The sequence below is a fragment of the Streptomyces telluris genome, assembly GCF_024519335.1.
Classification (GTDB): Bacteria; Actinomycetota; Actinomycetes; order Streptomycetales; family Streptomycetaceae; genus Streptomyces; species Streptomyces telluris.
Genome location: NZ_JANIID010000009.1, coordinates 110,360 through 225,702, shown reverse-complemented (window position 1 = coordinate 225,702; position 115,343 = coordinate 110,360). Strand labels below are relative to the sequence as shown.

General features: G+C 74.1%; 90 protein-coding genes, 3 tRNA genes and 1 pseudogene (2 of these 94 running past the window's edge). 49 read left to right on the top strand and 45 right to left on the bottom strand.

Features of this window, described 5'->3' with window-relative positions; translation table 11 throughout:
* From NQU55_RS13505 to NQU55_RS13495, 3 genes are all read left to right on the top strand, one after another.
* Window positions 1-953, top strand: partial view of a GlnX family signal transduction membrane protein gene (locus tag NQU55_RS13505; RefSeq protein ID WP_372504709.1) — the 3' portion only. Its footprint begins 439 nt before the window's first position; only the last 953 of its 1,392 coding nucleotides appear in the window; its start codon lies off the left edge, out of view; the stop codon is at window positions 951-953.
* A 68-nt stretch (window positions 954-1,021) separates the two neighbouring features.
* Entirely contained in the window at window positions 1,022-1,981 is a 960-nt protein-coding gene (locus NQU55_RS13500) for a glutamate ABC transporter substrate-binding protein (protein ID WP_505017572.1), read from the top strand.
* A gap of 71 nt (window positions 1,982-2,052) precedes the next feature.
* Complete coding sequence (locus NQU55_RS13495; protein WP_168093207.1) at window positions 2,053-3,399, top strand: hypothetical protein; 1,347 nt, start codon at window positions 2,053-2,055, stop codon at window positions 3,397-3,399.
* 10 nt (window positions 3,400-3,409) lie between these two features.
* Here the strand turns inward: NQU55_RS13495 and NQU55_RS37265 are convergent, their stop codons facing one another.
* Entirely contained in the window at window positions 3,410-3,808 is a 399-nt protein-coding gene (locus NQU55_RS37265) for a hypothetical protein (RefSeq protein WP_443744701.1), read from the bottom strand.
* Between the two features lie 10 nt (window positions 3,809-3,818).
* Here NQU55_RS37265 and NQU55_RS13490 point away from each other — a divergent pair, with 10 nt between their 5' ends.
* The 4 genes from NQU55_RS13490 to NQU55_RS13475 all read left to right on the top strand — a co-directional run bounded on the left by NQU55_RS13490 (window position 3,819) and on the right by NQU55_RS13475 (window position 10,014).
* Window positions 3,819-6,005 (top strand): serine/threonine-protein kinase, encoded by a 2,187-nt coding sequence (locus tag NQU55_RS13490; protein ID WP_443744700.1) that lies wholly within the window; start codon window positions 3,819-3,821, stop codon window positions 6,003-6,005.
* Between the two features lie 3 nt (window positions 6,006-6,008).
* Window positions 6,009-7,325 carry a PP2C family protein-serine/threonine phosphatase gene (locus NQU55_RS13485; RefSeq protein WP_168093205.1) on the top strand — a complete coding sequence of 439 codons (1,317 nt, stop codon included), beginning with the start codon at window positions 6,009-6,011 and terminating at the stop codon, window positions 7,323-7,325.
* Window positions 7,326-7,453: 128 nt separating this feature from the next.
* Window positions 7,454-8,833, top strand: a complete 1,380-nt coding sequence (locus tag NQU55_RS13480) for a vWA domain-containing protein (protein WP_168093204.1) — start codon at window positions 7,454-7,456, stop codon at window positions 8,831-8,833.
* Between the two features lie 134 nt (window positions 8,834-8,967).
* Window positions 8,968-10,014, top strand: coding sequence for an FHA domain-containing protein (locus NQU55_RS13475; RefSeq protein WP_168093203.1), 1,047 nt, complete (start codon window positions 8,968-8,970; stop codon window positions 10,012-10,014).
* A gap of 58 nt (window positions 10,015-10,072) precedes the next feature.
* Here the strand turns inward: NQU55_RS13475 and NQU55_RS13470 are convergent, their stop codons facing one another.
* Window positions 10,073-11,056 (bottom strand): methyltransferase domain-containing protein, encoded by a 984-nt coding sequence (locus tag NQU55_RS13470; protein ID WP_240976396.1) that lies wholly within the window; start codon window positions 11,054-11,056, stop codon window positions 10,073-10,075.
* A gap of 84 nt (window positions 11,057-11,140) precedes the next feature.
* On the opposite strand from NQU55_RS13470, the gene NQU55_RS13465 reads away from it, so the two are divergent.
* Window positions 11,141-11,545, top strand: a complete 405-nt coding sequence (locus tag NQU55_RS13465; RefSeq protein WP_058044403.1) for a globin — start codon at window positions 11,141-11,143, stop codon at window positions 11,543-11,545.
* 25 nt (window positions 11,546-11,570) lie between these two features.
* On the opposite strand, the gene NQU55_RS13460 is transcribed toward NQU55_RS13465, so the two are convergent.
* From NQU55_RS13460 to NQU55_RS13430, 7 genes are all read right to left on the bottom strand, one after another.
* Entirely contained in the window at window positions 11,571-12,335 is a 765-nt protein-coding gene (locus tag NQU55_RS13460; protein WP_168093202.1) for a DUF8010 domain-containing protein, read from the bottom strand.
* On the bottom strand, window positions 12,332-12,793 hold the full coding sequence (locus tag NQU55_RS13455) for a thioesterase family protein (protein ID WP_168093201.1): 462 nt from the start codon (window positions 12,791-12,793) through the stop codon (window positions 12,332-12,334). Before NQU55_RS13455 ends, NQU55_RS13460 begins: the two co-directional genes overlap by 4 nt.
* A 2-nt stretch (window positions 12,794-12,795) precedes the next feature.
* Window positions 12,796-14,460: an energy-dependent translational throttle protein EttA gene (gene ettA, locus NQU55_RS13450; protein ID WP_168093200.1), complete on the bottom strand. Its 1,665-nt coding sequence runs from the start codon at window positions 14,458-14,460 to the stop codon at window positions 12,796-12,798.
* Window positions 14,461-14,629: 169 nt separating this feature from the next.
* Entirely contained in the window at window positions 14,630-16,150 is a 1,521-nt protein-coding gene (locus tag NQU55_RS13445) for a Cys-Gln thioester bond-forming surface protein (RefSeq protein ID WP_256790604.1), read from the bottom strand.
* A 270-nt stretch (window positions 16,151-16,420) separates the two neighbouring features.
* Window positions 16,421-16,915, bottom strand: coding sequence for a single-stranded DNA-binding protein (locus NQU55_RS13440; protein WP_256790603.1), 495 nt, complete (start codon window positions 16,913-16,915; stop codon window positions 16,421-16,423).
* A gap of 219 nt (window positions 16,916-17,134) precedes the next feature.
* Window positions 17,135-19,339, bottom strand: coding sequence for a GTPase (locus NQU55_RS13435; RefSeq protein ID WP_256790602.1), 2,205 nt, complete (start codon window positions 19,337-19,339; stop codon window positions 17,135-17,137).
* Window positions 19,336-20,955, bottom strand: coding sequence for a dynamin family protein (locus tag NQU55_RS13430; RefSeq protein WP_256790608.1), 1,620 nt, complete (start codon window positions 20,953-20,955; stop codon window positions 19,336-19,338). The genes NQU55_RS13435 and NQU55_RS13430 overlap by 4 nt, the downstream gene beginning before the upstream one ends.
* A gap of 305 nt (window positions 20,956-21,260) precedes the next feature.
* Between NQU55_RS13430 and NQU55_RS13425 the strand changes: the two genes are divergently transcribed.
* Window positions 21,261-21,333, top strand: a tRNA-Arg gene (locus NQU55_RS13425).
* A gap of 323 nt (window positions 21,334-21,656) precedes the next feature.
* Window positions 21,657-29,030 (top strand): laminin G domain-containing protein, encoded by a 7,374-nt coding sequence (locus NQU55_RS13420; RefSeq protein ID WP_256790601.1) that lies wholly within the window; start codon window positions 21,657-21,659, stop codon window positions 29,028-29,030.
* 19 nt (window positions 29,031-29,049) lie between these two features.
* Here NQU55_RS13420 and NQU55_RS13415 read toward each other — a convergent pair whose 3' ends face one another.
* The 5 genes from NQU55_RS13415 to NQU55_RS13395 all read right to left on the bottom strand — a co-directional run bounded on the left by NQU55_RS13415 (window position 29,050) and on the right by NQU55_RS13395 (window position 33,969).
* Window positions 29,050-30,165, bottom strand: coding sequence for a DUF5937 family protein (locus NQU55_RS13415; protein ID WP_168093975.1), 1,116 nt, complete (start codon window positions 30,163-30,165; stop codon window positions 29,050-29,052).
* A 10-nt stretch (window positions 30,166-30,175) separates the two neighbouring features.
* Window positions 30,176-30,676, bottom strand: a complete 501-nt coding sequence (locus NQU55_RS13410) for a methylated-DNA--[protein]-cysteine S-methyltransferase (protein ID WP_256790600.1) — start codon at window positions 30,674-30,676, stop codon at window positions 30,176-30,178.
* A gap of 152 nt (window positions 30,677-30,828) precedes the next feature.
* Window positions 30,829-32,304, bottom strand: coding sequence for an AlkA N-terminal domain-containing protein (locus NQU55_RS13405; RefSeq protein WP_168093968.1), 1,476 nt, complete (start codon window positions 32,302-32,304; stop codon window positions 30,829-30,831).
* Window positions 32,305-32,466: 162 nt separating this feature from the next.
* Window positions 32,467-32,763, bottom strand: a complete 297-nt coding sequence (locus NQU55_RS13400; protein WP_168093969.1) for a chaplin — start codon at window positions 32,761-32,763, stop codon at window positions 32,467-32,469.
* Window positions 32,764-33,000: 237 nt separating this feature from the next.
* Window positions 33,001-33,969 (bottom strand): polyprenyl synthetase family protein, encoded by a 969-nt coding sequence (locus tag NQU55_RS13395; RefSeq protein WP_240976515.1) that lies wholly within the window; start codon window positions 33,967-33,969, stop codon window positions 33,001-33,003.
* A gap of 602 nt (window positions 33,970-34,571) precedes the next feature.
* Here NQU55_RS13395 and NQU55_RS13390 point away from each other — a divergent pair.
* From NQU55_RS13390 to crcB (NQU55_RS13375), 4 genes are read left to right on the top strand one after another with little or no spacing between them, the layout of a single operon-like run.
* Window positions 34,572-35,897 (top strand): styrene monooxygenase/indole monooxygenase family protein, encoded by a 1,326-nt coding sequence (locus tag NQU55_RS13390; protein WP_168093970.1) that lies wholly within the window; start codon window positions 34,572-34,574, stop codon window positions 35,895-35,897.
* A gap of 60 nt (window positions 35,898-35,957) precedes the next feature.
* Window positions 35,958-36,437, top strand: a complete 480-nt coding sequence (crcB, locus tag NQU55_RS13385; protein WP_168093971.1) for a fluoride efflux transporter CrcB — start codon at window positions 35,958-35,960, stop codon at window positions 36,435-36,437.
* Entirely contained in the window at window positions 36,434-36,799 is a 366-nt protein-coding gene (locus NQU55_RS13380) for a DUF190 domain-containing protein (protein WP_168093972.1), read from the top strand. The genes crcB (NQU55_RS13385) and NQU55_RS13380 overlap by 4 nt, the downstream gene beginning before the upstream one ends.
* The gene (gene crcB / locus NQU55_RS13375; protein ID WP_168093973.1) at window positions 36,796-37,155 is read left to right on the top strand and encodes a fluoride efflux transporter CrcB; all 360 of its coding nucleotides are present in this window, start codon (window positions 36,796-36,798) and stop codon (window positions 37,153-37,155) included. The genes NQU55_RS13380 and crcB (NQU55_RS13375) overlap by 4 nt, the downstream gene beginning before the upstream one ends.
* Window positions 37,156-37,161: 6 nt before the next feature.
* Here crcB (NQU55_RS13375) and NQU55_RS13370 read toward each other — a convergent pair whose 3' ends face one another.
* Window positions 37,162-38,055 carry a LysR family transcriptional regulator gene (locus NQU55_RS13370; RefSeq protein ID WP_168093974.1) on the bottom strand — a complete coding sequence of 298 codons (894 nt, stop codon included), beginning with the start codon at window positions 38,053-38,055 and terminating at the stop codon, window positions 37,162-37,164.
* Window positions 38,056-38,144: 89 nt separating this feature from the next.
* Here NQU55_RS13370 and NQU55_RS13365 point away from each other — a divergent pair, with 89 nt between their 5' ends.
* From NQU55_RS13365 to NQU55_RS13355, 3 genes are read left to right on the top strand one after another with little or no spacing between them, the layout of a single operon-like run.
* On the top strand, window positions 38,145-38,861 hold the full coding sequence (locus NQU55_RS13365; RefSeq protein ID WP_168095613.1) for a succinate dehydrogenase cytochrome b subunit: 717 nt from the start codon (window positions 38,145-38,147) through the stop codon (window positions 38,859-38,861).
* A gap of 2 nt (window positions 38,862-38,863) precedes the next feature.
* Entirely contained in the window at window positions 38,864-40,855 is a 1,992-nt protein-coding gene (locus tag NQU55_RS13360) for a fumarate reductase/succinate dehydrogenase flavoprotein subunit (protein ID WP_168095612.1), read from the top strand.
* Window positions 40,855-41,607: a succinate dehydrogenase/fumarate reductase iron-sulfur subunit gene (locus tag NQU55_RS13355; protein WP_168095611.1), complete on the top strand. Its 753-nt coding sequence runs from the start codon at window positions 40,855-40,857 to the stop codon at window positions 41,605-41,607. The genes NQU55_RS13360 and NQU55_RS13355 overlap by 1 nt, the downstream gene beginning before the upstream one ends.
* Before the next feature lie 45 nt (window positions 41,608-41,652).
* Here NQU55_RS13355 and NQU55_RS13350 read toward each other — a convergent pair whose 3' ends face one another.
* The 3 genes from NQU55_RS13350 to NQU55_RS13340 form a co-directional block, all read right to left on the bottom strand.
* The gene (locus NQU55_RS13350) at window positions 41,653-43,329 is read right to left on the bottom strand and encodes a sigma-70 family RNA polymerase sigma factor (protein ID WP_168095610.1); all 1,677 of its coding nucleotides are present in this window, start codon (window positions 43,327-43,329) and stop codon (window positions 41,653-41,655) included.
* Between the two features lie 130 nt (window positions 43,330-43,459).
* The gene (locus NQU55_RS13345; protein ID WP_256790599.1) at window positions 43,460-45,004 is read right to left on the bottom strand and encodes a PH domain-containing protein; all 1,545 of its coding nucleotides are present in this window, start codon (window positions 45,002-45,004) and stop codon (window positions 43,460-43,462) included.
* Window positions 45,001-45,546 (bottom strand): PH domain-containing protein, encoded by a 546-nt coding sequence (locus NQU55_RS13340; RefSeq protein WP_168095721.1) that lies wholly within the window; start codon window positions 45,544-45,546, stop codon window positions 45,001-45,003. The genes NQU55_RS13345 and NQU55_RS13340 overlap by 4 nt, the downstream gene beginning before the upstream one ends.
* An 84-nt stretch (window positions 45,547-45,630) precedes the next feature.
* Here NQU55_RS13340 and NQU55_RS13335 point away from each other — a divergent pair, with 84 nt between their 5' ends.
* Window positions 45,631-46,230: a TetR/AcrR family transcriptional regulator gene (locus tag NQU55_RS13335; protein WP_168095720.1), complete on the top strand. Its 600-nt coding sequence runs from the start codon at window positions 45,631-45,633 to the stop codon at window positions 46,228-46,230.
* A gap of 383 nt (window positions 46,231-46,613) precedes the next feature.
* On the opposite strand, the gene NQU55_RS13330 is transcribed toward NQU55_RS13335, so the two are convergent.
* From NQU55_RS13330 to iolC, 6 genes are all read right to left on the bottom strand, one after another.
* Window positions 46,614-48,710, bottom strand: a complete 2,097-nt coding sequence (locus NQU55_RS13330; protein ID WP_168095719.1) for an FUSC family protein — start codon at window positions 48,708-48,710, stop codon at window positions 46,614-46,616.
* A gap of 49 nt (window positions 48,711-48,759) precedes the next feature.
* Entirely contained in the window at window positions 48,760-50,253 is a 1,494-nt protein-coding gene (locus tag NQU55_RS13325; RefSeq protein ID WP_256790598.1) for a CoA-acylating methylmalonate-semialdehyde dehydrogenase, read from the bottom strand.
* Window positions 50,254-50,272: 19 nt separating this feature from the next.
* Window positions 50,273-52,186 carry a 3D-(3,5/4)-trihydroxycyclohexane-1,2-dione acylhydrolase (decyclizing) gene (gene iolD / locus NQU55_RS13320; protein WP_168094843.1) on the bottom strand — a complete coding sequence of 638 codons (1,914 nt, stop codon included), beginning with the start codon at window positions 52,184-52,186 and terminating at the stop codon, window positions 50,273-50,275.
* Entirely contained in the window at window positions 52,183-53,043 is an 861-nt protein-coding gene (gene iolB / locus NQU55_RS13315; protein ID WP_168094844.1) for a 5-deoxy-glucuronate isomerase, read from the bottom strand. The genes iolD and iolB overlap by 4 nt, the downstream gene beginning before the upstream one ends.
* 265 nt (window positions 53,044-53,308) lie before the next feature.
* Window positions 53,309-54,187 carry a Cgl0159 family (beta/alpha)8-fold protein gene (locus NQU55_RS13310; RefSeq protein ID WP_168094845.1) on the bottom strand — a complete coding sequence of 293 codons (879 nt, stop codon included), beginning with the start codon at window positions 54,185-54,187 and terminating at the stop codon, window positions 53,309-53,311.
* Entirely contained in the window at window positions 54,184-55,428 is a 1,245-nt protein-coding gene (gene iolC / locus NQU55_RS13305) for a 5-dehydro-2-deoxygluconokinase (protein WP_168094846.1), read from the bottom strand. The genes NQU55_RS13310 and iolC overlap by 4 nt, the downstream gene beginning before the upstream one ends.
* Window positions 55,429-55,620: 192 nt before the next feature.
* Between iolC and NQU55_RS13300 the strand changes: the two genes are divergently transcribed.
* The 5 genes from NQU55_RS13300 to NQU55_RS13280 all read left to right on the top strand — a co-directional run bounded on the left by NQU55_RS13300 (window position 55,621) and on the right by NQU55_RS13280 (window position 59,470).
* Window positions 55,621-56,547: a sugar phosphate isomerase/epimerase family protein gene (locus tag NQU55_RS13300; protein ID WP_168094847.1), complete on the top strand. Its 927-nt coding sequence runs from the start codon at window positions 55,621-55,623 to the stop codon at window positions 56,545-56,547.
* A gap of 19 nt (window positions 56,548-56,566) precedes the next feature.
* Window positions 56,567-57,586 (top strand): Gfo/Idh/MocA family protein, encoded by a 1,020-nt coding sequence (locus NQU55_RS13295; RefSeq protein WP_168094848.1) that lies wholly within the window; start codon window positions 56,567-56,569, stop codon window positions 57,584-57,586.
* A 35-nt stretch (window positions 57,587-57,621) separates the two neighbouring features.
* Complete coding sequence (locus NQU55_RS13290) at window positions 57,622-58,659, top strand: Gfo/Idh/MocA family protein (RefSeq protein WP_256790597.1); 1,038 nt, start codon at window positions 57,622-57,624, stop codon at window positions 58,657-58,659.
* 188 nt (window positions 58,660-58,847) lie between these two features.
* Window positions 58,848-59,054, top strand: coding sequence for a helix-turn-helix transcriptional regulator (locus tag NQU55_RS13285; RefSeq protein ID WP_168095331.1), 207 nt, complete (start codon window positions 58,848-58,850; stop codon window positions 59,052-59,054).
* A gap of 185 nt (window positions 59,055-59,239) precedes the next feature.
* Complete coding sequence (locus NQU55_RS13280) at window positions 59,240-59,470, top strand: heavy-metal-associated domain-containing protein (protein WP_168095330.1); 231 nt, start codon at window positions 59,240-59,242, stop codon at window positions 59,468-59,470.
* 473 nt (window positions 59,471-59,943) lie between these two features.
* Here the strand turns inward: NQU55_RS13280 and NQU55_RS13275 are convergent, their stop codons facing one another.
* On the bottom strand, window positions 59,944-61,230 hold the full coding sequence (locus NQU55_RS13275; RefSeq protein ID WP_168095329.1) for a citrate synthase: 1,287 nt from the start codon (window positions 61,228-61,230) through the stop codon (window positions 59,944-59,946).
* 265 nt (window positions 61,231-61,495) lie between these two features.
* Window positions 61,496-63,712: an SF1B family DNA helicase RecD2 gene (gene recD2, locus NQU55_RS13270; protein ID WP_168095328.1), complete on the bottom strand. Its 2,217-nt coding sequence runs from the start codon at window positions 63,710-63,712 to the stop codon at window positions 61,496-61,498.
* Between the two features lie 159 nt (window positions 63,713-63,871).
* On the opposite strand from recD2, the pseudogene NQU55_RS13265 reads away from it, so the two are divergent.
* A pseudogene (locus NQU55_RS13265) lies at window positions 63,872-64,708 on the top strand (sugar phosphate isomerase/epimerase family protein); the annotation flags it as partial.
* On the opposite strand, the gene NQU55_RS13260 reads toward NQU55_RS13265, so the two are convergent.
* A complete protein-coding gene (locus NQU55_RS13260) occupies window positions 64,701-65,675 on the bottom strand; it encodes an EamA family transporter (protein ID WP_256790596.1) in 975 nt (324 codons plus the stop codon). The pseudogene NQU55_RS13265 and the gene NQU55_RS13260 overlap by 8 nt on opposite strands.
* A 92-nt stretch (window positions 65,676-65,767) precedes the next feature.
* Here NQU55_RS13260 and NQU55_RS13255 point away from each other — a divergent pair, with 92 nt between their 5' ends.
* The 3 genes from NQU55_RS13255 (at window position 65,768) to NQU55_RS13245 (ending at window position 68,411) form a co-directional block, all read left to right on the top strand.
* The gene (locus NQU55_RS13255) at window positions 65,768-66,673 is read left to right on the top strand and encodes a LysR family transcriptional regulator (RefSeq protein WP_168096386.1); all 906 of its coding nucleotides are present in this window, start codon (window positions 65,768-65,770) and stop codon (window positions 66,671-66,673) included.
* Window positions 66,674-66,776: 103 nt separating this feature from the next.
* Complete coding sequence (locus tag NQU55_RS13250) at window positions 66,777-67,397, top strand: TetR/AcrR family transcriptional regulator (protein WP_168096387.1); 621 nt, start codon at window positions 66,777-66,779, stop codon at window positions 67,395-67,397.
* Between the two features lie 390 nt (window positions 67,398-67,787).
* Complete coding sequence (locus NQU55_RS13245; protein ID WP_240976998.1) at window positions 67,788-68,411, top strand: hypothetical protein; 624 nt, start codon at window positions 67,788-67,790, stop codon at window positions 68,409-68,411.
* Window positions 68,412-68,435: 24 nt separating this feature from the next.
* Here the strand turns inward: NQU55_RS13245 and NQU55_RS13240 are convergent, their stop codons facing one another.
* The 6 genes from NQU55_RS13240 to speB all read right to left on the bottom strand — a co-directional run bounded on the left by NQU55_RS13240 (window position 68,436) and on the right by speB (window position 79,113).
* On the bottom strand, window positions 68,436-69,866 hold the full coding sequence (locus NQU55_RS13240; protein ID WP_256790595.1) for a S28 family serine protease: 1,431 nt from the start codon (window positions 69,864-69,866) through the stop codon (window positions 68,436-68,438).
* A gap of 118 nt (window positions 69,867-69,984) precedes the next feature.
* A complete protein-coding gene (locus NQU55_RS13235; protein ID WP_168091801.1) occupies window positions 69,985-70,566 on the bottom strand; it encodes a dihydrofolate reductase family protein in 582 nt (193 codons plus the stop codon).
* Window positions 70,567-70,641: 75 nt separating this feature from the next.
* Window positions 70,642-74,541 carry an ABC transporter ATP-binding protein gene (locus NQU55_RS13230; protein ID WP_168091802.1) on the bottom strand — a complete coding sequence of 1,300 codons (3,900 nt, stop codon included), beginning with the start codon at window positions 74,539-74,541 and terminating at the stop codon, window positions 70,642-70,644.
* 46 nt (window positions 74,542-74,587) lie between these two features.
* Window positions 74,588-75,673: an esterase-like activity of phytase family protein gene (locus NQU55_RS13225; RefSeq protein WP_168091803.1), complete on the bottom strand. Its 1,086-nt coding sequence runs from the start codon at window positions 75,671-75,673 to the stop codon at window positions 74,588-74,590.
* A gap of 147 nt (window positions 75,674-75,820) precedes the next feature.
* Entirely contained in the window at window positions 75,821-78,007 is a 2,187-nt protein-coding gene (kdpB, locus tag NQU55_RS13220; protein WP_372504706.1) for a potassium-transporting ATPase subunit KdpB, read from the bottom strand.
* 185 nt (window positions 78,008-78,192) lie between these two features.
* A complete protein-coding gene (gene speB / locus NQU55_RS13215; RefSeq protein ID WP_168091816.1) occupies window positions 78,193-79,113 on the bottom strand; it encodes an agmatinase in 921 nt (306 codons plus the stop codon).
* A 233-nt stretch (window positions 79,114-79,346) separates the two neighbouring features.
* Here speB and NQU55_RS13210 point away from each other — a divergent pair, with 233 nt between their 5' ends.
* Window positions 79,347-80,150 carry a phosphatase gene (locus NQU55_RS13210; RefSeq protein ID WP_168091804.1) on the top strand — a complete coding sequence of 268 codons (804 nt, stop codon included), beginning with the start codon at window positions 79,347-79,349 and terminating at the stop codon, window positions 80,148-80,150.
* 28 nt (window positions 80,151-80,178) lie between these two features.
* Here the strand turns inward: NQU55_RS13210 and NQU55_RS13205 are convergent, their stop codons facing one another.
* The 4 genes from NQU55_RS13205 to NQU55_RS13190 form a co-directional block, all read right to left on the bottom strand.
* Window positions 80,179-80,424 (bottom strand): hypothetical protein, encoded by a 246-nt coding sequence (locus NQU55_RS13205; RefSeq protein WP_168091805.1) that lies wholly within the window; start codon window positions 80,422-80,424, stop codon window positions 80,179-80,181.
* Between the two features lie 49 nt (window positions 80,425-80,473).
* A complete protein-coding gene (gene tesB / locus NQU55_RS13200) occupies window positions 80,474-81,376 on the bottom strand; it encodes an acyl-CoA thioesterase II (RefSeq protein WP_168091806.1) in 903 nt (300 codons plus the stop codon).
* Window positions 81,377-81,396: 20 nt separating this feature from the next.
* Window positions 81,397-82,554 (bottom strand): acyl-CoA dehydrogenase family protein, encoded by a 1,158-nt coding sequence (locus tag NQU55_RS13195; protein WP_168091807.1) that lies wholly within the window; start codon window positions 82,552-82,554, stop codon window positions 81,397-81,399.
* Between the two features lie 134 nt (window positions 82,555-82,688).
* Window positions 82,689-83,414, bottom strand: coding sequence for an SACE_7040 family transcriptional regulator (locus NQU55_RS13190; RefSeq protein WP_168091808.1), 726 nt, complete (start codon window positions 83,412-83,414; stop codon window positions 82,689-82,691).
* A 106-nt stretch (window positions 83,415-83,520) separates the two neighbouring features.
* On the opposite strand from NQU55_RS13190, the gene NQU55_RS13185 reads away from it, so the two are divergent.
* The 4 genes from NQU55_RS13185 to NQU55_RS13170 are packed head-to-tail and all read left to right on the top strand — an operon-like array spanning window position 83,521 to window position 89,413.
* Window positions 83,521-85,152, top strand: coding sequence for a carboxyl transferase domain-containing protein (locus NQU55_RS13185; RefSeq protein WP_168091809.1), 1,632 nt, complete (start codon window positions 83,521-83,523; stop codon window positions 85,150-85,152).
* An 8-nt stretch (window positions 85,153-85,160) separates the two neighbouring features.
* Window positions 85,161-87,308, top strand: coding sequence for an ATP-binding protein (locus NQU55_RS13180; RefSeq protein WP_168091810.1), 2,148 nt, complete (start codon window positions 85,161-85,163; stop codon window positions 87,306-87,308).
* A complete protein-coding gene (locus NQU55_RS13175; RefSeq protein WP_168091811.1) occupies window positions 87,305-88,243 on the top strand; it encodes a hydroxymethylglutaryl-CoA lyase in 939 nt (312 codons plus the stop codon). Before NQU55_RS13180 ends, NQU55_RS13175 begins: the two co-directional genes overlap by 4 nt.
* A gap of 9 nt (window positions 88,244-88,252) precedes the next feature.
* Window positions 88,253-89,413, top strand: coding sequence for an acyl-CoA dehydrogenase family protein (locus NQU55_RS13170; protein ID WP_168091817.1), 1,161 nt, complete (start codon window positions 88,253-88,255; stop codon window positions 89,411-89,413).
* A gap of 56 nt (window positions 89,414-89,469) precedes the next feature.
* Here NQU55_RS13170 and NQU55_RS13165 read toward each other — a convergent pair whose 3' ends face one another.
* Window positions 89,470-91,122, bottom strand: coding sequence for a beta-N-acetylhexosaminidase (locus tag NQU55_RS13165; protein WP_168091818.1), 1,653 nt, complete (start codon window positions 91,120-91,122; stop codon window positions 89,470-89,472).
* Window positions 91,123-91,282: 160 nt separating this feature from the next.
* On the opposite strand from NQU55_RS13165, the gene NQU55_RS13160 reads away from it, so the two are divergent.
* From NQU55_RS13160 to glmS, 3 genes are all read left to right on the top strand, one after another.
* Complete coding sequence (locus NQU55_RS13160) at window positions 91,283-92,191, top strand: DUF4429 domain-containing protein (protein WP_168091812.1); 909 nt, start codon at window positions 91,283-91,285, stop codon at window positions 92,189-92,191.
* Between the two features lie 86 nt (window positions 92,192-92,277).
* Window positions 92,278-92,553: a hypothetical protein gene (locus NQU55_RS13155; protein ID WP_058044351.1), complete on the top strand. Its 276-nt coding sequence runs from the start codon at window positions 92,278-92,280 to the stop codon at window positions 92,551-92,553.
* 76 nt (window positions 92,554-92,629) lie between these two features.
* Window positions 92,630-94,444, top strand: coding sequence for a glutamine--fructose-6-phosphate transaminase (isomerizing) (gene glmS / locus NQU55_RS13150; protein WP_168091813.1), 1,815 nt, complete (start codon window positions 92,630-92,632; stop codon window positions 94,442-94,444).
* Window positions 94,445-94,768: 324 nt separating this feature from the next.
* Here the strand turns inward: glmS and NQU55_RS13145 are convergent, their stop codons facing one another.
* Window positions 94,769-95,290: a universal stress protein gene (locus tag NQU55_RS13145; RefSeq protein ID WP_058044349.1), complete on the bottom strand. Its 522-nt coding sequence runs from the start codon at window positions 95,288-95,290 to the stop codon at window positions 94,769-94,771.
* Window positions 95,291-95,669: 379 nt separating this feature from the next.
* On the opposite strand from NQU55_RS13145, the gene NQU55_RS13140 reads away from it, so the two are divergent.
* From NQU55_RS13140 to NQU55_RS13125, 4 genes are all read left to right on the top strand, one after another.
* Window positions 95,670-96,002, top strand: a complete 333-nt coding sequence (locus NQU55_RS13140; RefSeq protein WP_168091814.1) for a hypothetical protein — start codon at window positions 95,670-95,672, stop codon at window positions 96,000-96,002.
* Window positions 96,003-96,370: 368 nt separating this feature from the next.
* Entirely contained in the window at window positions 96,371-97,732 is a 1,362-nt protein-coding gene (locus tag NQU55_RS13135; protein ID WP_256790593.1) for a helix-turn-helix domain-containing protein, read from the top strand.
* Window positions 97,733-97,737: 5 nt separating this feature from the next.
* On the top strand, window positions 97,738-98,346 hold the full coding sequence (gene orn / locus NQU55_RS13130; RefSeq protein WP_168095501.1) for an oligoribonuclease: 609 nt from the start codon (window positions 97,738-97,740) through the stop codon (window positions 98,344-98,346).
* A gap of 99 nt (window positions 98,347-98,445) precedes the next feature.
* Window positions 98,446-98,518 (top strand) — tRNA-His (locus NQU55_RS13125).
* 150 nt (window positions 98,519-98,668) lie between these two features.
* On the opposite strand, the gene NQU55_RS13120 is transcribed toward NQU55_RS13125, so the two are convergent.
* On the bottom strand, window positions 98,669-100,096 hold the full coding sequence (locus NQU55_RS13120; protein WP_206329924.1) for an NsdA family TPR-like regulatory protein: 1,428 nt from the start codon (window positions 100,094-100,096) through the stop codon (window positions 98,669-98,671).
* A gap of 277 nt (window positions 100,097-100,373) precedes the next feature.
* Here NQU55_RS13120 and NQU55_RS13115 point away from each other — a divergent pair, with 277 nt between their 5' ends.
* Both NQU55_RS13115 and NQU55_RS13110 read left to right on the top strand, forming a co-directional pair.
* A complete protein-coding gene (locus tag NQU55_RS13115; RefSeq protein WP_256790592.1) occupies window positions 100,374-100,820 on the top strand; it encodes a hypothetical protein in 447 nt (148 codons plus the stop codon).
* 44 nt (window positions 100,821-100,864) lie between these two features.
* Window positions 100,865-101,734: a spermidine synthase gene (locus NQU55_RS13110; RefSeq protein ID WP_256790591.1), complete on the top strand. Its 870-nt coding sequence runs from the start codon at window positions 100,865-100,867 to the stop codon at window positions 101,732-101,734.
* 63 nt (window positions 101,735-101,797) lie between these two features.
* Here the strand turns inward: NQU55_RS13110 and NQU55_RS13105 are convergent, their stop codons facing one another.
* From NQU55_RS13105 to NQU55_RS13090, 4 genes are read right to left on the bottom strand one after another with little or no spacing between them, the layout of a single operon-like run.
* A complete protein-coding gene (locus NQU55_RS13105) occupies window positions 101,798-103,186 on the bottom strand; it encodes an AAA domain-containing protein (protein ID WP_372504705.1) in 1,389 nt (462 codons plus the stop codon).
* The gene (locus NQU55_RS13100; protein ID WP_256790589.1) at window positions 103,183-104,724 is read right to left on the bottom strand and encodes a hypothetical protein; all 1,542 of its coding nucleotides are present in this window, start codon (window positions 104,722-104,724) and stop codon (window positions 103,183-103,185) included. Before NQU55_RS13100 ends, NQU55_RS13105 begins: the two co-directional genes overlap by 4 nt.
* Complete coding sequence (locus NQU55_RS13095; protein WP_256790587.1) at window positions 104,715-106,007, bottom strand: hypothetical protein; 1,293 nt, start codon at window positions 106,005-106,007, stop codon at window positions 104,715-104,717. Before NQU55_RS13095 ends, NQU55_RS13100 begins: the two co-directional genes overlap by 10 nt.
* Window positions 105,931-106,917, bottom strand: a complete 987-nt coding sequence (locus NQU55_RS13090) for a phosphatase PAP2 family protein (protein WP_240976929.1) — start codon at window positions 106,915-106,917, stop codon at window positions 105,931-105,933. Before NQU55_RS13090 ends, NQU55_RS13095 begins: the two co-directional genes overlap by 77 nt.
* A 327-nt stretch (window positions 106,918-107,244) precedes the next feature.
* On the opposite strand from NQU55_RS13090, the gene NQU55_RS13085 reads away from it, so the two are divergent.
* From NQU55_RS13085 to NQU55_RS13050, 8 genes are all read left to right on the top strand, one after another.
* Window positions 107,245-107,838 carry a histidine phosphatase family protein gene (locus NQU55_RS13085; protein ID WP_168095996.1) on the top strand — a complete coding sequence of 198 codons (594 nt, stop codon included), beginning with the start codon at window positions 107,245-107,247 and terminating at the stop codon, window positions 107,836-107,838.
* Between the two features lie 168 nt (window positions 107,839-108,006).
* Window positions 108,007-109,344, top strand: a complete 1,338-nt coding sequence (locus NQU55_RS13080; RefSeq protein WP_168095995.1) for an ABC transporter substrate-binding protein — start codon at window positions 108,007-108,009, stop codon at window positions 109,342-109,344.
* Window positions 109,341-110,333, top strand: a complete 993-nt coding sequence (locus tag NQU55_RS13075; RefSeq protein WP_256790585.1) for a carbohydrate ABC transporter permease — start codon at window positions 109,341-109,343, stop codon at window positions 110,331-110,333. The genes NQU55_RS13080 and NQU55_RS13075 overlap by 4 nt, the downstream gene beginning before the upstream one ends.
* Window positions 110,334-110,341: 8 nt before the next feature.
* Complete coding sequence (locus tag NQU55_RS13070) at window positions 110,342-111,304, top strand: carbohydrate ABC transporter permease (RefSeq protein WP_168096182.1); 963 nt, start codon at window positions 110,342-110,344, stop codon at window positions 111,302-111,304.
* 51 nt (window positions 111,305-111,355) lie between these two features.
* The gene (locus tag NQU55_RS13065; RefSeq protein ID WP_168096181.1) at window positions 111,356-112,747 is read left to right on the top strand and encodes a GH1 family beta-glucosidase; all 1,392 of its coding nucleotides are present in this window, start codon (window positions 111,356-111,358) and stop codon (window positions 112,745-112,747) included.
* A gap of 91 nt (window positions 112,748-112,838) precedes the next feature.
* Window positions 112,839-113,207, top strand: coding sequence for a DUF8844 domain-containing protein (locus NQU55_RS13060; RefSeq protein ID WP_058046876.1), 369 nt, complete (start codon window positions 112,839-112,841; stop codon window positions 113,205-113,207).
* A gap of 226 nt (window positions 113,208-113,433) precedes the next feature.
* Window positions 113,434-114,054, top strand: a complete 621-nt coding sequence (locus NQU55_RS13055; protein ID WP_240976960.1) for a bifunctional DNA primase/polymerase — start codon at window positions 113,434-113,436, stop codon at window positions 114,052-114,054.
* Between the two features lie 103 nt (window positions 114,055-114,157).
* A tRNA-Lys gene (locus NQU55_RS13050) sits at window positions 114,158-114,231 on the top strand.
* 60 nt (window positions 114,232-114,291) lie between these two features.
* Here the strand turns inward: NQU55_RS13050 and NQU55_RS13045 are convergent.
* Window positions 114,292-115,343, bottom strand: the 3' portion of a protein-coding gene (locus tag NQU55_RS13045) for a M6 family metalloprotease domain-containing protein (RefSeq protein ID WP_168095676.1). It continues 172 nt past the right edge of the window; only the last 1,052 of its 1,224 coding nucleotides appear in the window; its start codon lies off the right edge, out of view; the stop codon is at window positions 114,292-114,294.

Here is a 115,343-nt window from a genome sequence, read left to right as displayed (position 1 = left end):
TCAACGAGGGACTGCCGCGCTACACCGGCCTCGTGGAGGCCGCGCGCGCCAACAACCGCCAGGGCCTGCCGCTCGGCGGCGCCTATCTGCGCTACGCGGGCGACCGCATGCGCGGGGAGCTGCTGCCCGCCGCCCGCGGCCTGTACGAGGCCGAGACGGGCCGCCTCGGCTCCGACTACGACGACGCGAAGTCCTGGCCGTGGGCCTCCCTGGCCCTCGGCGCCGTCGCGCTCGCCGCCCTCGCCTGGGCCCAGCGCCGCAACTACCTCCGGACGAACCGGGTCTTCAACCACGGCCTGCTCGCCGCCACCGCGGCCGCCGCCGTCGTCCTGCTGTGGCTGGTCGCCGGCCACGCGGTGGCCCGCTCCGGCCTGGAGACCTCCTACGCCCAGGGCGCGAAGTCCCTGCAGGCCCTCAACGAGGCCCGGATCGGCTCGCTGCAGGCCCGCGGCGACGAGAACCTCGCCATGGTCGCCCGGGGCGCCGTCCTCGGGAAGAACGGCGACGACGCCTACGAGACCGGCTACCGCGACGGCATGGGCCGGCTCGTCGGCGGCAGCCAGGGCCCGGCCCGCCCGGACACCCTGCTGGAGCGCGCCCGGGCCCTCGCCGACGACGCCGAGGGGCGCGATCCGGTCGAGGCCGCCGTCAAGAACGTCCGCGAGTGGCAGCAGCGCCACGGCCAGGCGCGCGCCCTCGCCGACGACCGCGGCGAATACGACGACGCCCTGCGCAAGGTGATCGGCGACAAGGACAGCACCGGCGCGTCCTTCGACCGGGTGGACACCGAACTGCAGCGCGCGATCGCCCACGAGCAGGCCGAGTTCCGGCAGGAGGCCGACGACGGGCGCGGCGCCTTGTGGGGTCTCGCCGCCGGAGCGGCCGTGCTGACCGTCCTCGGCGCCGCCGGCGCCGTCGTCGGGGTGGGCCGCAGGCTGTCGGAGTACCGGTGAGACCGGTGCGGGAGCACGAGGGGGAGGCGGTGCGCATGGCAGGGGCCCAGACGGAGAGGCGGCTGCGGATGCGGGCCGGCCCGGCGGCGGTGGCGGCCGCCGTGTGCGCCCTGGCCGCGGCGGGCGCGGCCGTGCTGCCCACGGGCGGCGCCCCCGAGCGGGACCGGCCGGCCCGGGCCGCCGCACCCGCGGCGCCCGCCCCCGGCGCCGCGGCGCCCGCGCAGTGCACCGACCCCGAGGCGAGCCTGCGGCCCGCGGGCGGCGCCGACGGGGCGGCCGTGCAGCGCATCAAGGCCCGCGGCCGGCTGATCGCCGGCGTCGACCAGAACAGCTACCGCTGGGGCTACCGCAACCCCGCCGACGGCGAGCTCGGCGGCTTCGACATCGACCTCGTCCGGGCCCTCGCCAAGGACATCCTCGGCGACCCCGGCAAGGTGACCTATCTCGCGATCCCCACGAGCCGGCGCATATCCGCCCTGCAGACGGGCAAGGTGGACATCGTCGCCCGCACGATGACCATCACGTGCGAACGGATCAAGCAAGTGGCGTTCTCCACCGCCTACTTCGAGTCCGGGCAGCAGGTGATGGTCCCCAAGGGGTCACCGGTGACCGCGTTCGACGACTCGCTGAAGGGGAAGAAGGTCTGTACGGCGGAGGGTTCCACGGCCGAGATCAAGGTGCGGGAAGAGCCGCACGGCTCCTCCCTGCTGACGGTCCCCAACCAGCTCGACTGCCTGGTGCGGCTCCAGCTCGGCGAGGTCGACGCCGTGGTCAACGACAGGGCCCTCGCGGCCGGCCAGGCGGCACAGGACCCCTCCGTGCAGCTCGTCGGAAAGCCGTTCACCACCGAACCGTACGGCGTGGCGATGAACCTCGCGGACACGGACCTGGTACGCCGGGTCAACAAGGTGCTGGAGGACTACCGCGCGGGCGGCGCCGGAAGCCTCTGGATGAAGGCGTACGACAAGTGGCTCGCCGCCGACCTGAAGGGCATCACCGCCCCGCCGGCGCCCAAGTACCGGGACTGACGGCGGGCCGGCGAGCACGGCCGTAACGGACACGCCCGCGGCGCGCGCCGCGGACAGGAGAGAGGGGATCGATGGCGGTCGCGGAGCCCACCGGGCCGGCCTTGACCCGCGAGGAGGTGGACCGTGCGCTGGCCAGGCTCGGCGCGGAGCACGAGGCCGTCGAATCCTCGCTGCTCGCCCTCCAGGACCATGCGGGGCGGCGCCTGCTGGAGGGGGCGGAGCTCACCGGCGAGAGCAGGAGGCGGTGGGCGGCCGCCGAGGCCCTCATCGGGCAGCTGTGGGCGTACTTCGACGCCTACACCGCGGCCCTGACCGCCGCCCGCGAGCTGCGCGCCCGCCGCCGCTGGCCCACCCAGGGCGAGCTGTCCGAGCTCACCGAGCTGCTGCGCGGCTCCGGCGTCACCCTGCCCGGCCACGGCACGGCCGCACTCGGCACGGCGGGCCTCCCGGTGGGCGCGCCGGGCACGGAGGGCCTGCCGGCGCGCCTCAGCGAGCAGCTGAGCCTGCAGGAGCTGCTGGACCGGATGAACGGCTGGTACGCCCGGGCCCTCGACGTGGTCGTGATCGCCGACGCCGTGTGGTCCGCGCTGCCCGCCCGCATCGACCTGCTCGCCGCCGAGCTCGGGCGCACCCGCTCGCTCGCCCACTCGGTGGGCGTCCGGCCCGGCGAGCACCCCTCCGGTGACGACCTGGAGCAGATCACCCGCGAGCTGGCCGCGCTGCGGGACGAGGTGATATCCGATCCGGTCGCCTTCTGGGCCGGCGCCTCGCCCAGCTCGGCCCCGGGCGGCGGCCGCCCGGACACCACGCGCTACGACCGCGCCGCGCGGGCCCTGGAGGACGTCCGCCGGGAGGTCGAGGCGGTGCTGGACGTCCGGCAGGACGCCGAGCGGCGGCTGATGCGCGTGCGCGACGTCCTCTCCCGCGCGGACCGCACGCTGAACGAGGCCCGGCAGGCGCGCGTCGAGGTCCTGTCGAAGATCGCCGCGTCCGTGGTGCCGGCGGTCTCGGGCCCGCCGACGGCCCTCTACGAGCAGCTGTCGGCCGCCGCCGAGCACCGCAGACACGCCCGGTGGCACCGGCTCTCGCCGCTCCTGGAGGGCCTGGAGCAGCGCTCGGAGGAGGAGCTGGTGCGCGCCCGCGAGTCGCTGACGGCGGTGACGGCCCCGCTGGCGGTCCGCGCCGAGCTGCGCGGCCGCCTGGACGCGTACAAGGCGAAGACCGCCCGGCACGGCCTCGCGGAGGACTCCCTGCTCATCGAGCGGTACGACGCGGCGCGGCGCATGCTGTGGAGCGCGCCGTGCGATCTGATGGCCGCCGAACAGGCGGTCCTGCGCTATCAGCAGGCGCTGGCCGAGGCGCTGTCGGCGCCGCCGGGCACCGGGCAGCGGCCCACGGGGCGGAGGGGGGAAGCGTGAGCGAGGCCTGTCAGCGGCCGGGGTGCGCCGGTTCGTACGAGGACGTCGGCGGCGGCGAGCTGTACTGCGACACGTGCGGCCTGGCGCCGGTCGTCTCGCCGAACGGGATGGTCTCCTCCCCCGCCACGGGGGTGGCGGGGGGCTCGCCGGGCGGCGGCCCGGAGGGCGGGGCGAGAGCGGGGTCGCAGGGCTCGTCGGGCTCGTCGTCGCGCTCCTCCTCCGCGGGCTCGTCCTCGCGGTCGTCGCGGTCGTCGTCGCGTTCCTCGTCGTCGCGGCGGTCGGTGTCGGGGCGCCTGTCGCGCTCGCTGCCGGGGTCCGAGGGCGCGAGCACGCGGTCGGTGTCGGTGCGCAGCGCGGGCACGGGGCCGTCGTCGTCGGGGCGCGGCAGGCTGGGCGCGGGCCTGGTCAAGGTGCCGGAGGTGCCGCGTCCGGATCCCCGGGGGGCGGTGCTGGCCGACCCGGAGGTGCCCGAGCGCAAGCGGTTCTGCAGCCGCAGCGACTGCGGTGCGCCGGTGGGCCGGGCGCGCGGCGACCGGCCCGGGCGCACGGAGGGCTTCTGCACCAAGTGCGGCCACCCGTACTCCTTCGTGCCCAAGCTGCGCGCCGGGGACGTGGTGCACGGGCAGTACGAGGTGGCGGGCTGCCTGGCGCACGGCGGGCTCGGCTGGATCTACCTGGCCGTCGACCGGGCCGTGTCGGACCGCTGGGTCGTGCTCAAGGGCCTGCTGGACACGGGCGACGAGGACGCCCTGGCGGTGGCGGTCTCCGAGCGGCGCTTCCTCGCCGAGATCGAGCACTCCAACATCGTGCGCATCTACAACTTCGTCGAGCACCTCGACCAGCGCACCGGCAGTCTCGACGGCTACATCGTCATGGAGTACGTCGGCGGCAAGTCGCTGAAGGAGATCGCCAACGAGCGGCGGACGCCGGACGGGCGGCGCGATCCGCTGCCGGTGGAGCAGGCGTGCGCGTACGGCATCGAGGCGCTGGAGGCGCTCGGCCACCTGCACAGCCGCCACCTGCTGTACTGCGACTTCAAGGTCGACAACGCCATCCAGCAGCAGGACCAGCTCAAGCTGATCGACATGGGCGCGGTCCGGCGGATGGACGACGAGGACGGCGCGATCTACGGCACGGTGGGCTACCAGGCCCCCGAGGTCGCCGAGGTGGGCCCGTCGGTCGCCTCCGACCTCTACACGGTGGCCCGCACGCTGGCCGTGCTCACCTTCGACTTCCAGGGCTACACGAACGTCTTCCGGGACAGCCTGCCCGACCCGGACCACATCGAGGTCTTCTCCCGCTACGAGTCCTTCTACCGGCTGCTGGTCCGGGCCACGGACCCCGATCCGGCGCGGCGGTTCGCCTCCGCCGAGGAGATGGCCGACCAGCTGACGGGGGTGCTGCGGGAGGTCGTCGCGCTGCAGACGGGCCGGCCGCGGCCCGCGCTGTCCACGCTGTTCGGGCCGGAGCTGCGGGTGGTGGACACCCGGCTGTTCGAGGAGGCCGACGGCGAGGTCTCGGCGCTGGGCGGCCGGGCGGCGCCGGCCCGCAGGGTGCTGCCGGGCCGGGCCGGTGCGCGCCGGCTGCTGCCCGGGGGAGCGCCGGGAAGCGCGCCCGCGGCGCCCGCGGCGCCGGCACCGCCCACCGCACCGCCCGCCGCACCGCCGGTCGCGGCGCTCGACGCCCGGGCCGCGGCGCTGGCCCTGCCGGTGCCGCTCGTCTCCCCCGGCGACCCCAACGCGGGCTTCCTGGCGGGCCTGCTCGCCTCGCAGCCCGCCGAGGTGCACGCCGCGCTGCAGGCCGCGCCCGCCGAGTCGACGGAGCTGCGGCTGCGCAGGATCCGGGCCCAGCTGGAACTGGGCGAGGAGGCGCAGGCGTCCCACTCTCTGGAGAGCCTCGAAGCCGCCCACCCGGGCGACTGGCGGATCGTCTGGTACCGCGGGCTCCACGCACTGGTCTGCGGTGACAAGGAGACGGCTGCGCTGTCCTTCGACGCGGTCTACGACGCCTTTCCGGGCGAGCCCGCCCCGAAGCTGGCGCTGGGCGTGTGCGCGGAGTTCCTCGGGCAGCTCGACAACGCCGCCGAGTACTACCGGCTGGTGTGGGTGACCGACCCGAGCTTCGTCAGCGCCGCGTTCGGGCTGGCGCGGGTGCGGCTGGCCGGCGGGGACCGCCGGGGCGCCGTGCGCGCGCTGGAGTCCGTGCCGGAGGCGTCCATCCACTACACCGCGGCGCGGGTCGCGGCGGTGCGGGCCCGGCTGCGGCGGCGTTCGCCGCAGGAGCCGCTGCTGGACGACCTGGTGGCCGCCGCGGGCCAGGTGGAGCGGCTGGCGGACTTCGGGCTGGACGCCGTGCGCCGCGAGCGGCTCTCCACGGAGGTGCTGGGCAGCGCGCTGGACTGGGTGCTGTCGGGCTCCCCCGGTCCGGGCGGCGGCCCCCCGGCCGCCCGCCCGGGCGCGCTGCTGGGCCGCGGCCTGGACGAGCGCGAGCTGCGCTTCGGGCTGGAGCGCAGCTACCGCGTGCTCGCCCGGCTCGCCCAGCGCGGCGAGGAACGGATCGAACTGGTGGAGCGGGCAAACCGTTTCCGCCCCAGGACATGGGTGTGATCGATGTCGCAAGTGCCGCGCCCCTCACAACTGACGGCGTGCCCCGCCTGCAGGGAACCGCTGGACCCGGCCGACAATTTCTGCGGCGGCTGCGGCGCCGACCTGTCGGCGGTGCCTGCGGTCCTCCCCGACGACGGCGACGGCCCGCCCGACTACCGGCTCGCGCTGCCCGACCCCGGCGCCCGGACGGCCGTACGGGCTCCCCTCGCGCCTCCCGCGCCCTCGGACGACGGCCCGCCACAGCCCGTACGGCCACCGGGAAGTGACGCCTCGGCGGCCCCCGGCGCGCCCGACCCCCGCACCGGGTCCGTACTGGGCGGGGTCCCGGCACAGGCGGCGCACGAGGTCTCCGGGGCGCCGCCCGAGGAGGGCGCCGCCCACCCGGCCCCCGAGGGCACCGGGCGGATCTGCGGGTCGTGCCGATCCGGCATGATCGACAAGGACGGGTACTGCGAACACTGCGGGCATGCACAGCCGCGCGAACGGGATCACATGGAGCACCAGTTGCCAGGCGTCGCAGCGGTCAGCGACCGCGGACTGCGCCACCACCGGAACGAGGACGCGTACGCCGTGTCCGCCATCGCCCTCGCCGACGGGGCCCCGGCCACCGTCGCCGTCGTCAGTGACGGCGTGTCGTCCGCGACCCGCCCCGACGAGGCGTCGGCCGCGGCGTGCGCGGCCGCACGGGAGGTGCTGGTCGCGGCCCTGCCGGAGGGAGGGGATCCGCGGCAGGCCACCCATGACGCGATCATGCGGGCGGCCGAGGCGGTGACGTCGCTGGCCGCGCCCCCGCGCGGGCCGCTGCAGCACGACCCGCACCGCCAGGAGAACGCCCCCGCGTGCACGATCGTGACGGCCGTCGTCACCGGCGACCTGCTCACGGTCGGCTGGGTCGGCGACAGCCGGGCCTACTGGGTGCCGGAGGACCGTTCCACCCAGCCCGCCCGGCTCACCGAGGACGACTCGTGGGCCGCCCAGATGGTCGCCGCGGGCCTGCTGACGGAGGCCGAGGCGTACGCCGACGAGCGGGCCCACGCCATCACCGGCTGGCTGGGCGCGGACGCCTACGAGGTCGAGCCGCACACCGCGTCCTTCCACCCCGACCGCAAGGGCGTGGTCATCGTCTGCACGGACGGGCTGTGGAACTACGCCGAGTCCGCCGAGCTGATGGCCGAGGTCACCCCGCCGGACGCCAGGACGCGGCCGCTGGAGTGCGCCCGGCAACTGCTGGCCCACGCCCTGGACGGAGGGGGCCACGACAACGTAACAGTGGCCGTACTGCCGTTCCCGCTGTCGCCCGAGGGGGCAGGATCGGCCTGAGACCAGGGCTCCCCCGGCTGCCGCCGGAGGTGCCCGCAGGGGGGATGCGCGCCGGTGGCCCGGCCGGTGCCGCGCGCAGGTCCGCCCGGGTGTCCATGGCACGGACGGAGTACCGAGGAGCGGATCAGATGGCCAATTTCTCCAAGCCGAGCGAGCACCGGTTCACGGTCGAGGTGTACCAGAACGCCCATCTGCCGGAAGGCGGGCGCGAGGTCAACGCGATCGTCACGGTCACCGCCACGGGCGGAGGGACCATGGCGGAGGCGCCGCTCGCCTCCCGGACTCCTCTGGTGCCCCATCAGTCCCCGGCGTCCTACGGGCAGCGGGCCGCCGGCCCCGACGCGGCCGTGGTCGTCATGGTCGACTGCTCCGGCTCGATGGACTACCCGCCGACCAAGATGCGCAACGCCCGCGCCGCCACGGCGGCCGCCATCGACACCCTGCGCGACGGCGTGGCCTTCGCCGTCGTGGCCGGCACCCACCAGGCGAAGGAGGCCTACCCCGGCGGCGGGCGGCTCGCGCTGGCCGACGCCACCACCCGGCAGCAGGCCAAGGACGCCCTGCGCAAGCTCACCCCGGGCGGCGGCACCGCCATCGGCACCTGGCTGCGCCTGGCCGACCGGCTGCTGGAGTCGTCCGAGGCGCCGATACGGCACGGCATCCTCCTCACCGACGGCCGCAACGAGCACGAGGAGCCCGACGCCCTGCGCGCCTCGCTGAAGGTCTGCGCGGGCCGGTTCACCTGTGACGCGCGCGGGGTGGGCACCGACTGGGAGGTCAAGGAGGTCACCGGCATCGCCTCGGCGCTGCTGGGCACGGCCGACATCGTCGCCGACCCGGCCGGGCTGTCCGCCGACTTCACGCGGATGATGGAGACCGCCATGGGCAAGGAGGTCGGGGACGTGGCCCTGCGCCTGTGGACGCCGCAGGGCGCCGAGGTGCAGTTCCTCAAGCAGGTCGCGCCGTCCCTGGAGACGCTGACCGAGCGGCGCGTGGACGCCGGCCCGCGCATCGGCGACTACCCCACCGGTTCCTGGGGCGACGAGTCCCGGGACTACCACCTGTGCGTACGGGTGCCCGCCGCCGCGGTGGGCGAGGAGATGCTCGCCGCCCGCGTCTCGCTGGTGCTGCCCGCGCCCGCGGGCTCCACGCCGCAGGCACTGGCGCAGGGGCTCGTGCGGGCGGTCTGGACGGACGACCTCGCCGCGTCCACCTCCCTCAACCCCCAGGTCGCGCACTACACCGGCCAGGCCGAGCTGGCCCGGGTCATCCAGCAGGGCCTGGACCTGCGCCGGTCGGGCGACATCGACGGGGCGACGGCCAAGCTCGGCCGCGCCGTGCAGCTGGCGAACCGCTCCGGCAACGAGGACACCGCGAAACTCCTCGCGAAGGTGGTGGACGTGGTGGACGCCGCGACGGGTACTGTGCGGCTGAAGGCGAAGGTCACGGCGGAGGCGCAGATGACCCTCGAAACGCGCTCGACGAAAACCGTACGGGTGAGGAAGTAGCGCCGGGAGGCGTGGCGGCCGCAGAGTGTGCCGCGGCGCGGACCGTCCGCCCCGACCCCGGGAAGCACCGCCGGCAGGCCACCGTCCCGCCGGCAACGACCGCAACGAACGGCACACGAGGGGGATCAACCGACATGCCGACCTGCCCGAACGGCCACCAGTCGACGGCCGAGGACTGGTGCGAGGTGTGCGGCCACCGCATGTCGGGGGCGCCCGAGCGGCCCGGCCCCGCCGGAGCCACGGGCGCCGTCCCGCCGCCTCCCCCCGCACCGCCCACCGGCGCGCCCCTGCCGCCCCCGAGCGGCCCGCAGGGCGCGCCCGGCTACGGCTTCGGCGGGCACACCGGGGACACGACCGTCCAGGCGGAGCTGTGCCCGCACTGCCGTACGCCCCGCGAGGCGCAGGCACCTTTCTGCGAGGAGTGCCGGTACAACTTCCTGACCCGGACGGGCGCTTCGTTCGGGCCGCCGCCACCGCCGGCCCCGCAGGGGCTGCAGTCGGCTCCGCCACCCCCGCCGCAGCACACCCAGCCGCCGCAGTCCTACGAGTACTACGGCTCGCGCCCCTCGCGGATCAACCGCCCGGCCGAGCCGCTCACTCCGGAGACGCACACGTCCTCGCCGTACGCCGAGCCGGTCTACGCGGACGAGCCCGGCGGCGACTGGATGCTGCCCCCGCCGAGCACGGCCACGGCGCCGCCCGCCTCGCCCTACGCGTACGAGCCCGCGGCGGGCGCGGTGCCGGGGCAGCAGCAGGCTCCGCAGCAGCACGCGCCGGCCGGGTGGACGGCCGTCGTGGCGCCCGATCGCGAGTACTTCATGGCGATGATGAACCGCAGCGGCCCCGAGGCCGCCGGGCTCAACCTCCCGGCGTACTCCCCCGAGCTGCAGCTGCCGCTGAACGGGCCCCAGGTCACGGTCGGGCGGCGGCGCCACAGCACCGGCGAGTCTCCGGACATCGACCTGTCGCGCCCGCCGGAGGACCCCGGCGTCTCGCACCAGCACGCGATGTTCGTCCAGCAGCCCGACGGCAGCTGGGCCGTGGTCGACCAGGACTCCACCAACGGCACCACCATCAACGGCTCGGAGACGCCGATCCAGCCCTACGTGCCCGTGCCGCTGCAGGACGGCGACCGGGTGCACGTGGGGGCCTGGACGACGATCACGCTGCACCGGGGCTGACGGGCCGCGGGCGCCGGCCCGCGGCACCCCTCAGGGCCGGCGCGCACCGTCGGCCCCCTCAGGGCCGGCGCGCACCGCCCAGCGGCCACCTGCACGGGCCCTCGGGGTGGTCCAGCCACGCCCACTGGGCGTCGCCCGCGACCGAGACGCCGAAGCGCTCGCGCCCCGGTCGGCCCTCGCCGCGCCAGACGGCGTGGGCGTCCGCCGGGTCCAGGGCGCCGGCGGTCAGCGTCAGCAGGAAGCGGAAGCGTTCGCTCTGCAGCAGCCGGCAGGGCAGGCCCCGGATCCGGGGCACCGGCGCGGCCGCACCGCCGCGCAGCGGGACGAAGTAGGCGGGGGTGCGCAGGAACCTTCCCTCGGCGTGCGTGGCGTCCGTGACCCGCAGCGCGAGCAGGCCGGTGGCGAGCGGGGCGAGGATCAGGCCGTCCGGCCGCGTCTGCGCGATCCAGGCGGGCGGCACCCGGGAGACGGCGCAGGTGGCCAGGATCCGGTCGAAGGGGGCGCGCCACGGGCAGCCGAGCGCGCCGTCGCCCGTGACGACCTCCGGGTGGAAGCCCGCCTCGGTGAGGTGGTCGCGGGCGGAGGCGGTGATCTCCGGGTCGAGGTCGGCGGTGGTGACGTTGCCGTCGCCGAGGCGGTGGGCGAGCAGGGCCGCGTTGTAGCCGGTGCCCGTGCCGATCTCCAGCACGCGGTGGCCGTCCTGGACGTTCAGGGCGGAGAGCATCCGGGCCATCAGGGAGGGCTGGCTGCTGGAGGACATCAGCTCGCCGTCGCGGACACGGGTGGCGAGCGGCTCGTCCGCGTAGGCGCCGACCAGCCAGTTCTCGTGACCCAGGGGGTCGGGGTCGCCGCCGGAGAGGCGCCGGTGGCCGCCCACGGCACCGGTGTAGTAGACGGGGACGAACAGCTCCCGGGGCACCTCGGCGAAGGCGCGCCGCCACCGGGGGTCGGTCAGCTCGCCGGCCGCCCGCAGCCGCTCGACCAGCTCCGTCCGCAGCGCCGAGGACAGCTCCATGTCCCGCTTCAGATGGGTAGCGCCCATGCCTCCACTGTGCGCCGCGGCCGCGGTTTGTGCGAAGGTCCTACATCGCCGGTCCTCGGCCGGTCCGTCTGAGACCATGGAGGGGTGATTGAGATTCCGCGCGGCACGCTTCAGGAGCAGACCTTCTACGAGCAGGTCGGCGGCGAGGAGACCTTCCGGCGCCTGGTCCGCCGCTTCTACGAGGGCGTGGCGGGCGACCCCCTGCTGCGGCCGATGTACCCCGAGGAGGACCTCGGCCCGGCCGAGGAGCGCCTGGTGCTCTTCCTCATGCAGTACTGGGGCGGGCCGCGGACGTACAGCGAGAACCGGGGCCACCCGCGGCTGCGGATGCGCCACGCGCCCTTCACCGTCGACCGCGCCGCGCACGACGCGTGGCTGCGGCACATGCGGGACGCGGTGGACGAGCTGCAGCTCGCTCCGGAGCTTGAGCAGCAGTTGTGGAACTACCTGACGTACGCCGCGGCGTCGATGGTGAACACCGAGGGCTGAGCTCCCCCCGCGGCGGGACCGGGTCTCAGGCGGGCGTGACCGTCAGCCCGGAGATCCCGCCCGTCCGTACCGCGATGGAGCCGTACGGCGTGGTCAGCCGCAGCCAGCCGGCCGCCGCGAAGAGCACCACCGGCGCCTCGGGCGCCAGGGCCGTGCCCGTGCGGGCGCCCGGAGCCGGCGAGCCGCTCACGGAGCCCGCACCGGCACGCACGGGCCGCAGGAAGCCCAGCGACTGCGCGGCGTGGACCGCGCGCAGCGGCAGCCCCGTCTCTCCGAGGGTGCGGGACCAGATCTCGCGCCCGATGCGGTCGCGCTCGACGCGGGTGCGGCGCTGCTCGGGCAGCGCCTCGTCGCGGGCGCGGAACTCCGCGACCGCCGCGCCGACCGCGCTCCTGAGGACCTCCTGGCCGGGAAGGCCCTCCACGCGCTGCCAGCCGCCGCGGGGCGGCAGCACCCCGGCCCAGGGCGGGCCGGTGACGGCAGCGGGGACGGCGATCTCCAGCTCGCCCGAGGGCGCGGCGGGCGCCGCGTCCAGGGCGTCGGCGAGTTGCCCGGCCGAGACGGTGACGTCCAGCGCCCCGCCGTGGGCCAGCCGGGCCGTGCGGACCGCCAGCACCTCGAAGGAGGGCGGGCGGCCGAAGACGCCGAGCACCCCGCCGGCGGCCTGCAGCCGGACCACGGCGGCCCGGTCGTAGTGGATCAGCCGGGCCAGGAAGGCGACCAGGTCGGCCGTCTCCCCGGCATCGGCGAACCGCAGCCGCTGCCCGGCGGGAGGCTGGAGCCCCGTCATACGGCGACGGCCTCCTTGGGGGACGCGTCACCGCGGCCGCCGCCGGCCTCCTCCTCGTCCCGGAACTCCTCCAGGAACATCCGCTCCTCGGCGGTTATCCGCCGGGGGCGGCCCGCCTCGAAGTCGAAGGGGACGACGACGGTGCTGGCGCGGACGTAGACGTGCTCCTCGTCCTTGACCTCGTAGGCGACGGTCAGGGACGCGGCGCCGAGCCGCGTCACCCACGTCTCCACGGTCACCGGCGCATGCCGGTGCACCAGGGGGCGCAGATAGTCGATCTCGTGCCGGGCCACGACGGACCCGCCCTGGAACGACGTGCTCCCCTCCCCCGGCGCCAGCCGGAACATGAAGTCGATCCGCGCCTCTTCGAGGTACCGGATGAAGACCGCGTTGTTCACATGGCCGAAGGCGTCCATGTCCGACCAGCGCAGGGGGCAGGAGTAGAGGTGACGCGCCACGATCAGCCCCGGGTGAGCTTCTTGTAGGTGGCGCGGTGCGGACGGGCCGCGTCCGGGCCGAGGCGCTCGATCTTGTTCTTCTCGTAGGACTCGAAGTTGCCCTCGAACCAGAACCACTTCGAGTCACCCTCGTAGGCCAGGATGTGCGTGGCCACCCGGTCCAGGAACCAGCGGTCGTGGGAGACGACCACAGCGGCGCCCGGGAAGTCGAGCAGGGCGTTCTCCAGGGAGGAGAGGGTCTCGACGTCGAGGTCGTTGGTCGGCTCGTCGAGGAGCAGCAGGTTGCCGCCCTGCTTGAGGGTCAGCGCCAGGTTGAGGCGGTTGCGCTCACCGCCGGAGAGCACGCCGGCCGGCTTCTGCTGGTCCGGGCCCTTGAAGCCGAACGCGGAGACGTAGGCGCGCGAGGGCATCTCGACGTGGCCGACGTTGATGTAGTCCAGCTCGTCGGAGACGACGGCCCACAGCGTCTTCTTGGGGTCGATGTTGGCGCGGCTCTGGTCGACGTACGAGATCTTGACGGTCTCGCCGACCTTGATCGAACCGGAGTCCGGGGTCTCCAGACCCTGGATCATCTTGAACAGCGTGGTCTTGCCGGCGCCGTTCGGGCCGATGACGCCCACGATGCCGTTGCGCGGCAGGGTGAAGGACAGGTCGTCGATGAGGACCTTCTCGCCGAAGGCCTTGGAGAGGTTGTTGACCTCGACGACGATGGAGCCCAGGCGCGGGCCCGGCGGGATCTGGATCTCCTCGAAGTCCAGCTTCCGCATCTTGTCGGCCTCGGCCGCCATCTCCTCGTAACGGGCGAGGCGCGCCTTGGACTTGGCCTGACGGCCCTTGGCGTTGGAGCGGACCCACTCCAGCTCTTCCTTGAGGCGCTTCTGGCGCTTGGCGTCCTTCTGGCCCTCGACCTTCAGACGGGCGGCCTTGTTCTCCAGGTAGGTGGAGTAGTTGCCCTCGTAGGGGATCGCGCGGCCGCGGTCGAGCTCGAGGATCCACTCGGCGACGTTGTCGAGGAAGTACCGGTCGTGGGTGATCGCCACGACGGTGCCCGCGTACTTGGCCAGGTGCTGCTCCAGCCAGTTCACCGACTCGGCGTCGAGGTGGTTGGTGGGCTCGTCGAGGAGCAGCAGGTCGGGGGCCTCGAGCAGCAGCTTGCAGAGCGCGACGCGGCGCTTCTCGCCACCGGAGAGGTTGACGACCGGCCAGTCGGCGGGCGGGCAGCCCAGCGCGTCCATGGCCTGCTCCAGCTGGGCGTCGAGGTCCCAGGCGTTGGCGTGGTCGAGCTCCTCCTGGAGCTTGCCCATCTCGTCGAGCAGGGCGTCGGAGTAGTCCGTCGCCATGAGCTCGGCGATCTCGTTGAAGCGGTTGAGCTTGCCCTTGATCTCCGCGACGCCGTCCTCGACGTTCTCCAGGACCGTCTTGGACTCGTCCAGCTTCGGCTCCTGCATCAGGATGCCGACGCTGTAGCCGGGCGAGAGGAACGCGTCGCCGTTGGACGGCTGCTCCAGACCCGCCATGATCTTGAGGACGGTGGACTTACCGGCACCGTTGGGGCCGACCACACCGATCTTCGCACCGGGCAGGAAGCTCAGCGTCACGTCATCGAGGATGACCTTGTCGCCGTGCGCCTTGCGCGTCTTGCGCATGGTGTAGATGTACTCAGCCAAGAGAAACCGTCCGGCAATCGAGAAGGGCCAATGTGCGGCTCCGCCGCGTGAGGGCAGATACACCCATCTTGCCGCACCGGACGCCCGGGGCGGAAACCCGATACGGACGCGGCTCCCTCCCGGGCGGACACCGCGGGGCCCGCGGGCCCCGCGGCGCCCCGCCCGCCGCTCACTCCCCGGAGGCCGCCGCCCGCTCGCGGCGCAGGAGGTAGACCGCGCCGCTGCCGGCGACGATCAGCGCTATCGCCATGCCGGCGATCGTGGGGGTCGTGTGGCTGCCGCCGGTCGCGGCCAGGTCCCCGTCGGCCCGGACGGCGGTCGCCTTGCCGGAGCCCCCGCCCGTGGACGCCGGGCTCATGCGGGAGGCCAGGGTGGCCTTGGTGCCGTCGTCGGCGGTGCCGCCGCCCTCCCCGCCGTCTCCGCCGTCCCCGCCGCCCGCTACGCCGGGCACCGGGCCGGGTCCCGCGGCGCCGGGCGCCGGGGCCGCGGCCGCGGTGGCGGCGGAGGTCGCACAGTCCATGATCCCGGCGAAGGTCCTGGACAGGCCGCCCGGACCCGTGATCGTGAACCGGTACGCGCGGTCCTCGCCGACCTTCACCAGGGTGGTCTCCGACTTGCCGGGCGCGACGGTGTGCTTCTTGCCGGCCAGCTCGTAGGTGAAGGGGGCGTCGCCCTGGTTGTCGGCGGTGACGTCGACGCCGCCCTTGGCGCAGTTCTTCCGGGCGGACAGGGCCGGGGCGGCGCCCTTGCCCGTCCAGTTCGCGGTGGCGCCCGCCGAGACGGCGCTCTCGCTGGAGCCGGCCAGGATCTGCGTCTGGGTCGTGGTGTGGTCGCCGATGAGGACCCGGCCGACCGGGACCTTGGCGGCGCCCGTGGCCTTCAGCGACATGGAGCCGTCGGGGGCGCCCGCGGGGACGTCCACGTAGAATTCTCCGCCGTTGCCGGTGGCGGCGACGGGCTTGCCGTCCTTGTCGACGATCTTCACGCCCCGGGCCACGGCATCACCCGAAGGAGTGATGGTGACGCTGCTCGCCGTCGTCCGCACGGCGACCGGGCCGAGCTTCCGGCCGGGCTTGCCGGAGAGCGCCGGCGGCGTGAGGGTCAGGGACGCCTCGGGCTCCTCGACGTCCTTCGCGCTCTTGTAGAGGTAGTCGGCGAGCTTCTCGGCGGCGGGGTCCTTGGCGTCGACCTGGGCACCGTCCGAGTACCGCCAGATGGCCACCTGGGTGCCCGCGGCGGCGGTGTTCGCGTCGAGGGGGCCCGTACCGGCGTCCTTGGCGAGCGCCGCGAGGTCGTTCACCTGGGGGTAGGAGTGCTGGAGGATCCAGCGGATCTTCCCCGCGTCCTTGTTGGCGTGCAGGGACGACTCGCCCCAGCCGACCTCGCGGTAGCGCGCGCCGTCCACCCGGTTGGTGAGGATGTCGATGCAGTACGTCTGCAGCGTGCCGCCCCCGTCGACCTTCATCTCGAACAGGCCCGCGGGGACCTCGCCCGTCTTGCGCCGGTCGTGCACCACGGCGCCCGAGCCCACGGTGATGCCGCCGAGCGTGGCGGCGACGCCCCCCGGGTTCTGCGGCGCGTCGTCCGCGGCGGCGGGGCCCGCCGCGGCTATCGTGCCCACCGCGGCCAGTCCCGTCGCCAGGGCGGCTGCGGCAAGGCGGGCGGATCCCCGCCTCCTGACAGAAATCATCGACTTCCTTCCGGGCGAACGCAGAACAAGTCGGCGCGCCTCGCCACCGAACTCACGACTCAGAAGCCCCCGTTGCACGCTGTCGCGCGCGGCCGTAGACACGCCGCCGCGGCCCCCCGTGACACGTTGCTGTGAACGTGATCTTAAAGAGCGAGCGCGACACCATCCCCACCGGAGGGGTCGCTCAATCGATCCGAATCGGAATCGTTACCGGGGACACGCGCCCTGACCTGGCAATATCGATAAATCACCGGGACAAACCCGGCCATTTCAGAAGGGCGGCGGCTCCGCGCCGACGGGGACGGCCGCCGGATCCGGAACGGCTTGAGAGGGTGCCGTAGCGGATTTCGGGGCGGCTTCCGGAGCGGATCCCGGAGCGGACGGCTCCGCCGGCAGCGCCCTCGCCGGCGACACCCTCCGGAACACCGACGTCCCGCGGCTCAGGTCGTGACCGACCGACACCGCGTCAATCTCCGCCGACAGCCACCGCTTCCCTTCGCGCTCCTCCTCGCGGATGCGCAACTTGCCCTGCACCACGACCGGTTCCCCCACGTCCAGCGAAGCCACCACGTTGGCCGCGAGCGCGCGCCACGCCCACACGGTGTAGAAGCTCGTGTACGCGTCCGCCCACTCCTCCTTGGACCGGTCCCAGCGGCGCACGGTCGCCGCCAAGCGGAACCGCGAGGACGGCGAGCCGTTCGCCGCCTCCCGGTAGTCCGGCTCCGTCGCGACGTTTCCCACGACCGTCACCAGCGTCTCGTTCATACGGATCGCCCTCCCCCGTTGTGGAACCACCTGCTCGGTGCCTCGTAAAGCCATGCTGCCTTCGCGTGGCGCATCCCGCTGAGGGCTGTGGACCAGGGGCCGGTTGTGGAGAACCTCGTCACCCTCACGGGTTCACGGGTTCACGGGTTCACGGGCTCACGGGCTCACGGGCTCACGGGCTCACGGGCTCACGGGCTCACGGCGAGAGTCCCGTATCCCTCACGCCTCGCCCGCCGCGATCACGTACTGGGCGCGCACCTCCTGATACCGCAGCAGCTCCGCCGCCACGGGCTCCAGCACCCGCTCCCGCCCGCAGCCCGCGGCCGCGTTGCGCAGCCGCCGCTCCGTCTCCAGCCCGTACCGGCGCGCGGGCCCGCGCGCCATCGCGCGGCAGCACCAGGCCAGGGCCGGCCCGCCCGCGACGCCGCCCGCCAGCAGCGGCCCCGGCACCCACCAGTCGCCGCCCCAGATGCCGGTCAGCACCCCGAGCAGCCATGCCGCGGCGACGGCCTGCAGCACCGACAGCACCCACTGCACCGCGGCGGCCACGGCCCACCACCCGGGCCGGACCGGCCGGGCCGCACCGCCTCCGCGCGCCCGCCGCCCGCCGACGAGCCGCCTGCCGCTGCGCCACCCGGACCGCCCGGAGGAATCCCCGCCGGCCTCCGGCGGCGCGGCGGGGCGGCCCACGCCCGTGCACCACGCGCTCGCCCGGCGGGCGCCCGTGCGCCACATCCCCGGCCGCCCGCGCACCCCGGCAACGGCCATCGCGGCGGCAGCGGCGGCCGACGCCGCGTCCAGGGCCTCGGCCAGCCCCTCGGCCCCGCGCCGCGCAGCCTCGCGCACGGCCAGGGCCCAGGGGTCGGGGAGCCCCGCGGACGCCTCGTAGGCCAGGGCGCGTACGGCCTGTTCCACGAGCGGGCGGGACACGGCACGGGAAGGGGGCTCGGCGGGGCCGGCAACGTCCGTGCCCGCCGCTTCAGCCGCGGGGAGAGACAGGGACGAGGGCAGGGGCAGGTGCGGCGACGCGGGCGGAGGCACAGCCGCACCCGTGCCCGTCCTCGGCCCCGTACTCGTACCGGTACCTGTACCTGCACCCGGACCTGTACCGGCGGCGCCGGCCGCGGCCGCTCCCGCGGCCTTCCTCGCCGCGCGGCCGCGTACGCACCACTGCCGGGCGCGCGCCCAGGGCGTCCCGCAGGCCCGTCCGGCGTCCCGGAGCCAGGCGCGTTCCGCGGCCAGCCCCTCCGCCTGGGCGCCCACCGCCTCGGCCAACCGGTCCTCGAACTCGTGCCGCGCCGACTCCGTCAGCCCCGGCCGCCCGTCCGCCACGTACGCGCCGCGCAGCCGCGCCGAGACCCCGTCCACGTCGGCCGTCAGGCGCCGCAGCGCCGCGCCCCGCGACGCCGTGAACTTGCCGAGGCTCTCACGCAGTTCCCCGACGCCGTCGCCCGTGAGGGCCGACAGGGCCAGGACCTCGGCGCCGGGCTCGCCGTGCTCTCCGAGGGCGATGCCGTCGTCGTCCAGGAGGCGGCGCAGGTCGTCGAGGACCTGGTCGGCGGCGTCCGTGCCCAGCCGGTCCACCTGGTTGAGGACGATGAACGACACCTCGGCGTAGCCCGCGAGGGGCCGCAGGTAGCGCTCGTGGAGGACCGCGTCCGCGTACTTCTCCGGGTCCACGACCCAGATCACCGCGTCGACGAGCCCGAGGAGCCGGTCCACCTGCTCGCGGTGGCCGGCGGTGGCCGAGTCGTGGTCGGGCAGGTCGAGCAGGACGAGCCCGTTCAGGGCCGGGTCGTAGGGGCGTACGGGCTGCCGGCGCGAGCGGGCGGGGATGCCGAGCCGGTCGAGGACGCCGTCCGCGCGCTCGGGCTCCTCCGTCCACACGCAGGCCACGGGCGCGGCGGTGGTGGGGCGGCGCACGCCGGCCTCCGACAGCTGGGCCCGGCCGAGCGCGTTGAACAGGGTGGACTTGCCGCTTCCGGAGGCTCCGGCGATGGCCACGACGGTGAGGTCGAGCGGGTGGCGCTGCCGGGCCGCGGCCTCGTCCAGGACCCGCCCGGCCTCGGCGAGCGTGCGCCGGTCCAGCCGCGCCCGGGAGAGCCCGACGAGCTCGCGCAGGGCGTCCAGGCGGGGGCGCAGGACGGCGGCGCCGGGGTGCGGCGCGGGGACGGCGGGAGGGCGCGGGAGGGTCTCCGGGCGCGGCGGGGGCGCGTTGCGGACCTCGGGTGCGCTGCCCGGGCCGCCCGCGCGCGGGGGACGGTCGGGCCGGGCGCGGCGGGCGATGAGGCCGTCGTCCCAGCTGCCCGCGGGGGCGGGGGCGTGGCGGCCGGCGGACCGTTCGTCCCGGGTTCCGGCACGCCGGTCGGCGGACCGGTCGGCAGATCGATCGGCGGATCGGTCGGCGGGGCGCACGGTGGTCACCTCTCCCTCTGCAGTACGGACAGCGCGGCGATGAGCTCGACCTGGTGGTCGGGGGTGACGTCGAGGGCTTCGAGCGGGGCGGTGCGGCGGTCGCGCTCGGCGTCGAGCACGCCGCCGAGGCATTCGGCCAGGAGCTGCCCGCCGCGATCGCGCAGGCGCAGGGCGCCCCGGGCGCCGAGCAGTTCGGCGAGGCCCTCTCCGGCGGCGCGGGCGGGCGCGCCGCCGAGCAGGGCGGCGGCCAGCAGCGCGGCGGCCCGGTCGGCGTCGGTCCCGGCGCCCTTCTCGGCGGCCCGCACCTCCTCCTCGGCGAGCTCCTCCAGGCAGCGCCGCCAGCGCCGCACGGCGACGCCGATCCGGCCGACGGCCCCGTCGGGGTCGCGCGGGGCGAGGACGGCGTCCGCGGCCGGGTCGCCCGTGCAGGCCGCCGCGACCTCCTCGTCGGCGGCGGCGACGGCGCAGCCGACGAGGGCGGCGAGGGAGGCGGTGAGCGCGCCGAGCAGCTCGTCGGAGGTGCTGTCGTCGGGGTGGCCGTGCCAGTGGGTGAGGGCGTCGCCCGCGAGGGCCTCCCCGGCGGCGACCCCGGACCGCACCCGCTCCGAAGCCCTTGCGTAGGCGTCCTCCACGCGCTGCATCAGCCGGACGGCGGCGGCGTGCTGGAGGGCGGCGGCGCCGGCGAGCCCGGGCAGCCGGGAGGCCAGGGAGGCCAGCAGCCCGGCGACGGTGCGGGCGGAGGCCACGGCGCGGGCGGCGGGGTCCTGGGCGCGCTGGTGGAGCCAGCTGCGCAGTCCCGCGACGGCGGTGTCGGGCAGCAGCCCGGTGCCGCCGCCCGCGGACTCGGGGAGCTCGGGGATGGTGAAGCGCGGCACATCGCCGAGGCCCGCGGCCGCCAGCAGCGCGCCGTAGTGCCGGGAGACCTCGGTGGCGACCTGGTGGGGCACCCGGTCCAGCACGGTGACGAGCGTGACGTCGTACTCCTTGGCGGTGCGCATCAGGTGCCAGGGCACCGCATCGGCGTACCGCGTCGCGGTGGTGACGAGCACCCAGATGTCGGCGGCGCAGATCAGCTCGGCGGCGAGCTCGCGGTTGCGCTCGACGAGGGAGTCGATGTCGGGGGCGTCGACGAGGGCGAGGCCGGGCGGCATGGCGCGGTCGGTCTCGATGCGCAGGGAGGGGGGTTCGGCGGCGTCGTCCTCGTCGCCGCGGCGGCCCTCGGGGTCGGTGTCGTAGAGGGTGGTGAAGTCCTGGGCGGGCACCCAGACACGGCGCAGCTCGGGCAGCACCCGCTGCCCAGCGAACCAGTGGTGGTCGTCCGGGTGGCAGACCAGCACAGGCGTACGGGTCGTCGGCCGCAGGACCCCCGCCTCGGTGACCCGCCGCCCCATCAGGGAGTTGACGAGGGTGGACTTGCCCGCCCCGGTCGATCCCCCGACCACCGCGAGGAGCGGCGCTTCGGGGGCGCACAGGCGGGGCACCAAGTAGTCATCGAGTTGCGCCAGGAGTTCGGCACGGTTTCGGCGGGCGCGGGCGGCGCCGGGAAGGGGGAGGGGGAAGCGTGCGGCGTCGACACGGTCACGCAGTGCGGACAGCGCGTCGAGCAGTCGGGGCCGTACTTCCAAGGTCGCCACACGTGCAGAATGCCCAATTCTGGTGTGATTTTGAAGCGTATAGGCCATGGCGCGCGAGGCGTGGCGCACGGGGCTCAGGCATAACGAGTACACAACACCCGTCGCCTGGGGCGTGAAAAACGGTGCAAGATTCGTACCCGCCTGCGATTATCAGGACCGCTTCACTAAACCTCCACATCGTGGCACGGAGGTGAAGCAACCGGGACGAGGCGAGCGGAGCCCTATCCTTGTCCCCGGCAAGGTCACGGCACCACCGAGCCCGGGGCTTCAGCCGTCCGCGACCGCCGCACACACCGGCCCCCGTAGCTCAGTGGATAGAGCAGGCGCCTTCTAAGCGCTTGGCCGCAGGTTCGAGTCCTGCCGGGGGCGCTCGCTCCACACCGCACGCCCCTCCCCTCCGGGAGGGGCGTTTTTGCTGCCCTCCCGCCTCGCGCGCCCCACGGGGCCCGTGGGTCCTGTTTCCGGACCCGCTGGCGGAAAGCGTTCCTTGACGCGGGATTCGCCTCGGTAAATCGTGTGATCGCTGCGCTGGCGGGCGGGGAGCGGCGCAGGTCAGCAGGGTTTCCCGATGCTTCCCCGGCTCATGACCGGCTCATGCCCAGCTCATCCCCGGCTCAGCCCCGGCTTTCCCCGGATCTTCCCGGTCCCACCGCTTCACGGCCTTCCCGGCCCCATCCCTTGGAGGACACGCCTTGTCCGGCGAGCAGCATCTGTTAAAGGTCTACAGCGACCGTTCCTACGTGCACACCACCACCGTTCGGCACCAGGGCACCACGGTGGCCCTGGCCATGGACGACCGGCGGCGGCTCGTCTACACGGTTCTCGATCTGGCGCAGCACGACGAGGCCCGGGGGGAGCTCGACGCGGCCTACTGGTCGGAGAACCCTCTGCCGCTGCCTTTCCCGTCGGAGATCACGGACGTGGGCTTCGCGGCCGTGGGCGCGACCGCGCTGCCCTCGGTGAAGCGGGGCGGCAGGGTCGAGGCCGCGGCCGGTGAGCGGCTGGGCGCGGACGAGACCGACCCGTTCCTGTCCACGACGGCCAGGCTCACCGCGCTCGCACCCTTCCACGCGCTGTCCGACGGCACCCACATCGTGGTGCTGCGCCAGTCCGTGGGCGCCGGTGACCCCGACGCGGTCCACAAGCTGGCCGGCGGGGCGTCGTCCGGCGACCCGGACCGCACGGACTACGTGAAGGACCGCGACGGCGCGAAGGTGCCGCTCGTCGCGGACACCCTGCTGTGCGACCGCTTCCTGCTGGTCGGCGGGGAGCTGAAGCCCGTACTGGAGGCCCGCTACCGGCGCAGCCGGCACAAGGACCGGCCGGATTCGGCCAAGGACAGCCTGGGCACGACGGACATGGAGGGGCGGCCCTTCCGCGAGCCGACCCAGGAGCTGTCGTTCGTACGGAACCTCTCCGGCGGGCGGTTCGCCGCGCTGCTGGTCCCCACCGCCGTGCACGGGCAGCAGCGCTGGCAGGTCTTCGCGCACAACGACGCCACCGGCCGCATCGACTCCTTCAACGTCGAGCAGGGCCGCGACGGCCTGTTCAACCTCCAGGGCACCCGCGCCTGGACGAGCCCCGACCCGGCCCACCGCGACGCCGTCTACGAACGCTCCCCCGGCACCTGCCCGTTCACCGGGCAGCCGCTGATACCCGTGGTGAGCACGGAGGGGCACGCGGAGACCGCGCTGGCCTTCGGCGAGGGTGACGCGCACGTGCGCGTCACCGAGGCACCGGAGCTGGCCGGCCGCGACTTCACCGTCGAGTTCTGGGCGCGGCGCACCGCGCACGGCCGCCAGGAATTCGTGGTCGGCCACGGAGACGAGGCGGGCAGCCCGCTCAAGTCCCTGCACATCGGCTTCCGCGAGGACGACCGCTTCACCTTCGCCTTCTACGCGGAGGACCTCAACGCCGACGGCCCGGTCACGGACACCGCCTGGCACCATTGGGCCTGCGTCTACGATCACGGGGCCCGCCGGCAGACCGTCTACCGCGACGGCGAGGAGGCCGGCAGCCGCACCACGGGCTCCGGCTACAGCGGCACCGGCCCCCTCCTGATGGGCCGCGCCCTCGCCCAGGGCGCCCGTGCCGAGCTCGACGAGGTGCGGATCTGGGACCGCGCCCGCACCCCCGACGAGCTCAAGCGCGACAAGGGCGTGCGCCTCGTCGGCAACGACCCCGGCCTCGTCGCGTACTACCGCTTCGACGAGGGCTCCGGCACCCGCCTGCACGACCAGACCGACCACGCCCGCCACGGCGAGCTGGTCGGCGGCCCGAAGTGGGTGACGTCCGAGGCGCCCGTCGGCGACCATCCCGGCGTGCGCCGCGACAGCTTCGCCGTGCCCGGCCGCGCGGTCGTCTCCGGCCTGTCCGCCGTCCTCTACCACCAGCAGGAGGACACGGCCGTCGGCTACGGGCAGGAGCCCAAGCCCGCCAAGCGCCAGGCCCGCGTCCTGCTGTCGTACGCCACGTCGGGCCCGGACCCGAAGACCGGCGCCGCCACCGACGAGTCCTACGTCGCCACCGTCGACTTCGGCGTCGGCCGGGACGGGCGGCTCGCCCAGGTGCCGGACGAGCTGGCGCTGCCGGTGCTGGCGGCGCCGGAGGCGAGCGGGGACGTCGAGGCGATCAGCGAGCTCGACCGGCGCGTGCAGGAGATCACCCGGGAGGTCGCCGCCAAGGAGGGCGAGGCGGCCCGGCTGTCCCTGGGCAAGGACGAGATCGCCGCGCTGGAGAAGCGCGTGGCCGAGCGCAGGGCCGAGCTGGACGGCACGCTCAGCGCCTGGTGCTTCCGCATCCGCTTCAAGCGGCAGCGCGACGGCAAGGACCAGTACCTCGCGCTCAAGGACGACGGAACCGGTGACTGGCCTGCCGCCATCCGTACCTCCGACAAGGACACCGGGACCGCGCTCTGGTACTTCGACGCGACGGTCGGCACGTACGAGGGCCGGCCGTGCTGGTACGTGCGCAACGCCCACGTCGCCAAGGACCTCAACGTCGCCGGTGACAGCAAGGAGCGCGACGCCCCGCTCATCGGCTACAAGCACCTCGAAGGCCACCACAACACCTACTTCACCCCCGTGGAACGGGGCGACGGCTTCTCCGTCCTGGTCAACCTCTGGAGCCGGCTCGCCGTCTGCGCCACCGACCGCAAGGGCGACGCCGTCGTCCAGCAGGACATCGAGACGGTGGCGGGGAACGGCGAGGGACTGGTGACCTTCGAGAAGGTCCGTCCCGTGCCCCAGGCCCACGTGCAGGACTTCGTCAAGCTGATCGCCGCGGACGAGGCCCGCCTGGAGGAACTGCGCCCCCAGCGCGACCGGCTCGCCCTCCTGCAGCGCGAGATCGAGGCCCTGCAGGCCGAGCAGACCGCCAAGCGCGAGGAGCTCGCCCGCCTCACCGGCGGACTCAAGGGCACCGACGACATCGCCCTGCCCATGCCGCAGCTCTCCGTGGACCGCACCGGGCTCAGCACCTCCGGCGCCCTGCTGGAGTTCGCCCGCGGCGCCGACCGCCCGTACCTGCTCGACAGCGCCACCGGCAGCGTCGTGCTGTACTTCCGGGGCGCCAACGGGCAGTTCTTCGCCACCTACTACGACACGCTCGTCTCCCGCTCCTCCCGGCAGCTCGCCGGTCCCGACGGCACGGCGTTCACCTTCGTCGCCCGCGACGCGGGCACCGACCTCGCCGGCGTCGACATCCGGATCATGGACGTCGGGGACGCGGGCCTGTGCGAGCTGACGATCGAGCGCGGCGAGGAGAGCGAGATCTGGCGCAAGCTGCCGCGCCGCGCCGCCGACTTCGCCGCCATCGTCAACGGCGCTCCGGGCCAGGCCTACGACTACGCGCAGCAGGCCGGGAGCAGCACCGCCGGTGTGCCGCTGTCGTCCGGTTCCCGGCTCGTCGTCATCGACCCCGGGCAGGTGCGGGAAGTGCCGCTGGGCACCGTGCCCGACCACGTGCCCGGGCGCGGCGGGCGCTGGCGCGCCGACAAGCCCGGCCGCGCCTACGCCTTCGACGGGCAGCAGAACGTCCTGGTCACCCAGGACGGGCTGGACCGCGCCGCCGTCAGCGGCGATCTGACGGCCGAGGCCTGGATCAACCCCGACCGGGTGCCGGGTACGTCCCGCGTCGTCCACGCGAACACCGGGGACAACCCGTTCACCCTCGGTCTGCTCGCCCCGCCGGCCCCGCCCGCGACGCCCGCCCTGTTCTTCGACGGCAGGAGCGGCGTCGCCATCACGGACGCCCAGGTGCCGCTGTCCGGGACCGACTTCACGGTCGAGTTCTGGGCGCGCCGCCCCTCGGCCCCCGACGGCCGCCCCCAGTACGTGGTCGGCCACGGCACGTCCCACGCCGCCGACAGCTCCTCCCTGCACATCGGCTTCCGTGCGGACGGCACCTTCACCTTCGCCTTCTACAGCGACGACCTCGACACCAAGGAGAAGTACACCGACACCGCCTGGCACCACTGGGCCTGCGTCTACACCACGGCCTCCCGCGAGCAGGTGCTCTACCGCGACGGCAAGGAGGTCGCCCGGCGCACGGCGACGCGCGACTACCGGGGGGCCGGTCCCTTCAGCTTCGGCAGCTCGCACGCGGGCTGGATCCCCGACTACGCGCGCATCGAGATGGACGAGGTCCGGCTGTGGGGCACCGCCCGCACCGCTCTTGAGATCCGCGACCGGATGACGCAGCGGCTCAAGGGCGACGAGACGGGCCTGCAGGGCTACTGGCCCTGTGCCGGCCCGGCCACCGGGGCCGACGGCAAGCCCGTCGTCACCGACCGCTCGCCGCAGCGCCGCACCGTCACCCTGCGCGGCACCGTCACCACGGCCACCGCCCCCGAGGCGCTCACGCAGGGCGAGGACACCGGCTACCGCATCGTCGCCGGCGTCGGCAACCGCCTCACCGCCACCCGCGCCTCCTTCCCCCTGCGCGAGTGGACCCACCTGGCCGCCGCCTACGAGCAGTCGTGGGCGGTCGGGCTCGCCGGCGGGGCGTACCTGGAGGTGCCCGACAACGACGCGCTCGACGTCACCGGCGACCTCACCCTTGAGGTGTTCTGCCGCGTCGACGCCCTCGGCGCCGCGCAGGGCCTGCTCTCCAAGGGGCGTGCCGCCGACGGTGCGGGCGGCAGCGTCCCGTATCGGCTGCTCGTCCTGCCCGACGGGCGGCTGGAGTTCGGGTTCGAGGAGCCGGACGGGAAGCTCGTGCGGTTCGCCTCCACCGGGGCCCTCACCGCAGGAACGTTCCACCGCGTCGCCGTCGTCCGCAAGGGCGGCCGGTCGATGCAGGAGCGCAAGGGCTCCAAGGAGATCACCGCGGCGGGCGCCGACGGCAAGCCCGTCACGCAGACGGTGGAGCTCGTGGATTCCGTCGACCTCCAGGAGTGGCAGGACGTCCGCTTCTTCGTCGACGGCCGCGAGGCCGGGACCGCCCGCTACGAGGGGCCCGGCCCCAAGGGCAACACCGGCACGCTCGACATCGGCCGCGCCCTGGACGGCCTGGAGACGCACGCCTTCACCGGCGTCGTCTCCGAGGCGCGGCTGTGGGGCACGGCCCGCGACGCGGCGCAGCTCGGCACGCCCGTCTCGGCGCGCGACCGCGGGCTGACGGCGCACTGGCGGTTCGAGGAGAACGCGGGCAACACCGCCGCCGACACCACCGGTTCGCACGCCGCCCGGCTGCGCGGGGCCCGCTGGACGGCCAGCCCCGACCCGCGCGGCAGTGTCTTCCGCCTCTACCGCAACGGCGTCTCGGTGGCCTGCGACCCGCTGGAGCCCGCCGCCGTCACGGCCGCGGACTTCGCGGACCACGGGGACGCCCAGCTCTCCCTCGGCGCCCGGCTCAAGGACGGCAAGGCAGGGCAGCCCTTCCACGGCGTCCTGGAAGAGGTGCGGATCTGGCGGACCGCCCGCACCCAGGAGCAGGTCCTGGACAACCTCTTCACCCGCCTCAGGGGCGAGAAGGAGGACCTGATCGCCTACTGGTCCTTCGACCGGGCCTCCACCGACGCGGCGGCCGGTCTCGTCCGCGACGAGGGGCTGCGCGGCAACCACCTGGCGCTGCGCGCCGCTCCCGCCCGGCCCGCCGCCGTCCTGTCCACGGCCCCCGTCTCCAGCGACACCGCCCAGGTCCGCTCCGCGCTCGCGGCGATGCGCACGCCGTTCCACGAGACGGTCTCGGGCGCGCCGGCCGTCGCCGAGTACGCGGACATGCAGTACACCGTCAAGGGCGAGGCGTTCGGCGTCCTCAAGCGGGCGTACGGCTACCTGCGCGACGGCCGCTGGCACCTGGTCACCGGCTACAAGGTCGGCGACCTGGTCAGCGAGTGGGTGAGCCAGGTGCAGTTCGACCCGCAGCTGGTGGGCTACGTGGAGGGCGCCCCGCCGGTGCCCTCGGAGAACCTCACGCCCAACACCGTGGACCCCGACAGCGACACCTACGACTCGGCGTCGTCGGTGGAGTTCACCCAGGCCGACCAGGTGATCCACTCGCTGTCGTCGGCGAAGGAGCGCAGCGTCGACGCGGCGTTCGGCTTCGCCCTCTCCAACGAGGTCGACGTCGACATGTGGATGATCGCCGCACCGCTGGGCTTCGGCGTGGCCAAGTCCATGGCGAAGGCCAAGGTGTCGGTGGGCGTGCGCGGCAGCCTGGAGTTCTCCAACAGCTGGGCCGACGAGACGGCCGTCTCCCAGGGCGAGAACACCGCCCGGGCGATGAAGGTCGGCCTGTCGGGCAGCTGGGAGGACCCCCTCAAGCCCCTCAACCCCTCCCTGGGCCGCCGCTACGTGCCCGTCAACACCGGCTTCGCCCTGGTCCAGTCCCAGACCGCGGACGTCTTCGCGCTGCGGCTCGCGCACAGCGGCACCCTGGTCGCCTACCGCATCCAGCCCAACCCGGACATCCCCAAGGACTGGAACGTCGTCCCGTTCCCCCTCAACCCCCGCTACACCAAGCAGGGCACGCTCGACGGAACGGTCGGCTACGACGAGCGCGGCCGGGTCCTCGACCCCGACTACGCGGGCGGCCGCGACCACGGCGAGTACAGCTACTACAAGCCGCGCGAGGCGTACGCGATCAAGCGGCGCATCCAGCGCGAGCAGCAGCGGCTGCGCGGCTACTACGAGTCGGTCTCCACCGGCACCCACACCCCCGACCCCACCGCCGAGCGGGCCGGCCGGGTGCTGGGCGGCGCGATCGGCGGGGACACCTCGCCCGGCAAGGGGCGGGAGACCGCAGGCAGCTCCACCGGTGCGGGCTTCTCGCGCCGCGACCTGGTCAACACCTACGTCTGGACGGCGGACGGCGGCTTCTTCGCGGAGACGACGGAGACGACGGACGCCGTCAGCGAGACGACCTCCGGCTCGTACTCGATGTCCGGCTCCGTGGGCGCCTCGGTGGGCACGTCCTTCGACGTGATGGGCATCGGGATCAACGCGCAGCTCGACGCGTCGGTGGGCGGCGGCATGTCCGTCACCCGGGCGCGGGGCAAGGAGGCGACGCGCTCCTTCGGGCTGAACGTCACCTGCTCGCCGTCGGGCAACGTCCAGCAGTACGACGCCCACCGCAAGCCGGTCTTCGACGCCGGCGGCAAGCCCGTCAACGCGCCCGGCAAGGTGGACGCGTACCGGTTCCTCAGCTTCTACCTCGGCGAGGACACCGAGCACTTCGACACGTTCTTCCACAAGGTCGTCGACCCGGCCTGGCTGGAGAACGGCACCGACCCGAACGCGGCGGCGCTGCGCCAGGCCCGCCAGTCGGACCGCAAGCCGCCGTGCTGGCGCGTGATGCACCGCGTCACGTTCGTCAGCCGGCTGCTGCCGCCCGTCCCGGCGGAGGGCGCGGCCCCGCTGGAGCGGACGATGCGTCAGCTCGACCTGGAGAGCAACTACGAGCTCGTCCGGCGCCTCGACCCGTACGTCAAGGGCGCGGCCACCGGACGGGCCGAGCTCGCCGGGGCCGTGCGCGACGCCCTCGCGGCGCACCTGCCGGAGCTGAGCCCGCACGCGGAGGAGGTGATCGGCTTCCTCGCGCAGTACTACGGCGTCGAGAGCTGATGCCGCAGGTGGCCGCGCCTCAGCGCAGGATCCCCTCCAGGAACTCGCTGCTGAGGCGCGCCACCGCCCTGACGTCCAGCTGGTAGAGGACGTAACGGCCCCGCCGGCGGGCGGTGATCAGCCCGGCCTTCTTCAGCACCGACAGGTGCCGGGAGACCTCCGGCGCGCTGATGCCCAGGACGCCGGCCAGCTCCCCCGTCGTGTGCGCGGTGCGGGCCGTGCTGCGGCACACCTGCATCCGCACGGGGTGGGCCAGCGCTTCGAGGCGCAGCTTGAGCAGGTCGACCGAGGTGGGGGCGGGCAGTTCGTGCGCGCCGACCGGGTAGTGGACGACCGGGCGCCACGCGGGCCGGTGCAGGACCATCAGGTGCGGCCAGCCGAAGTGCGAGGGCACGAACGTCAGGCCGGGCCCCACGGCGGGGTCCAGTGCCGTGGTCCTGCCTTCGGCGAGCTTGTCGACCCTGATGCGGGTGCCGCCGTCCTCCAGGACGAGGGCCGGTGAGACGTCGGCCAGGGCCTCGCGCAGCCCCTTGCGGCGCAGCAGCTCGGTCTTGTGCCGGGCGTCGGCGGCCAGGCGGGGCTCGACCCGCTGCCAGATGTCCGCGAAGAAGGCGTCGTCGCAGTCCTCGAACAGCCGCCGCACCCAGGCCCGTACGGAGGCGGGGTCCTTCAGCAGGCGCTCGGTGAACTCCACCTGCCGGGGGCCGCGGGCGGCGGCCTGCTCCAGCGCCCGGGTGCGCGCGGCCCGGTCGGTGAGCGGCGAGGTGCCGCCGCCCTCGTTGTAGAGGGCCAGGCAGGAGAACTCCAGGGCGGTGGTGACGAACTGCTCGTCGTCCAGCCGGTCCAGCAGGTCCAGTTCGTCGGCCAGGGTCGCCCCCGGGCTGACGGCGCCGCCGCGCAGCCCGGCGAAGGGCATGAAGAGGTCGGAGAACGTGGTGCGCCACAGGAAGTCGGCCTCCTGCAGGCGGTCGGCGAGGTCCGGCCGGAGCGCGGCGGCCGTGGCCGTGACCCAGCCCGCCAGCCCCGGGTGGTGGCCGGGCTCGGCCAGCGCGTGCAGGGCGAGGCACAACTCGCCCAGCGGCGAGGTCTCGAAGACGATCCGCTCCCGAGGCAGCCCTGCGATGTTTATCGTCACGCTCACGACGTCATGATGCCTGCTCGTTCACGGTGCCTGCTCGTTCGAAGGCGAGCAGACGCTGTTTGCGCGGGAGGCCGCCGCCGTAGCCGGTGAGGGCGCCGTTCGCGCCCACGACGCGGTGGCAGGGGACGATGATGCCGACGGGGTTCTTGCCGTTGGCCAGGCCCACGGCCCGGGCCGCGGACGGGCGGCCGATGCGGGCGGCCAGCAGGCCGTAGGAGACGGTTTCGCCGTAGGGGATCTCCAGGAGGGCGTTCCAGACGGTGCGCTGGAAGCCGGTCCCGGCCAGGGCGAGGGGCAGGTCGAACGCGGTGCGGCTGCCGGCGAAGTACTCCTCCAGCTGTTCGCGTGCGCGGGCGAACGCGGCCGGGTCCGGCTCGCCGAAGGTCTCCCGGGGCGGCCGGTGGCGCTGGCCCTCCATGTAGAGGCCGCAGAGCCTGCCGCCGGTGGCCACCAGGGTCAGGGGGCCGTACGGGCTGTCCGTCACGGTGTGGGTGCGCTCGGGCACGGTGTTCCTCTCGGTGAGGCTGCCAGGGTTCCTGCTGGGGCGGGGCTGCCAGGGTTCCTGCTCGGGCGGGACGGTCAGGGTTCCTGCTCGGGCGGGACGGTCAGGGTTCCTGCTCGGGCGGGACGGTCAGGGTTCCTGCTCGGGCGGGGCGGTCAGGCCGGAAGGCGGTTGATGGCGTGGTCGCCGGTCGCCCACAGGTGCTGGACGGCGTACGCGCGCCACGGCTGCCAGGCCCGGGACCTGCGGGTGAGGGCCGCGGGGGTGGTGGGCAGCCCCAGGGCGCCGGCGGCCAGGCGGACGCCGAGGTCGGTTGCGGTGAAGGCGTCCGGGTCGCCGAGGGCGCGCATGGCGATCGTCTCGACGGTCCAGGGGCCGACGCCGGGCAGTGCGGCGAGCTGCTCGCGGGCCCGCTGCCAGTCGCTGCCGGGGCCGAGGTCGAGCTCCGCGGAGGCCAGGGCGGCGGCGAGGGCGGTGAAGGTCCGGCGGCGGGTGCGGGGCATGGCGAGCGTCTCCGGGTCGAGTGCGGCCAGGTCCCCGGGCGCCGGGAACAGGTGGGTCAGGCCGCCCTCCGGGTCCTCGACGGGCGTGCCGTGGGCGGTGACCAGGCGGGCGGCGAGGGTGCGGGCCGACGCCGTGGACACCTGCTGGCCGAGCACCGCGCGCAGGGCGAACTCCGCGGGGTCCACGGTGTGCGGCACCCTGCGGCCGGGGGCGCGCTCCACGAGCGGGGCCAGCAGCGGGTCCCCGGCGAGGAGGCCGTCGACGGCCTCGGGGTCGGCGTCGAGGTCCAGGAGGCGGCGGCAGCGGCTGACCGCGGCGGCCAGGTCACGCAGGTCGGTCAGGGCCAGCCGGCAGCCGATGTGCCCGTCCGCCGGGCGGAGCGTGGCGATGCCGTGCCCGTTCGGCAGCCGCATCGTGCAGCGGTAGGCGCCCTCCCGCCACTCCTCGGTGCCCGGCACGCCGGTGGCCGCCAGGTGCCCGAACAGGTTGTCGGGGAAGAGCGGAGCGCGGTAGGGCAGGCGCAGGGAGACCGTGCCGGTCGTCGCGGGCGCCGAGCGGGTGCGGCCGGCGGCGCGGGCCCGCAGCTCGCTCGGGGAGAGCCCGAAGACCTCCCGCACGGTGTCGTTGAAGGCGCGGATGCTGGCGAACCCGGCGGCGAACGCCACCTCCCCCATCGGCAGCGGCGTCGTCTCGATCAGCAGCCGCGCCGTCTGTGCCCGCTGGGCGCGGGCCAGGGCGAGCGGGCCGGCGCCCAGCTCGGCGACGAGCTGCCGCTCGATCTGGCGGGTGCTGTACCCCAGCCGCGCCCCGAGCCCGGGCACCCCCTCCCGGTCCACGACCCCGTCGGCGATCAGGCGCACGGCCCTGGCGGCCAGGTCGGCCCGCTCGTTCCAGCGCGGCGAGCCCGGGCTCGCGTCGGGACGGCAGCGCTTGCAGGCGCGGAAGCCGGCCTGCTGCGCGGCGGCCGCGCTCGGGTAGAAGGTCATGTTCTGCGGCTTGGGCGGCACCACGGGGCAGCTCGGCCTGCAGTAGATCCGCGTGGTCGTCACCGCGGTGAAGAACCACCCGTCGAAGCGGGCGTCCTTGGACTGTACGGCCCGGACGCACCGGTCCACGTCGTTGTGCATGCCGCCAGTATTGGCGGACCGCCCGCCCTCGATCTCGCGGAAATCCGACATCTGTGTCGGCTGCCCTCGGAGGGAGCGGGCGTGGCGCCCGCGATGTGATCGGGGCGCCACGCCGAGGCGGCGGCCCGGGGCGGGGGCACCCCGGGGGCCGCGCTTCGTCTCCTAGTGTCCGTACCCGCCGTGCCCGTACCCGCCGTGCCCGTGCCCGCCGTGCCCACCGGAGGCGTTGATGCAGACGTTGCCGGACGCGGGGTTCAGCAGGCCGACGATGTTGATCGAGTTGCCGCAGAGGTTGATCGGGATGTGGATCGGGACCTGGATGACGTTGCCCGAGATGACGCCCGGGGAACCGGCGGCCACGCCCTTGGCGCCCGCGTCGGCGAGCGCGTTGCCGGTGATACCCGCGAGGGCCGCGCCGACGGTGGCGGTCAGGGCGACCGTTTTGACGATTCGTGACATGGGGGAGACACCTTTGCTGCTTGGTCTTGCTCGGTCGAACTGGGGGGGCGCCCGACCGGTAAGGGCCGGGGTGTGCTTTTCAACGCCCGGTGCCCGCAAAGGTTTCGTACGTGGTGCGGATGGGTGACCGCCTTTCTCCCCCGGCCGGCCGCCCTTTCCACGGCCACGTCCGTGCATACGCCACACAGGAATCCGCGGTAATTCCCGGGCGGAATTCCCCGTACGGCGCAGCGCCTCCTACGCCCGCTCCGCCGCCATCCGCACGGCGAAGGCCGTCAGCTCCTCGCACCACCCGTCGGCCAGCCGCGAGGAGGCCGCGGTCCGCGACGCCCGGTCCACCAGCTCGCGGATGAGGCGCTCGGCGATGCCGCGCTCCTCGCGCTCCAGGAGGATCTCCCGCAGCAGCTCCGCGTCCCAGTCGTACTCGGGGCCGCCGTCGAGGAAGCCGCGCAGCCGCCACGCGGCGTGCAGCGAGCGGGCGTAGGCGTCGTAGGCGGTGTCGAGGTCGCTCCGGCCGGCGAGCGCGGCGCCCAGCCGGAGCGGGTGCCGCAGGGCGTACCAGCCCGCCGTGCAGCCCCGGTCGCAGCCCGATATGCACCGCCCGGGCCACGGGTCGTCGAGGTATTCGGCGGCCATCGCCTCGTGCGCGTAGGTGCCGATCACGCGCTCGGTGCGCATGTCGTCCCAGATCTGCCACGCGGCGGCGGGCAGGCGCGCGGCGAGCCGGTCGCCGAGCGAGAGGGCGAGGTCGCCGGCCAGGGTGGCGGTGGAGTCGCCGAAGCGCCGGGCCTCGCCGGCCCAGCCGTTGCGCTCGTGCTCGGCGGCGCGGCTGACGTGCAGGGTGGGGATGCCGCGGCGCAGTGCGGCGTTGTCGCGCACGTCGCTGCGGATGAGGGTGCAGGTGTCGAGGAGTTCGAGGGCGGCGGCGGCCTCGACGGCCTCGGGCGCCTCCGGGTCGCCGCCCGCCGCGAGATAGCCGGTGAGGAGGATGACCGGGCGGACCCGGTCGGCCCCCACGGCGACGAGTTCGGCGAGGGACTCCACGATGCCGGCGCCCCGCGCGTCGGCGGTGCGCCAGCGCCGGTGCTCGTCGTTGAGGAGGCCGCGCAGCCGTTTCTCGACCTGGTCGAGCATCCCGGCGCGCTGGATCTGGGGAACCGGCTCCCGGGGCGCCACCGCGCGGGGCAGCTGGGGTTGGGTCGTCATCGTGTGCCTCCCTGGATCGGTTTCGGTCCTGCGACCGACCCTGCCGGGCGGGCGCCCCGCCCGGGGGCGGAGCCTGACCGGCCAGAAGACTGCCCACGGGAACGCTCGGGAAGCGACGGTTTCCTGCCATACCGGAATGCGCCGTCCCTCCTGCTTCATGGCGCTCTCGACCGCCCGGCCGGCCGGTCGGGGCAGGCTCAGAAGGCCGCTTGCGGCCCGTGCGCGCGTACGAGGGTGGCTCGCGTGTGGCTCATAATCGGCTGTCGCCGCACGGCCGTCCTGGGCCGTTGCCCCGGCCACCGGTCGTATCATCCTCCGATTAACCCGTGTGACCAGCACCTGAGCCGCCCTCCGGACCGTCGCCATCAGGCCAGTGCCGCACGGGCGTGTCGCGGCGCGGACGATGATGGCGCCCGCGCGCCGCGCCCCCGGTCGACACGGGCGGCCGCGGGGCCCCCGGAGACCGGCCGGTGTACGCTCACCGGACGGAAGTGCGGCATTCGTACGCCATCTGTACAGCGCGCGGCGCGTCCCGCTACAACGGATGGGGGCCCGGCACCGGGACCACACGGCAGGCGACCTCCGGGCCCGCGGAGGCGGCGATGCGCAGGATCGCGGTGGTCGGAGCGGGTCAGGCGGGGCTGCAGCTGGCCCTGGGGCTGCGGCCGGAGAAGCCGCCGGAAGAGCCCGCGGAGTCCTACGGGGCCACCGAGCCCTACGAAGTCACCGAGGCCTACGAGGTCACGCTGTACGCCGCCCGCGGGCCCGCAGAGGTGCGGGCCGGGCGTATCCTCTCCACGCAGGTGATGTTCGGCCCCGCCCTCGCCCTGGAGCGCGCCGCCGGGCTGAACCGGTGGGAGGCGCGGACACCCCGGATGACGGCCATCCGGATGGCCGTCACCGAAGGGCCGTACGCTCGCGCAGGCGGGATCACCGTCCCCCTCGACGCGCCCGCGCAGTCCGTCGACCAGCGGGTGAAGACGGCGGGCTGGCTGGAGCTGTTCGAGGAGCGCGGCGGGCGCGTCGTGTACGGCACGGTCGGCCCGGAGGACCTGCCGGGGATCGCCGCCGCCCACGACCTGACGGTCATCGCCACCGGCCACGGCCCCCTCGCCGGGATCTTCGCGCGCGACGGACGGCACAGCCCCTACGACCGCCCGCAGCGGACGCTCGCCGCCTGCTACGTGCGCGGCACGCACGGGCCGGACGGCCACGGCGGACCGCACGGGCGGATCAACCCCGTGGACGGCGCCGGGGAGTTCTACGTGCTGCACGGCCTCACGCTCGACGGGCCCTGCGAGATGCTGCTGTGGGAGGCGGTGCCGGGCGGGCCGCTCGACGTCTGGGGCGACCGGCCGGGGCCGGGCGCCTTCGTGGAGCGCTCCCTGGAGCTGCTGCGCGGCCGGCTCCCCCGCGAGTACGAGCTGTGCCGGGGCATGGAGCCGACCGACGGCGGCGCCGCGCTCACCGGCGCCGTGACCCCCGTCGTGCGCCACCCCGTCGCACAGGTCGCACCGGGCGCGTACGTCCTGGGCATGGCGGACGCCGTCGTCCTCAACGACCCGATCGGCGGACAGGGCGCCAACAGCGCGGCCCGCTGCGCCGACCGGTACCTGCGGGAGATCACCGGCCGCGGCGAACGGCCCTTCGACCGCACGTGGATGCTGCGCGCGTTCGCCGCGCACTGGGAGCACGCCCGCCACGTGACGGCCTTCACCAACCTGCTGCTGGGGCCCCCGCCGGAGCACGTGCAGCGCGTCATGTCCGCGGCGGCGCACCACCCCGAGGTCGCGCACCGCTACATCAACGGCTACGCGGACCCGGCCGGCTTCCAGGACTGGTTCATGGACGCGGACCGGGCCGACGCCTACCTCGCGGCGGTGGGGGCGGCGGGGACGGCGAGGGCGGCCGGGCCCGCCGCCGGATAGCCTGGGAGCGCCCGGCCAGGCCCGGGCGCAGGCCCTGCGCGGAGGAGAGGCGGAACGTCCGTGAGCACGACCCGGCCCGGGACGGTCACCGGCGGCCCGCGCCCGCCGGCGCCTTCCCCGGCGCGGCCGTCCGTGCTGCGCGGACAGGGCGCGGTCGTCTGCGCGGTCTCCCTCGGCGGCGGCGCGGGGGCCGCCGCCCGCTACGGCGCCGGGCTGCTGTGGCCCACGCCGGCCGGCGCCTTCCCCTGGACCACCCTGCTGATCAACCTGGTGGGCTGCGCCCTGATCGGGGTGCTGCTGACGGTCATCGCCGAGCTCGCCGCGCCGCACCGGCTGCTGCGGCCGTTCCTCGGGACGGGGGTGCTCGGCGGGTTCACCACCTTCTCGACGTACACGGTGGACGCCCAGCGGCTGATCGAGGCCGGGCGCGCGGCGACGGCACTGGCGTATCTGGCGGGCACCCTCGCCGGCGCGCTGGCGACGGTCCTGGTGGCGGCCACGGCGACGAAGGCGTTCCTGCTGCGGAGGCGTGCGCGATGACCTCTCCGCAGGGCGCGAGGCCGCGGGGCGGGGCCCTTCGCCTGACCGTCTTCCTCACCGAGTCCGACCGCTGGGAGCACCGCCCGCTGTCCACCGAGATCGTGCACCGCGCGCACACCGCCGGGCTCGCCGGGGCGACGGTCTTCCGCGGGATCGAGGGCTACGGCGCCTCCTCCGTCGTACACACCGCACGGCTGCTCTCCCTGAGCGAGGACCTGCCGGTGACGGTGGTGATCGTGGACGCGGAGGAGCGCGTACGGGCGTTCCTGCCGCTGCTGGGCGCGGTCACCGGGGAGCGTCTGGTCACGCTGGAGCCCGTCGAGGTCCTGCCGCCCGGACCCGCGCCGGAGGGCGGCGCGTGAACTGGCTCCTCGTCGTCGCCGGCGCGATGGCCGGCGCGCCCCTGCGCTACCTCACCGACCGCGCGGTGCAGTCGCGCCACGACTCGGTCTTCCCCTGGGGCACGTTCACCGTGAACACCGCGGGCAGCCTGGTCCTGGGCGTCCTCACCGCCGCCGCCCCCTCCCATCTGCAACTGCTCCTGGGCACGGGCCTGTGCGGCGCGCTCACCACGTACTCCACGTTCTCCTACGAGACGCTGGTCCTGGCCCGCGAGGGCGCCCGCGGCTATGCGGCCGCGAACGTGGTCCTCAGCGTGGCGTGCGGGCTGGGCGCGGCCTTCGCGGGGGTGGCGCTGGGGCGGTGGCTGTGGGGCTGAGCCGCCTCAGGCCTCCGCCGTCCCCAGATGCTCCAGCAGCACCGTCCGCAGCTCGCGCGCCGCGCGCGGCGGGGCGACGTCCTTGCGGTGGGCCAGGGCGATCGTGCGGCGCATGCGGGTGCCCTCGAAGGGGGTGACCCGCAGGCCCGAGCGGGCCGCCACCATCCCCGGCACCACCGCCAGGCCCAGGCCCGCGCGGACGAAGCCGAGGACCGCGTCCATCTCGCCGCCCTCGACGGTGAAGACGGGCTCGAAGCCGGCGGCGCGGCAGGCCGCGATGGTGATCTCGCGCAGGTCGTAGCCGTGGCGGAACATCACCATGGGCAGGCCCTCCAGGTCCGCCACGCGCAGGGCGCGGCGCCGGACGGGCGGCGGCTCGCCGGGGGCGGAGACGACGACGAGGTCCTCGCGCAGGAGCTCGGTGGTGGCCAGGGCCGGGGCGCCGACGGCCAGGGGCGTGATGACCAGGGCGAGGTCGAGGCCCCCGGCGGCGAGGGTGCGGACGAGGTCCTGGGAGCCGCCCTCGTCGACGACGAGCTCGATGCCCGGGTAGCGGGCGTGGTAGGCCCGCAGGACGTCGGGGACGAGGCTCGCGCAGAGGCTGGGCGGGGCGCCGAGGCGCACCCGGCCGCGGCGCAGCTGGGCGACCTCCTGCACCTCGCGCCGGGCCGTCTCGGTGTCGGCCAGGATCTGCCGGGCCAGCGGCAGCAGCGCCTCGCCGGCGTCGGTGAGGGTGATGTTGCCGCGGGCGCGGTGGAAGAGCTCGGCGCCCAGCTCCCGCTCCAGGGCGCGGATCTGCTGGGACAGCGACGGCTGGGCGACGTGCAGGGACTCGGCGGCCCGGGTGAAGTGACGGACTTCGGCCAGGGTCGCGAAGTAGCGGAGCTGCTGGAGTTGCACGGTCAGCAGCATAGATAGGACGAGCCTATGGAAACCAGCTTCATCATGTCTTGGACGGATCGACCGGCCGCTGCCTAGCGTCTGGTGCCATGGCACTGGCGACCCGGACGGACCGTCCTCCGTCCCTCATCGGCTCCGTGTGGCGGTCGACCGTCGGCAAGAAGGCGGTCATGGCGGTCACCGGCATGATCATGCTGGCGTACCTGGTCGCCCACGTGGTGGGCAACCTGAAGGTGTTCTTCGGGGCCGGGGAGTTCAACCACTACGGGCACTGGATCCGCACCGTCGGCGAGCCCTTCCTGCACTACGAGTGGTTCCTGTGGATCGCCCGCGCCGCCCTCGGGACGGCGGTCGTGCTGCACGGCGTGGCCGCGTACCAGCTCAGCCGCCGCGACCTCGCCGCGCGGCCGCAGAACTACGCCGGCACCCGCGGGAAGAAGGGGCGGCGCGCGAGCTACGCCACCCGCACCATGCGCTGGGGCGGCGTGATCCTCGGGCTGTTCATCGTCTGGCACGTCCTCGACCTGACGACGCTGACGGTCAACCCCAACGCCGAGGAGGGCCGCCCCTACGAGAACCTCGTCGCCTCCCTCGACCGCCCCGCCGTCACGGCCTTCTACATCGCCGCGATGCTCGCCCTAGGGCTGCACATCCGGCACGGCTTCTGGAGCGCCGCCCAGACGCTGGGCGCCAACTCCCCCCGCCGCGACCGGGCGCTGAAGTTCCTGGCCAACGCACTGGCGCTGGTGCTGACCTGCGGCTTCATCGCCGTGCCCGTGGGCGTCCTGACAGGAGTCGTGAGCTGAGCATGTCCCTCTCGTCCGACCACACGCACGCGTCCGGCCACCCGCACGCGTCCGACTACACGCACTACACGACCGGCGAGCCGGTCACCGACACCGCCGCCCCCGGCGGGCCCATAGCCGAGCGCTGGGACCGGCGCCGCTTCGAGGCCAAGCTCGTCAACCCGGCGAACCGCCGCAAGCACACCGTCATCGTCGTCGGCACCGGCCTGGCGGGCGGCGCCGCGGGCGCCACCCTCGCCGAGCAGGGCTACCACGTCGTGCAGTTCTGCTACCAGGACTCGCCGCGCCGCGCCCACTCCATCGCCGCGCAGGGCGGCATCAACGCCGCCAAGAACTACCGCAACGACGGCGACTCCGTGCACCGCCTCTTCTACGACACCGTCAAGGGCGGCGACTTCCGCGCCCGCGAGTCCAACGTCCACCGCCTCGCACAGGTCTCGGTCGAGATCATCGACCAGTGCGTGGCGCAGGGCGTGCCGTTCGCCCGCGAGTACGGCGGGCTGCTCGACACGCGCTCCTTCGGCGGCGTCCAGGTCTCCCGGACGTTCTACGCGCGCGGGCAGACGGGCCAGCAGCTGCTGCTCGGCGCCTACCAGGCGCTCAGCCGCCAGATCGACGCGGGGAACGTCGAGATGCACGCCCGTACGGAGATGCTCGACCTGGTCGTCATCGACGGCAGGGCGCGCGGGATCGTGGCGCGCGACCTGATCACGGGCGCCGTCAGCACGTACCTCGCGGACGCGGTGGTCCTCGCCAGCGGCGGCTACGGCAACGTCTTCTACCTCTCCACCAACGCCAAGAACTCCAACGCGACGGCGGTCTGGCGGGCCCACCGCCGCGGCGCCTACTTCGCCAACCCCTGCTTCACCCAGATCCACCCCACCTGCATCCCGCGCTCCGGCGACCACCAGTCGAAGCTGACGCTGATGAGCGAGTCGCTGCGCAACGACGGCCGCATCTGGGTGCCCCGGGCGAAGGGCGACACGCGCCCGCCGGCCGCGATCCCCGAGGACGAGCGCGACTACTACCTGGAGCGGATCTACCCCGCCTTCGGCAACCTCGTCCCCCGCGACATCGCCTCGCGCGCCGCGAAGAACGTCTGCGACGAGGGGCGCGGCGTGGGCCCGGGCGGGCAGGGCGTCTACCTGGACTTCGCCGACGCCATCGCCCGCATGGGCCGCAAGGCCGTCGAGGCCAAGTACGGCAACCTCTTCGAGATGTACGAGCGGATCACGGCGGAGAACCCGTACGAGGTCCCCATGCGGATCTACCCGGCCATCCACTACACCATGGGCGGCCTGTGGGTGGACTACGACCTGCAGACCACCGTGCCGGGCCTGTTCGCGATCGGCGAGGCCAACTTCTCCGACCACGGAGCCAACCGCCTCGGCGCCTCGGCGCTGATGCAGGGCCTGGCCGACGGCTACTTCGTCCTCCCCTCCACCATCAACGACTTCCTGGCGCGGCACCCGCACGACGCCGTGCCCGGGGACCACCCGGCCGTGACCGGAGCCGTCACGGAGGTGACCGGCCGGCTGGACCGCCTCCTCGCCAACGACGGCGACCGCACCCCGGACTCCTTCCACCGCGAGCTCGGCGAACTGCTGTGGGACGAATGCGGCATGGCCCGCACGGAAACCGGCCTGCGCAAGGCGCTCGGCCGCATTCCCGCCCTGCGCGAGGAGTTCTGGCGGCGCATCAAAGTTCCCGGGACCGGCGAGGAACTCAACCAGTCCCTGGAAAAGGCCAACCGCATCGTCGACTACCTCGAACTCGCCGAGCTGATGTGCCTGGACGCCCTGCACCGCTCGGAATCCTGCGGCGGCCATTTCCGGGAGGAGAGCGCGACGCCCGAGGGCGAGGCGGCCCGCAAGGACGAGGAATTCTCGTACGCGGCGGCCTGGGAATTCACCGGGCCGGGCCGGGCGCCCGTCCTCCACCGGGAAGCACTGACCTTCGAATACGTCCACCCCACCCAGCGGAGCTACGCGTAATGGACCTCACCCTGCGCATCTGGCGCCAGCGCAATGCCGGCGAACCGGGCGCCATGACCACCTACCGGGTCACGGGAATCAGCGAGGACATGTCCTTCCTGGAGATGCTCGACCACCTCAACGAGGAGCTGATCCTCACCGGGGACGAACCCGTGGCCTTCGACCACGACTGCCGCGAGGGCATCTGCGGCGCGTGCGGCATGGTCATCAACGGGCAGGCGCACGGGCCCGAGCGGACCACGACCTGCCAGCTGCACATGCGCCACTTCGCCGACGGCGACACCATCGACGTCGAGCCGTGGCGGGCGGCGGCCTTCCCCGTCGTGAAGGACCTGGTCGTCGACCGCTCCGCCTTCGACCGCATCATCGGCTCCGGCGGCTACGTCACCGCCCCCACCGGCTCCGCCCCCGAGGCCCACGCCACGCCCGTGCCCAAGCCGGTCGCCGACCTCGCCTTCGAGCACGCCGAGTGCATCGGCTGCGGCGCCTGCGTGGCCGCCTGCCCCAACGGCTCGGCGATGCTCTTCACCTCCGCGAAGGTCGTCCACCTCAACGTCCTCCCGCAGGGCGCCCCCGAGCGGGAGGCCCGGGTGCTGGACATGGTGGAGACGATGGACGACCAGGGCTTCGGCGGCTGCACGAACACCGGCGAGTGCGCCGTGGCCTGCCCCAAGGGCATCCCGCTCACGGCGATCGGCTCGATGAACCGCGAGTACCTGCGGGCCACGCTCAAGGGCGGGCGGCGGCGCTGAGCCGGCCCGCCGGCGGGCGGGCCGGCGGGTGGAGCCGTGAGCGGATCAGCGGGCGCCGAAGACCTGGGTCCAGCGCGGGCCGCCCGGGGCGTGGTTGACACCCACGCCGATCTCCTTGAAGGAGCAGTTGAGGATGTTCTTGCGGTGGCCGTCGCTCTTCATCCACGAGTCCATGACGGAGGACGCCGACTGCTGCCCGTAGGCGATGTTCTCGCCGTACGTGCTCCAGTTGTAGCCGGCGGCGGTGACGCGCTCGCCGGGGCCCTTGCCGTCGGGGTTGGTGTGGTCGAAGAAGCTGCGGGCGGCCATGTCGTCGGAGTGGCCCTGGGCCGCGGCGTCCAGCTTGCTGTTCTCGGTCAGGGGCGAGCAGCCGACCTTGGCGCGCTCGGCGTTGACCAGGGCGGTGACCTGCTGGCCGAGTCCGCCGCCGCCGGGGTTCGCGGCCTTGGGGGCGCGCTTGGCCGGGCTCGCGCTCTTCGCCTCGGGCGACGGCTTCGCGGAGGCGGACCGGCTCGGCTCCGCGGAGGGCGAGGCGGAGGACGAGGCGGACGCGGACGCGGACGGCTTGGCCGAAGCGGAGGCGGAGGCGCTCGCCGAGGCGGACGGGGAGGCGGCGGACGGCAGCACGGACGCGCCGGCGTCGAGGGCCTTCACCCGGTTCTGCGGCACCTGCCCGTCCTTGGCGGAGACGGACGTCTCCTCGGGGGAGTCGGTGAAGAGGTAGAGGCCGCCGAGGACGCCGCCCGTGAGGAGGGCGAGGGCGGCGGCGCCGGCCGCGGCCCGCTTGGCGGTGCGGGGGCGGCTCGCGCGGTGGCCCCCGTTGCCGTTGCCCGCGCGGCGGCGGGCCGCACGCGCGCCCGCGCGCGTGCCTTCGCCGGCACCGGCACCGGCCGGGGACGCCGCCGGGGACACGTGGGCCACCTGCTGCGTCTGCAGCACCGACCCGCCGCGCCACCAGCTCAGCAGACCGGCGCCCAGCGGCACCAGACCGAGGCCGACCAGCAGCCCCTCGGCGGGGACCAGGGCCGACGTCGCGCCGACGCAGCGGCCGCAGCCGCGCACGTGGCGGGCGACGCGCTTGCGCCACAGGGCGGAGGGGGCGCCGTCCCAGGAGGCGACGACCTCGCCGAGCTGGGAGCAGGCCGGCTGCGCGGCGAGGGCCCGGACGACGCCGCGGGCGGTGTCCAGCTGGGCCTTGGTGCGCTGGATGCGGACGGCGGCGTGCTGCGGGGTCATGTCCAGGGCGGCGGCGACCTCGGCGCGCGTCAGCTCGCCGGCGGCCTCCAGCCACCACAGGGACAGCACGGTCTGCTCGTCGTCGTCGAGCCAGCGCGTGGCCTCGGCGACCTCCTTGCGCTGCCCCTGCAGGCCGAGCCGGACGATGGTGATGTCGACGAAGTCCGCCTCCGGGTCGGGGACTTCGGCGACCTCCTGCAGGCCACTGACGGGAGTCTCCGGGCGCTCCCGCCAGTGGCTGCGTATCTGGTTCATGGTGATGGCGACGAGCCAGGACCGGAAGGCGGCGGCGTCGCGCAGCTCGCCGAGGCCGTTGATGACCCGGAGCATGGTCTCCTGGACCACGTCGTCGACGTCGGCGTGGCCGCCCAGGGCCCGGCCGACGATGTTGTAGACGAGTGGGAGGTACGCGGCGACGAGCTCGTCCTGTGCCGCCGTGTCCCCGGCTCGCGCCGCCTCGACCACGGCCACGCTCTGACTGTTCACGCTCCGCCACCCTTCTCCGGCATTCCGTTTCGGGAGTCGATCCGTTCGGTCCGACACATAGGAGATGCGGATGGGGCGCGACGATAACAAAAACTGCTCGGAAAACCTCAAGAGGACCGGACAAATCCCTCTATGTGCGGCTGCCGTTCGCCGCACTCCGGGGAGATTCCAGGAATTCGGTGAGAATTCCCGGAGTTGCCGCCTCCACGAAACTCACGGCAGTAGCGGCGGACATGTCCCGAATACGGTATCCGTCCTCTCCCGCGGCGACGGCGGCGGTCGCGGTGACGACGCCCGCCCGGCGGGAGAAGGGGCTGTCGGTGAAGGTCCACGCCAGCACGGCCGAGCGGTCCAGGGCCGTCGTCTCCCGGCCGAAGGTGCCGGACCGCACGAGGAGGAAGCGGCCCCGGAGGCCGTGGCCGAGCCCGCGGTAGGCGTCGCGCGCGAGCCCGTACGCGACGGGGGCGGCGAGCAGCACCCAGCCCGCCGCGCAGTACAGCAGGACGGGCGCGAGGAGCGCGCCCGGCACCGCCAGCGCGACGGCGGGCGGCAGCACGCCCCACGCGAACGCCCGCACGACGCGGCGGCGGAGCGCGGCCCGCGGGTGGGGGGCCAGCTCCGGCGCGCCGAGGGGCTCGCCCAGCACGCCGCCGCACACGCGCAGCGCCTCGCCGTACGAGGCGGGCGGCAGGACGACGCTGCGGCCGCGGTTCTCCTCCTTGGTGCCGAGGCCGCCCGCGACGGCCCGGACGCTCGCCCCGCCGCCCGCGCGCAGCAGGAGCGGCTCACGCAGCGTCACGCCGCGCAGGCGGGCCCGCTCGATGGAGACGGACCGCGTGGTGAACAGGCCGCGGCGCACGCGCAGGGTGGCCGTGTCGGTCCACTCCAGGCGGTAGTCCCACCACTGCTCGGCGTACAGCGCGACCGCGCCGACGGCACCGAGGACGGTGATCACGAGGAGGGCGAGCGGGATCGTCACCCACAGGAAGCTGTGGCCGAAGTCCTCGAAGGCGCGGCGGACGAAGCCGATGCGCCAGGGCTCGATGCCGATCCCGTCGAGGATCCGCCACACGCCGCCCGCGGCCGCGAAGACGCCGCCGACGACCCAGAACGTCAGCGGGGCGTAGCGCAGCCGGCGCGGGTCGGCGGTGGCGAGCACGGGGTCGTCGGCGCGGCCGGCGCCGGAGCGGGCGAGGAGTTCGGCGCGCAGCCGGACGGCCTCGGGGCGGGCGAGGGCCTCCAGGGAGATCTCGCCGCCGCTCCCCCCGCCGCCGGTGCCGGCGCGCAGCACGGCGAGGCCGAGGACGCGCTGGACGGCGTTGGCGGTGATGTCGACGTTGCGGACGCGGTGCAGGGGGATCGCGCGGACGCTGCGCGTGAACAGGCCCGTGCGGAGCTCGACGGCGTCGGCGGTGACGCGGTAGCGGGTGCGCCGCCAGGTGACGACACCGCTCGCGGTGATGGTGGCGAAGACGGCGCCGATCACGGCGAGCGTGATCCACGCGCGCGTGTCGAACCGGCCGCCGGTGGCAAGTGCGGTGAGGGCGAGCGAGCCGAGGGGCGCGCCCAGCCAGGTGCAGTGCACGGCGATCGTGCGGGGGTCGAGCGTGCGCCACTGATCGGGGTGCTGGTGGGAATGCCGCCGAGGGTGCCGGCCGGACAGCTGCTCGCTCATGCGGCGTCACCGTTCCCGGGCACGAGGCGGGCGGCGTCGGCGATGCGGGCGGCGATCCACTCGGCGGCCTCGTCGGAGACGCCGGTGATGCGGACGTCACCGGCCGTGGAGGCGGTGGTGACGGTGACCGTGGCGAGGCCGTAGCGGCTCTGGAGCGGGCCGCGGACGGTGTCGACGGTCTGGACGCGCGAGAGCGGGGCTATGCGGCGCTTGCGCAGGAGCCAGCCGCCCGAGGCGTAGACCGCGGCCTCCCCGACCTCCCAGGCGTGGACGCGGCAGCGCAGGCGCGGCATGGCCGTGACGTAGCCCGCGGCGGGCAGGACGAGGACGGCGAGGACGAGCGGGGCGAGCCACGGGAGGGCGCCGGGGAAGAACAGGAGGGAGTTCACGAGCAGGGCGGCCGCGACGAGCAGCAGGGGGCCGGTGACCGTCAGCAGCGCCTGCACGGTCCACCAGCGGCGGGCCCGCGGGTCCACGCCGTTGCGCGGTGGCCTGAGCCCGGGCTGCGTCTGCGCGTGTGCGCCGCGTCGGTGTCCTGTCATGGGGTGCCGCTCCTGTTTTCCAAGTCAGTTGTATGGCAATAAGCTATAGCAATACAAACGACTTGGAAAGATGAGGTGGTGGGCGTGCCCAAGCGCGTGGACCACGAGGAGCGCCGCCGGGCGATCGCGGAGGCCCTGTGGCGCATCGCGTGCGCGCGGGGGCTCGACGGCGCGAGCCTGCGCGACGTCGCCGCGGAGGCGGGGATCTCGCTGGGCCAGCTCCAGCACTACTTCTCCAGCAGGGACGAGCTGCTCGTCTTCGCCCTCAAGCACCTGGGCGGCCTGGCGGAGGAGCGCATCCGCAGACGCCTCACGGGCCTCTCCGCGCCGCCGTCGCCGCGGGACGTCCTGCGGGAGACGGTCACGGAGATGCTCCCCCTGGACGAGGAGAGCCGCACCGGGAACCTGGTCCAGATCGCCTACTTCGTCCGCGCCCTCCATGACGAACGCCTGCGCGGCCACGCCAAGGAGGGCGTCCCGGCCCTGAGGGCCTTTTTCGCGGACCAGGTCCGGGCGGGAATCGCCCGGGGCGAGGTGGCGGCGACCCGCGTGCCGGACGCGGAAGCGATGCTGCTGATCGCGCTGACGGACGGGCTGACGACGTATCTCCTGCTGGAGGTGTGCACACCGGAGGAGGCGAAGGGCTTGCTGGAGAGCCATCTGGAACGCCTGTTCACGCCGTGACCCGACCACCGGGCGGGCCCGGCACCGCCGGAATACGGCACGGGGGTTGATCGCCGTCGCGGCGGAGAAAAACGGCAGGACCGGCGGACCGCCCGGCCGTGACGGAGCCGCACGGCCGGGCCGGCCAGCAGGCGAAGGCCCGGCAGGCCGCGCCGAATCCCTCCGCCGCAACGGCGCTGCACCACGACGGCGGAGGCCGGCGGTGCCGAACCGGACGACCAGGCCTCCCGGCACCGCCGGGACGCGCCCGAACCGCGCCGGAACGCGCCGGGCGCACAAACCCCCCGCCGCAACGGCGATCCGCCACCGCGGCGCAGACCGGCGGTGCCACTCCGCGGGCGGCCGGGGTTTTCGGGGGCGCGCCGTGAACAAACGGCGCGGCCCTAGGGCCTGCGCGTGGCGCGGTTGCGGCCGCCCGGGCCCGGGGACAGGGCCGTCGCCAGTTCGTTCAGGGCGTCCAGGAGGAGTTCCGAGCCCCGTACGGCCACGCCCTCCTCGCCTTCTTCCTCACGCCACGCGGCGAGCGCCGCCCGAGGGGCCGTCCAGTCGAGGGGCTTGCGGTCGCGGACGGCCGCGGCGGCGGCCGGCAGGGCGTCGGCCACGGCGGCGGCGAACGAGGCCGCGCCCTTGGACGGTTCGGCGTCCTTCTCCGGCAGGTGGGCCTCCATCAGCAGCGTCGCCCGGCCCATCGTGGCCAGCGCCGACTCCGCGGCCCGTTCCGAGGTGCGCGAGAGCCCGCGGTGCCGCACGGGCTCGGTCAGGGCGCGGCCGGCCATCTCCTCCCAGGCGGTGCGGGCGGCGCGCGCGTCGAGCAGGGCCTCGCGCACGCGGCGCGGCTTGCGCTCCCCGGGTTCGGCGAACGCGCCCAGCACGGCGAGCGCGTAGTGCCCGTTGGCGGTGAGCCATTCGGCGAGCCGGTCCCGCAGCCGGGGCGTCTCCCAGGTGGGGAAGAGCGCGTAGGCGGCCATCGCCAGCAGCCCGCCGAGGAGGGTGAGGGCGACGCGCGCCTCGACGGTCTGCGACCAGCCCTCCCCGGCGATGCCGAGGAGGAAGACGACGTACGCGGTGATGCACGCGGACGTCACGCTGTAGCCGGTGCGCATCAGCAGGTACATCAGTCCGACGCACACGACCGACAGTCCGGCGCACACCCACGGCCCGGGGTGCGTGAGGGCCATCAGCACGCCGGCGACGGCCACGCCGACGACCGTCCCCGCGAACCGGGCGACGCCCCGCGAGTACGTCTGGCCGAAGTCGGGCCGCATCACCATCACGGAGGTCATGGGCGCCCAGTAGGCGTGCCCCCAGGGCAGGGCGGTGCCGGCGGCGTAGCCGGCGAGGACGACCGCGGCGCTCCGCACGGCGTGCCGCCCGACCGGTGACGACCAGCGCGCCTCGCGCCGCAGCGCCCGCAGCCCGACGGGCACGAGCCGGGGCACGGACGGCCGCAGCAGGTGCCGGTGTTCGGGGGCGCCGCGCGTCGTGGTGCGGCGCACGGGCTGGTCGGTGGCGTCGACCGCGTCGCCGAGCAGGGCCATCAGGCGCAGGGCGGAGCGGCGCGCGGCGCCGTGCAGGACCGGCCCGGTGGCGGGCACGGTGAGGACGGCGGTCGCCTCCTCGGGCAGTTTCACGGGCTTGCCCCACCGGATGGCGCGCGCGACGGCGTCCAGCACGGTCGCGGCCGCGCCCAGCAGGTCCCGCGCGCGGTCCCGTTCGGGCCCCTCGGCGGGGGCGCCGAGGACGGGGTCGGCGAGCGCGGCGAGGACGGGCCGCAGCCGTTCGGCGACGCCGCGCGGCCCGCCCAGCTGGCGGGGCCGGCTGCGGGCCTGGCGGGGGGTCAGTTCGGCGGCCTCGCGGGCGTCCATGAGCGGCTGGGGGTCGAAGCCGGCCTGCGGGTCGTGCCGGAGGCGGCGCGCGTAGTCCGCCTCGGCGGCGAGCGCGTCGGCGAGCGCGTCCCGCTGGACGCCCCAGGGGCGGACGGGCAGGAGCACGATGAGGGCCGCCTGGACGAGCCCGCCGACCGCGATCAGCCCGGCGTGGTGCAGCGCTCCCGTGACGGACGTCGGGAGCGTGACGGTGACGAGCATGACGGCGATCGTCTGCGTGGCGACCAGGCCGGAGACCGGCCCGACCGCCCAGGCCATGCCCGCGAGCAGTGTCCAGACGGTCAGCAGGGTGCCGAAGACGACGGGGTCGAAGGCGGCCACGTAGCCGAGGAAGGTGCTGACGGCGAGGCCGACCGCCACGGCGAGCGCCAGCACCGGTCGGGGCCGCCAGCTCCGCTGGAACGTCACCAGCCCGGCGGAGAACGCGCCGAACGCGGACGACACCGCGAGGGCCGGGGTCCCCAGCCACAGGGTGACCCCGACCACGATCGCGACACCGAGCGCGCCACGGGCGGCGACCACGGGCGTCAGCTTGGTGCGCTCGATCGTCAGCCCGTCGCGCGCGGCCTTCCGCAGCGCACTGGACCAGGTCATGGCCTGAGCTTACGTTCCGGACGATCGTGTTCCGTGCAGCGGGAGGTCCTCAGCGGTGGCTCGGGAAGCCCAGGTCGACGGCGCTGTCGGCCGGGTCGGGCCACCGGGTGGTGACGACCTTTCCGCGCGTGTAGAAGTGGACGCCGTCGTTTCCGTAGATGTGGTGGTCGCCGAAGAGGGAGTCCTTCCAGCCGCCGAAGGAGTGGTAGCCGACCGGCACCGGGATGGGCACGTTGATGCCGACCATCCCCGCCTCGACCTCCAGCTGGAAGCGGCGGGCCGCTCCGCCGTCCCGGGTGAAGACGGCCGTGCCGTTGCCCCACGGCGAGGAGTTGATGAGCGCCAGCCCCTCCTCGTAGGACTCCGCGCGCAGCACGCACAGCACCGGGCCGAAGATCTCGTCGCGGTAGGCGTCGGCCTCGACCGGGACCTTGTCGAGCAGGGAGAGGCCGATCCAGTGCCCGTTCTCGTAGCCCTCGACCGTGAAGCCGGTGCCGTCGAGGACGACCTCGGCGCCTTGGGCGGCCGCGCCGTGCACGTAGGAGGCGACCTTGTCGCGGTGGGCCTTGGTGATGAGCGGGCCCATCTCGGAGGCGGGGTCGTCGCCCGGCCCGATCTTGATCTTCGCGGCGCGCTCGCGGATCTTCTCCACCAGCTCGTCGCCGGCCGAGCCCACCGCGACGACCGCGGAGACGGCCATGCAGCGCTCGCCGGCCGAGCCGTACGCGGCGGAGACGGCGGCGTCGGCGGCCGCGTCGAGGTCGGCGTCGGGCAGCACCAGCATGTGGTTCTTGGCGCCGCCGAGGGCCTGGACGCGCTTGCCGTGCTCGCCGGCCACCCGGTGGATGTGGCGGGCGATGGGCGTGGAGCCCACGAAGGAGACGGCGGCGACGTCCGGGTGGGTCAGCAGCCGGTCGACGGCCTCCTTGTCGCCGTTGACGACGTTGAGGACGCCCTCGGGCAGCCCGGCCTCGGCGGCCAGCTGGGCCAGCAGGATCGCGGGCGAGGGGTCCTTCTCGCTGGGCTTGAGCACGAAGGTGTTGCCGCAGGCGATCGCCAGCGGGAACATCCACATCGGCACCATCGCCGGGAAGTTGAAGGGCGTGATGCCGGCGACGACGCCGAGCGGCTGGCGGATCGCCGCCACGTCCACGCCGCCGGACACCTGGGTCGACAGCTCGCCCTTGAGCTGCGTGGTGATGCCGCACGCCAGCTCGACGATCTCCAGGCCGCGGGCCACCTCGCCGAGGGCGTCGGAGTGCACCTTGCCGTGCTCGGCGGTGATCAGCTCGGCGAGCTCGGCGCGGTGGGCGTCCAGCAGCGCGCGGTAGCGGAAGAGGATCGCGGTGCGGGTGGCCAGGGAGGACGTGCCCCACGTCGCGAAGGCGGCCTTGGCGGCGGCGACGGCGGCGTCCACCTCCTCCGCCGAGGCGAAGGCGACCCGCGTCGTCCGCGCGCCCGTCGCCGGGTCGGTGACCGGCCCGTACGTGCCGGAGGTGCCCTCGACGGCCTTGCCGTCGATCCAGTGGTTGACGGTCTTCATCGGTCGGCCTCTCCTACGGTCAAAGATAGCGGCGGCGGGCGGCGGCGTGGCGCTCGTACTCCTCCCGGGCCCTGCGGGCCGCCGGGCGGGTCGCGGTCCCGGCGACAGGCACATCCCACCACGCCTGGGCAGGGGGCGCGCCCGGCACTGTGTCGGCTGTTTCGGTCTCCACATAGACACATGTGGGGCGCGTGGAAGCGCGCGCCTCGGCCAGCGCCTCCCGCAGCTCACCGGCCGTGCGGGCGCGCAGCACGTGCATGCCGAGCGAGGCGGCGTTGGCGGCCAGGTCCACGGGCAGCGGGTCGCCGGTGTACGTGCCGTCCGCGGCGCGGAAGCGGTAGGCGGTGCCGAAGCGCTCGCCGCCGACGGACTCGGACAGGCCGCCGATCGAGGCGTACCCGTGGTTCTGGATCAGCACCACCTTGACGGGGATCCCCTCCTGCACGGCGGTGACCAGCTCCGTCGGCATCATCAGGTACGTGCCGTCGCCGACGAGCGCCCACACCGGGCGGCCGGGCTCGGCCAGGGCGACGCCGATGGCCGCCGGGATCTCGTAGCCCATGCAGGAGTAGCCGTACTCGAGGTGGTACTGGCGGCGGGAGCGGGCGCGCCAGAGCTTGTGCAGGTCGCCGGGGAGGGAGCCGGCGGCGTTGACGACGACGTCGGTGGCGTCCACGACGGCGTCGAGGGCCCCGAGGACCTGGGCCTGGGTCGGGCGGGCGGCGGCGTCCCGCGCGGTGAACGCCCGGGTGACGAGCCGCTCCCAGGCCTGCTTGCCGGCCGTGTACTCCTTCTCGTACGCGTCCGGGACGCGGTGGCCGGCCAGGGCCTCCGTCAGCGCCTCCAGGCCGGCGCGGGCGTCCGCCACGAGCGGCAGCCCGGAGAGCTTGTGGGCGTCGAAGGAGGCGGCGTTGAGGTTGACGAAGCGCACGCCCGGGGCGGCGAAGAGGGTGTTCGAGGCGGTGGTGAAGTCGCTGTAGCGGGTGCCGGCGCCGATGACCAGGTCGGCCGTGCGGGCCAGGTCGTCGGCGACGGCCGTGCCGGTGTGGCCGATGCCGCCGACGTCCGCCGGGTGGGCGTGGTGCAGGGATCCCTTGCCGGCCTGGGTGGAGGCGACGGGGATGCCGGTCGCGTCGGCGAAGGCGCGCAGCGCGTCCTCGGCCTCGCTGTGGTGGACGCCGCCGCCGGCGATCAGCAGGGGGCGGCGGGCGGCCCGTACCGCCCGCACGGCCGCGGCCAGTTCGGCCGGGTCGGGGGCGGGACGGCGCACGGGCCAGACGCGCTCGGCGAAGAACTCCTCCGGCCAGTCGTACGCCTCGGCCTGCACGTCCTGCGGCAGGGCGAGGGTGACGGCGCCGGTCTCCACGGGGTCGGCGAGGACCCGTACGGCCTGCAGAGCGGCCGGAATGAGTGCCTCCGGACGGGTGATCCGGTCGAAGTACCGGGAGACCGGGCGCAGGCAGTCGTTGACGGACACGTCGCCCGCGCCGGGGTGTTCGAGCTGCTGCAGGACGGGGTCCGCGGGGCGGCCGGCGAACGTGTCGCCGGGCAGCAGCAGGACCGGGATGCGGTTGACCGTGGCCAGGGCGGCGCCGGTGACGAGGTTGGTGGCGCCCGGGCCGATCGAGGTGGTGACGGCGTGCGCGGAGAGCCGGTCGAGGTGGCGGGCGTAGCCGACGGCCGCGTGGACCATGGCCTGTTCGTTACGGCCCTGGTGGTACGGCATGGCGTCGCCGGACTCCAGCAGCGCCTGCCCGATCCCGGCGACGTTGCCGTGGCCGAAGATGCCCCAGCAGGCGGCGATCAGGCGCCGGCGGCGGCCGTCGCGCTCGGTGTACTGGCGGGAGAGGAACTCCACCAGGGCCTGGGCGACGGTGAGGCGGCGGGTGGCCGCCCGGTCGGCGGTCCGGTCGGCGTCGCGGTCGGTCGTCATCGGTTCCCTCCCGGGTGGAGCGGCAGCCTCGGGTCGACCGGCTGGTCCGGCCAGGTCGTACGGATCCAGGCGTGGTCGGGGTGGTCGCGGATGAGCCACTCGCGCTCCGCGCCGGGGCCGGCCATGACGTTGAGGTAGTACATGTCGTGGCCGGGCGCGGCCATGGAGGGGCCGTGCCAGCCGTCGGGGATGAGCACGACGTCGCCCGTGCGGACCTCGGCGAGGACGTCGGTGCCCTTGTCGCGCGAGGGCGACACGCGCTGGTAGCCGAGGCCGGGCGTGCCGGAGGGCCCGTCCGCGATCTCGAAGTAGTAGATCTCCTCCAGCTCGGACTCCTCGCCCGGGTGGTGCTCGTCGTGCTTGTGGGGCGGGTAGGAGGACCAGTTCCCGCCGGGGGTGAGGACCTCGACGGCGATGAGCTTGTCGCACGCGAAGACGCCCGCGGCGGCGAAGTTGTTGACCTGGCGCGAACAGCTGCCGGAGCCGCGCAGCTCGACGGGGACGGCCTCGGCGGGCCCGTAGCGGGCGGGCAGACGGCGTTCGCAGCGGGCCCCGGCGAGCGCGAAGCGGCCGCCGGCGGGGGTGGTGAGGGTGGCGGTGGTGTCGCGGGGGACGTAGGCGAAGTCGGTGACCGACGAGAAAGGGCTCGCGCGGCCGCGGAGTTCGAAGGCGTCGCCGTCACCGGTGGTGACGGCGCAGCCGCCGCGCAGGGGGAGCACGATCCACTCGCTGTCACCGGTGGGGAAGCTGTGGGCGCCGCCGGGGGGAAGGGTGAGGACGCGAAGGGCGGAGTGGGCCCAGCCGGCCTGCTCGGGGGTGACGTCCACGTCGTAGGGCGGGGTCGGGGGCGGAGTCATGGGGAGACCTCCTGACGAGGGCGGAGTCGAGGGCAAGCGCGCGGGGCCTGTCCCCCGGGAAACGGTGAATGGGGGCACCTCCCAGCGGTAGCTGGGGGAGGGACCGGGGCCTCTCCCCCGCCGCAGCGGCGGGCAACCCCCGCGAACCGGCCCGGCGGTGCCGGACCCACCCCGGCGACGGGCGGGGCGGGGCCTTCCCGACGGGCCGTCACCCGACCACGAACGCACCCCGGAGCACCCGGCCGCGCCGCGCGCAGCGCACCTGTCACAGCAACCCCACCGCCCTGTCCACCGCTCCCGCCACGTCCCCGTCCGCCGGGTAGAGGAGGGCCCGGCCCACGACGAGCCCCTGGACGGTCGGCAGGCGCAGCGCCGTCCGCCAGCGCTCGTACGCCGCGTCCGGGTCGTCCCCGACGTCGCCTCCGAGGAGCACGGCCGGCAGCGTCGACGTCTCCATCACCCGCGCCATGTCCGCGGGGTCGTCCGTGACCGGAACCTTGAGCCAGGTGTAGGCGGACGTGCCCCCGAGCCCCGAGGCGATGGCGATCGCCCTCGTGACGGCTTCGGCGCTCAGGTCGTTGACGACCTTGCCGCCGGTGCGCCGGGAGAGGAACGGTTCGACGAAGACCGGCAGCCGGCGCGCCGCCATCGCGTCGACGGCGCGGGCGGCGGCGTGCAGGGTCGTGAGCGAGCCGGGGTCGCCGGGGTCGATGCGCAGGAGCAGCTTGCCCGCGTCGAAGCCGAGCGCCGCGAGGTCCTCCGCGCGGGGTCCGGTGAAGCGGTCGTCCATCTCGAAGGCCGCGCCGGCCAGCCCGCCGCGGTTCATGGAGCCGATGACGACCTTGTTCTCCAGCGCGCCGAGCAGCAGCAGGTCGTCCAGGACGTCGGCGGAGGCGAGGACCCCGTCGACGCCGGGCCGGGACAGCGCGAGGCAGAGCCGCTCCAGCAGGTCGGGCCGGGCGGCCATGGCGAGGGGGCGGTCGCCGACGCCGAGGGCGCCGCGCGCGGGGTGGTCCGCCGCGATGATCATCAGTCGTCCGCTGTCACCGACGAGCGGCCGCCGGGCGCGCCGGGCGGCGGCTTCGGCGATGGCTTCGGGGTGCCGGCTGCGGATCCGGGCGAGCTCGGCGATCTGCACGCTCACGGGCGGGGGACCTCCGTACGGGGAGCGACGCCTTCCGCACCGGAAGGGCCGGCTCCGGGGCGGGACACACCGGGTCCGGGGCGGGACACACCGGGTCCGGGACCGGACGAGCCGGCCTCCGGGCCTGCGGCGCGAGAGGCGTCGGACTCGCCGGAGGCGCCGGAACGCCGGGAGCCGCCGTAAGCACCGGACGCGCCGGACCGGCCGACCCCGCCGGAAGCCACCGCACCCCCGCCCAGCAGCCCCTCGATCTCCTCCCCCGTCGGCATCGCCGCCGAGCACGACAGCCGCGTGGCCACCAGCGCCCCCGCCGCGTTGGCGTACGTCAGCGTCCGTTCGAGCGGCCAGCCGGCCAGCAGTCCGTGGCACAGGGCGCCGCCGAACGCGTCGCCCGCGCCGAGGCCGTTGACGACCTCCACCTTCACGGGCGGCACTTCCGCCCTCGTCCCGTCGCGGTGGACGGCGAGGACGCCCTCGGGTCCCCGTTTGACCACGGCGAGTTCGACGCCGGCGGCGAGCAGCGCCCGCGCGGCGGCGTGCGGTGCGCGCTCGCCGGTGGCGACCTCGCACTCGTCGGCGTTGCCGACGGCGACCGTGGCGTGGGCGAGGGCGGCGGCGTAGTGCGGCCGGGCGGCGGCCATGGCGGCGGGCCCCGTCCGCCCGCCCGCGCCCGAGGCGCCGCCCTCGCCGCCCCAGAACAGCGGCCGCCAGTCGAGGTCGAGGACGGTGACGTCGCGCCGCCCGCGCGCCGCGAGCGCGGCCAGCGTCGCGGCCCGGCTGGGCTCCTCGCACAGGCCGGTGCCGGTCGCCCAGAAGACGCGGGCGTCCCGGATCGCGCCGAGGTCGAGCTCGTGGGGGTGGATCTCCAGGTCGGGGGCCTTGGGGCGGCGGTAGAAGTAGAGGGGGAAGTCGTCCGGCGGGAAGACCTCGCAGAAGGTCAGGGGCGTGGGGTAGGCGGCGACGGGCGTCACCCACCGGTCGCAGACGCCGAAGTCGCGCAGCGCGTCGTGGAGGTAGTCGCCGAAGGGGTCGGCGCCGGTGCGGCTGATGAGCGCCGTGCGCCGGCCGAGCCGCGCCGCGGCGACGGCGACGTTCGCCGGGGAGCCGCCCAGGAACTTCCCGAAGGTCTCGGCCTTCGCCAGCGGCACGCCGGTCTGCAGGGGGTAGAGGTCCACGCCGACCCGGCCCATGGTGATCAGGTCGAACGGGGTGGGGGACGTACGCGGACTCGGCTGGCTCATCGGCGCCCTTCCTGACGATTCGGCTCAGGTCTAGCCGGGTCCGCCGGACCCTGTCAAGGATTTGTCCTTACATATAGACGTGAACGGAACGTGCCTTGACGTTACGTCCGTATGTCCGGACGAAGCCTTGACACTCCCCCGCGCCCGCTAGGAAGCTACGGGCAATTCCGCCCTCGCCCGAGGAGAGCCACCATGCCCGCTCCCCACGCGACGCCCCCCGCCGCCGACCGCCGCCGCATCCGGGTCGGTTCCGCCCCCGACTCGTGGGGCGTCTGGTTCGCCGACGATCCCGCGCAGCTGCCGTGGGAGCGGTTCCTCGACGAGGTCGCCGAGGCGGGCTACGAGTGGATCGAACTGGGCCCGTACGGCTATCTGCCGACCGACGCCGCCCGCCTGCGCGACGAGACGCAGCGGCGCGGCCTCACGGTCTCCGCCGGCACGGTCTTCACCGCGCTGCACCGCGGGCCGGCCGCCTGGGAGGCGACCTGGGAGCACGTCGCCCCGGTCGCGGAGCTCACCGCCGCGACGGGCGCCCGCCACCTGGTCGTCATCCCCTCCTTCTGGCGCGACGACAGGACCGCGGAGATCGTCGAGGACCCGGAGCTGAGCGCGGAGCAGTGGCGCCATCTCGCCGCCGGCACGGAGCGGCTCGCCCGCGAGGTCCGCGAGCGCTACGGGCTCGGCATCGTCGTCCACCCGCACGCCGACACCCACATCGACAGCGAGGCGCACGTCGAGCGCTTCCTGGACGCCACGGACGCCTCGCTGGTCAGCCTCTGCCTGGACACCGGGCACTACGCGTACTGCGGCGGGGACAGCGTCCGGCTCATCGAGACGTACGGGGAGCGGATCGGCTACCTCCACCTCAAGCAGGTCGACCCGGAGGTCCTCGCGGACGTCCTCGCCAAGGGGACGGCCTTCGGGCCCGCCGTGCGACAGGGCGTCATGTGCGAGCCGCCACGGGGGATTCCCGCGCTGGAACCGGTCATCGACGCGGCCTCCCGGCTGGACGCGGACCTGTTCGCCATCGTGGAACAGGACATGTACCCGTGCCCGCCGGACCGCCCGCTGCCGATCGCGCGGCGCACGCGGGGGTTCCTGCGCGGCTGCGGCGTCTGAGACGAGGAAAGTGGGACGCATGAAGCACGAAGGCACCCTCGGCGTCGCCGTCATCGGCACGGGGCGGATGGGGTCCGACCACGTCCGGCGCATCGACGAGGTCATCAGCGGGGCCCGGGTGGCCGCGGTCATAGACGTCGACGGCGAACGCGCGGAGAAGGCGGCGGCGGGCATCCCCGGATGCGCGGCCCACACCGACGCCGCCGCGGCGATGGACGCGCCCGGCGTCGACGCCGTGCTCATCGCCTCGCCCGGGCCCGCGCACGAGGCGGCCCTGTTGGACGCCCTCGCGCGCGACCTGCCCGTGCTGTGCGAGAAGCCCCTCACACCCGATCCGGCGTCCGCGCTGCGGGTGCTGGACGCCGAGGTCCGGCTCGGCCACCGGCGGGTGCAGGTGGGCTTCATGCGGCGCTACGACGCGGAGTACGTGCAGCTCAAGGCGCTGCTCGACGGCGGGGCGCTCGGACGGACGCTGATGCTGCACTGCCGGCACCGCAACGTGGCCACGCCGCCCGGCTTCACCGAGGCGATGATGATCAACGACTCGGTGGTGCACGAGATCGATGCCACGCGATGGCTCCTGGGGCAGGAGATCACGGCGGTGAGCGTGGTGAAACCGGCCCCCTCGTCCGCCGCGCCGGACGCCCTGAGCGACCCCCAGCTGGTCATCCTGGAGGCGTCCGGCGGAGCCGTCGCCGACGTCGAGATCTTCGTCAACTGCGGCTTCGGCTACCAGGTGCAGTGCGAGGCCGTGGCCGAGCGCGGCAGCGCACGGCTCGGCGACGCGCACGGGCTGTACGTGAACGCGGCCGGCCGGTGGGGCGGCGTCGTCGCCCAGGACTACGTGGACCGCTTCCGCGACGCGTACGACCGCGAGGTCCAGCACTGGGTCGACGCCACGCGGCGCGGCGCGACGGAGGGGCCGAGCGCGTGGGACGGCTACGCGGCGGCGGCGGTCTGCGAAGCGGGCGTCCGGGCCCAGTCGTCGGGCACCCGCACGGAGGTCGCCCTGGCGGCGCGCCCGCCGTTGTACGCCTGACGCGGCGCGGGCCAGGCTACAGGACGGAGTCAGTCATGCGGATCGGAGTCGTCGGGGCCGGGCGGATCGGGGCGCATCACGCGGCCGTGGTCAAGGCGCTCGACGGGGTCGGGCAGGTCGTCGTCGCGGACGCCGACCACGAGCGGGCCGCCGCGGTCGCCGAGCGTGTCGGCGCCCGTGCCGCGCCCTCCCCCGAGGCCGTGTTCGACGGCCGCGTGGACGCGGTCGTGATCGCGGCGACCACCTCCGCCCACCCCGGCCTGATCGCGCGCGCGGCCCGCGCCGGGCTGCCCGCGTTCTGCGAGAAGCCGGTCGCCCTCGACGTCCCCGGGACGCTGCGCGCGCTGCGCGAGGCCGACGCCGCGGGGACGCTGCTGCAGCTGGGGTTCCAGCGGCGCTTCGACGCCGGTTTCCGCGCCGCGCGCGAGGCGCTGCGCACGGGGCGGCTCGGCCGCGTGCACACCATCCGCGCCGTCACGTCCGACCCCGCGCCCCCGCCGCCGGAGTTCCTGGCCCGCTCGGGCGGGCTGATCCGCGACTGCCTGGTGCACGACTTCGACGCGGTGCGCTGGCTGACGGGCCGGGAGGTGACGGAGGTGTACGCGCGGGGCGCGACCGGCGGCGCGGGCGCGGCGGCCTTCCGCGCGGCCGGGGACGTGGACACGGCCGCCGCCCTGCTCACCCTGGACGACGGCACCCTGGTGACGGCGACGGCGACCCGCTGCAACGGCGCGGGCTACGACGTGCGGACGGAGCTGTCCGGGGAGCTCGACCAGTGGGTCGTCGGCCTGGACGCCCGGACGCCCGCGACGTCGGCCGAGCCGTCCGGCCCGCCCCCTCCAGCCCGTCCCTGGACCGGCTTCCTGGAGCGCTTCGGCGCCGCGTACCGCGCCGAGCTGGCCGCCTTCGTGCGGGCGGCCCGCGGCGAGGGACCCAACCCCTGCCCGGCCCGCGAGGGCCTGTACGCCCTGCTGGTGGCGGAGGCGTGCGAGACGTCCCGCCGGGAGAACCGGCCGGTCCGCCCGGCCGTCCCCCCGGAATCCGGCCCCGCGGAATCCGGCCCCACGGGCTGATCCGGGGTCATGCGTGCGTCACAGGCGTCACGTTCCCGCCGCCCTTCCGTCACAGCCGTACGACAGCGCCTCATCGACGGTCACTCTGCGTCGTTCACGGGACAACAGTCGTGGTGATCGACAAGGCCGCGCCGCAGCTCCCCCGACGGATCCCCCTCCGTCGCTGCGGCGCAGCGGAGAGGCGCGAGATGACTGACCGTCGACTCTGGTCCTACAAGGAGATCGCAGCGCACATCGGGGTACAGACCGATACCGTGCGGACCTACCGGAAGCACGGGCTACTGCCCAAGCCCGACCTGACCGAGGGCGGCAAGCCCTACTGGTTCGCGGACACCGTCCGCGCCTGGGTGGCCTCCCGCCCGGGCAACCGTTCCCGGCGCGACAGCGGGAACTGACCCTCCACCCGTCCACCCTTCCGGCCCCGGACCGCACGCGCGGTCCGGGGCCCCGTCGTTGGACCGCCGGGCGCGCAACCCCGGGGCACGGATGTCCGGTTCACCCCCACAGGAATACCCCCAGGGGGTAAGGTGTTCCCACTGGTGCACGGCACCACGACCAACCCCTTCCGAGGAGAACCGTCATGAGCTCCCAGACCACCGACTCCGTCACCGTCTACCGCGTGACCGGCATGACCTGCGGCCACTGCGAGTCCGCGGTGACGGAGGAGATCTCCGCCCTGCCCGGCGTGGTGTCCGTCAAGGCCGTGGCCGCCGCCGGCCAGGTCACCGTGACCTCCGCGGCCCCCCTGGACGACGAGGCCGTCCGCGCGGCGGTGGACGAGGCGGGTTACGAGCTCGTCGGCCGCGACTGACACCTCACCCACGGCGGCCGCGGAACCCCACGCGGCCGCATAAGTGACACAACACCCACACACTTGCCCTCTTGCCCGACTGCGCCCGTTATGGCAGGAGACCTAGATCACAGCAATCCCAACGTAACCATTGCGGGGGGTCGAGGGTCTAACCAGGCAGTGCTGGATCGTCTTGGGGGACGGTACCGGCCACGCGTGGCCGGGGCACGTACCCGGGGAGCTTTGAGCGGCCCTCCCGTACGTACGCGTCCCGGCAGATCGCGTCGGTCGCGCGCACCGAGGCTCCCGGCCGGATCCCGTGGGGGGAATCCGTACCGGGGAACGGGAAGCGCCCCGCTCCGACCCGTGGGGGGATCGGGGGCGGGGCGCTTTTCTCAAGCCCTGCGAAAAGCCCTGAGAGCCATGGCGGCTCTCAGGGCTTTTGTCGGCTCACGGCCTTGCGTGCGGCCTCACGGCTCGCGGCCTCGTGCGGGTCAGGCGCGCTCGACGGGGAGGTCGCGCTCGACGACGCCGGTGTAGATCTGGCGCGGGCGGCCGATGCGGGAACCCGGCTCCTTGATCATCTCGTGCCACTGGGCGATCCAGCCCGGGAGGCGGCCGAGGGCGAAGAGCACGGTGAACATCTCGGTCGGGAAACCCATGGCCCGGTAGATCAGACCCGTGTAGAAGTCCACGTTCGGGTAGAGGTTGCGCGAGACGAAGTAGTCGTCGGAGAGCGCGTGCTCCTCGAGCTTCAGCGCGATGTCGAGCAGCTCGTCGGACTTGCCGAGCGCCGAGAGGACATCGTGCGCCGCCGCCTTGATGATCTTCGCCCGGGGGTCGAAGCTCTTGTAGACGCGGTGCCCGAAGCCCATCAGGCGGACGCCGTCCTCCTTGTTCTTCACCTTGCGGATGAAGGCGTCGACGTCGCCGCCGTCGGCCTGGATGCCCTCGAGCATCTCCAGCACCGACTGGTTGGCGCCACCGTGCAGCGGGCCCCACAGGGCGTTGATGCCGGCGGAGATCGACGCGAAGAGGTTGGCCTGCGAGGAGCCCACCAGGCGCACGGTCGAGGTCGAGCAGTTCTGCTCGTGGTCGGCGTGCAGGATCAGCAGCTTGTCGAGCGCGCTGACGACGACCGGGTCCAGCTCGTACTCGGCGGCGGGCACCGAGAAGGTCATGCGCAGGAAGTTCTCGACGTAGCCGAGGTCGTTGCGCGGGTAGACCACCGGGTGGCCGATCGACTTCTTGTACGCGTACGCCGCGATCGTCGGCAGCTTGGCGAGCAGCCGGATCGTGGAGAGGTGGCGCTGCTTCTCGTCGAACGGGTTGTGGCTGTCCTGGTAGAACGTCGACAGCGCGCTGACCACGGAGGACAGCATCGCCATCGGGTGCGCGTCACGCGGGAAGCCGTCGTAGAAGCGCTTGACGTCCTCGTGGAGCAGGGTGTGCTGGGTGATCTCGCCCTTGAAGGCGTCCAGCTCGTCGCCCGAGGGGAGCTCGCCGTTGATCAGCAGGAAGGCGGTCTCGAGGAAGGAGCTGCGCTCGGCGAGCTGCTCGATCGGGTAGCCCCGGTAGCGCAGGATGCCCTGCTCGCCGTCGAGGTAGGTGATCGCGGATTTGTAGGCGGCGGTGTTGCCGTAACCGGAGTCCAGGGTCACCAGCCCGGTCTGGGCGCGGAGCTTGCTGATATCGAAGCCCTTGTCGCCGACGGTGCTGTCGACCACCGGGTAGGTGTATTCGCCGTCCCCGTACCGCAGTACTACAGAGTTGTCGCTCACGTCATCCCTCACCGACGTTGTGCCTCTTCTTCGAGGTGCCCTGACTACCCCTACCTTCCCCCATTTGGACGATGCACGTGCACTCGGGGTCGGCCATAGGGCCTAAAGACGGCACTCAGTGCCGTCCAGCCTGGCCATACTGCCCCCTTCGCCCCGGTTGGTAAACCGATGAGAGACGAATCCCACCCCGGATCCGCGCCTCACAGGGCCCCTTCGCGCGCAGGAATGGCCCTTTCGACCCTTCACAAAACCTCCCCGAGCGGACTCACCTCGCCAGCCGGTGATCGAGCGCCGTACACCTCCTGCCTGCGGAGACGGTCCGTACGGCCTGTCCGAGCGCCTTCCGCGAGCCCACCAGCACCACCAGCCGTTTTGCCCGGGTTACCGCGGTATAGAGCAAATTGCGCTGGAGCATCATCCAGGCACCCGTGGTGACGGGGATCACCACGGCCGGGTACTCGCTGCCCTGCGAGCGGTGGATGGTCACGGCGTAGGCGTGGGCGAGCTCGTCGAGTTCGTCGAAGTCGTAGCCCACCTCCTCGTCCTCGTCGGTGCGCACGGTCAGCCGCTGCTCGACGACGTCGAGCCCGGTGACGACGCCCACCGTCCCGTTGAAGACTCCATTCTGCCCCTTTTCATAGTTATTGCGCACTTGGGTGACCTTGTCGCCGACGCGGAAGACCCGGCCGCCGAAGCGCTTCTCGGGCAGGTCGGGCCGGGCGGGCGTAATGGCCTGCTGGAGCAGTCCGTTGAGCGTGCCGGCGCCCGCCGGGCCGCGGTGCATCGGCGCCAGCACCTGGACGTCACGCCGGGGGTCGAGCCCGAACTTGGCGGGGATGCGCCGGGCCGCCACGTCCACGGTGAGCCGGCCCGCCTCCTCGGTGTCCTCCTCGGCGAAGAGGAAGAAGTCCGTCATCCCCTGAGTGAGGGGCTGGGCCCCGGAGTTGATGCGGTGTGCATTGGTGACGACGCCGGACTGCTGCGCCTGCCGGAAGATGCGCGTGAGCCGGACGGCGGGGACGGGGCCGCCGGGCGCCAGGAGGTCGCGCAGCACCTCCCCGGCGCCCACGGAGGGCAGTTGGTCCACATCGCCCACCAGGAGCAGGTGGGCCCCGGGGGCCACGGCCTTGACGAGCTTGTTGGCCAGCAGCAGGTCGAGCATGGAGGCCTCGTCCACGACGACCAGATCGGCGTCCAGGGGGCGGTCCTTGTCGTAGGCCGCGTCCCCGCCGGGCTTGAGCTCCAGGAGGCGGTGGACGGTGGACGCCTCGGCGCCCGTCAGCTCGGAGAGCCGCTTCGCGGCCCTGCCGGTGGGCGCCGCGAGCACCACCTTCGCCCCCTTGGCCCGGGCCAGTTCGACCACGGACCGGACGGTGAAGGACTTGCCGCAGCCGGGCCCGCCGGTGAGCACCGCGACCTTGCTGGTGAGCGCGAGCCGGACCGCCTCCCGCTGCTCGGCGGCCAGCTGCGCGCCCGTACGGCCCGCGAGCCAGGTGAGGGCCCGGTCCCAGTCGACGTCGCGGAAGGCGGCGAGCCGGTCGCCCTCGGCGCCCAGCAGCCGCTTCACCTGCCCGGCCAGGGACAGTTCGGCGCGGTGGAAGGGGACGAGGTAGACGGCGGTGACGGGCTGCCCGTCCTCCGGGCCGGGAACGCTCTCGCGGACGACGCCCGGGCCCTCCTCGCCCTCCTGGGCGGCCAGTTCGGCCAGGCAGTCGATGACGAGGCCGGTGTCGACCTGGAGGAGCTTCACGGCGTCCGCGATCAGCCGCTCCTCGGGGAGGTAGCAGTGGCCCTGGTCGGTGGACTGGGAAAGGGCGTACTGCAGGCCGGCCTTGACCCGCTCGGGGCTGTCGTGCGGGATGCCGACGGCCTGGGCGATGCGGTCGGCGGTGAGGAAGCCGATGCCCCAGACGTCGGCCGCGAGGCGGTAGGGCTGGTTGCGGGTGACGGAGATGGAGGCGTCGCCATACTTCTTGTAGATGCGCACGGCGATGGAGGTGGAGACGCCCACCCCCTGGAGGAAGACCATGACCTCCTTGATGGCCTTCTGCTCCTCCCAGGCGGCGCCGATCAACTTCGTGCGCTTCGGGCCGAGGCCGGGGACCTCGATCAGGCGCTCCGGCTGCTGCTCGATGACGTCGAGGGTGTCCGTGCCGAAGTGCTCGGTGATGCGGTCGGCGATGCGCGGGCCGATGCCCTTGATCAGGCCGGAGCCCAGATAGCGGCGGATGCCCTGGACGGTGGCGGGCAGGACGGTGGTGTAGTTCTCCACGGTGAACTGCCGCCCGTACTGCGGGTGGGAGCCCCAGCGGCCCTCCAGGCGCAGGGACTCCCCCGGCTGCGCCCCGAGCAGCGAGCCGACCACCGTGAGGAGATCGCCGCCGCCGCGGCCGGTGTCGACGCGGGCGACCGTATAGCCGCTCTCCTCGTTGGCGTAGGTGATCCGCTCCAGGACACCTTCGACCACTGCCATCTGGACCATGCACCGACGGTACCGCCGCGGTCTGACAGGTGTTCGGACCTGTGGACAACTCCCCCGGAGCGGGAAAGGCAGAGGGGCCCGGTCCGACGACCGGGCCCCTCGTATCCCCCCAAAACCGGCTTCCCCCGAATCCCCCCGGATCCCTCCCCGGGAAGCCCGATGACAAGTACGACCCACCCGGGCCGTAAAGGGTTGCAGCGCTTTCAAGGAGTTATCGTTCCGTTACCCCTTGTGCGATTTTGGCGCCTTCGGCTACCCCGGGTAAGCCCTGGATGTACCGAAGGTAAGGTTCCAGCTCCTCCGGGCCGGGGAACGCGTAACCCCATGAAGCTCGCCTTCTCCACCCTCGGAGTGCCCGGACTGCCCCTGTGGGAGGTGGTGCGGCTGGCCCGTGCGCACGGCTGGGACGGCGTGGAGCTGCGGGCGCACCCGGAGGAGCCCGTGCACCCCGGGTGCGGGGCGAAGGAGCGGGAGGCGGCGGTCGCGGAGTTCGCCGGGGCGGGCGTGGAGATCCTGGCGGTGGCCGGGTACGCACGCGTCGCCGCGGCCGGGGACGACTCGCCCGTGCTGCACGAGCTGTCCGGCCTGGTCCACCTTGCGGCCGACCTCGGCGCCCGCTACGTGCGGGTCTTCCCCGGCGGCGGCGACCTGTCCGCGGAGGAGGCCGACGCGACGGCGGCCCGGCGGCTGGGCACGGTGGCCCCCCTCGCCGCCGACCGGGGCGTGCACGTGCTGCTGGAGACCCACGACTCGCACCGCCGTGCCGCGGACGCCGCCCGCGTGCTCGGCCCCGTGGGGCACGGCAACATCGGCGCCCTGTGGGACGTCCTGCACACCTGGCTCGGCGGCGAGACGCCCGCCGAGAGCCTCCCCGTGCTCGCCCCGCACCTGGGCTACGTGCAGGTGAAGGACGTCGCCTCGGCCGAGGCGCTCGATCCGCTGCCGCTGGGCGCGGGGGCGCTGCCGCTCGGCGAGTGCGTCCGGGTGCTCACCGCGTCGGGCTGGGACGGCTGGCTGTGCTGGGAGTACGAGAAGCGCTGGTACCCGCAGGCGGCCGGTTTCGGGCAGCTGGCGGGGCCGGGGGCGGAGTACCTGCGCGGCCTGCTCGCCGCCGCCCCGCCAGGGCCGTGACACCCACCCCGGACACGAGCAGCACCGCCGCGCCCCAGCGCAGCGGGCTCACCCCCTCGCCCAGCACGAGCGCCGCCGACGACATGCCGAAGACGGGCACCAGCAGGGTGAAGGGCGCGACCGCCGAGGCGTCGTAGGTGCGCAGCAGGAAGCCCCAGGCGCCGAAGCCGAGGACGGTGGAGACCCAGGCGACGAAGAGGATCGCCCCGGCGCCGCTCCAGTCGAGCGACCGCAGCGCCGCGGCGTCGGCCTCCGGGCCCTCGAAGAGGAGCGAGAGCAGCAGGAGCGGCAGCACCGGCACGGTGCTCACCCACACCATGAAGCGCAGCGCGTCGGGCGGCGCGGCCTTGCGCGTGATCACGTTGGACACGCCCCACACGGCCGCGGCGGCCACGACGAGCGCGAAGCCGAGGAGCGTTCCGGAGGTGCCCTCGTCGACGGCGGCCACCGCGATGCCCGCCAGCGCCAGGGCCATGCCGAGCAGGCGGGTGCGGCCGAGCCGTTCGCCCAGCGCGGCGACGGCGAAGAGGGCCGTGAAGACCGCCTGCACCTGCAGGACGAGCGAGGACAGGCCGGCCGGCATCCCCAGGTGCATGCCGGTGAACAGCAGGCCGAACTTGCCCACGCCGAGGACCAGCCCGACGGCCACGATCCAGCGCCACCGGACCTGCGGCCGCCCGACCAGGAAGACGGCCGGCACGGCCGCCGCGAGGAAGCGCAGGGCGGAGAAGAGCAGCGGCGGGAAGTGGTCGAGGCCGACGTCGATGACGACGAAGTTGACGCCCCAGACGGCGGCGACGAGAACGGCGAGGGCGAGGTGCAGGGGACGCATACGGGCCAGCCTCGCCGCCCGGACTCTGTAGCACCAGCACAGGTTCCTTCATGATGGGATTCAGCAACGCTGAAACGACGAGGGGGACTTCCGTGCTGGACCTGGCCCGCCTGCGGGCGCTGCACGCGGTGTCGGTGCACGGTTCGGTGAGCGCCGCGGCCGTGGCCCTGGGCTACACGCCGTCGGCCGTCTCGCAGGCCGTCACCAAGCTGGAGCGGGAGACGCGCACGACGCTGCTGGAGCGGCGCGGGCGCGGTGTGGCGCTGACCGACGAGGGGCGGCACCTGGCGGCCACCGCCCGGCAGTTGCTGGCCCTGGTCGAGCAGGCGGAGACGGAGCTGGAGGAGCGCCGGGGGCGGCCGGCGGGCCGGCTGGTCGTCGGGGCGTTCGCGTCGGCCGCGCGCGGCCTGATGCCCGGCGTGCTCGCCCGGCTCGGCGGCGACCACCCGGCGCTCGACGCCCGGCTGCTGGAGGTGGACCCGCACCTGTCGGCCGACCTGGTCTCCCAGGGGGTCATCGACCTCGCGGTCACGCACGACTGGGACATCGCCCCGCTGGCCGCCCCGGAGGGCCTGGAGCGGGCGGTCATCGGTGACGACCGGTGCGACGTACTGGTGCCGGAGGGCCACCCGCTGGCCGGCCGCGATGTGCTCGACCGGACGGACCTGCCGCACCACCGCTGGATCTGCCAGCCGCCGGGCGCCGTCTGCCACGACTGGCTCGTACGGACGCTGCGCGCCACCGGGCACGAGCCGGACCTCGCCTACCAGGTCGCCGAGAACCACACCCACCTCGCCCTGGTCGCCGCGGGGCTCGGGATCACGCTGATGCCCCGCCTGGGGCGGGGCCCGCTGCCCGCGGGCGTGCGCGCCGTGCCGCTGGAGCCGGTGCCCGTGCGGCGGCTCTTCGCCCTGTGGCGCACGGGCGCGGCCCGCCGGCCCGCGATCACAGAGGCCGTCCGCGCGCTCCACGAGCAGTGGCCCCTGAGGACGTTCTGAACCACCGTCCGGGAGGCGTTCAGCAGCTGGTCACCGGCTTGATCGCATGGTTGCGCCACTCGCTCGAACCGTATGATGCAGCCTCGGCGAGAGGGCTGCACACATGACGGTGGACACCAAGGAACGGCTGATCCGGGCAGCGGACACCGTGCTGCGGACGCAGGGGTACGCCAAGTCGAGCGCACGGACGATCGCCAAGGAGGCGGGGGTCAATTCGGCGCTGGTGTTCTATCACTTCGGGGGCGTCGACCCGCTGCTGTTCGCGGCGCTCGACCGCTCCTCCGCCGAACGCATGAAGCTGCTCACCGAGGCCGTCGCGGACGCCCGCACCCTTGAGGACCTGGTGGACGCCGGCACGCGCGTGTACCGCAGCGACATCGAGGCCGGGCACCTGACGCTGTTCTCCGAGCTCGTCGCCGCCGCCGTCGCCAAGCCGGAGCTGCGCGCGGGGATCCGGGAGCGGGCCGAGCCGTGGATCGCCTTCGTCGAGCAGACCCTGGAGCGGGTCATCGGCGGGACGCCGCTCGCGCGCCTGACCCCGCCGCGCGACCTCGCCAACGCCGCGATCACCTTCTACCTCGGGGTCAACCTCTTCACCGTCCTGGACAGCGACCGCTCCCGTACGGAGTCGGTGTTCGCGATGGCCCGGCGGCTCGCGCCGCGCGCACGGCTGCTGACCCGGCGGCTGCCCGCGCTCGGCGGGAAGCGGCGCGCGCACGACTGACGCGCGCCGGGTGCGGGAACCGCCCGGGGGCGCCGCCCGTCCAAGGGCCGTGCTGCCGCCGTACCCGCAGAGCGGTGTCGGCCCGCGCCGCCGGCCGGTTGCTGACTCTCCCTCTCCGCCGCCTGCGGAAGGCAGCACGCCGTCGCCGGTGCGCCCCCCGCTCCACAGCGCCGGCGGCGGGTCCGGCCGGTGGCCCGGATGAGGCGGGCGGGGCGGACGGGCACGGCGTACGGGCGGGGCGGATCCGGGAACAGCGCGCGCACCCGGCGTACGCCCGGTGGCACGCGCCCGCACCCACATCGTTTCCACCGCCACCGTGCGCCCGGCACGTCTGGTGCGCGCCGGGCCCGGGAAGCCACGCTGGAGCGCATCGGGGGGACGGGGGTCACCATGGGCCATGGCGCGCCGCGGACGGTGCTGCTCGCGCTCGCGCTGCTCGCGTCCGGCGCGACCGCCGCGCTGAGCGGCTGCCGGGCCCAGCAGCAGCCCGCGGGCGCCGCCGGCATCCCCACCGCCCACGTCCTCCCGGGGCGCGATCCGGCGTTCCTGGCCCGCGGCGAGTGCGCGGGGCGGAGCGCGGGCTCCTTCACCGAGATCTCCTGCCGGAGCGGGGAGGCCGCGGCCCGGGTCCTCGCCCGCTACAACGGCCCCCGCCCGGGCGGCCCGCGCTGCCCCGACGAGACCGACTTCGTCCTGCACATCACCGCCGTCGACCAGGGCGCCTCGGAGGCGCACAGCGCGCCCGAGGGCTACGCCTGCATGCGCAACCTCCAGCCGCCGCACCCGGGCGACCCCGGCATGGGCGGCGGGCCGGTGACGGTGACCGGCGACTGCCTCTACACCCAGCGGGACGGGGTCGTGAAGGAGACCGCCTGCGACGGCTCGGCGGCCCACGCCCCCGAGTACCGCATCACGGGCCGGGTCGGGGCGCGGCCGGAGTGCCCGCCCTCGACCGACCTGTACGTACAAGTGGGCGGCGGGGCACCCGTCGGGTGCGCCCGCCGCCTGGTCTAGCCCGCCCCGCCGGGGCGGTCGCGGTTACGGCCGCAGGGCCTGCCGCTGCTCGACGACCGGCTTGTCGAGCTTCGCGTCGTACGGGGCGAGCGGCTTGGCGTGCGCCTCGTCCTTGCGGACCGCCGCCGGGGTGACGCCCGCCCACTCCAGGACCTTGGCCGTGGCCTTGGCCCGCTCGTCGGCGACCAGCTGCGCGATGTTCGAGCCGTGGTTGCCGCCCGGCGCGTAGAAGCGGTAGTCGTCACGCGCGGCCGCGTTCCTGCCGAGGCGGAACGGCTCGCCGCTCCACGGGTCGTTCTGCCCGTAGACGAAGAGCATCCGCTCGCTGTCCTCGCGCACCCAGCGGTCGACGTCGGCCATGACGCCGCGCTTGAACTTCATCGGGATCTCCCGGGGCACGTACGAGCGCGGGTTGAGCGTCTCGGGGTGCCGGAGAAGGCCCTTGAGGTGCGCGTTCTTCACGCTCGGCGCGCCGAGCTCGGTGCCCGCCTGGTAGTAGTACGGCGTGAAGCGCTCCAGGCCCTGGTCGGTGTAGCCGTCGAAGCCCGAGATGGTGTCGACGAACTTGTACAGCTCGTCGGTGGAGGCGTTCGTGGCGGGCACGGAGGCGCACTCGCTCTGCAGGTGGTACTGCCAGAACGACCAGACCAGGTCGACCACGACGTTCTCGAAGGCCTGGTCGATGCCGCCCAGGGTCTTGAACGTCTTGCCGTTCTCGTCGGCCCACTTCTGGTAGCGGGCGACGAACTCGCCGCGGCGCAGCAGCGCCTGGCGCTGCACCGAGTTGAGCTGGGTGCGGCAGGCCTGGTCGCCGACGTTCGCGAAGAACCGGTCGTAGGCCGAGTCCTCGTTGTTGTCGATGTCGTTGGGCGCGACGTAGGCCACGGTGCCGTTCATGTCGTGCGGGTAGTAGCGGCGGTAGTACGTCGCCGTCATGCCGCCCTTGGAGCCGCCGGTGGCCAGCCAGTTCTTGTTGTAGAGCGGCTTGAGGGCCGCGAAGAGGCGGTGCTGGTCACTGGCCGCCTGGTAGATGTCGAGCTTCGACCAGTCGGCGGGCTGCGGCCGCGACGGGGTGAAGAAACGGTACTCCATCGACACCTGGTTGCCGTCGACGATGCGCGTCGGCTCGCTGCGTCCGGGGTTGGTGTTGACGTTGTAGCCGGAGGTGAAGAAGACGGTCGGCCGGTCCGTCGACTTGTGCAGCAGCGTGAAGCGCTGCTGGAAGGTGCCCTTGGCCGGGTGCCGGTGGTCGACCGGCTGATCGTAGGTCAGAACGAGGTAGCGGTAGCCCTCGTAGGGCTTCTCCTCGACCAGCTTCATGCCCGGAATCTTCAGGACGCGGTCCTTGATGTCCGGCTCGGTGGCCTTCTCGGCCGCCCCCGCCGTGGCGCTGCCGGCACCGACGGTGCCCGCGAGCACCGTCAGCGCCAGCAGCCATCTGAGAGCCTTGCGCATTCGCCCTCCCCTGGGTTCGCAAGTTCGCCGCGAACCTACCCGGGGGGCCGACCTGCGCACCAGACCCTTTTCTCCCGCCCTCCCGCTCCCGGCGCCGCCGGCGGCGGCCCCGCCGGGCTCAGCCGGTCCGCTTGGCGTACGTCACCATCACGACGCCGTTGCCGAAGGAGCGGGTCCCCTTCAGGTCGTAGCGCTCCGGGGAGAACTCCGCCGAGAACAGCGGGATGCCCTTCCCCGCCACGAACGGGTTGACCTTCACCACGAGCTCGTCGATCTCGCCGCGCAGCTGTCCCGCGAGGTTCGCCCCGCCGCACAGCCAGATCCCCTTGCCCTCCTCCTGCTTGAGGCCGCGGACCAGCTCCACCGGGTCGCCGGAGAAAACGGTGACCGCGGGGTCGGGACTGGCGGCGAGGGACTTCGAGATCACGTACTGCCGCAGGTGCGGGTACGGGCTGGTCATGCCGACCGACAGGCCGGGCTCGTAGGTGTTGCGGCCCATCAGGACCGTGTCGATGTCCCTGTTGTCCGGGCCGAGTCCGACGGCCTCGCGGCCGCGCGCGGAGACGGTGTCGGGGTAGCTCTCGACCAGCGCCGAGACGTACTCGTCGTCCAGGACCGACATCATGAACCCGAACTCGTCACCGGGGCCGGCGATGAAGCCGTCGATGGTGGTGGCGATGAAGTAGGTGAGTGTGCGCACGAGTCCCCCGCTCGGTGAGAAACGGCCGGGCCAGGCTTGTCCGGCGCCAACCTACCGGGCGGGGGCGCTCCCGGCCTACGCAGGCACCGCCTCGCCCGTGAACGTCCGCCACAGGTCCGCGTAGCGCCCCTCGCGGGCCAGCAGCTCGGCGTGCGTGCCGTCCTCGACGACCCGGCCGTGGTCGAGGACCACCACCCGGTCCGCGCGGGCGGCCGTGGTCAGCCGGTGGGCGACCACGAGCGTCGTGCGGCGCCCGGCCAGCCGGTCCGTGGCCTGGTTGACCAGCGCCTCGGTGGCCAGGTCCAGGGCGGCGGTGGCCTCGTCCAGCAGCAGGACGTCCGGATCGACCAGCTCCGCCCTGGCCAGGGCGATCAGCTGGCGCTGGCCTGCGGAGAGGTTGCGGCCCCGCTCGGTGACCGGGTGCAGGTAGCCGCCGTCCAGCGTGGCGATCATGTCGTGGGCGCCGACCGCGCGGGCCGCGGCCTCCACCTCGGCGTCGGCGGCGTCCGGGCGCCCGTAGGCGATGGCGTCGCGCACCGTGCCCGGGAAGAGGTAGGGCTCCTGGGGGACGACGCCGAGCCGGTGCCGGTAGCTGGTGGGGTCCAGCTCGCGCAGGTCGTGGCCGTCCACGCGGACCGCGCCGCCCGTCGGGTCGTAGAACCGCGCCACCAGCTTGACGAGGGTGGACTTGCCCGCGCCGGTCTCGCCGACGAAGGCGACGGTCTGGCCGGCCGGGATCGTCAGGCTGATGCCGGACAGGGCGTTCTCGCCGTCGCCGTAGTGGAAGGCGACGTCGTCGAAGACGATCTCGCCGGACAGCTCCCGCACCGGGCGCGGCCGTTCGGCCACGGGCGTGGTGGTCGGCTCGCGCAGCAGGCCCTGCACGCGGCCGAGGGAGACGGTGGCCTGCTGGTAGCCGTCGAAGACCTGCGACAGCTGCTGGACGGGCGCGAAGAACAGATCGATGTAGAGCAGGTAGGCAACCAGCGCGCCCGCCGTGAGCGTGCCGTCGCCCACCCGGCCCGCGCCGACGATGAGCACAGCGGCGGCGGCGACGGACGACAGCAGCTGGACGAAGGGGAAGTAGACCGAGATCAGCCACTGGCCGCGGACGCGCGCCTGCCGGTAGGACCAGCTGCGCTCCGCGAACCGCCGGGCGCCGGCCGCCTCGCGGCGGAACGCCTGCACGATGCGCAGGCCGGCGACGCTCTCCTGCAGGTCGGCGTTGACCAGCCCGACGCGCTCGCGCGCCAGCTCGTACGCCTTGACGCTCTGCCGGCGGAAGACGACGGTCCCGGCGATCAGCGGCGGCAGCGTGGCGAAGACGACGAGGGCCAGTTCGACGTCGATGACGAGGAGGGCGACGAGTATGCCGAAGAAGGTGAGGACGGAGACGACGGCGGTGACCAGGCCGGTCTGCAGGAACGTGGACAGGGCGTCCACGTCCGTAGTCATCCGCGTCATGATCTTGCCGGTGAGCTCGCGCTCATAGTAGTCGAGCCCCAGCCGCTGGAGCTGGGCGAAGATCTTCACGCGCAGGGCGTAGAGGATGCGCTCGCCCGTGCGGCCCGTCATGCGCGTCTCCGCGACCTGGGCGGCCCACTGGGCCGCCACCACGAGCAGGGCCAGCCCCGAGGCCGCCCAGACCGCTCCCAGGGCGAGCTGCTGGACGCCCTGGTCGATGCCGTGCCGGATCAGCACCGGCAGCAGCAGCCCGGCGACGGCGTCGACCGTCACCAGCAGCAGGCTCAGCACGAGCGGCGTGCGGAAGCCGCGCAGCAGCTGCCGCAGCCCGTAGGCCTCCTCCGGGCGCGCGGCCCGCTCCTCGTCCACGTCGGGGGTGTCGTCCGCGGGCGGCAGGGCGGCCACCTTGGCGAGCAGTTCGGGCGTGGCGGGCATGCCCGTGACGCCGTCGGAGCTGCCCGCGGGCTCGTCCTTGCGCACCCACAGGGAGGGGGTGACGCCGTCGGCCAGGACCCGCCGGGGCTTGACCGGGGTCGCGTCGACCTCGGGGCGGGAAGGGGCGTCCACGCGCGCGTGGCCGTCCGCACGGCCGAGGACATCCGTGCGGTCGAGGACGCCCGCGGCGGACGCCTCTCCGCCGAAGACGCCGGCGAGGGCGACCGGAGCGGAGAGCCCCGCCGGGTCCCTCGTCACCCCGGCCAGCTCACCCGGATCCGTCAGCAGGAGGCGGTAGCGCTCGCAGCGCTCCTCCAGCTCCTCCGCGGTGCCGACATCCACGAGCCGGCCGCCGTCCAGGACCGCGATCCGGTCGGCGAGCGCCAGCGTGGAGGCGCGGTGGGCGATGAGCAGGGTCGTACGGCCCGCCATGACGCTCCGCAGCGCCTCGTGGATCTCGTGCTCCACGCGCGCGTCGACCGCGGACGTCGCGTCGTCCAGGAGCAGCAGGCGGGGGTCGGTGAGGATCGCGCGGGCCAGGGCGATGCGCTGGCGCTGGCCGCCGGAGAGGGTCAGGCCCTGCTCGCCGACGGCGGTGTCGTAGCCGTCGGGCAGTTCGCCGATGAAGCCGTCGGCCTGTGCGGCGCGCGCGGCGGCGCGGATCTGCTCGTCCGTGGCGTCCGGGTGCCCGTAGGCGATGTTGTCGCGGATGCTGTCGGAGAACAGGAAGCTGTCCTCGGGGACGAGGCCGATGGCAGCGCGCAGGGAGGGCAGGGTGAGGTCGCGGACGTCGTGGCCGCCGACGCGCACGGCGCCGCCGGTGACGTCGTAGAAGCGCGGCAGCAGCAGCGAGACGGTGGACTTGCCGCTGCCGGAGGCGCCGACGACGGCCACGGTCTCGCCGGGCTCCAGGCGCAGGTTGAAGCCGTCGAGGACGGGCCGCGCCGGGTCGTAGCCGAAGGTGACGTCGTCGAACTCGACGGTGGCGGGGGCGTCCGGGGGCAGCTCGGCGGCGCCGGGGCGCTCCTGGACGACGGGCTCGGTGTCGACGAGTTCGAGGACGCGCTCGACGCCCGCGCGGGCCTGCTGGCCGACGGTGAGGACCATGGTGAGCATCCGCACGGGGCCGACGAGCTGCGCCAGGTAGGTCGAGAAGGCGACGAAGGTGCCGAGGGTGATCTGGCCGCGGGTGGCCATCCAGCCGCCGAGGGCGAGCATGGCCACCTGGCCGAGCGCGGGGACGGCCTGCAGGGCAGGGGTGTAGCGGGAGTTGAGGCGCACGGTGCGCAGGCGGCCGGCGAAGAGCCGGCGGCTCACCTCGCGGAGCTTGCCGCTCTCCTGCGCCTCCTGGCCGAAGCCCTTGACGACGCGGACGCCGCTCACCGCGCCGTCCACGACGCCGGCGACGGCGGCGGCCTGCCCCTGGGCGTACCAGGTGGCGGGGAAGAGCCGGGTGCGGCTGTGCTTGGCGAGGATCCACAGGGCGGGGGCGACGGCGAGGGCGACGACGGTCAGGAGCGGGGAGAGGACCACCATCACGACGAGCGAGATGGCGAACAGCATCAGGTTGCCGATCATCATCGGCAGCATGAAGAGGAGGCTCTGGATCAGCTGGAGGTCGCTGGTCGCGCGGCCGACGACCTGGCCGGTGGACAGCTCGTCCTGGCGCCGGCCGTCGAGCCGTGCGATCGCCTCGTGCATCTCGGTCCGCAGGTCGTGCTGGACGTCGAGGGCGAGGCGTCCGCCGTAGTAGCGGCGGACGTACGTCAGGCCGTAGACGACTACGGCGGCGACTATGAGGAGCGTGGCCCAGGGGGCCAGCGGGCGCTGGTGCGAGCCGATCACGTCGTCGATGATCAGCTTGGGTATGAGGGGCACGAGCGCCATGACGGCCATGCCGCCGAGCGAGGAGCCGAGGGCGAGGAGCACCGTGCCGCGGTAGCGCCAGCAGTAGCCGGCGAGCCGCCTGGCCCATCCTTGACCTGTCGTTTCCCTCGCCGCTGCCACCCGAGCCTCCCGCGCTGCCGCTCTCGTCCTGCTGACGGAGGGCCCAACGCCCTGGGCTGCGGATTTCATCCCGGCGCAACAAAGTACGGGCGCGAGGGCTGGCGGTGCGCTCCCCCTACGGCCGCGGCAGGCGCACCGTGAGCGAGTAGAGCCGGGTGACCTGCGCAGGGTTCTGGTTGTCGTCGCTCACCAGCAGCAGGCGGAGGAATCCTCCGTTCCGTCCGGTGGCCGGACGGGTGACGGCGAGGCCCTCGATGTTGTCCAGCAGCGGATTCGGCTGCGGCTGCCGGGCGGTCGCGCCCAGTGACGGGCACGCGCCGATGTCGGCGAGGAGCGTCTTGGGCACGGGCCGCACGCCCGGGCCGCCGGGCAGGTTCGTGACGGCGGTGACGTCGCTCGCGCGGCGCGGGTCGGCGAGGTAGAGCCGCACGGTGTTGCCGACGCCCGCCGTGAAGCCGCGCTCCAGGACCAGGAGGCGGCCGTCGCCGGCCGCCGTGATCTCCGCGACGCCCAGGCCCCGGTCGGCCGGGTAGGCGTACTGCGGGCCGACGGCGAAGTCCTGCCGGCCCTGTCGCTGCCAGCTCTGCAGGCGCACGAGCGGTCTGCCGGCGGCGTCGGTCCCGTCCCCGGCGAGCGCCTGCTCCATGGAGGCGATCAGGGTGCGCCCGCCGGGCTGGAGGGTCAGCCCCTCGAAGGTCTGGTTGGCCGCGGCGCGCCCGGCCGGGGCGACCTGCAGCGCCTCCGGGACGGGCAGCCGGCCCAGGAGGCGGCCGTCCCTGTCGTAGCGGCGCACGGACGGCTCGGTCTCGGAGGTGACCAGCCGGGTGCCGTCGCGGTCGACGACCAGGCCCTCGGAGTCGATCGGGCCGCCCTTCTCGTCGGCGAGGTTCACGGCCCGCACCGGCGTCGCGGACGGCGCCCCGCCGCTGTGCTGCTCCACGTCGAGCGAGAACAGCTGGGAGCGGTCGGAGACCGCGGCGACGGTGCCGTCCTCGTCGGTCGCGAGGGCCGAGAAGTTGCCGACGAACGAGCCCTGGAAGGTCGTCTTGTCCAGCGCGTCGGAGAAGCCGTCCATCCGCACGGAGGGCGAGCACGCGCGCGTGGAGGCGTGTGCCCGGGCCGGACCGGCTCCGGTCGTCGTCAGGCAGGTGGCCGCGGCCAGTGCGGCGGTGGCGGCGGCGAGCACGGATCGGGTACGCACGGGGCGGGCCTCCTGGGTGGGCTGCGGGCGACTCCGTCAACCGTAGATCGCCGTGCGTGACACGGAAGTTGATTCGAGTGAATGTGGGGGGAAACAACATTCAGGGGAGCAACACCCCGGAGAAATACGGTGGCCGGCCACCGATCCTCACAGCCCCGGCACGAACTGCAGCAGCAGGTCGATGAGTTTGATGCCGACGAAGGGCGCGATCAGCCCTCCCACCCCGTACAGGCCGAGGTTGCGGCGCAGCAGGGCGTGCGCGCTGGAGGGGGCGTAGCGCACGCCGCGCAGGGCGAGGGGGATCAGGGCGACGATGACCAGGGCGTTGAAGACGATCGCGGAGGCGATGGCGGAGGACGGGCTGTGCAGGCCCATGACGTTGAGCTTCTCCAGGCCCTCGTAGCCGGCGACGCCGCCGAACATGGCCGGGACGATCGCGAAGTACTTGGCGACGTCGTTGCAGATGGAGAAGGTCGTCAGGGCGCCGCGCGTGATGAGCAGCTGCTTGCCGGTCTCCACGATCTCGATGAGCTTGGTGGGGTTGGAGTCCAGGTCCACCATGTTCCCGGCCTCCTTGGCGGCCGAGGTGCCGCTGTTCATGGCCACGCCCACGTCCGCCTGGGCCAGCGCGGGCGCGTCGTTCGTCCCGTCCCCCGTCATCGCCACCAGCTTGCCGCCGGCCTGTTCCTCGCGGATGCGGGCGAGCTTGTGCTCGGGCGTCGCCTCGGCGATGTAGTCGTCCACGCCGGCCTCGGCGGCGATGGCCTTGGCGGTGAGCGGGTTGTCGCCGGTGACCATGACGGTCCGGATGCCCATGGCGCGCAGCTCGGCGAAGCGCTCGGCGATGCCGGGCTTGACGACGTCCTTGAGGTGGACGGCGCCCAGGACCCGGCAGCCGTCGCGGTCCTCCAGGGCGACGAGCAGCGGGGTGCCGCCGCCGGCCGCGATGGAGTCCGCGATCCAGCCGGCCTCGGCGGGGACCTCGCCGCCGCGCCGGGTCACCCACTGCACGACCGCGTTGCCGGCGCCCTTGCGGATGCGGCAGAACTCGCCGTCGTAGGCGAAGTCCGCCCCGCTCATCCTCGTCTGCGCGGAGAACGGCACGAAGCGGCCGTGCGCGAACTCCTCGCTTCCGTGGTGGATCCCGTACTGCTGCGCCAGGGCGACGATCGAGCGGCCCTCGGGCGTCTCGTCGGCCAGGGAGGCGAGCTGGGCGGCGTCGGCCAGCAGGTCGTGCGGAACGCCCTTGACGGGCACGAAGGAGGCCGCCTGGCGGTTGCCGAGGGTGATGGTCCCGGTCTTGTCCAGGAGGAGCGTGTTGACGTCCCCCGCGGCCTCCACGGCCCGCCCGGAGAGCGCGAGGACGTTGCGCTGGACGAGGCGGTCCATGCCGGCGATGCCGATCGCGGACAGCAGGGCGCCGATGGTCGTCGGGATGAGGGTGACCAGGAGGGCGACGAGGACGGTGATGGTCTGCGGGGCGCCCGCCCAGCCCGCCATGGGCTGCAGGGACACCACGGCCAGGATGAAGATCACGGTCAGGCAGGCGAGCAGGATGTTCAGGGCCAGCTCGTTGGGGGTCTTCTGCCGGCTGGTGCCCTCGACCAGGGCGATCATGCGGTCCAGGAAGGTGTGCCCGGGGCGCGAGGTGACGCGGACGACGATGCGGTCGGAGAGGACCTTCGTCCCGCCGGTGACGCCCGAGCGGTCGCCGCCCGCCTCCCGGATCACCGGCGCGGACTCGCCGGTGATGGCCGACTCGTCGACCGAGGCGACGCCGTCGACGACCTCCCCGTCGCCGGGGACGGTCCCGCCCGCCTCCACGACCACGAAGTCCTGCGGGCGCAGGTCGGCGGCGACCACGCGCTCCTCCGCCCAGTCGCGCCGGTCCATGCCCACCCGCCAGGTGCGCAGCCGCCGGGCGACGGTGGTGTCGCGGGTGCGGCGCAGCGTCTCGGCCTGGGCCTTGCCGCGGCCCTCGGCGACGGCCTCGGCCAGGTTGGCGAAGAGCACGGTCAGCCACAGCCAGACGCTGATGAGCCAGGTGAAGGGGGACGGATCGAGGAGCGCGGAGAGGGTGGTGAGAACGGAGCCGGCCTCGACCACGAACAGCACCGGGTGCTTGACCATGACCCGGGGGTGCAGCTTGCGGAAGGCGTCCGGGAGGGAGACGGCGAGCTGGCGGAGGTCGACGGCGCCCCCGTCCACCCGCCGGTGCCGTTGCCGTCTCCGGCCCGGGGGCGGGGCGGGGCTCGGCGGGCGGACGTCCTGTTCGGGGAGGAGGTGCAGGGTCAACGGGGTGGCCTTCGACGGGGGACGGGGGTGGGTGATCACCCCAGCCAACCGTCCGGGCACGGCCCGTGACCGGATCCTTACGCGCCCTTGTCGGACCGCGGGTCCGGACTTACGCACCTTTGACGCGCCGCGGCGGCCCCCGGGAGCCGCCTCTCCCCCCGGAAAGCGCCGAGCGCCGGGCGGCCCGGATTCCCGGCCCGCCCGGCGCTCGCCGAAGGGTGGCGTCAGCCGCGCGACGCGGCGATCTGCCGCGACATGATCGTCGTCAGCTCGTAGGCGGCGTGAGACGCGGCCACGGACGTGATCTCGGCGTGGTCGTAGGCCGGGGCGACCTCGACCAGGTCGGCGGAGACCAGGTTGCAGGAGGACAGGCCGCGGATGATCTCCAGCAGCTCGCGGGAGGTCAGGCCGCCGGCCTCCGGGGTGCCGGTGCCGGGGGCGTGGGCCGGGTCCAGGACGTCGATGTCGATGGAGATGTACAGCGGGCGGTCCCCGACGCGCTGGCGCAGCTGGTCGGCGATCTCGTCGACGCCCCGGCGCATGACGTCGGCCGAGGTGACGATGCCGAAGCCCATCTTCTCGTCGTCGGTGAGGTCCTTCTTGCCGTACAGCGGGCCGCGCGTGCCCACGTGCGAGAGCGCCTCGGTGTCGAGGATGCCCTCCTCGACGGCCCGGCGGAACGGCGTGCCGTGGGTGTACTCGGCGCCGAAGTAGGTGTCCCAGGTGTCCAGGTGCGCGTCGAAGTGCAGCAGGGCGACGGGGCCGTGCTTCTTGGCGACCGAGCGCAGCAGGGGCAGGGCGATGGTGTGGTCGCCGCCCAGGGTCATCATGCGGGCGCCGGTGCCGAGCAGGTCGTCGGCCGCGCCCTCGATGGTCTCGACGGCCTCGTCGATGTTGAACGGGTTCGCGGCGATGTCGCCGGCGTCCGCGACCTGGGCGAGGGCGAAGGGGGAGGCGTCCTGCGCCGGGTTGTACGGGCGCAGCAGGCGGGAGGCCTCGCGGATGGCGTTGCCGCCGAAGCGGGCGCCCGGCCGGTAGGAGACGCCGGTGTCGAAGGGCACGCCGACGACGGCCACGTCCGCCGTGCCGACCTCGTCCAGGCGCGGCAGGCGGGCGAAGGTCGCGGGCCCGGCGTAGCGCGGGATCCGGGAGGAGTCGACGGGGCCGCGCGGTTCACGGGGGGGCGGGGGTGCTCATGCTGGGGGAGCCTCTCGAATCACGGACGCGTTACGGTCGAACCAACGTCGGGGCGGCTGCGGTGGACGTACCCGAGGGTAGGCAGGGCGGCGGAATCCGCACATGTACGTAACCGTGGGTCCGGCCCGTCCATATGGACACCGCGTCCAGCACGACGTGATCGGGGGAGACAATGAGCGGCATGCCGATACCGACCCGCAGCGCACTGATCGACCACCTCGTCCGCACGCGCATCGCCGGCGCGGTGGCGACGCCGCGCGAGAACAACCTCGACCACTACCGCAAGCTGGCGAACGGCGACCGTCGCTACTGGTTCGGCCTGGAGCTCGGCGACCGCTGGACGGACGAGCAGGACGTGCTGGCCGTGATGGCCGAGCGCTGCGGCGTCAGCGACGACCTGAACCACCGGGCCGGCCAGGACCACATCGACCCGGAACTGACCGCCGACGCCCTGGACCGCATGGCGAACGTGCTGCGCAAGGCCGCGGAGGGCCGGCAACGGGTGCTCTTCGCGACCGGCCACCCGGGCGCCCTGCTGGAGACGCACCGCACCACGGCCGCGGCCATGCGCGCGGCGGGCTGCGAGATCGTCCGTATCCCGGGCGGGCTGGCCGCGGACGAGGGCTGCGTGGTGCAGTTCGCGGACGTCGCGGTGTACGAGGGCGGGGCGACGCTCTGGCACACCCACTCCCCCCACCCGATGACCGCGATCCTCGACGGCCTGCTGCGCGCGGGCCGCCCGCTGCCGGACCTGGTCGTCGCCGACCACGGCTGGGCGGGCTGCGCGGCGCAGCGCGGCATCGACGCCGTGGGCTACGCGGACTCCAACGACCCGGCGCTCTTCCTCGCGGAGGCGGAGGGCACGCTCCAGGTGGCCGTCCCGATGGACGACCACGTGGTGGACCCGCGCTTCTACGAGCCGATGACGGCGTACCTGCTGGCGGCGGCGGGGCTTCCCCTGGACGGTCTCCCGGCGGAGGACTAGCCCCGCGGCGCTCGGGCCCCGGGGGCGGCTAGCCCTGCCTCACCTCGGGGCCGCCGTTCCAGCCGCGCACGCACACCCAGGCGCCGCCCCAGATGAGGGCGGCCTCGGCGCCCCGGAACACCAGGAGGCCCACCAGCCGGGGCGCCCCCGTCAGGTCGATGAGGGAGGAGTGCCAGAGGAAGACCAGGGCGACTCCGAGGATGAAGCACAGCCCTCCCGCGGCCATCAGCAGGCCCCTGAGGGGCTTTCCCATCTGCGCGGTCGCGCGTGCCATTCCGGCCCCCTCCGTGAAGTCAACTCACCGATTCTAACGGGTAGTCACGTCACCCGGTCCGCGGACGGGGAACCCGGACGACGCCTTCCTGTATGACCGACACCGCCAGCTGCCCGCTCTCGGTGAAGATCCGCCCCCGGGCCAGCCCGCGGCCGCCCTGCGAGGTGGGGCTCTCCTGGTCGTAGAGCAGCCATTCGTCGGCGCGGAACGGGCGGTGGAACCACATGGCGTGGTCCAGGCTCGCGCCCACGACGTCGCCGACGGCCCAGCCGCCGCGGCCGTGGGCCAGGAGGACGGAGTCGAGGAGCGTCATGTCGGACACGTAGGTGGCCAGGCAGATGTGCAGCAGCGGATCGTCGGCCAGTTTGCCGTTGGTCCGGAACCACACCTGCGACTTCGGTTCGCGCGGCTCCCCGACGCTGCCGAACGGCGGCTGGTCCGCGTACCGCAGGTCGACCGCCGAGCGGGCGTCCAGGATGCGGTCCACGACGCCGGGGCCGCCGAGGAGCTCCGCGTACCGGGGCAGCATCTCGGCCGCCGTGGGGAGGGTCTGCGGGTCCGGCGCGGGCGGCATGGCCTCCTGGTGCTCCAGGCCTTCCTCGTGGCGCTGGAAGGACGCCGACAGGTGGAAGATCGGCTGCCCGTGCTGGACGGCCACGACCCGGCGCGTGGTGAAGGAGCCGCCGTCGCGGATGCGGTCGACGGTGTAGACGATGGGCACGGCGGGGTCGCCGGGCCGCAGGAAGTAGGAGTGCAGGGAGTGCGGGGCACGGTCCGCGGGGACCGTGCGCCCGGCGGCGACGAGGGCCTGCGCGGCGACCTGGCCGCCGAAGACGCGCGGCACGAGGATGGCGCGGCCGGTGGTGCCGCGGAAGATGTTCTCCTCGATCTGCTCCAGGTCGAGCAGGGCGAGCAGGTCGTCCAGCGGGGTGCGGGTAAGGGGCTCGTTCATGGTGACAGGGTCTTACCGGCCTACAGGCCCATCGACTTGGCGACGATCGACCGCATGACCTCGCTGGTGCCGCCGTAGATGCGGGTCACGCGGGTGTCCGCGTACAGGCGGGCGATCGGGTACTCCATCATGTAGCCGTAGCCGCCGTGGAGCTGGAGGCACTTGTCGATGACGGCCGCCGCGCGCTCGGTGGTGAAGAGCTTCGCGGACGCGGCGTCGGCCGGGGTCAGCTCACCGGCGTCGTGCGCGTCGAGGGCGCGGTCGACGACCGCCTGCATCGCGTCGACCTCGGACTTGCAGTCGGCCAGCACGAACTTGGTGTTCTGGAACGCGGCGACCGACTGCCCGAAGACGGTGCGGTCCTGAACGTACGCCTTGGCGAACTCCACGGCCGCGGCGGACTGGGCGTACGCGCCGACGGCGATGGCCAGCCGCTCCTGGGGGAGGTTGTGGCCGAGGTAGCCGAACGCCTTGCCCTCCTCGCCGAGGAGGTCCTCCACGGGCACCTTGACGTCGGTGAAGGAGAGTTCGGCGGTGTCGGAGGTCTTGAGGCCGAGCTTCTCCAGCTTGCGGCCGACCGCGTAGCCCTCGGAGGCGGTGTCGACGACGAGGATGGAGATGCCGCCGCGCCGGTCCTCGGGGGTGGGCGGGGCGGTGCGCGCGCACACGAGCACCCGGTCGGCGTGGACCCCGCCGGTGATGAAGGTCTTCGCACCGTTGAGGACGTAGTGCGTGCCGTCCTCGGAGAGTTTGGCCGTGGTCTTCATGCCGGCCAGGTCCGAGCCGGTGCCGGGCTCGGTCATGGCGATGGCGGTCATCATGTCGCCGGAGACGAAGGAGGGCAGCCAGCGCCGCTTCTGCTCCTCGGTGGCGTACTTCAGGAGGTAGGGCAGGCAGAGGGCGGTGTGCACGCTGCTGCCGCCGAAGCTCACGCCCACCCGGGCGCACTCCTCGGCGATGACGGCCTGGAACTTGAAGCTGCGCTCGCCCGCGCCGCCGTACTCCTCGGGCACCTCGATGCCGAAGACGCCCAGCTCGCCGAGCTTCTTGTAGAACTCCCGGGGCGCCGAACCCGCCTCGCGCCACTCGTCGTAGACCGGCACGACCTCGGCCGCGATGAAGTCGCGGATCGTCTCGCGGAAGGCCTCGTGGTCCTCGTTGTACACCGTGCGACGCATGGGCTGCCATTCCCCTCGTGCGGGCCCGGCGACCCCGGACCCATGCCTGGCTAAGCGCTTGCTCAGGCGAAAGCTACCGGGGAGTCATCAGGGCTGTCCAGAGCGGACTGGACCGAACGGGTGACCCGGGCAGGTCAGCCTGCGGACGGCTCGGCGGGCTCCCCGCCGGACTCCCCGCCGGGCCTCCCGGCAGAGGTGTCGGCGGGCGCGTCGGCGGGCATGCCGGCAGGCGCCGGCCCGCCGTCCGTCAGCGACGCGAAGGCCCCGTGGGCCAGGCGGCGCAGCAGGGCCGCCGTGGCCGTGCGGCCCGGGAGCGCGCCGGGACGGCCGAGGTGCGGCGTGGAGTTGAGGAGGCCGAAGACGGCGTGGACGGCGGCGCGCACCTCCGCCTCGCCGGAGTCCGGGTGCAGGCGGCCGACGACGTCGACCCACAGCTCCACGTACTGCCGCTGCAGCGAGCGGACCCGCTTGCGGTCGCTGTCGCGCAGCTGGCCCAGCTCGCGGTCGTGGAGGGTGATCAGGGCCCGGTCGTCGAGGGCGAAGTCGATGTGGCCGTCGATGAGGGAGCCGAGGACGGCGGCCGGGCCCTCACCCGTCGAGGTGGCGTCGATGACGCGGCGCCGCCCGCCCGCGAAGAGCCGCTCGCTGATGCCGACCAGGAGCTCGGCGAGCATCGCGTCCTTGCCGGCGAAGTGCCGGTAGAGGCCGGGTCCGCTGATGCCGACCGCGGCGCCTATCTCGTCGACCCCCACACCGTGGAAGCCGCGCTCCGCGAAGAGGCGGGCCGCCTCCCGGAGGATCTGCTCGCGGCGGGTGGGGGCGGCGGGTGCCGGGGTGGTCCGGGTTGGTGCGTCGTTCACGAAAGAGATTCTAGACAGCGGCGTTAGTGGTCGTTAACCTGAAGGAAACGTGTTAACGCTCATTAACACCGAGCGGCTCAGTGACCGAGCAAGGGAGCTCGAGTACATGCAGCAGGCACCGGCGCTGGGGAGCGCCGCCGATCCGGCGTCCGACGCCTGGCGGGTGAACGAGGCCGCGCACCGCGAGCTGTCCGCGGAGCTGCGGGAGCGGCTGGCCGCGGCGCGGCTCGGCGGCGGGGAGCGGGCCCGGGCGCGGCACACCGCCCGCGGCAAGCTCCTGCCGCGCGACCGCGTCGATGCCCTGCTGGACCCCGGTTCGCCCTTCCTGGAGCTCGCCCCGCTGGCCGCCGAGGGGATGTACGGCGGGTCCGCACCTGCCGCGGGCGTCATCTCCGGCATCGGCCGGGTCTCCGGGCGCGAAGTGGTGATCGTCGCCAACGACGCCACCGTCAAGGGCGGCACGTACTACCCGATGACTGTCAAGAAGCACCTGCGCGCGCAGGAGATCGCCCTGGAGAACCGGCTACCCTGCCTGTACCTGGTGGACTCGGGCGGCGCCTTCCTCCCCATGCAGGACGAGGTCTTCCCCGACCGCGACCACTTCGGCCGCATCTTCTACAACCAGGCGCGGATGTCCGGCGCGGGCATCCCGCAGATCGCCGCGGTGCTCGGCTCCTGCACCGCCGGCGGCGCCTACGTCCCGGCCATGAGCGACGAAGCGGTGATCGTCCGCGGCCAGGGCACGATCTTCCTGGGCGGCCCCCCGCTGGTGAAGGCCGCCACGGGCGAGGTCGTCACGGCCGAGGAGCTGGGCGGCGGCGAGGTCCACTCCAAGGTGTCGGGCGTCACCGACCACCTCGCGGAGAGCGACGAGCACGCCCTGCGGATCGTCCGGACGATCGTCTCCACGCTCCCCGAGCGGGGCGCCCTCCCCTGGCCCGTCGAGCCGGCCGAGGCGCCGGCCGTCGATCCCGCCGGGCTCTACGGCGCCGTCCCGGCCGACTCCCGCACCCCGTACGACGTGCGCGAGGTCATCGCCCGCGTCGTCGACGGCTCGCGGTTCGCCGAGTTCAAGGCCGAGTTCGGGCAGACGCTGGTGACCGGCTTCGCCCGCATCCACGGCCACCCCGTCGGCATCGTCGCCAACAACGGCATCCTGTTCTCCGAATCCGCCCAGAAGGGCGCGCACTTCATCGAGCTGTGCGACCAGCGCGGCATCCCCCTGGTCTTCCTGCAGAACATCTCCGGCTTCATGGTCGGCCGGCAGTACGAGGCGGGCGGCATCGCCAAGCACGGCGCGAAGATGGTGACGGCCGTGGCCTGCACCCGCGTCCCCAAGCTCACGGTCGTCATCGGCGGCTCCTACGGCGCCGGCAACTACTCGATGTGCGGCCGGGCCTATTCGCCGCGCTTCCTGTGGATGTGGCCCAACGCCAAGATCTCCGTCATGGGCGGCGAGCAGGCGGCCTCCGTCCTCGCCACCGTCAAGCGCGACCAGCTCGAAGCCCGCGGCGAGAGCTGGAGCACCGAGGACGAGGAGGCCTTCCGGGCCCCCGTCCGCGAGCAGTACGAGACCCAGGGCAGCGCCTACTACGCCACCGCGCGCCTGTGGGACGACGGCGTCATCGACCCCCTGGAGACCCGGCAGGTGCTGGGCCTGGCGCTGACGGCCTGCGCCAACGCCCCCCTGCCCGAGAAGGACACCACCGCGCCCGGCTACGGCGTCTTCCGGATGTGAGGCGGAGCATGTTCGAGACTGTCCTTGTCGCCAACCGGGGCGAGATCGCCGTCCGGGTCATCCGCACGCTGCGCGCGCTCGGCATCCGTTCGGTCGCCGTCTTCAGCGACGCCGACGCCGGGGCGCGGCACGTCCGCGAGGCCGACACCGCCGTGCGCATCGGCCCGGCCGCGGCCGCGGAGAGCTATCTGTCGATACCGCGCCTGCTGGAGGCCGCGGCCCGCACCGGCGCCCAGGCCGTCCACCCCGGCTACGGCTTCCTCGCGGAGAACGCCGCCTTCGCCCGCGCCTGCGCCGACGCCGGGCTCGCCTTCATCGGACCGCCGGCCGGGGCCATCGAGCTGATGGGCGACAAGATCCGGGCCAAGGAGACCGTCCAGGCCGCGGGCGTGCCCGTGGTGCCCGGTTCCTCCGGCAGCGGTCTGACCGACGCCGAGCTGGAGACCGCCGCCCTCGCGATCGGCATGCCCGTGCTCCTGAAGCCCTCCGCGGGCGGCGGCGGCAAGGGCATGCGCCTCGTGCGCGACGCCGCCCTGCTCGGCGAGGAGATCGCCGCCGCCCGGCGCGAGGCCCGCGGCTCCTTCGGCGACGACACCCTCCTCGTCGAGCGCTGGATCGACCGCCCCCGCCACATCGAGATCCAGGTCCTGGCCGACGGCCACGGCCACGCGATCCACCTGGGCGAGCGCGAGTGCTCCCTGCAGCGCCGCCACCAGAAGATCATCGAGGAGGCGCCCTCGCCGTTCCTCGACGAGGCCACGCGCGCCGCGATGGGCGAGGCGGCGGTCCAGGCCGCACGCTCCTGCGGCTACGCGGGTGCGGGCACGGTCGAGTTCATCGTGCCGGGCGACGACCCCTCTTCGTACTACTTCATGGAGATGAACACCCGCCTCCAGGTCGAGCACCCCGTCACCGAGATGATCACCGGCCTGGATCTGGTCGAGTGGCAGGTACGGGTCGCCGCCGGCGAGCATCTGGACGTCTCCCAGGAGCAGGTGACCCTCAGCGGCCACGCCGTGGAGGCCCGCATCTGCGCCGAGACCGCGCGCGTGAGCGCCGGCGGCGAGCGGGTCGACTTCCTGCCGTCCGCGGGCACGGTGCGGCTGCTGCGCGAGCCCGCGGGCGAGGGCGTCCGCGTCGACTCGGGCCTGATGGAAGGCACCGACGTCGGCACGTCCTACGACCCCATGCTCGCCAAGGTGATCGCCCACGGCCCCGACCGGGAGACGGCGCTGCGCCGCCTGCGGGCCGCCCTCGCGGACACGGTCGTCCTGGGCGTCGACACCAACGCGGGCTTCCTGCGGCGCCTGCTGGCGCATCCGGACGTGGTGGCCGGCGCGCTCGACACGGGCCTCGTCGACCGCGACGCGGCCGCGCTGGTGGAGCAGGAGGTGCCGGCCGAGGCCTACGCGGCAGCGGCACTGCTGCGGCAGCAGGCGCTGGAGCCCGTGCCCCACGGCTGGGTGGACCCGTTCTCGGCCCCGTCGGGCTGGCGCCTGGGCGGCGAACCGGCGTGGACGCCGCACCACGTGCGCGTACCGGGCCACGAGCCGGTGACGGTACGGGTGCGCGGCACCGCGCGAGATGCGCAGGTGGTCGTGGACGCCCCTGCACCCGCCACGGGCGGCGGGCGGCTCCCGGCCGCGGATTCCGCCGCCGACACGGCGCCCCCCGAGGCGGCCCCGGTCCCCGCCAAGCTGGCGGACGCCGCGCCCGGCACGGTCGGCGGCGCACGGCCGGCGCCGTACCCGGAGGCCGGTGCCGGAGGCCGCATCACCCTCCACTACGACGGTGTCACCCGGCACTTCACCGCCGCCCCCGGCCCGGACGGCACCTGGCTCGGCTGTGACGGCGACGCCTGGCACCTTCGCGACCACGACCCCGTCGGGGCGGCGGGCGGCGGCGCGGGATCCGGCGGCGTGGACACCCTCACCGCCCCCATGCCCGGCACCGTCACCGTGGTCAAGGCGAGCGTGGGCGAGGTCGTCAGTGCCGGGCAGAGCCTGCTCGTGGTGGAGGCCATGAAGATGGAGCACGTCATCTCCGCCCCGCACGACGGCACCGTCACCGAGCTCGACGTGACGGCCGGTGCCACCGTCGCCATGGACCAGGTCCTCGCGGTCGTCACGCCCGCGGCCCCCGCGGAGGAATCATGATCAGCGGACTGCCCATGGCCGTGCCGGAGCCCGGCCTCCCCTCCCGCGTCCGGATCCACGAGGTGGGCCCGCGCGACGGCCTGCAGAACGAGAAGACGGTCGTCCCGGTCGAGGTGAAGGCGGAGTTCATCCGCCGTCTCGCCGCGGCGGGCCTCGGCACCGTGGAGGCCACCAGCTTCGTGCACCCCAAGTGGGTGCCGCAGCTCGCGGACGCCGAGCGGCTGATGCCCCTGCTGGACGGGGTGGACGCCCGCCTGCCCGTCCTCGTGCCCAACGCCCGCGGCCTGGAGCGCGCCCTCGACCTCGGCGCCCGCGAGGTCGCCGTCTTCGGCAGCGCCACGGAGTCCTTCGCCAAGGCGAACCTCAACCGCACGGTGGACGAGTCGCTGGAGATGTTCGCGCCGGTCGTGGCCCGGGCCCGCGAGGCGGGCCTGGGGGTCCGCGGCTATCTGTCCATGTGCTTCGGCGACCCCTGGGAGGGCGCCGTCCCCGTGGAGCAGGTCGTCCGGGTCGCCCGCCGCCTGCTGGACCTCGGCTGCGACGAGCTGAGCCTGGGCGACACGATCGGCGTGGCCACGCCCGGCCACGTCACCGCCCTGCTGACCGCCCTGAACGGGGCGGGCGTGGAGACCGGCCGGCTGGCCGTGCACTTCCACGACACCTACGGCCAGGCCCTGGCCAACACGCTGGCCGCCCTGCGGCACGGCGTCACCACCGTCGACGCCTCCGCCGGCGGCCTCGGCGGCTGCCCGTACGCGAAGAGCGCCACGGGCAACCTCGCCACCGAAGACCTTCTCTGGATGCTCGCCGGCCTCGGTGTCGACACCGGGGTCGATCTCGGCCTGCTCACCGCCACCAGCGTGTGGATGGCCGAGCAGCTGGGGCGGCCCAGCCCCTCCCGTACCGTCCGCGCCCTCTCCCCACAGGAGTCCTGAGCCATGCCGCTGGACCACCGCCTCACCCCCGAGCACGAGGAACTCCGCCGCACCGTGGAGGAGTTCGCGCACGACGTCGTCGCCCCCAAGATCGGCGACTTCTACGAGCGCCACGAGTTCCCGTACGAGATCGTGCGGGAGATGGGCCGCATGGGCCTCTTCGGACTGCCCTTCCCCGAGGAGTACGGCGGCATGGGCGGCGACTACCTGGCCCTCGGCCTGGCCCTGGAGGAGCTGGCCCGGGTCGACTCCTCGGTGGCCATCACCCTGGAGGCCGGCGTCTCGCTGGGCGCCATGCCGATCCACCGCTTCGGCACCGAGGAGCAGAAGCGCACCTGGCTGCCGAAGATGTGCTCCGGGGAGATCCTGGGCGCCTTCGGCCTGACGGAGCCGGAGTGCGGCTCGGACGCGGGCGGCACGCGCACGACGGCCCGGCTGGACGAGGCCACGGACGAGTGGGTGATCAACGGCACCAAGTGCTTCATCACCAACTCCGGCACGGACATCACGGGCCTGGTCACGGTCACCGCCGTCACCGGCCGTACGCCGGAGGGCAAGCCGCTGATCTCCTCGATCATCGTGCCCTCGGGCACCCCCGGCTTCACCGTCGCCGCCCCGTACTCCAAGGTCGGCTGGAACGCCTCGGACACCCGCGAGCTGTCCTTCTCCGACGTCCGCGTCCCGAAGGCCAACCTCGTGGGCGAGGAGGGCCGCGGCTACGCCCAGTTCCTGCGGATACTGGACGAGGGCCGCATCGCGATCTCGGCGCTGGCCACGGGCCTGGCGCAGGGCTGTGTGGACGAGTCGGTGAAGTACGCCAAGGAGCGGCAGGCGTTCGGCCGCCCGATCGGCGCGAACCAGGCCATCCAGTTCAAGCTGGCCGACATGGAGATGCGGGCGCACACGGCGCGCCTCGCCTGGCGCGACGCCGCGTCCCGGCTGGTGCACGGCGAGCCGTTCAAGAAGGAGGCCGCGCTCGCCAAGCTGTACTCCTCGGAGATCGCGGTCACCAACGCCCGCGAGGCCACGCAGATCCACGGCGGCTACGGCTTCATGAACGAGTACCCCGTCGCCCGCATGTGGCGCGACTCCAAGATCCTGGAGATCGGCGAGGGCACGAGCGAGGTCCAGCGCATGCTGATCGCCCGCGAGCTCGGCTTCGCGGGCTAGCCCCCACCCCTCGCGGGGACCTGGGCCCGGCCCGGGCCCGGGTCCCCGTCACCCGCTCACGCCGCGGGCCACGCCACCTGCGGCGAGCGGTAGTACGCGATGCCGAGGGCGTCCCAGCGCGGCCCCTGCGCCGCCAGTCGCAGCCGGTAGGACGCCCAGTCGTGGGTGGCCGGCGGGGACCAGCCGAGTTCGGCCACGGCCGTCAGGCGGGGGAAGGCCATGTACTCCAGCTGCGCGCTCGTGCTGATCGTCTCCGTCCACAGCGGCGCCTCGACGCCGGCGACGGCCGCGGCGGGCACGCCCTCCAGGTAGCCGCCGGGATCCCAGTCGTAGGCCTGCCGCACCTCGACCAGGCCCGCCCACTGCAGGCCCAGCGGCGTGTCCTTGGTGTACTTCATGTCCAGGTAGGCCCGGTCGGCGGGCGAGAGGATCAGGCCCGCGCCCGCCCGCACCGCAGAGGCGACCTGAGCCCGCTCCGCGGCCCCGGTCCGGCCGTAGCCCCAGTACTGCAGGAGCGCGCCCGGTGCCGGACGCGCCCCGGCCAGCTGGTGCCAGCCGACGACCGTCTTGCCGTGCCGGGCGACGACGGGCTGCACCCGCTCCATGAAGGCCGCGTAGTCGGCGTGGCTGGTGGAGTGCGCCTCGTCGCCGCCGATGTGCAGGTAGGGGCCGGGCGTCAGCGCCGCGAGCTCCCCGATGACGTCCTCCACGAAGTCGTACGTGTCCTGCTTCGCCACGCACAGCGAGCTGAAGCCGACTTCGGTGCCCGTATAGAGGGGACGGGCGACGCCGTCGCAGTTGAGCCGGGCGTACGAGGCGAGCGCCGCGTTGGTGTGGCCCGGCATGTCGATCTCGGGGACCACGGTGAGGTAGCGGCTCGCGGCGTGGCGGACGATCTCGCGGTAGTCGTCGCGGCTGTAGAAGCCGCCGGGGCCGCCGCCCACCTGGGTGCTGCCGCCGTGCTCGGCCAGCCGCGGCCGGGAGCGGACGGCGATGCGCCAGCCCTGGTCGTCGGAGAGGTGCAGGTGCAGCCGGTTGATCTTGTAGAGGGCGAGCTGGTCGATGTACCGCTTCACCTGGTCCACGGTGAAGAAGTGCCGGGCGACGTCGAGCATCGCGCCGCGGTGGGCGTAGCGCGGCGCGTCGGTGACGACGCCGCCCGCCACGGTCCAGGGCCCGGGCTGCCGCTCGGTGCGCTCGGCGCGGGCGGGGAGCAGCTGGCGCAGGGTCTGGACGCCGTGGAAGAGCCCGGCGCCCTCCCGCGCGGAGATCGTCACCGCGCGGGGGGTGACGGACAGCCGGTAGCCCTCGCCGCCCCCGCCCCCGCCCTCTCCCCCTGTGCCTGTGCCTCCGTCTTCCCCTTCCCCGGCGTGCTCGTCGAGCACCAGCCGGATGCCGGGCCCGTCCGTCCCGCCGGGCAGCACCGGCAGCCGGTAGCCCGTCGAGGGGCGCAGGAGCCCCGCCAGGTAGCCGCCGATCCGGGCGGCCTCCGGGTTGCCGGGCGGCACCCGCACGACGGTGCGGGCGGTGATCTCGTACGGCTCGCCGCCGGGCCGGACGGAGGCGGGGGCGGGCACGATGCTGCGGTCGAGCGGGGCGGGGGCGGGCTCCGCGGACCGGGCCGGGACGGCCGTGCCGGCGGCGGAGAGGAGCAGCAGGGCGAGGCCGGTCGTCGCCAGACGCCTCGCGTTCCTGCACCGGGGGCTCATGCGTCTCAAGAGGAAATCCCTTCGGCGTACCGCTCACGGGAATTCACGCGTACGAACGACCACTTGGGTAGCGCCGGCCCCGCCCGGCGTCAAGGCCCGGGCCGGGATCCGCGTCACGATCCACGCCTTTCCGAGCGTACGCGCCTGAGAGAATTCGCCCATGGCTGAGATCCTCCAGAAGGACGGCACGTGGACCTTCGACGGCGACACGATACGGATCGTTCCGGGCCGCGAGCGCGGTGTGCACCTGCTGCGCCAGACCCTCGGCGAGCTGGTCGTTCCGCTGCGGGCGGTGGCGGGGATCTCCTACGAGCCGGGCCGTAGGCACGGCCGCCTGCGGCTGCGGCTGCGCGACGGGGCGGACCCGCTGCTGCAGGCCGCGCGGGGCCGGCTGCCGGACGCCGCCGATCCGTACCGGCTGACGGTGGAGTCCGACCGCGCGGGCGTCGCGGAGTACTTCGTGGACGAGGTGCGAAACGCCCTCCTGCTGGAGCAGGTCCCGGACGGCCCGGCCGGGCGCTACCTCCTGCCGGGCCCGACGCTGCCGCTGTCGGTGGGCACCGGGGACGGCACGGTCACCTTCGACGGCGAGCGGATCCACCTGGAGTGGAACTGGCTGACCGAGGAGGGCAAGAAGTCCGCCGGCCCGCAGTCGCTCGCCCTGGCGGACGTCCGCTCGGTGGAATGGCTGCCGTCCGCCGGCCTGAAGAACGGCCACCTCCGTTTCGTGGTCCTCAAGGAGCCGACCAAGGCCCCGCCCAAGCACGACCCCCACGCGATCGAGCTGCTCGGCTTCAAGAAGGACCTGCTGATGGCGATGGTCGCGGCCGCCGTCCTCGCCCGGATCCCGCACCCGGCCGGAGCCGGGGCGCCGACCGCCCCGCCCTCGCTCGCCAAGGCCCCCGCCGCGCCCGCCGCACCCGCGCCCGCCGGACCGGAGGCCCCCGCCGACTCCGATCACGACGCCCTGCTGCGGCGCCTGCGGGAGCTGGGCGAACTGCACCAGGCCGGGATCTTGACGGAGGCGGAATTCACCGCGGCAAAACAGTCCGTACTGAAGCGTTTCTAGTCGATTCCGGCACCCGATCCACCCGCCCTTGCCCGATATCGGGCAGGATTCTTGCGAATGTCGCCGCCACCCCTCAGTATCGACGGGTGCTCGAACGCCGTATGAATCATGACGACCTGGTGGATCACCTGGTGCGCAGCACGCCGCTTCAGCGCGGCGAGGCCGCCCGGGTGGTCCTGGACGTCCTGGCGTACTTCGACGAGACGACCGAGGCCTTCGTCCGCCGCCGTCACCGCGAGCTGCAGTCCGGCGGACTGCGCAACGCGGAGATCTTCGAGCGGATCTCGGCCGAGCTGCCGCACCGGGCGGTGGCTCCGCCGGAGCTCTCGCTGCGGCAGCTGCGCCGCATCGTCTACGGCTGAGGCAGCAGGGGCGGCGCCGCTACCGCCGCCCCACTGCCGGGCACCACTGATCGTTTCTCTGGGAGGGTCACCACTTATGTGCGGAATCGTCGGATATATCGGTAAGCGCGATGTTGCACCGCTGCTGCTGGAGGGTCTGCAGCGGCTGGAGTACCGCGGCTACGACTCCGCCGGCATCGCCCTGCACGGCAAGACCGGTGGCCTGAAGTCCGCCAAGGCCAAGGGCCGCGTCCGCGAGCTGGAGTCCCGCCTGCCCAAGCGCTTCGCGGGCACCACCGGCATCGCGCACACCCGCTGGGCCACCCACGGCGCGCCGAACGACGTCAACGCCCACCCGCACCTGGACGCGGAGGAGAAGGTCGCCGTCGTCCACAACGGCATCATCGACAACGCCTCCGACCTGCGCGCCCGGCTGACGGCCGAGGGCTTCGCCTTCGTCTCCGACACCGACACCGAGGTCCTCGCCCACCTCATCGCCCGCTCCGAGGCCGGCACGCTGGAGGAGAAGGTCCGCGAGGCGGTCAAGCACATCGAGGGCACGTACGGCATCGCCGTCCTGCACGCCGACTTCCCGGACCGCATCGTCGTCGCCCGCAACGGCTCCCCCGTGGTCCTGGGCATAGGCGAGAAGGAGATGTTCGTCTCCTCCGACGTCGCCGCCCTGGTCAGCCACACCCGCCAGGTCGTCACCCTCGACGACGGCGAGATGGCCACCCTGCGCGCCGACGACTACCGCACGTACACCACCGAGGGCTCCTCCACCTCGGCCCAGCCGACCACCGTGGAGTGGGAGGCCGAGTCGTACGACATGGGCGGCCACGACACGTACATGCACAAGGAGATCCACGAGCAGGCCGAGGCGGTCGACCGCGCCCTGCGCGGCCGGATCGACGACCGCTTCTCCACCGTGCACCTGGGCGGCCTGAACCTCGACGCCCGCGACGCCCGCGCCGTGCGCCGGGTGAAGATCCTCGGCTGCGGCACCTCGTACCACGCCGGCCAGATCGGCGCCCAGATGATCGAGGAGCTGGCCCGCATCCCCGCCGATGCCGAGCCCGCCTCCGAGTTCCGCTACCGCAACCCGGTCGTGGACCCCGACACCCTCTACATCGCGGTGTCCCAGTCCGGTGAGACCTACGACGTCCTGGCGGCCGTCCAGGAGCTCAAGCGCAAGGGCGCCCGCGTCCTGGGCCTGGTGAACGTGGTCGGCTCCGCGATCGCCCGCGAGACCGACGGCGGCATCTACGTGCACGCCGGCCCCGAGGTCTGCGTCGTCTCCACCAAGTGCTTCACCAACATGGTGGTCTCCTTCGGCCTGCTCGCCCTGCACCTGGGCCGCACCCGCGACCTGTCCGTCGCCGACGGCAAGCGGATCATCGAGGGCCTGCGCAAGCTCCCCGGCCAGATCGAGGAGATCCTGGCGAACGAGGCGCGGATCGAGGAGCTGGCCAAGGAGTACGCCGAGGCCAAGTCGATGATGTTCATCGGCCGCGTCCGGGGCTACCCGGTGGCCCGCGAGGCCTCGCTGAAGCTCAAGGAGGTCTCGTACATCCACGCCGAGGCCTACCCGGCCTCCGAGCTCAAGCACGGTCCGCTGGCGCTCATCGAGCCGGCGATGCCGACGGTCGCGATCGTCCCGGACGACGAGCTGCTGGAGAAGAACCGCGCCGCGCTCGAGGAGATCAAGGCCCGCAGCGGCCGCATCCTCGCCGTCGCGCACCAGGAGCAGGAGAAGGCCGACCACACGATCGTGGTGCCGAAGAACGAGGACGAGCTGGACGCCATCCTCATGGGCATCCCGCTGCAGCTCTTCGCCTACTACACGGCGAAGGCCATGGGCCGCGACATCGACAAGCCGCGCAACCTGGCCAAGTCGGTCACCGTCGAGTAGTCCCCGCCGGGCCCGCCGCGGCGGGCCCGCCACAGCCCTCTCGTACCTGTCCGCACCTGTCCGCGACAGGTCCGAGAGAAACGGCCTTCCCGCACGTGCCACCACGCGCGCGGGAAGGCCGCTTTCCCATGCGCCGGCCATTCGCCCTCGCGCCGGCGCGGGGATGCCGCCGCTTCCGGGAACCGTCACCTCCCGTACGGCAGCACGCCGTCCGGGCGGTTCCTACCCGCGGCAGCGGCGCGTTCCACCCCCTACGCGCGGGTAGATTCACGGGCCGTCAAGTCGGGGGCAGGAGCCATCACCCCTGCAGGGTGGGGAAGTCGGCTACGGAATGACGACGACGGGCCGCTGGGCCCGCCGGGCCAGCCGGCCCGCCACCGAACCGAAGATCCGGCCGACCAGGCCGTGCGTCGAACCGACGACGATCGCATCGGCCGCGTACTCCCGGCCGACCTCCTCCAGTTCGTGGCAGATGTCCCCGCCGCGCTCGACGAGGATCCACGGCACCTCCGACAGATGGTCCGCACAGGCCAGTTCCAGGCCGAGGACCTCGGTGCGGTGGTCGGGGACGTCCACGAAGACGGGGGGCTCGCAGCCCGCCCAGACCGTCGTCGGCAGCCGGTTGGCGACATGCACGATGATCAGCCCCGAGCCGGAGCGCCGGGCCATCCCGATTGCATACGCAAGCGCCCGTTCGCTGGACGTGGAGCCGTCGAAGCCCACCACGACGCCGTGCTGGAACGCCGGATCGCAGGAATGGCGTGTTTCTTCCGCCGCTTCGGGGTGCGCCGCGTGATCGGCGACCCGCTTGCGGTCCGCAGGTTCGGAGAATTCGTGACCGGCCATCGGTATCTCGGCGAAGGGTGTCCTCGGGCGGAGGGAGATCGGCGGTTGCTCCCCCGGCGCGGATCTTGGAGGCAAAATCCGTCCGGGATTCATCTTTTCAATCACTTACCCACCAGGGTACGGCGACACTCGCCGCCTGCCCAGGGGCCGACCGGCGACCCGGAGCCCCGGGGTCGCGCGGGCGTGGCACGCGGTGCCCGCCCGGGCCGCCGGTGGGTGGGGTGGCGGGCGGGCGTTCCCCGGAGCATGCACGAGGGCGGCGCGTAGCGCAATGCCCCCGCCGTGCTCCGGGTGTACTCCCGATGCGCTCGGCGCAGTGACCGAGGGCCCCGGCCGGGCGTTGTACCACCGCCAGCCCGCCGCCAGCAGGGAGCGCTCCGTGCCCGGAACCCGTGACCACGCCCGCGCCGACGCCCCGCCGCAGGACTCCCCCGATCCGGTGAGCGACGTGGTCCGCTGGGCCGCCTTCAGCTGCGTGCTCGTCCCGGTGACCCTGCTGATCTGCGGTCAGTCCTTCGGCGGCGCCGCGGGCACGGCGGCCGGGCTCGTCGCCGTCACCTGCGCCTGCCGCGCCGTGCTGCGCCAGTCGGAGCGCAGCGCCGCCCGGGCCCTGGCGGAACAGACGGTTCCGCACCGCGGCCGGCGTGGCCGGACAGGCACGGGGGCGCACCGCGGCGGACGCCACCCCGGGGGCTCCACGCCGGGAGAATGACACTTTCGCACACCCGGACCCACCACTTTTCAGCCAACTTCAGTCCGAACCCCATACCTTGGCTTGAGACGCCCCTAACAGCCGGTCGACCAGCAAGGAAAGGACCGCGGAGGGCGGTTGCACCCTACGGGGATTGGGCATGGGCGAGAGGCGTACTTTTCACCGAGGCCTGCAAGTGCAACGCTTCGTGATCGAACGCTTCGCGCCAAGTTGCCATGTCGACTTAGAGCCGAGTGGTGAACTGGTCACTGCGTCTCCATTCGACGCAGTAGATTCGATCTTGGCCATGACCGGCGGGGGAACCGTTCAGGACCGAGGGGAAACGTGCAGGACCGAGAGGACTCGACCGCCGAGGGGGGCTTAGCGCCATGAGCCAGGACTCCACGACCGTACCGGAGACCACGCGCAAGCTCTCCGGACGCCGCCGCCGGGAGATCGTCGCAGTGCTGCTATTCAGCGGCGGCCCCATCTTCGAAAGCTCCATTCCGCTCTCCGTGTTCGGCATCGACCGACAGGATGCAGGAGTCCCTCGCTACCGCTTGCTGGTGTGCGCGGGCGAGGATGTGCCATTGCGAACAACCGGCGGTCTTGAATTGACCGCACCGTACGGCCTGGAGGCGCTCTCCCGGGCCGGCACCGTCGTCGTACCGGCCTGGCGGTCGATCACCCAGCCGCCGCCCACCGCCGCGCTCGACGCACTGCGCCGTGCCCACGAGGAGGGCGCCCGCATCGTCGGGCTGTGCACCGGGGCCTTCGTACTGGCCGCGGCGGGCCTGCTCGACGGCAGGCCCGCGACCACCCACTGGATGTACGCGCCCACGCTCGCCAAGCGCTATCCGTCGGTCCACGTGGACCCGCGGGAGCTCTTCGTGGACGACGGCGACGTACTGACGTCCGCGGGCACCGCGGCAGGCATCGACCTGTGCCTGCACATCGTCCGCACCGACCACGGCGCCGACGCCGCGGGGGCCCTGGCCCGCCGGCTCGTCGTCCCGCCGCGCCGCAGCGGCGGACAGGAGCGCTACCTCGACAGGTCTTTACCGGAGGAGATCGGCGCCGACCCGCTCGCCGAGGTCGTCGCCTGGGCGCTGGAGCACCTCCACGAGCAGTTCGACGTGGAGACGCTCGCCGCGCGCGCGTACATGTCCCGCCGGACCTTCGACCGGCGGTTCCGCTCGCTCACCGGGAGCGCGCCCCTGCAGTGGCTGATCACTCAGCGGGTGCTCCAGGCGCAGCGGCTGCTGGAGACCTCCGACTACTCCGTGGACGAGGTCGCCGGCCGCTGCGGCTTCCGCTCGCCGGTGGCCCTGCGCGGCCACTTCCGCCGGCAGCTGGGGTCCTCCCCGGCCGCCTACCGGGCCGCGTACCGCGCGCGGCGTCCCCAGAACTCGGCCGACCGCCCCGAGCGGGCCGAGCGCGAGGGACGTCCGGAGCGGGAGCGTCCGGACCGGTTCGACCGGCCGGAGCTGGGCGAGCAGCGGACCGGGGAGCCGTCGGTGATGGCGCTCCGGCGCGCGGCCATGGCCCCGGCGCACGCCGCGTCCGGTGCCGGCGGCGTGCTCGGCGGGCCCCCGCCGTCGCACGGGGGGCACCAGGGCCACGTCCCGCACGGAACCCATCCGGGCGGGCATAGCGGTGGATACGGGATAAGCGGCGCGGAACCGGGCAAGCCGGAGTCCGACCTCTACACCCCACGCCTGCCCGGCCAGCGGGAACGCCCCGTAGGGTGAGGAGCATGAACGATCGCATGGTGTGGATCGACTGCGAGATGACCGGGCTCTCGCTGTCGGACGACGCGCTCATCGAGGTGGCCGCCCTGGTGACCGACTCGGAGCTGAACATCCTCGGCGACGGCGTGGACATTGTCGTCCGCCCGCCCGCCGAGGCCCTCGTCACCATGCCCGAGGTGGTGCGCCAGATGCACACGGCCTCCGGGCTGCTCGCGGAGCTGGACCGGGGCACCACCCTCGAGGACGCCGAGCAGCAGGTCCTCGCCTACATCCGCGAGCACGTCCCGGAGCCGGGCAAGGCCCCGCTGTGCGGGAACTCGGTCGGCACCGACCGCGGTTTCCTCGCGCGGGACATGCCGGCCCTGGAGTCCCACCTGCACTACCGGATCGTCGACGTGTCGTCGGTGAAGGAGCTGGCCCGCCGCTGGTACCCGCGGGCCTACTTCTCCAGCCCGAAGAAGAGCGGCAACCACCGCGCCCTCGCCGACATCCGCGAGTCGATCGCCGAGCTCCGCTACTACCGCGAGGCGATCTTCGTGCCGCAGCCCGGCCCGGACTCCGACACGGCGAAGGCCATCGCGGCCAAGCACGTCCTGCCCGCCAAGGCGGTGTGACACAGCTCGCTCCCGGCTCGGCAGAAAGCCGGGAGCGAGCACCCCCGAAGACCCTGTAGACTTCTTCTCGGCCGGTGGGAAACACGCCGGACAAACATGGTGGGTATAGCTCAGCTGGCAGAGCACCTGGTTGTGGTCCAGGATGTCGCGGGTTCAAGTCCCGTTACTCACCCTGACAGAGGGCCCCGGTTCGCGAAAGCGGACCGGGGCCCTCGTCATATTCCGGGTTCGTGCGGCGAGCCGCTTGGGCCGTCCCGGGGATTCGTACGGCGTGTCCTCCGTGCCGCGTGTCTTTTGTGCGGCGCGCCCTTCGTACGGCGCGTCAGCCGCCGGCCTTCCGCTCCGCCGCGTGCCGCTCCAGGAACCCCGCCACCGGCTGCTCGCCCCCGTGGCGGCCGAGCAGCCGGGCCGTGGCGGCGAGCATCGTCCGGATCCGGGTCGAGCGGACCTCGGCCAGCAGGTCCAGCGCGCGCTCCCCCGCGGCCGCCGCCTCGTCCGGCGCCCCGCCCCGGGCGAGGTCCCCGGCGAGCTGCGCGGTGAAGAGGGCGGTGTTGCGGGCGAAGTGCGGGTCCTGGAGGGCGACGGCGCGGCGCGCGTGCTCCGCCGCCCGCGCCCAGTCGCCGAGCGCCGACCGGCACTGGGCCTCCAGCCCCTCCAGCTCGGCCTCCCCGAAGAAGCTCATCCACTCCGGGTCGGCGTCGCCCGGCCCGCGGCCGAAGAGCGTGCGCGCCCGCAGCAGGGCGGCCTCGCAGGCGGCCCGGTCGCCGAGCCCGGCCCAGCCGCCGGCCTCCCGCAGGGCCAGCAGGGACATCAGCCGCGGTGAGGCCAGCCCCTTCGCGGCGCCCTGGGCGGCCTGCGCCGCGCGCACGGCCTCCCGCGGGCGGCCCGCGTCCCGCGCGAGGAAGGCGGCGTTGCAGAAGGCGTGGGCCTCCAGCGCCGCGTCCCCGGCCACCCGGGCCGTGGCGAGCGCCTCGGCGTAGTGGGAGCGGGCGTCCGCGAAGCGGCCCGAGTCGTGGGCCAGCCAGCCGACGGACAGCGCGAGTTCGCCCGCGCCCGACTGCAGCCGTTCGGCGACGGACCGGCGGCGGGTGTCGGCGTCGAGCAGCTCGTAGGCGATCCGCAGCGGGCGGGTGGACCGCCGGTAGAGGCCGTCGCCGCCGTGCCGGTCGTCCAGCAGGCGGATGCGGCGGACGGCCTGTTCGACGGCGGCCGCCTCGGCCTCTCCGGCGCGGCGCGGGCCGCGCGGGGCGGGCGCCGCGGGTACGGCGGCGCCCAGCGAGGCCGCGGCCACCGCGGCCACCGTGCCGCCGGTCATGAACGCGCGGCGCAACACGTCGCTCTCCCTGGGCTGCTCGGTGCGGTTTGCGGTGCGGTTCGCGGTGCGGCTCCCGGTGGGACGGCCGTCGGGGTCCCTGCCGCGCGCACCCCGGCCGCGGACCACCTCGCGCGGGACGAAGCCCATGTCCTCCGGTTCGCGGCCGGGGAACATGTGCCGGAACACCCGCTCGTAGGCGTAGTTGGGGCAGCGGATCTCCCCCGACTCGACCCGGCCGATGTAGCGCGCGTCGCACGAGACCTGCTCGCCGATCTCGCGTGCGGCGCGCCGTACGGCCGCCGCGAACTCGGCCGGCGAGAGCGCGCCGCGGAGCTGTCTGAAGGCCGCGTTCGGGCGGCTGCCCTTGCCGTCCGGACCGCCGGGACCCACCGGTCCGGCGGGCCCGGGGGACGGGGACGCGTGGGACGACACCATGGCCGCACCCTTCTGGCGAGTGACTCCGCCGACTGCGCTCGGCGGGAGAAGACCGTACCGGCAATCGGGGCCCCGCTCCCCCCGTTCGGCCCCGGATTCAGCCCCCCGTTTCCCTACAAACCGGATATCTCACCCGCGATCCGCCATGAACTGCCATCCTTTGTGACGGCATGTACCCGTTGCCGTTGACGCCCCTCGCGCGTTGAACCCCCCGAGCGCGCTCGACGCGGAGCGTAGTGGCACGGCGGAGGAGGGGTTTCCCTTGGTGGAGGCCGGAGTGGACAGCAGCAGCTCGCGGACGACGGCCCTGCACCAGCCGCGTCAGGACCGCAGCCCTTCGCCCTGCGCACCCCAGGCACCGGGCCTCGGCCCCGAAGCCGGCCCGTGCGACCTCGTCACCGTCCCCGCCCGCCAGGGCCTGGAGGCGGTCGACATCCTCCGGCTGCGCGACGGCGTCGGCCCCGTGCTGCACGACGGCGAGTGCGACACCCTCGGCTTCCTGGTGCCCCCCGGCACCGCCGACGCCTGGGACGTCCCGGGCAGCGCCTGCACCCAGACCCACGGCCGGGGGCTGCGCGTGGTCCCCGACGAGCAGCCCCTCACCGGCGCCGGCTGGCTCGTCGCCCCGGAGGCCGCCTTCACCTCCGCCACGGACCCGGCGGTCCTGCGCGACGCCCTCGGCGAGGCCGCCCGGACGATCGCGGCGGTCGACCGCTGCCGCTAGGCCGTCCCGCCGGGCCGGCCCCGCCCCTGGGCGATACTTGCGGGGTGGGCAAGGTCAAGAAGAAGCAAGGGCGCGGCCGCGCCGCCGAAGCGGTCACGGAGCAGGTGGCGGGCGGGCTCGCCGAGCTCGTGCCCGACCGGGACCGCCCCCGCGGCTTCACCCTCCTGATCGACGGCGCGCCCCAGTCCCACGTCGACCTCGACGACCCCTCCTACCTGGACTTCGCCTACCAGCGCAGGCTCGGCCACCTGGCCGACCTCGTGGCGCCGCCCGGCAAGCCCGTGCACGCCCTCCACCTGGGCGGCGGCGCCTTCACCCTCGCCCGGTACGTCGCCGCGACCCGGCCGCGCTCCACCCAGCAGATCGTGGAGATCGACGCCCCGCTCGTCCAGTTCGTACGGCGCGAGCTGCCCCTCGACAGCGGCTGGCGGATCCGGGTGCGCAACGGGGACGCCCGCGAAGGGCTGGCCAAAGTGCCGGACGGCTGGGCCGACCTGATCATCGCCGACGTGTTCGCCGGCGCCCGCACCCCCGCCCATCTGACCAGCACCGAATTCGCCGGCGAGGTGCGGCGGGCCCTGCGGCCCGGCGGCTTCTACGCCGCGAACCTCGCGGACGGCCCGCCGCTCGCGTACGTGAAGTCCCAGATCGCGACCGTGGGCACCGTCTTCCCCGAGCTCTGCCTGACCGCCGACCCCGCGGTCCTGCGCGGCCGCCGCTTCGGCAACGCCGTGCTGCTCGCCTCCGACCACGCGCTGCCGATCGCCGAGCTGACCCGGCGAGCCGCCTCCGACCCGCACCAGGGGCGCGTCGAACACGGCCGGGCGCTGGCCGACTTCACGGGCGGCGCGACGCCGGTCACGGACGCGGCCGCGAAGCCGTCGCCGGAACCGCCGCCGTCCGTATTCGACTGACCGCCGCCCCCGCACGCACGGCTTCCACGCCGCACCGGATGCCGGATACCGGCCGGGCCCCGGTCAAGGCCGCCACACCACCCGGTGCTCCGACCAGCGGTCCCACGTCGCCATCATGGCCTCCCAACCATCCGGGAACTTCACCGTGACCCCCAGCTGCACCGGCTCCGTCGACGGGTGTTCGTCCAGCAGCCGGTCCACGCCAGCGCGGCACACCACGATGCACGCGTGCCGGTGGCGGGAGGCGAGGACGCACAGGCGGCCCGTCTCCAGGTGGAAGGCCGTCGCGTCGGGGCGGCCCGACAGCGGGTGCAGCATGACCGTCACGTCGAACTCGCGGCCCTGCAGCCGGTTCGCCGTGTCCACCGTGACGCCCTGCACGCCCAGGCCGGCGAGCGCCGTGCGGACCGCCGCGGCCTGGTCGCGGTGGGCGGTGCCGACCGCGATCCGGGCGGCCGTGAGCGGCACCGGGTCGGGCGCCGCCTCGCTGACGGTCACCCCGCCGCGGTCCAGCAGCCGCCGGACCACGTGCGCGACCGCGCCCACGGCCTCCGGGTCGGTGCGCGGCGTGTGACGGGCCGGCAGCTCCAGCAGGCCCCAGCCCGAGACGGCCGCCTCGTCCAGCACCCGGTCCGGGCCGGAGCCGTCCGGCGCCACGCCGAAGGTCAGCCGCCGGTCGCCGTGGTCCGTGCCGCTGCGGAAGGGCGTGTACGGGTAGAAGGCGGCCGACACCAGGGGCGCGGCGGAGGCGGGCAGCCGCCAGGAGACGGGCAGCCGGTGCTGCGGCAGGCCGGGGTTGTGGGCGAGCAGCGTGCTCACCGCGCTCGCCGACGGGTCGTACGAGAGCCCGGCCCACTGCGCGACGCCGTCGGCCCCCACCACGCTGAACGGGTCCAGCTGGCCCGGGTCGCCCACGAACAGCGCCCGTTCGAAGAGCCCGGCCACGGCCAGCAGGGCGTCCGACCGCATCTGGTAGGCCTCGTCCACGATCGCGTGGCCCCACGGCTCGGCGACCTTGGTGTGCGCCCACTTCGCGGCCGTGGACACCACGACCGGAAGCCCCGCGAGCTCGGCGGCCTTCGCGGACGTGACGACCGAGGGCAGGGCGTCGAGCGCCCGGTCGTAGGGGCTCGCGTCGCTGCTGTGCAGCCGGCCGACCGGCAGCTCGGGGTCCTTGGCGGCCAGCCGCAGCACCAGGTCGTCCACCTGGGCGTTGGTCTGGGCGACGATCATCAGCGGGCGGCCCGCCGCGGCCAGCTCCCGCGCGGCGCGGACGACGAGCGTCGACTTGCCCGCGCCCGGCGGGGAGTCGACCACGACCCCGCGCTCGGGGCTGTGCAGCGTGTCGTGCAGGATCCGGCGCGTGACCGCCTCGGCGGCCGCGCCCGGATCCGCGCCGCGCCCGCGCTGCGGCGGCAGCGCGCCCTCCGCGGGCACCGTGAACGTCCTCACAGCAGGTCCTCCGTGGTCACCGGGTCGGGCAGCTCGGCCGCCGGCTCGCCGGGCGGGCCGCCGTGCGTCCAGGGCGTGCGGTCGGGGTCGGGCAGCTCGGGGCCGCCGCGCGGGGCGTGCTCGAAGAGCGTCCAGCAGACGCGGTCGCCCTTCTCCGGCACCGAGCCGGGCTCGGGCACCTTGCCGCGCCCCATGCCGCCGGTCAGACGCACCGTCAGCGCGCCCGGGTCGCCGGGCACGTGGCCGGCGAACTCGGCGGGCTGGGACTTGCCGCCGGGCAGGGCGCGGTACACCTTCACCCCGTCGGACAGGAGCGGGCCGTCCTCCGTGCGCAGCGTGACCAGCGGCCGGGGCCGCGGCACCTTCGCCTCCGTGTACTCCATCACCACGTCGGTGACCTCCCCGGCGAACGCCTCGCCCGCCAGCCGCCGCCCGGCCATCACCAGCGGATCGTCCAGCGCCTCCTGGGCGTCCAGCTGCGCCTGGGCGGTCTCCCGCGCGGCGAGCTTGCGGGCGGCCGTCACCGCGTCGTCCCGCCGGGGCTGCGGGGGCTCGCCGGCCCGGACGCGGTCCCGGTGCGCGGTGTAGGACCAGCGGTCGCGCTTCCAGCGCTCGCCGACCCGCTCCCCCTCGGGCAGGGCGCGCAGCAGGTCGACGGCGCGCCAGACCGCCTCCCAGGTGGGGCGCAGCTGCGACTCCAGCAGCTCGCGGAGCTCCTGCCCGGCCCCGGGCAGGCCCGCGTCGAAGCGGGCGGTCGCCGGGGCGAGGAGCTTGTTGTCGAAGGCGGGGTCGGTGGCCGGGCCCGCGGGCGGGTGGAGCAGCTGTCCCGCGGCGTCCCGCGCGAGCTCGGCGCGCAGCGCCGCCTCCGCGCCCGTCAGGCCGGCCGGTGGGTCGATCCAGGCGAGCAGGGCGCCCAGGTGCTGGTCCTCCAGGGTGCTCTGGCCCGTGGCCCAGTGGCGGGCGAGGAGCTGGGTCACCGGCAGGAGCAGCGACGAGCCGGGGACGCGGGCGCGCTCGCCGAAGTGCGTCAGCCAGCGGCCCAGCATGGGGACGCGCGGCGGGGCGGGGTGGGGCGTCTCGGGATCCTGCTCGGCCGTGCGGCGGAAGCGCATGGACCGCCCGAGCAGCCGGACGTAGGCGACGCCCGCGGCGCTGGGCACCAGCAGCTGCGGCGCGCCCGCGCACAGTTCGACGTGGACCGTCACCTTCTTGCCCGTCTCCGGGTCGGTCTCCTTGCGCTCCTCCTGGGTGACGTCCTCGGCGAACCCCTCCAGATACGGCAGCATCTCCTCGGCCAGCTCGGCGAGGAAGGCGGAGCGCAGGTCGCGGTCGCGCGGCTGGGGCACGGCCAGGAGGCGGGGGCGCTCCCGGTCGGTGCCCACGAGCGCGCCGAGCGGGGCGCCGGCCTCACCGGCGGTGGTGAGCGGGACGAACACCAGCGGCCGCTCCGCCAGATGCCGGTGGCGCACGGTGGTGAGGGGCCGGGCCCGGCCGTCCCGCACGGCCTCCATCCGGGCGAGCGTGGTGATCAGCGACATGCGGCCTCCGTTCCGGCGAGGGCAGGGGCGGGCGCGGGGAAGGACGCGAGGGCGAGGGCCTCGGAGCGGAGGGCGGCTGCGCGGCGCAGCGCGGCGACGGTGGGGTCGGCCGGGTCGGCGGCGGCATCCGCAGGGGCGCCGGGGGCCGTGGAACCTCCGGCGGCCGCGGCCGCGCCGCCCGCCGTCCCGTCGAGCGCCGCGGCGAGCACGGACTCCACCGTGGTCAGGCCGCCCAGCTCGCCGCGGAGCCCGCGGCCGAGGGCGGCCACGGCGCCTTCGGACCGGGCCCGGGCGCGGCAGTGGAAGGCGAGCTCGCAGGCGGCCAGGCACTCCGGCGCGTAGGCGGCGTCGACCGCTTCCACGGCGGCGGCGAGCTCTTCGGCGGGCCGGGTGGCCGTCCGGCCGTCGCCGGCCGGGCGGAGGTCGAAGGTTGTGCCGGCGGGCAGCGCCGCGGCGATGTCCTCGACGCGGACGAGCCGGGCGAGCTGGCGGCGCGTGGTGGCGCGCGGCTTGCGGACGTCGACGAGCTCGGCGACCGGGACGTTGGCGAAGTCCTTCGGGCAGACGAGCAGGATCTCGTGGCGCACGCGCGCGGTGTCCCCGCCGGCGGTGCGGGCCGCGAGCTCCTCCAGGGCCAGGACGTAGACGGCGGCCTGGCGGGCGGCGGCGCCGACCTTGCCGGGGTCGGCCGCGCCGTCGATCACCGGGAAGGACTTGATCTCGACGACCGTCCACGACCCGTCGGGGTGGACGACCACGGCGTCGGGCTCCAGGAAGGCGGGGGTGCCGGACACCGGGAGGGCGAGCAGGGGGTGGTCGAGGAGCGCCCAGCGGCCGGCGGCCGTGGCGTCGCGCAGGGCGAGCGCCGTACGGGCGGTGCGGCCTTCGGGGCCGCCGGCGGTGAGGTCGGGGACGTCCACGGAGCCGGGGTCCGGGGCCGGGGTGCCGTCGCGCAGGCGCTCGTGGAGCAGGCGGACGAGCTCCGTGCCGCCGTCGGCCTTGGCGCGGGCCTCGAAGGAGTGGCCGCGCACGATCGCGAACTGCGACTGGCCGAAGGCGGCCGGCGAGCCGAGCGCCGCGGCCAGGGCGCCCTTGTCGACGCCGGCCCCGTCGAGCAGGACGCGGCGCCGGCAGCCGGGGTTGGCGGCGAGGGCCGCGAGGGCGCGGGCGTCGAGCGGGCGGGGCGGGCAGCCCGGCCCGCGCAGCTCAGCGAGCCGCTGCCGCAGCGTCGCCGGTGCGGCTGTCGCCGGTGCCGTGGGCCGGCTGTCGGGGGATGAAGTCACTGGCGTCCGCCTCGTGAGGTCGCTGCGGCGCTCCCGGACGGCCGTCTCCGGCGGCGGTGCCGGAGGCCGCGGCCCGGGGAAGCGCTGTACCCGCCGAAGTCTCGCACCCGCCACTGACATTCGCGGGCGTCCCGGCGGTTTCGCCGCGTCCCGCGCCGGTCAGGCGGCTCTTGACCAGGTCCGCGAGGCGCATCGCGGGCTTGGCCAGCAGCAGGCCGGCGACCATCACGGCGGCACCCGCGACGGCGTCGAGGAAGTAGTGGTTGGCGGTGCCCATCACGACGAGGGTGATGGCGAGCGGGTAGACGACGCCCGCGGCCTTCGCCCAGGCGGTGCGGCCCTGGCGCCAGAGGACGACGCCGCACCACAGGGCCCAGCCGACGTGGAGGCTCGGCATCGCGGCGTACTGGTTGGTCATGCCGCCGAGGCCGCGGGGGGCGCTGGCCTCGCCGCCCCACCAGCCGTAGGAGGCGTACTGGGCCATGGTGTCGACGAAGCCGTAGCCGGGGTCGAGCAGCCGGGGCGGGCAGGTGGGCAGCAGGGTGAAACCTATGAGGCCGATGAGGGTGGAGATCATCAGCCAGCTGCGCTGGAGGCGGTATTCGGCCGGGCGCCGCTTGAAGAGCCAGACCAGGATCGCCGGGGTGAGCAGATAGTGCAGGGAGGCGTAGGCGAAGTCGGCGGGTATGCCGATGGCCGCGTGCTCGGTGAACAGCCGGTTCAGCGGGTGTTCGAAGTTTATTCGAAAGCTTTTCTCAAGATCGAGAATCGCCAGTCCGTGATCGACGGCGGGCTCCACGCCGCCGCGGACCAGCAGCCGGCCGGCGGAGTACAGCGCGTACACCACGGCGATCAGCGGCAGTTCGGTCCACCAGCGCGGCCGCTTCAGAAGTGGTGCGGTGCGGTACATCCGGGCGCTCTCCATATGATCAGACGGCCAACAAGCGCGCATGCAACCGTACGGCGTACGTCACATGAGTCGCACACCGCCCCGCGACTTGAAGGAAACGCCGAGTTCGCCCGCTGTTCTGCCGTGCCGACAGGTGTGCGGGGGAGGAGACGCCTCGATTGACGCCGGGGTTGCCTGTGACCGGTGTGAGGAACGCGTCGGCCGGGTGAGCGATGATGGAGGGCAGGCAGATCGTTTCTGTCGTTGTCCTTTTGAAATAGGGGGACAACGCGGCGATCTGTGATGAGTTCTGTTGGAAAAATCACCGAAGACTGTGAGGGGCGCTTCATGGCACCGCGGATCCTGCTGGCCCGGCACGGACAGACCGAGTGGTCGCTGTCCGGCAAGCACACCGGCCGCACGGACATCCCGCTCCTCGACGAGGGCCGGCGCGGCGCCAAGCTGCTGGGCGAGCGGCTGCACCGCGCCCCCTGGGACGGCCTGCCGGACGTCGAGGTCCGCACCAGCCCCCTGCTGCGCGCCCACGAGACCTGCGAGCTGGCCGGCTTCGGCGACCGGGCGACCGCCTGGGACGCGCTGATGGAGTGGGACTACGGCGACTACGAGGGGATGACCCCCGCCGAGATCAAGGCGCAGCGCCCCGGCTGGCTGATCTGGCGCGACGGCGTCCCCGGGGGCGAGACCCTCGCGGAGGTCAGCGCCCGCGCCGACGAGGTCGTCGAGTGGGCCCGCTCCGCCGACCGCGACGTGCTGGTCTTCGCCCACGGCCACATCCTGCGCACCATCGGCGCCCGCTGGCTCGGCCTCGACATCTCCTTCGCGGCCCGCATCCGCCTCGACCCCACCTCGCTGTCCATCCTCGGCTGGGCCTACGACGCCCCGGCGCTCGAACGCTGGAACGACACCGGCCACCTCGCCTGACGCCCCCCGCCCGGTCCGGGCGCCCCCGCACGAGCTCCCTCCTACGGGTGAGGAGCGCGTGCCCGGAGCGACGATCGCCTCATCCGAGGGAATGATCGGATGCCGGAAGGGGACCCGGCACGCCTTCGCGGAGCGGGGCCGTGCCGCCGACAGCGAAGGGCGTGAGCGATGGCACCCGGCAGCGTCAGGCGCGCCCCGCGGCGCCGCGGGGCGGCCGCCGGCATCGCCGCCGGCACCCTCGCCGCGCTCCTCTTCGCCGCCTGCGCCCAGGACGCCGGGACCGGCGAGGACGGCGGGAGCGGCGCCGGCGGCCGGGGCACCACGGTCACCGTCGGCACCTTCGGCGTCTTCGGCTACAAGCAGGCGGGCCTCTACGCCGAGTACGAGCGGCTGCACCCCGGCGTCACGATCAAAGAGAGCGTGATCGAGCGGAACGACGCCTACTACCCGCAGCTCCTCACCCACCTCGCGGCCGGCGGCGGCCTCGCCGACATCCAGGCCGTCGAGACCGGCAACATCAACGAGATCGTCACCACCCAGGCCGACCGCTTCGTCGACCTCTCCCGCGCCGGGGGCGTCCGCCGGAGCGACTGGCTGCCCTGGAAGTGGGACCAGGCCACCACCCGCACCGGCCGCACCATCGGCCTCGGCACGGACATCGGCCCCATCGCCGTCTGCTACCGCAAGGACCTCTTCGCCCGGGCCGGGCTGCCCACCGACCGCGAGAGCGTCGGCAGGCTCTGGGCGGGCGACTGGCGGAAGTACATCGAGACCGGCGAGCGGTACAAGGCGCACGCCCCCGCCGGCACGGTCTTCACCGACTCGGCCGCCGGCATCTACAACGCCTCCGTCCACGCCCACGCCGAGCGCTACTACGACCGCCGCGGCCGGCCGGTCTACCGCACCAGCCCCGCCGTCAAGGAGTCCTGGGACCTGGCCGTGCAGGCCGCCCGGGGCGGGCTGACCGCCCGGCTCAAGCAGTTCGAGAAGCCCTGGGACCAGGCCTATGCCAACGGCCGCTTCGCCTCCGTCGCCTGCCCGCCCTGGATGCTCGGCTACATCAAGGAGAAGGCGGGCGCCGCCGGCCGCAACAAGTGGGACGTGGCCCCCGCCCCCCGCCCCGCCAACTGGGGCGGCTCCTTCATCACCGTGCCCAGGGCCGCCCGGCACCGGGCCGCGGCCACCGCCCTCGCCGTCTGGCTCACCGCCCCCGAGCAGCAGGCCAAGCTCTTCGGCCGGCAGGCCAGCATCCCCTCCACCCCCGCCTCCTACGCGATGCCGCTCGTCCGGGACGCGCGCAACCCCTACTTCGGCGGCGCCCCCGTCGGCCGGATCTTCTCGGACGCGGCCCGCTCCGTGCCGACGCTGGTCATCGGCCCGAAGGAGGCCCAGATCGGCACCGCCTTCACCGACGTCGGCATCCCCCAGGTCGAGCAGCAGGGCAAGTCCCCGCAGGAAGCCTGGAAGGCGGCGCAGAAGGAGATCGAGAACGCGGTGGACGCATGACGGCCACGGCCGGGGCCGTCGAGGAGGCCGGGGCCCCCGCCCCCCGCCCTCCCGGCACGCACGGCCGCGCCCGCCCGGGCCCGTGGCGCAGCCGCCTCTACCGCTGGGACGTCCGCTACAGCCCCTACGCCTTCGTCGCGCCGTTCTTCCTCTTCTTCGGCGCCTTCGGCCTCTTCCCCCTCCTGTACACCGGGTGGGCCTCGCTGCACCGGGTCGAACTGGCCGCGCCGGACCACATGGAGTGGGTGGGCCTGCACAACTACGTCCGCCTGCTGGACGACGACTTCTTCTGGAACGCCCTGCGGAACACCTTCACCATCGGCGTGATCTCCACCGTCCCGCAGCTGCTGATGGCGCTCGGCCTCGCCCACCTGCTGCACTACCGGCTGCGCGCCGCCACCTTCTGGCGGGTCGCCCTCCTCACCCCGTACGCCACCTCCGTCGCCGCCGCCACGCTCGTCTTCGTCCTTCTCTACGGACGCGACTACGGCATGGTCAACTGGGCCCTGGGCGCCCTCGGCATCGGTCCCGTCGACTGGCAGAACGGCACCTGGACCTCCCAGTTCGCGGTCTCCTCGATCGTCATCTGGCGGTGGACGGGCTACAACGCCCTGATCTACCTGGCCGCCATGCAGGCCGTGCCCGACGAGCTGTACGAGTCGGCGGCGCTGGACGGGGCCTCCCGCCGGCAGCAGTTCCGCCACGTCACCGTGCCCGCCCTGCGCCCGACCATCCTGTTCACCGTCGTCGTCTCCACCATCGGGGCCACCCAGCTCTTCGGCGAGCCCCTGCTCTTCGGCGGGGCGGGCGGCCAGAAGGGCGGGGCCTCGCACCAGTTCCAGACCCTGGGCCTCTACCTCTACGAACAGGGCTGGTTCAACTTCCACCTCGGGCGCGCCTCCGCCGTCGCCTGGACGATGTTCCTGATCCTGTTGCTGATCGCCGCGGTCAACCTGCTCATCGCGCGGCGGCTGCGGAAGAGCCACTGAGGGATGCCGTGACGATCACGACGACCGGACGACCGAGGCCCGAGGGCCCCGGGCCCCAGCGGGCCCGGGGCCGCCGGGCGGGCCCGCGCCGGCCCCGTCTCCCCCGGCTGCCGCACCGGCGCGCGCCCCGCGCCGCCCGCACCCGCGCGGGCCGGCAGCTGCACGGCGGCCCCCTCGCCTACGCGGTGCTGTCGCTCTTCACCGCCGGCTCGCTCTTCCCCCTCGTCTGGACGGCGGTCACCGCCTCCCGGGACAACGCCCGTCTCGCCAGGACGCCGCCGCCCTTCCGGTTCGGCACCCGGCTCGCCGAGAACGCCGGCACCGCCTGGACCGAGGCCAACATGGGCAAGGCCCTGCTCAACACCCTGCTCGTCGCGGGCACCGTCGCGCTGGGCACGGTGGTCTTCTGCACCGTCGCCGGCTTCGCCTTCGCCAGGCTGAAGTTCCGCTTCAGCGGCGCGCTGCTGCTCCTGACGGTCGGCACGATGATGGTGCCGCCGCAGCTCAGCGTCGTCCCCCTGTTCATGGTCATCGCCGAGCTCAAGTGGACCGACCAGCTGCAGTCGGTGGTCCTGCCCACGCTCGTCAGCGCCTTCGGGGTCTTCTTCATGCGGCAGTACTTGCTGGAGGCGCTCCCCGGCGAGCTGGTCGAGGCGGCCCGCGTCGACGGGGCCGGCAGCCTGCGCGTCATCTGGCACGTCGTCTTCCCCGTCGCCCGGCCCGCGATGGCCGTGCTGGCGATGCTCTCCTTCGTCCAGGCCTGGAACGACTTCTTCTGGCCGATCATCGCGCTGACCCAGGAGAACCCGACGGTGCAGGTGGCCCTCACCGGGCTCGGCCGCGGCTACGTCCCCGACCAGTCCGTGATCATGGCCGGCGCGCTGCTGGGCACCCTTCCGCTGCTGCTCGCCTTCACCCTCTTCGGCAGACAGATCGTCGGCGGCATCATGCGGGGCGCCGTCAAGGGCTGACCCCGCCGACCCGCGCCGCTCCCTCCACGCCCCCACCTCCAGGGAGACCCCATGACCGTGAACTTCCCGCCCGGCTTCCTCTGGGGCACCGCGACCGCGGCGTACCAGATCGAGGGCGCAGCCCGCGAGGGCGGCCGCACGCCCTCCATCTGGGACACCTTCTCCCACACCCCGGGCAAGACCCTCGGCGGCGACACCGGCGACACGGCCACCGACCACTACCACCGCCGCGCGGACGACGTCCGGCTGATGGCGGACCTCGGCCTCGGCGCGTACCGCTTCTCCGTCTCCTGGCCGCGCGTGCAGCCCACCGGCCGCGGCACCGCCAACCAGCCCGGCCTGGACTTCTACCGCGCCCTCGTCGACGACCTCCTCGACCACGGCATCCGCCCCGTTTTGACCCTCTACCACTGGGACCTGCCGCAGGAGCTGGAGTCGGCCGGCGGCTGGCCCGAGCGCGGCACCGCCCACCGCTTCGCGGACTACGCCCACCTCGTCGCCGAGGCCCTGGGCGACCGCGTCGAGATGTGGACCACCCTCAACGAGCCCTGGTGCAGCGCCTTCCTCGGCTACGGCTCCGGGGTGCACGCCCCCGGCCGCGCCGACGACCTCGCGGCCCTGCGCGCCGCGCACCACCTCAACCTGGCCCACGGCCTGGGCGCCCAGGCCCTGCGCGCGGCGCTGCCCTCCCACGGGCAGGTGTCGGTCACCCTCAACCCCGGCGTCGTCCGCGCCTTCACCGGCGCCCCGCAGGACGTGGACGCCCAGCGGCGCATCGACGCCCTGGCCACCCGCATCTTCACGGGCCCCATGCTGCACGGCGCCTACCCCGAGGACCTGCTCGCCGACACGGCGGCGATCACGGACTGGTCGTTCGTGCACGACGGCGACCCGGCTGCCATCAGGCAGCCGCTGGACTCGCTGGGCGTCAACTACTACACGCCCACCGTGGTGGCGGCCGCCACGGACAACGGCGGCCCGCCCGGGGAGGCCCTCGAACCCTCGCCGTTCCCCGCGGCCACGGGTGTCGCCTTCCACCGTCCGCCCGGCAAGCGCACCGCGATGGACTGGTCCGTCGACCCCACCGGCCTGTACGACCTGCTGGTCCGCTTCGCCGAGGAGGTCCCGGGCCTGCCCCTGGTGGTCACCGAGAACGGGGCGGCCTACGACGACAAGCCCGACGGCGACGGCACGGTGCACGACCCGGAGCGCATCGCCTACCTGCATGCCCACCTCGACGCCGTCCGTCGGGCGATCGCCGACGGCGCGGACGTGCGCGGCTACTTCCTCTGGTCGCTGCTCGACAACTTCGAGTGGGCCTACGGCTACAGCAAGCGCTTCGGCGCGGTCCACGTCGACTACGCCACCCAGGTCCGCACGCCCAAGTCCAGCGCCCGCTGGTACTCCCAGGTGGCCCGGACGGGCCAGCTGCCGCCGTACTGACCGGTAGCGGATCCGGGCCGCGGCCGCCGGGGGCGCCCTTGCGTCGCGCAGGACAATGGATGGCGGTGCAGACGATCCTGGAGGTATGTACATGTCCGAGCCGCAGTCGGCTCCCGACGCGGGCCCGACCGAGCGACCGCGCCGCCTGAAGCCCGCGCAGCTGCTCTTCGAGCCCCCGGAGGCGGTCGCCGACCCCGAGCACTTCTTCGACCTGGAGTCGATCGAGGACCCCCGCGAGCTGCTCACGCGCTCCACGGAGCTCGCGCTGGCGTTCCGCGCCGCCGCCGACCGGGCGACCGAGTTCCAGGCGGTGGCGGCGGCGCAGCTCGCCGACCCCCGGCGCTTCGACCGGCTGTCCACGGCCGTGATCGCCGAGCGCGCGGAGTGGAGCGAGGACTACGCGAAGAAGATGGTCGAGTTCGGCCGGGACCTGCTGCGCGGCAGCCGGACCGGAGAGTGACCCGCGTGCCGTGACGCGCGCCGCACCCCGGCCCCGCGGCCCCGCACGCCCCGGACGCCCCGGACGGCCCGGCACCGCGGCCACCGGCGGCGACCGGAACGGCCCATGGCACCGACCATGGGCCGTTGGCATATGCGGCGCGAAAAATAGCGCACGGCACCCCGCCCTGTCCCGACTTCCGCAACTACCGGATGCCCCGGCCGCCGCACCGCCCAGCATGGGCGCCATGACCTCTCGGCAGTACGACCCGCGCGATCCGTTCCCCTCGCACCGCGGCGCTCCCGGCGCTCCGTCCCGGCTGCCCCGCTCCGCCCACGTCACCCTCGCCGGGGCGGACTGGCTCGCCTCGGCCAGCCGCTTCCCCCGCAGCGTGCACGCCCTGTGGATCGACTGCCCGGCCAATCCGGTGGTGCTTCCCTGCGGCGTCGCCTTCGACGTGGTCAGCGCCCCCGATCTGTTCGGCCGCCGGGTGCTGGACCGCTTATGGGAGAAGGGGCCGGGCTCCGGGCCGGTCGCCGCCCAGCGCGGCCGGCTGCAGCTGTTCGCGGCCCCCGGCACGGCCCAGCGCCTGCCCGCGCTGCTCGGCTGGGAGGAGTGGGCCCGCGCGATGCCGCCGCTGCTGTGCCACGGCACGGGCGACACCGTGACCGTCCCGCCGCTCTACCCTTCCGGCCCGGAGGAGCCCGCGCCGCCCGTCTCGCGCTGGGTGGTCGCCCCCGAGGTGCGCCACCCGTGGCTGCCGGACGCGGAGGCGCTGCTGTGGGCCTGTGTGCGGGTGGCGCGGGCGACGGCCGGCTCGCCGGCCGCCGGGCTGTGCCCCGAGGCCGCCCCCGAGCCCGCCCTGTGACCGGGGCCACCCCGCTGACCTGCACGAGCGCCCTCGCTGCCCGCTGAAACATCCGGATTTTCGTTCCACCCGATCAGGGTGCTAGAGTCTTCTCTGTCAGCAGGCGCCGCTAGCTCAGTTGGTTAGAGCAGCTGACTCTTAATCAGCGGGTCCGGGGTTCGAGTCCCTGGCGGCGCACAGACAGTCGAAGGCCCTCACCGTCAGGTGAGGGCCTTCGTCGTGTGCGCGGCGTGCGCCTCACGCCCGGGTCACCCCGACGGTCCACGACCCGCCGGCCGTCCGCCCCCGTACGGTCACCCGCACCCCGTCGGTCTCCGAGGACAGGGACTCCCCCACGCCCAGCGGCGCGTCGGCCAGCGGCGGGTAGACGGACTCGCCCCAGCAGGCCTGGTGGCCCGGGTGCCCGTCGAGCACCTGGACCGGACCGCTGCCCGAGGCGGTGTCGCTGTGCACCCGGTAGACGAGGACGCCCTCGGTGCAGGCGCCGCTGTCGTTGCCGGAGGCGGAGCGCGCCTCCACGACGAGGGCCGTGGTGGTGCCCGTACGGATCACGATCAGGCGGGTGCGGCCGTCGCCGCCCGGCTGCATCGGCGTCTCCAGCGGCTGGAGGGTGTAGAGGGCGCCGCTGGGGCCGCGGGCGCAGGCGACCTGGGCGGGGGTGAGCCAGCCGAGCTTCCACTTGTGCCAGCCGAACGGGTCGGAGGCGAGCCCGAACTGGCTCCCCATGAGGTCCCAGTCGCCGACGTGGGTGTCCCAGTCGCCCTTTCCGTCGGTGGGCCGGTGGTAGAGGTCGGGCAGGTCCAGGACGTGCCCGGTCTCGTGGGCGAGGACGTTGCGGTCGGGCGGGTGGTGCTCGAAGACGGTGACGATGCGGCGCAGCTGCGCGCCGTCCGCCTGCAGGGGCCGGTCGAGGTTGACGACCTTGGTGGCGTCGGAGTCGACGCCCGGGGCGTCGGGGTCGGCGACGAGGTAGACGAGGTCGTAGCGGCTGAAGTCCACGCCGGGGTCGGCGGCGGCGACGGCGTCGCGCAGGTAGTCGGAGCGCCGGTCGCCCTCCCAGTCGCGCTGTATGCGGTAAGAGGTGGCGGACCGGGGCATCCTGACCCACCGCTTCACCGGGTGGGCGCGCAGGGAGAACCTCCCGTAGGAGGCCCGCTCGAAGAAGCGGCTGGTGGCGGGGAAGTGGTCGGCCGCGAGCTTCTCGGGGGACACCGCCGGCTTGGAGTCCGGGAACGACAGGAAGATCATGACGGCGTCGAGCCGCCCGACGGGCCGTGGATAGGCGGGGT

What these genes read in the sequence shown, in the direction of transcription:
- orn (WP_168095501.1), top strand. Translation starts at nt 97,738, where the DNA reads ATGAACGATCGCATGGTGTGGATCGACTGCGAGATGACCGGGCTCTCG.
- NQU55_RS13325 (WP_256790598.1), bottom strand. Translation starts at nt 50,253, where the DNA reads ATGAAGACCGTCAACCACTGGATCGACGGCAAGGCCGTCGAGGGCACC.
- NQU55_RS13395 (WP_240976515.1), bottom strand. Translation starts at nt 33,969, where the DNA reads ATGACGACCCAACCCCAGCTGCCCCGCGCGGTGGCGCCCCGGGAGCCG.
- iolC (WP_168094846.1), bottom strand. Translation starts at nt 55,428, where the DNA reads ATGAGCCAGCCGAGTCCGCGTACGTCCCCCACCCCGTTCGACCTGATC.
- glmS (WP_168091813.1), top strand. Translation starts at nt 92,630, where the DNA reads ATGTGCGGAATCGTCGGATATATCGGTAAGCGCGATGTTGCACCGCTG.
- NQU55_RS13180 (WP_168091810.1), top strand. Translation starts at nt 85,161, where the DNA reads ATGTTCGAGACTGTCCTTGTCGCCAACCGGGGCGAGATCGCCGTCCGG.
- tesB (WP_168091806.1), bottom strand. Translation starts at nt 81,376, where the DNA reads ATGAACGAGCCCCTTACCCGCACCCCGCTGGACGACCTGCTCGCCCTG.
- NQU55_RS13055 (WP_240976960.1), top strand. Translation starts at nt 113,434, where the DNA reads ATGACCTCTCGGCAGTACGACCCGCGCGATCCGTTCCCCTCGCACCGC.
- NQU55_RS13240 (WP_256790595.1), bottom strand. Translation starts at nt 69,866, where the DNA reads ATGCGCAAGGCTCTCAGATGGCTGCTGGCGCTGACGGTGCTCGCGGGC.
- NQU55_RS13090 (WP_240976929.1), bottom strand. Translation starts at nt 106,917, where the DNA reads ATGTACCGCACCGCACCACTTCTGAAGCGGCCGCGCTGGTGGACCGAA.
- NQU55_RS13280 (WP_168095330.1), top strand. Translation starts at nt 59,240, where the DNA reads ATGAGCTCCCAGACCACCGACTCCGTCACCGTCTACCGCGTGACCGGC.
- NQU55_RS13135 (WP_256790593.1), top strand. Translation starts at nt 96,371, where the DNA reads ATGAGCCAGGACTCCACGACCGTACCGGAGACCACGCGCAAGCTCTCC.
- NQU55_RS13290 (WP_256790597.1), top strand. Translation starts at nt 57,622, where the DNA reads ATGCGGATCGGAGTCGTCGGGGCCGGGCGGATCGGGGCGCATCACGCG.
- NQU55_RS13445 (WP_256790604.1), bottom strand. Translation starts at nt 16,150, where the DNA reads ATGATTTCTGTCAGGAGGCGGGGATCCGCCCGCCTTGCCGCAGCCGCC.
- NQU55_RS13250 (WP_168096387.1), top strand. Translation starts at nt 66,777, where the DNA reads ATGACGGTGGACACCAAGGAACGGCTGATCCGGGCAGCGGACACCGTG.
- NQU55_RS13160 (WP_168091812.1), top strand. Translation starts at nt 91,283, where the DNA reads ATGGCTGAGATCCTCCAGAAGGACGGCACGTGGACCTTCGACGGCGAC.
- NQU55_RS13085 (WP_168095996.1), top strand. Translation starts at nt 107,245, where the DNA reads ATGGCACCGCGGATCCTGCTGGCCCGGCACGGACAGACCGAGTGGTCG.
- NQU55_RS13060 (WP_058046876.1), top strand. Translation starts at nt 112,839, where the DNA reads ATGTCCGAGCCGCAGTCGGCTCCCGACGCGGGCCCGACCGAGCGACCG.
- NQU55_RS13360 (WP_168095612.1), top strand. Translation starts at nt 38,864, where the DNA reads ATGTCCCTCTCGTCCGACCACACGCACGCGTCCGGCCACCCGCACGCG.
- iolD (WP_168094843.1), bottom strand. Translation starts at nt 52,186, where the DNA reads ATGACGACCGACCGCGACGCCGACCGGACCGCCGACCGGGCGGCCACC.
- NQU55_RS13080 (WP_168095995.1), top strand. Translation starts at nt 108,007, where the DNA reads ATGGCACCCGGCAGCGTCAGGCGCGCCCCGCGGCGCCGCGGGGCGGCC.
- iolB (WP_168094844.1), bottom strand. Translation starts at nt 53,043, where the DNA reads ATGACTCCGCCCCCGACCCCGCCCTACGACGTGGACGTCACCCCCGAG.
- NQU55_RS13230 (WP_168091802.1), bottom strand. Translation starts at nt 74,541, where the DNA reads ATGAAATCCGCAGCCCAGGGCGTTGGGCCCTCCGTCAGCAGGACGAGA.
- NQU55_RS13495 (WP_168093207.1), top strand. Translation starts at nt 2,053, where the DNA reads ATGGCGGTCGCGGAGCCCACCGGGCCGGCCTTGACCCGCGAGGAGGTG.
- NQU55_RS13260 (WP_256790596.1), bottom strand. Translation starts at nt 65,675, where the DNA reads ATGCGTCCCCTGCACCTCGCCCTCGCCGTTCTCGTCGCCGCCGTCTGG.
- NQU55_RS13210 (WP_168091804.1), top strand. Translation starts at nt 79,347, where the DNA reads ATGCCGATACCGACCCGCAGCGCACTGATCGACCACCTCGTCCGCACG.
- NQU55_RS13475 (WP_168093203.1), top strand. Translation starts at nt 8,968, where the DNA reads ATGCCGACCTGCCCGAACGGCCACCAGTCGACGGCCGAGGACTGGTGC.
- NQU55_RS13345 (WP_256790599.1), bottom strand. Translation starts at nt 45,004, where the DNA reads ATGAGCGAGCAGCTGTCCGGCCGGCACCCTCGGCGGCATTCCCACCAG.
- NQU55_RS13355 (WP_168095611.1), top strand. Translation starts at nt 40,855, where the DNA reads ATGGACCTCACCCTGCGCATCTGGCGCCAGCGCAATGCCGGCGAACCG.
- NQU55_RS13440 (WP_256790603.1), bottom strand. Translation starts at nt 16,915, where the DNA reads ATGAACGAGACGCTGGTGACGGTCGTGGGAAACGTCGCGACGGAGCCG.
- recD2 (WP_168095328.1), bottom strand. Translation starts at nt 63,712, where the DNA reads ATGGTCCAGATGGCAGTGGTCGAAGGTGTCCTGGAGCGGATCACCTAC.
- NQU55_RS13100 (WP_256790589.1), bottom strand. Translation starts at nt 104,724, where the DNA reads ATGTCGCTGATCACCACGCTCGCCCGGATGGAGGCCGTGCGGGACGGC.
- NQU55_RS13175 (WP_168091811.1), top strand. Translation starts at nt 87,305, where the DNA reads ATGATCAGCGGACTGCCCATGGCCGTGCCGGAGCCCGGCCTCCCCTCC.
- NQU55_RS13500 (WP_505017572.1), top strand. Translation starts at nt 1,022, where the DNA reads ATGCGGGCCGGCCCGGCGGCGGTGGCGGCCGCCGTGTGCGCCCTGGCC.
- NQU55_RS13285 (WP_168095331.1), top strand. Translation starts at nt 58,848, where the DNA reads ATGACTGACCGTCGACTCTGGTCCTACAAGGAGATCGCAGCGCACATC.
- NQU55_RS13480 (WP_168093204.1), top strand. Translation starts at nt 7,454, where the DNA reads ATGGCCAATTTCTCCAAGCCGAGCGAGCACCGGTTCACGGTCGAGGTG.
- NQU55_RS13405 (WP_168093968.1), bottom strand. Translation starts at nt 32,304, where the DNA reads ATGCACAACGACGTGGACCGGTGCGTCCGGGCCGTACAGTCCAAGGAC.
- NQU55_RS13245 (WP_240976998.1), top strand. Translation starts at nt 67,788, where the DNA reads ATGGGCCATGGCGCGCCGCGGACGGTGCTGCTCGCGCTCGCGCTGCTC.
- NQU55_RS13390 (WP_168093970.1), top strand. Translation starts at nt 34,572, where the DNA reads ATGCGCAGGATCGCGGTGGTCGGAGCGGGTCAGGCGGGGCTGCAGCTG.
- NQU55_RS13485 (WP_168093205.1), top strand. Translation starts at nt 6,009, where the DNA reads ATGTCGCAAGTGCCGCGCCCCTCACAACTGACGGCGTGCCCCGCCTGC.
- NQU55_RS13380 (WP_168093972.1), top strand. Translation starts at nt 36,434, where the DNA reads ATGACCTCTCCGCAGGGCGCGAGGCCGCGGGGCGGGGCCCTTCGCCTG.
- NQU55_RS13185 (WP_168091809.1), top strand. Translation starts at nt 83,521, where the DNA reads ATGCAGCAGGCACCGGCGCTGGGGAGCGCCGCCGATCCGGCGTCCGAC.
- NQU55_RS13400 (WP_168093969.1), bottom strand. Translation starts at nt 32,763, where the DNA reads ATGTCACGAATCGTCAAAACGGTCGCCCTGACCGCCACCGTCGGCGCG.
- NQU55_RS13365 (WP_168095613.1), top strand. Translation starts at nt 38,145, where the DNA reads ATGGCACTGGCGACCCGGACGGACCGTCCTCCGTCCCTCATCGGCTCC.
- NQU55_RS13145 (WP_058044349.1), bottom strand. Translation starts at nt 95,290, where the DNA reads ATGGCCGGTCACGAATTCTCCGAACCTGCGGACCGCAAGCGGGTCGCC.
- NQU55_RS13300 (WP_168094847.1), top strand. Translation starts at nt 55,621, where the DNA reads ATGCCCGCTCCCCACGCGACGCCCCCCGCCGCCGACCGCCGCCGCATC.
- NQU55_RS13075 (WP_256790585.1), top strand. Translation starts at nt 109,341, where the DNA reads ATGACGGCCACGGCCGGGGCCGTCGAGGAGGCCGGGGCCCCCGCCCCC.
- NQU55_RS13205 (WP_168091805.1), bottom strand. Translation starts at nt 80,424, where the DNA reads ATGGCACGCGCGACCGCGCAGATGGGAAAGCCCCTCAGGGGCCTGCTG.
- NQU55_RS13065 (WP_168096181.1), top strand. Translation starts at nt 111,356, where the DNA reads ATGACCGTGAACTTCCCGCCCGGCTTCCTCTGGGGCACCGCGACCGCG.
- NQU55_RS13120 (WP_206329924.1), bottom strand. Translation starts at nt 100,096, where the DNA reads ATGGTGTCGTCCCACGCGTCCCCGTCCCCCGGGCCCGCCGGACCGGTG.
- NQU55_RS13295 (WP_168094848.1), top strand. Translation starts at nt 56,567, where the DNA reads ATGAAGCACGAAGGCACCCTCGGCGTCGCCGTCATCGGCACGGGGCGG.
- NQU55_RS13165 (WP_168091818.1), bottom strand. Translation starts at nt 91,122, where the DNA reads ATGAGCCCCCGGTGCAGGAACGCGAGGCGTCTGGCGACGACCGGCCTC.
- NQU55_RS13340 (WP_168095721.1), bottom strand. Translation starts at nt 45,546, where the DNA reads ATGACAGGACACCGACGCGGCGCACACGCGCAGACGCAGCCCGGGCTC.
- NQU55_RS13460 (WP_168093202.1), bottom strand. Translation starts at nt 12,335, where the DNA reads ATGACGGGGCTCCAGCCTCCCGCCGGGCAGCGGCTGCGGTTCGCCGAT.
- NQU55_RS13470 (WP_240976396.1), bottom strand. Translation starts at nt 11,056, where the DNA reads ATGGGCGCTACCCATCTGAAGCGGGACATGGAGCTGTCCTCGGCGCTG.
- NQU55_RS13330 (WP_168095719.1), bottom strand. Translation starts at nt 48,710, where the DNA reads ATGACCTGGTCCAGTGCGCTGCGGAAGGCCGCGCGCGACGGGCTGACG.
- NQU55_RS13195 (WP_168091807.1), bottom strand. Translation starts at nt 82,554, where the DNA reads ATGCGTCGCACGGTGTACAACGAGGACCACGAGGCCTTCCGCGAGACG.